Origin of the sequence: Pseudoflavonifractor sp. BSD2780061688st1 E11, assembly GCF_005844125.1 — a bacterium.
Taxonomy (GTDB): domain Bacteria; phylum Bacillota; class Clostridia; order Lachnospirales; family Lachnospiraceae; genus Sellimonas; species Sellimonas catena.
Window position 1 is genome coordinate 1 of record NZ_SPHM01000007.1, and the last position, 110,826, is coordinate 110,826.

General features: G+C 47.1%; 105 protein-coding genes, 1 other RNA gene and 2 pseudogenes. 102 read left to right on the forward strand and 6 right to left on the reverse strand.

Translation table 11 applies throughout. From position 1 onward, the window contains the following. Positions 1-305: 305 nt before the first annotated feature. From nrdD to FGQ85_RS04535, 4 genes are all read left to right on the forward strand, one after another. Positions 306-2,432, forward strand: coding sequence for an anaerobic ribonucleoside-triphosphate reductase (gene nrdD / locus FGQ85_RS04520; RefSeq protein WP_138372783.1), 2,127 nt, complete (start codon positions 306-308; stop codon positions 2,430-2,432). Between the two features lie 29 nt (positions 2,433-2,461). After that, positions 2,462-3,055 carry an anaerobic ribonucleoside-triphosphate reductase activating protein gene (gene nrdG, locus FGQ85_RS04525; protein WP_087168114.1) on the forward strand — a complete coding sequence of 198 codons (594 nt, stop codon included), beginning with the start codon at positions 2,462-2,464 and terminating at the stop codon, positions 3,053-3,055. Between the two features lie 375 nt (positions 3,056-3,430). Then, positions 3,431-3,871 carry a MarR family transcriptional regulator gene (locus FGQ85_RS04530; protein ID WP_087168113.1) on the forward strand — a complete coding sequence of 147 codons (441 nt, stop codon included), beginning with the start codon at positions 3,431-3,433 and terminating at the stop codon, positions 3,869-3,871. Then, positions 3,861-5,174 carry an MATE family efflux transporter gene (locus FGQ85_RS04535; RefSeq protein ID WP_138372784.1) on the forward strand — a complete coding sequence of 438 codons (1,314 nt, stop codon included), beginning with the start codon at positions 3,861-3,863 and terminating at the stop codon, positions 5,172-5,174. Before FGQ85_RS04530 ends, FGQ85_RS04535 begins: the two co-directional genes overlap by 11 nt. Positions 5,175-5,215: 41 nt before the next feature. Here FGQ85_RS04535 and FGQ85_RS04540 read toward each other — a convergent pair. Continuing rightward, positions 5,216-6,342 (reverse strand): annotated as a pseudogene (locus FGQ85_RS04540) (6-phospho-beta-glucosidase). A gap of 78 nt (positions 6,343-6,420) precedes the next feature. Here FGQ85_RS04540 and FGQ85_RS04545 point away from each other — a divergent pair. The 5 genes from FGQ85_RS04545 to FGQ85_RS04565 all read left to right on the forward strand — a co-directional run bounded on the left by FGQ85_RS04545 (position 6,421) and on the right by FGQ85_RS04565 (position 10,120). Next, positions 6,421-6,690 carry a UTRA domain-containing protein gene (locus tag FGQ85_RS04545; protein ID WP_255396394.1) on the forward strand — a complete coding sequence of 90 codons (270 nt, stop codon included), beginning with the start codon at positions 6,421-6,423 and terminating at the stop codon, positions 6,688-6,690. 129 nt (positions 6,691-6,819) lie between these two features. Continuing rightward, positions 6,820-7,359, forward strand: coding sequence for an RNA polymerase sigma factor (locus FGQ85_RS04550; protein ID WP_171027882.1), 540 nt, complete (start codon positions 6,820-6,822; stop codon positions 7,357-7,359). Further along, positions 7,347-8,120, forward strand: coding sequence for a hypothetical protein (locus tag FGQ85_RS04555; protein WP_138372786.1), 774 nt, complete (start codon positions 7,347-7,349; stop codon positions 8,118-8,120). Before FGQ85_RS04550 ends, FGQ85_RS04555 begins: the two co-directional genes overlap by 13 nt. A gap of 12 nt (positions 8,121-8,132) precedes the next feature. Next, positions 8,133-9,005, forward strand: coding sequence for an ABC transporter ATP-binding protein (locus tag FGQ85_RS04560; protein ID WP_118636432.1), 873 nt, complete (start codon positions 8,133-8,135; stop codon positions 9,003-9,005). Next, positions 9,002-10,120: an ABC transporter permease subunit gene (locus FGQ85_RS04565; RefSeq protein ID WP_138372787.1), complete on the forward strand. Its 1,119-nt coding sequence runs from the start codon at positions 9,002-9,004 to the stop codon at positions 10,118-10,120. Before FGQ85_RS04560 ends, FGQ85_RS04565 begins: the two co-directional genes overlap by 4 nt. 37 nt (positions 10,121-10,157) lie before the next feature. On the opposite strand, the gene FGQ85_RS04570 is transcribed toward FGQ85_RS04565, so the two are convergent. After that, complete coding sequence (locus tag FGQ85_RS04570; RefSeq protein WP_138372788.1) at positions 10,158-11,339, reverse strand: metallophosphoesterase; 1,182 nt, start codon at positions 11,337-11,339, stop codon at positions 10,158-10,160. A 54-nt stretch (positions 11,340-11,393) separates the two neighbouring features. Further along, entirely contained in the window at positions 11,394-11,942 is a 549-nt protein-coding gene (locus FGQ85_RS04575) for a prolyl-tRNA synthetase associated domain-containing protein (protein WP_087252451.1), read from the reverse strand. A 165-nt stretch (positions 11,943-12,107) separates the two neighbouring features. On the opposite strand from FGQ85_RS04575, the gene FGQ85_RS04580 reads away from it, so the two are divergent. The 8 genes from FGQ85_RS04580 to truA all read left to right on the forward strand — a co-directional run bounded on the left by FGQ85_RS04580 (position 12,108) and on the right by truA (position 20,264). Further along, positions 12,108-13,865 (forward strand): ABC transporter ATP-binding protein, encoded by a 1,758-nt coding sequence (locus tag FGQ85_RS04580; RefSeq protein ID WP_138372789.1) that lies wholly within the window; start codon positions 12,108-12,110, stop codon positions 13,863-13,865. Then, positions 13,858-15,594 carry an ABC transporter ATP-binding protein gene (locus FGQ85_RS04585; protein ID WP_138372790.1) on the forward strand — a complete coding sequence of 579 codons (1,737 nt, stop codon included), beginning with the start codon at positions 13,858-13,860 and terminating at the stop codon, positions 15,592-15,594. Before FGQ85_RS04580 ends, FGQ85_RS04585 begins: the two co-directional genes overlap by 8 nt. A gap of 294 nt (positions 15,595-15,888) precedes the next feature. Then, a complete protein-coding gene (locus FGQ85_RS04590) occupies positions 15,889-16,677 on the forward strand; it encodes an ABC transporter ATP-binding protein (protein WP_087252453.1) in 789 nt (262 codons plus the stop codon). Position 16,678: 1 nt separating this feature from the next. Beyond that, positions 16,679-17,872 carry an ABC transporter permease gene (locus tag FGQ85_RS04595; protein ID WP_138372791.1) on the forward strand — a complete coding sequence of 398 codons (1,194 nt, stop codon included), beginning with the start codon at positions 16,679-16,681 and terminating at the stop codon, positions 17,870-17,872. 132 nt (positions 17,873-18,004) lie between these two features. Further along, the gene (locus tag FGQ85_RS04600) at positions 18,005-18,262 is read left to right on the forward strand and encodes a YlmC/YmxH family sporulation protein (protein WP_087168100.1); all 258 of its coding nucleotides are present in this window, start codon (positions 18,005-18,007) and stop codon (positions 18,260-18,262) included. Positions 18,263-18,338: 76 nt separating this feature from the next. After that, complete coding sequence (nrdR, locus tag FGQ85_RS04605; protein ID WP_087168175.1) at positions 18,339-18,794, forward strand: transcriptional regulator NrdR; 456 nt, start codon at positions 18,339-18,341, stop codon at positions 18,792-18,794. A 160-nt stretch (positions 18,795-18,954) separates the two neighbouring features. After that, on the forward strand, positions 18,955-19,518 hold the full coding sequence (locus FGQ85_RS04610) for a TetR/AcrR family transcriptional regulator (RefSeq protein WP_087168099.1): 564 nt from the start codon (positions 18,955-18,957) through the stop codon (positions 19,516-19,518). Further along, positions 19,515-20,264 carry a tRNA pseudouridine(38-40) synthase TruA gene (truA, locus tag FGQ85_RS04615; protein WP_118636440.1) on the forward strand — a complete coding sequence of 250 codons (750 nt, stop codon included), beginning with the start codon at positions 19,515-19,517 and terminating at the stop codon, positions 20,262-20,264. The genes FGQ85_RS04610 and truA overlap by 4 nt, the downstream gene beginning before the upstream one ends. A gap of 105 nt (positions 20,265-20,369) precedes the next feature. Here the strand turns inward: truA and FGQ85_RS04620 are convergent, their stop codons facing one another. Continuing rightward, on the reverse strand, positions 20,370-20,813 hold the full coding sequence (locus FGQ85_RS04620) for a GNAT family N-acetyltransferase (RefSeq protein ID WP_138372792.1): 444 nt from the start codon (positions 20,811-20,813) through the stop codon (positions 20,370-20,372). A gap of 111 nt (positions 20,814-20,924) precedes the next feature. Here FGQ85_RS04620 and FGQ85_RS04625 point away from each other — a divergent pair, with 111 nt between their 5' ends. The 18 genes and pseudogenes from FGQ85_RS04625 (at position 20,925) to FGQ85_RS04710 (ending at position 42,169) form a co-directional block, all read left to right on the forward strand. Then, positions 20,925-21,680 carry an exodeoxyribonuclease III gene (locus tag FGQ85_RS04625; RefSeq protein ID WP_138372793.1) on the forward strand — a complete coding sequence of 252 codons (756 nt, stop codon included), beginning with the start codon at positions 20,925-20,927 and terminating at the stop codon, positions 21,678-21,680. A 9-nt stretch (positions 21,681-21,689) separates the two neighbouring features. Next, complete coding sequence (locus FGQ85_RS04630; protein ID WP_138372794.1) at positions 21,690-23,450, forward strand: DUF4037 domain-containing protein; 1,761 nt, start codon at positions 21,690-21,692, stop codon at positions 23,448-23,450. Next, complete coding sequence (locus FGQ85_RS04635) at positions 23,425-24,039, forward strand: DUF4125 family protein (protein WP_207670222.1); 615 nt, start codon at positions 23,425-23,427, stop codon at positions 24,037-24,039. The genes FGQ85_RS04630 and FGQ85_RS04635 overlap by 26 nt, the downstream gene beginning before the upstream one ends. Positions 24,040-24,080: 41 nt before the next feature. Then, positions 24,081-24,611, forward strand: a complete 531-nt coding sequence (locus FGQ85_RS04640) for an isochorismatase family protein (protein WP_138372795.1) — start codon at positions 24,081-24,083, stop codon at positions 24,609-24,611. A gap of 213 nt (positions 24,612-24,824) precedes the next feature. After that, positions 24,825-25,712, forward strand: coding sequence for a sugar ABC transporter permease (locus FGQ85_RS04650; RefSeq protein ID WP_330677477.1), 888 nt, complete (start codon positions 24,825-24,827; stop codon positions 25,710-25,712). A 3-nt stretch (positions 25,713-25,715) separates the two neighbouring features. Further along, on the forward strand, positions 25,716-26,591 hold the full coding sequence (locus FGQ85_RS04655) for a sugar ABC transporter permease (RefSeq protein ID WP_138372796.1): 876 nt from the start codon (positions 25,716-25,718) through the stop codon (positions 26,589-26,591). 30 nt (positions 26,592-26,621) lie between these two features. Next, a complete protein-coding gene (gene pulA, locus FGQ85_RS04660; RefSeq protein WP_138372797.1) occupies positions 26,622-28,559 on the forward strand; it encodes a type I pullulanase in 1,938 nt (645 codons plus the stop codon). Between the two features lie 10 nt (positions 28,560-28,569). Then, on the forward strand, positions 28,570-30,498 hold the full coding sequence (locus FGQ85_RS04665) for an amylo-alpha-1,6-glucosidase (RefSeq protein WP_138372798.1): 1,929 nt from the start codon (positions 28,570-28,572) through the stop codon (positions 30,496-30,498). Between the two features lie 26 nt (positions 30,499-30,524). Continuing rightward, positions 30,525-32,783 (forward strand): glycogen/starch/alpha-glucan phosphorylase, encoded by a 2,259-nt coding sequence (locus tag FGQ85_RS04670; RefSeq protein ID WP_138372799.1) that lies wholly within the window; start codon positions 30,525-30,527, stop codon positions 32,781-32,783. A 29-nt stretch (positions 32,784-32,812) separates the two neighbouring features. Next, on the forward strand, positions 32,813-34,267 hold the full coding sequence (gene malQ, locus FGQ85_RS04675; protein WP_138372800.1) for a 4-alpha-glucanotransferase: 1,455 nt from the start codon (positions 32,813-32,815) through the stop codon (positions 34,265-34,267). A 6-nt stretch (positions 34,268-34,273) separates the two neighbouring features. Further along, positions 34,274-36,034 carry a glycoside hydrolase family 13 protein gene (locus FGQ85_RS04680; protein WP_138372801.1) on the forward strand — a complete coding sequence of 587 codons (1,761 nt, stop codon included), beginning with the start codon at positions 34,274-34,276 and terminating at the stop codon, positions 36,032-36,034. A 373-nt stretch (positions 36,035-36,407) separates the two neighbouring features. Then, positions 36,408-37,526 (forward strand): Rpn family recombination-promoting nuclease/putative transposase, encoded by a 1,119-nt coding sequence (locus FGQ85_RS04685; RefSeq protein ID WP_171027883.1) that lies wholly within the window; start codon positions 36,408-36,410, stop codon positions 37,524-37,526. A 57-nt stretch (positions 37,527-37,583) separates the two neighbouring features. Further along, positions 37,584-37,955, forward strand: a pseudogene (locus tag FGQ85_RS18740) (response regulator transcription factor); the annotation flags it as partial. 51 nt (positions 37,956-38,006) lie between these two features. Beyond that, positions 38,007-38,690: a HAMP domain-containing sensor histidine kinase gene (locus FGQ85_RS19105; RefSeq protein ID WP_347563048.1), complete on the forward strand. Its 684-nt coding sequence runs from the start codon at positions 38,007-38,009 to the stop codon at positions 38,688-38,690. Positions 38,691-38,802: 112 nt separating this feature from the next. Further along, the gene (locus FGQ85_RS04695; protein WP_243128483.1) at positions 38,803-39,885 is read left to right on the forward strand and encodes an ABC transporter permease subunit; all 1,083 of its coding nucleotides are present in this window, start codon (positions 38,803-38,805) and stop codon (positions 39,883-39,885) included. Then, positions 39,882-40,538, forward strand: coding sequence for a hypothetical protein (locus FGQ85_RS04700; RefSeq protein ID WP_087168083.1), 657 nt, complete (start codon positions 39,882-39,884; stop codon positions 40,536-40,538). Before FGQ85_RS04695 ends, FGQ85_RS04700 begins: the two co-directional genes overlap by 4 nt. Then, positions 40,535-41,416, forward strand: coding sequence for an ABC transporter ATP-binding protein (locus FGQ85_RS04705; protein ID WP_138372805.1), 882 nt, complete (start codon positions 40,535-40,537; stop codon positions 41,414-41,416). Before FGQ85_RS04700 ends, FGQ85_RS04705 begins: the two co-directional genes overlap by 4 nt. 75 nt (positions 41,417-41,491) lie before the next feature. Next, the gene (locus FGQ85_RS04710) at positions 41,492-42,169 is read left to right on the forward strand and encodes a hypothetical protein (protein WP_138372806.1); all 678 of its coding nucleotides are present in this window, start codon (positions 41,492-41,494) and stop codon (positions 42,167-42,169) included. Between the two features lie 86 nt (positions 42,170-42,255). Here the strand turns inward: FGQ85_RS04710 and FGQ85_RS04715 are convergent, their stop codons facing one another. Then, complete coding sequence (locus tag FGQ85_RS04715; protein ID WP_087252512.1) at positions 42,256-43,137, reverse strand: YitT family protein; 882 nt, start codon at positions 43,135-43,137, stop codon at positions 42,256-42,258. Between the two features lie 202 nt (positions 43,138-43,339). Here FGQ85_RS04715 and eno point away from each other — a divergent pair, with 202 nt between their 5' ends. The 9 genes from eno to FGQ85_RS04760 all read left to right on the forward strand — a co-directional run bounded on the left by eno (position 43,340) and on the right by FGQ85_RS04760 (position 50,647). Next, positions 43,340-44,644: a phosphopyruvate hydratase gene (eno, locus tag FGQ85_RS04720; RefSeq protein ID WP_087168080.1), complete on the forward strand. Its 1,305-nt coding sequence runs from the start codon at positions 43,340-43,342 to the stop codon at positions 44,642-44,644. A 113-nt stretch (positions 44,645-44,757) separates the two neighbouring features. Beyond that, a complete protein-coding gene (gene secG / locus FGQ85_RS04725; RefSeq protein WP_087168079.1) occupies positions 44,758-45,000 on the forward strand; it encodes a preprotein translocase subunit SecG in 243 nt (80 codons plus the stop codon). Positions 45,001-45,094: 94 nt separating this feature from the next. After that, positions 45,095-47,233, forward strand: coding sequence for a ribonuclease R (rnr, locus tag FGQ85_RS04730; protein WP_138372807.1), 2,139 nt, complete (start codon positions 45,095-45,097; stop codon positions 47,231-47,233). A gap of 3 nt (positions 47,234-47,236) precedes the next feature. Next, a complete protein-coding gene (gene smpB, locus FGQ85_RS04735; RefSeq protein WP_087168077.1) occupies positions 47,237-47,704 on the forward strand; it encodes an SsrA-binding protein SmpB in 468 nt (155 codons plus the stop codon). Between the two features lie 30 nt (positions 47,705-47,734). Then, a complete protein-coding gene (locus FGQ85_RS04740; RefSeq protein WP_087168076.1) occupies positions 47,735-47,977 on the forward strand; it encodes a hypothetical protein in 243 nt (80 codons plus the stop codon). A gap of 29 nt (positions 47,978-48,006) precedes the next feature. Continuing rightward, entirely contained in the window at positions 48,007-48,828 is an 822-nt protein-coding gene (locus tag FGQ85_RS04745; RefSeq protein WP_138372808.1) for an alpha/beta hydrolase, read from the forward strand. Between the two features lie 87 nt (positions 48,829-48,915). Then, positions 48,916-49,269: a transfer-messenger RNA gene (gene ssrA / locus FGQ85_RS04750) on the forward strand. 101 nt (positions 49,270-49,370) lie between these two features. Then, positions 49,371-49,889 carry a hypothetical protein gene (locus FGQ85_RS04755; RefSeq protein ID WP_138372809.1) on the forward strand — a complete coding sequence of 173 codons (519 nt, stop codon included), beginning with the start codon at positions 49,371-49,373 and terminating at the stop codon, positions 49,887-49,889. A gap of 359 nt (positions 49,890-50,248) precedes the next feature. After that, a complete protein-coding gene (locus FGQ85_RS04760; RefSeq protein ID WP_138372810.1) occupies positions 50,249-50,647 on the forward strand; it encodes a type II toxin-antitoxin system HicB family antitoxin in 399 nt (132 codons plus the stop codon). Between the two features lie 101 nt (positions 50,648-50,748). Here the strand turns inward: FGQ85_RS04760 and FGQ85_RS04765 are convergent, their stop codons facing one another. Next, positions 50,749-51,123 carry a PH domain-containing protein gene (locus FGQ85_RS04765; protein WP_087168073.1) on the reverse strand — a complete coding sequence of 125 codons (375 nt, stop codon included), beginning with the start codon at positions 51,121-51,123 and terminating at the stop codon, positions 50,749-50,751. A gap of 159 nt (positions 51,124-51,282) precedes the next feature. Between FGQ85_RS04765 and FGQ85_RS04770 the strand changes: the two genes are divergently transcribed. The 58 genes from FGQ85_RS04770 (at position 51,283) to radA (ending at position 110,361) form a co-directional block, all read left to right on the forward strand. Further along, the gene (locus tag FGQ85_RS04770; protein WP_138372811.1) at positions 51,283-53,745 is read left to right on the forward strand and encodes a glycoside hydrolase family 3 protein; all 2,463 of its coding nucleotides are present in this window, start codon (positions 51,283-51,285) and stop codon (positions 53,743-53,745) included. An 85-nt stretch (positions 53,746-53,830) separates the two neighbouring features. Further along, entirely contained in the window at positions 53,831-55,423 is a 1,593-nt protein-coding gene (gene hcp / locus FGQ85_RS04775; protein WP_171027884.1) for a hydroxylamine reductase, read from the forward strand. Positions 55,424-55,955: 532 nt separating this feature from the next. Then, the gene (locus FGQ85_RS04780; RefSeq protein WP_087252475.1) at positions 55,956-56,726 is read left to right on the forward strand and encodes an ABC transporter ATP-binding protein; all 771 of its coding nucleotides are present in this window, start codon (positions 55,956-55,958) and stop codon (positions 56,724-56,726) included. A gap of 30 nt (positions 56,727-56,756) precedes the next feature. After that, positions 56,757-57,068: a PadR family transcriptional regulator gene (locus FGQ85_RS04785; RefSeq protein WP_087169428.1), complete on the forward strand. Its 312-nt coding sequence runs from the start codon at positions 56,757-56,759 to the stop codon at positions 57,066-57,068. A gap of 15 nt (positions 57,069-57,083) precedes the next feature. Further along, a complete protein-coding gene (locus FGQ85_RS04790) occupies positions 57,084-57,743 on the forward strand; it encodes a hypothetical protein (RefSeq protein WP_138372812.1) in 660 nt (219 codons plus the stop codon). Positions 57,744-57,760: 17 nt separating this feature from the next. After that, the gene (locus tag FGQ85_RS04795) at positions 57,761-58,516 is read left to right on the forward strand and encodes an ABC transporter ATP-binding protein (protein WP_087169426.1); all 756 of its coding nucleotides are present in this window, start codon (positions 57,761-57,763) and stop codon (positions 58,514-58,516) included. Positions 58,517-58,555: 39 nt separating this feature from the next. After that, the gene (locus FGQ85_RS04800) at positions 58,556-59,257 is read left to right on the forward strand and encodes a hypothetical protein (protein ID WP_138372813.1); all 702 of its coding nucleotides are present in this window, start codon (positions 58,556-58,558) and stop codon (positions 59,255-59,257) included. A 45-nt stretch (positions 59,258-59,302) separates the two neighbouring features. Beyond that, positions 59,303-59,962, forward strand: coding sequence for a hypothetical protein (locus FGQ85_RS04805; protein WP_138372814.1), 660 nt, complete (start codon positions 59,303-59,305; stop codon positions 59,960-59,962). Between the two features lie 189 nt (positions 59,963-60,151). After that, positions 60,152-61,069 carry a 1-phosphofructokinase gene (pfkB, locus tag FGQ85_RS04810; protein ID WP_118637557.1) on the forward strand — a complete coding sequence of 306 codons (918 nt, stop codon included), beginning with the start codon at positions 60,152-60,154 and terminating at the stop codon, positions 61,067-61,069. Positions 61,070-61,072: 3 nt separating this feature from the next. Next, a complete protein-coding gene (locus FGQ85_RS04815) occupies positions 61,073-62,989 on the forward strand; it encodes a fructose-specific PTS transporter subunit EIIC (protein ID WP_138372815.1) in 1,917 nt (638 codons plus the stop codon). A gap of 137 nt (positions 62,990-63,126) precedes the next feature. After that, positions 63,127-63,873 carry a DeoR/GlpR family DNA-binding transcription regulator gene (locus FGQ85_RS04820; protein WP_087169437.1) on the forward strand — a complete coding sequence of 249 codons (747 nt, stop codon included), beginning with the start codon at positions 63,127-63,129 and terminating at the stop codon, positions 63,871-63,873. Between the two features lie 354 nt (positions 63,874-64,227). After that, complete coding sequence (locus FGQ85_RS04825; protein WP_138372816.1) at positions 64,228-64,560, forward strand: hypothetical protein; 333 nt, start codon at positions 64,228-64,230, stop codon at positions 64,558-64,560. A 91-nt stretch (positions 64,561-64,651) separates the two neighbouring features. After that, a complete protein-coding gene (locus FGQ85_RS04830; RefSeq protein WP_118637551.1) occupies positions 64,652-65,344 on the forward strand; it encodes a response regulator transcription factor in 693 nt (230 codons plus the stop codon). Beyond that, positions 65,337-66,656: a HAMP domain-containing sensor histidine kinase gene (locus FGQ85_RS04835; RefSeq protein ID WP_138372817.1), complete on the forward strand. Its 1,320-nt coding sequence runs from the start codon at positions 65,337-65,339 to the stop codon at positions 66,654-66,656. The genes FGQ85_RS04830 and FGQ85_RS04835 overlap by 8 nt, the downstream gene beginning before the upstream one ends. Positions 66,657-67,018: 362 nt before the next feature. Beyond that, positions 67,019-67,921 carry a ComEC/Rec2 family competence protein gene (locus tag FGQ85_RS04840; protein WP_138372818.1) on the forward strand — a complete coding sequence of 301 codons (903 nt, stop codon included), beginning with the start codon at positions 67,019-67,021 and terminating at the stop codon, positions 67,919-67,921. 80 nt (positions 67,922-68,001) lie between these two features. After that, positions 68,002-68,685: a response regulator transcription factor gene (locus FGQ85_RS04845; protein ID WP_087169417.1), complete on the forward strand. Its 684-nt coding sequence runs from the start codon at positions 68,002-68,004 to the stop codon at positions 68,683-68,685. Beyond that, entirely contained in the window at positions 68,682-70,151 is a 1,470-nt protein-coding gene (locus tag FGQ85_RS04850) for a HAMP domain-containing sensor histidine kinase (RefSeq protein ID WP_138372819.1), read from the forward strand. Before FGQ85_RS04845 ends, FGQ85_RS04850 begins: the two co-directional genes overlap by 4 nt. Positions 70,152-70,232: 81 nt before the next feature. Next, the gene (gene hisH / locus FGQ85_RS04855) at positions 70,233-70,847 is read left to right on the forward strand and encodes an imidazole glycerol phosphate synthase subunit HisH (protein WP_087169415.1); all 615 of its coding nucleotides are present in this window, start codon (positions 70,233-70,235) and stop codon (positions 70,845-70,847) included. Between the two features lie 3 nt (positions 70,848-70,850). Beyond that, positions 70,851-71,612 carry an imidazole glycerol phosphate synthase subunit HisF gene (gene hisF / locus FGQ85_RS04860; protein WP_087169414.1) on the forward strand — a complete coding sequence of 254 codons (762 nt, stop codon included), beginning with the start codon at positions 70,851-70,853 and terminating at the stop codon, positions 71,610-71,612. A gap of 14 nt (positions 71,613-71,626) precedes the next feature. Next, on the forward strand, positions 71,627-72,301 hold the full coding sequence (gene ung, locus FGQ85_RS04865; RefSeq protein ID WP_087169413.1) for a uracil-DNA glycosylase: 675 nt from the start codon (positions 71,627-71,629) through the stop codon (positions 72,299-72,301). Between the two features lie 18 nt (positions 72,302-72,319). Then, positions 72,320-72,691, forward strand: coding sequence for a metalloregulator ArsR/SmtB family transcription factor (locus FGQ85_RS04870; RefSeq protein WP_087169412.1), 372 nt, complete (start codon positions 72,320-72,322; stop codon positions 72,689-72,691). A 40-nt stretch (positions 72,692-72,731) separates the two neighbouring features. Beyond that, positions 72,732-73,268 (forward strand): tetratricopeptide repeat protein, encoded by a 537-nt coding sequence (locus FGQ85_RS04875; RefSeq protein ID WP_138372820.1) that lies wholly within the window; start codon positions 72,732-72,734, stop codon positions 73,266-73,268. After that, entirely contained in the window at positions 73,265-74,503 is a 1,239-nt protein-coding gene (gene hflX, locus FGQ85_RS04880) for a GTPase HflX (protein WP_138372821.1), read from the forward strand. Before FGQ85_RS04875 ends, hflX begins: the two co-directional genes overlap by 4 nt. 9 nt (positions 74,504-74,512) lie before the next feature. After that, entirely contained in the window at positions 74,513-77,860 is a 3,348-nt protein-coding gene (gene addB, locus FGQ85_RS04885) for a helicase-exonuclease AddAB subunit AddB (RefSeq protein WP_138372822.1), read from the forward strand. Positions 77,861-77,865: 5 nt separating this feature from the next. Then, positions 77,866-81,423 carry a helicase-exonuclease AddAB subunit AddA gene (addA, locus tag FGQ85_RS04890; protein WP_243128484.1) on the forward strand — a complete coding sequence of 1,186 codons (3,558 nt, stop codon included), beginning with the start codon at positions 77,866-77,868 and terminating at the stop codon, positions 81,421-81,423. 9 nt (positions 81,424-81,432) lie between these two features. After that, entirely contained in the window at positions 81,433-81,702 is a 270-nt protein-coding gene (locus FGQ85_RS04895; protein ID WP_138372823.1) for a DUF1294 domain-containing protein, read from the forward strand. A 15-nt stretch (positions 81,703-81,717) separates the two neighbouring features. Beyond that, a complete protein-coding gene (locus FGQ85_RS04900) occupies positions 81,718-82,620 on the forward strand; it encodes a carbon-nitrogen hydrolase family protein (RefSeq protein ID WP_118637533.1) in 903 nt (300 codons plus the stop codon). Position 82,621: 1 nt separating this feature from the next. Next, on the forward strand, positions 82,622-82,996 hold the full coding sequence (crcB, locus tag FGQ85_RS04905) for a fluoride efflux transporter CrcB (protein ID WP_087169405.1): 375 nt from the start codon (positions 82,622-82,624) through the stop codon (positions 82,994-82,996). A gap of 203 nt (positions 82,997-83,199) precedes the next feature. After that, complete coding sequence (locus tag FGQ85_RS04910) at positions 83,200-83,520, forward strand: PadR family transcriptional regulator (protein WP_087169404.1); 321 nt, start codon at positions 83,200-83,202, stop codon at positions 83,518-83,520. Continuing rightward, complete coding sequence (locus tag FGQ85_RS04915; protein ID WP_087252492.1) at positions 83,520-84,248, forward strand: DUF1700 domain-containing protein; 729 nt, start codon at positions 83,520-83,522, stop codon at positions 84,246-84,248. The genes FGQ85_RS04910 and FGQ85_RS04915 overlap by 1 nt, the downstream gene beginning before the upstream one ends. A gap of 1 nt (position 84,249) precedes the next feature. Then, complete coding sequence (locus tag FGQ85_RS04920; protein WP_087169402.1) at positions 84,250-85,083, forward strand: DUF4097 family beta strand repeat-containing protein; 834 nt, start codon at positions 84,250-84,252, stop codon at positions 85,081-85,083. Positions 85,084-85,133: 50 nt separating this feature from the next. Further along, positions 85,134-85,337, forward strand: coding sequence for a PspC domain-containing protein (locus tag FGQ85_RS04925; protein WP_087169401.1), 204 nt, complete (start codon positions 85,134-85,136; stop codon positions 85,335-85,337). Between the two features lie 50 nt (positions 85,338-85,387). Then, on the forward strand, positions 85,388-85,585 hold the full coding sequence (locus FGQ85_RS04930) for a small, acid-soluble spore protein, alpha/beta type (protein ID WP_087169400.1): 198 nt from the start codon (positions 85,388-85,390) through the stop codon (positions 85,583-85,585). Between the two features lie 436 nt (positions 85,586-86,021). Next, the gene (locus FGQ85_RS04935) at positions 86,022-86,720 is read left to right on the forward strand and encodes a WecB/TagA/CpsF family glycosyltransferase (protein ID WP_171027885.1); all 699 of its coding nucleotides are present in this window, start codon (positions 86,022-86,024) and stop codon (positions 86,718-86,720) included. Between the two features lie 197 nt (positions 86,721-86,917). Continuing rightward, complete coding sequence (locus FGQ85_RS04940) at positions 86,918-88,006, forward strand: helix-turn-helix domain-containing protein (RefSeq protein WP_087169398.1); 1,089 nt, start codon at positions 86,918-86,920, stop codon at positions 88,004-88,006. A 48-nt stretch (positions 88,007-88,054) separates the two neighbouring features. Beyond that, a complete protein-coding gene (ftsE, locus tag FGQ85_RS04945) occupies positions 88,055-88,741 on the forward strand; it encodes a cell division ATP-binding protein FtsE (RefSeq protein ID WP_087169397.1) in 687 nt (228 codons plus the stop codon). Further along, positions 88,731-89,639: a permease-like cell division protein FtsX gene (gene ftsX / locus FGQ85_RS04950; RefSeq protein WP_087169396.1), complete on the forward strand. Its 909-nt coding sequence runs from the start codon at positions 88,731-88,733 to the stop codon at positions 89,637-89,639. Before ftsE ends, ftsX begins: the two co-directional genes overlap by 11 nt. Before the next feature lie 21 nt (positions 89,640-89,660). Beyond that, complete coding sequence (locus FGQ85_RS04955) at positions 89,661-90,833, forward strand: peptidoglycan DD-metalloendopeptidase family protein (RefSeq protein ID WP_243128485.1); 1,173 nt, start codon at positions 89,661-89,663, stop codon at positions 90,831-90,833. 23 nt (positions 90,834-90,856) lie between these two features. Beyond that, positions 90,857-92,065 (forward strand): S41 family peptidase, encoded by a 1,209-nt coding sequence (locus FGQ85_RS04960; protein ID WP_138372825.1) that lies wholly within the window; start codon positions 90,857-90,859, stop codon positions 92,063-92,065. A 96-nt stretch (positions 92,066-92,161) separates the two neighbouring features. Further along, a complete protein-coding gene (locus FGQ85_RS04965; RefSeq protein WP_138372826.1) occupies positions 92,162-93,496 on the forward strand; it encodes a dihydroorotase in 1,335 nt (444 codons plus the stop codon). Between the two features lie 5 nt (positions 93,497-93,501). Continuing rightward, on the forward strand, positions 93,502-94,428 hold the full coding sequence (pyrF, locus tag FGQ85_RS04970) for an orotidine-5'-phosphate decarboxylase (RefSeq protein ID WP_087169393.1): 927 nt from the start codon (positions 93,502-93,504) through the stop codon (positions 94,426-94,428). Positions 94,429-94,452: 24 nt separating this feature from the next. Next, the gene (locus FGQ85_RS04975; protein ID WP_138372827.1) at positions 94,453-95,235 is read left to right on the forward strand and encodes a dihydroorotate dehydrogenase electron transfer subunit; all 783 of its coding nucleotides are present in this window, start codon (positions 94,453-94,455) and stop codon (positions 95,233-95,235) included. After that, entirely contained in the window at positions 95,235-96,140 is a 906-nt protein-coding gene (locus FGQ85_RS04980) for a dihydroorotate dehydrogenase (protein WP_087169391.1), read from the forward strand. Before FGQ85_RS04975 ends, FGQ85_RS04980 begins: the two co-directional genes overlap by 1 nt. A 125-nt stretch (positions 96,141-96,265) precedes the next feature. Then, complete coding sequence (locus FGQ85_RS04985; RefSeq protein ID WP_087252499.1) at positions 96,266-96,691, forward strand: GNAT family N-acetyltransferase; 426 nt, start codon at positions 96,266-96,268, stop codon at positions 96,689-96,691. Positions 96,692-96,854: 163 nt separating this feature from the next. Then, positions 96,855-97,535: an orotate phosphoribosyltransferase gene (gene pyrE, locus FGQ85_RS04990; protein ID WP_087169390.1), complete on the forward strand. Its 681-nt coding sequence runs from the start codon at positions 96,855-96,857 to the stop codon at positions 97,533-97,535. Between the two features lie 13 nt (positions 97,536-97,548). Next, positions 97,549-97,701, forward strand: coding sequence for a hypothetical protein (locus FGQ85_RS18295; RefSeq protein WP_171027886.1), 153 nt, complete (start codon positions 97,549-97,551; stop codon positions 97,699-97,701). A gap of 12 nt (positions 97,702-97,713) precedes the next feature. Beyond that, positions 97,714-98,217 (forward strand): VanZ family protein, encoded by a 504-nt coding sequence (locus tag FGQ85_RS04995; protein ID WP_087169389.1) that lies wholly within the window; start codon positions 97,714-97,716, stop codon positions 98,215-98,217. Next, the gene (locus FGQ85_RS18750) at positions 98,165-98,566 is read left to right on the forward strand and encodes a DUF6142 family protein (protein WP_243128486.1); all 402 of its coding nucleotides are present in this window, start codon (positions 98,165-98,167) and stop codon (positions 98,564-98,566) included. Before FGQ85_RS04995 ends, FGQ85_RS18750 begins: the two co-directional genes overlap by 53 nt. A gap of 1 nt (position 98,567) precedes the next feature. Further along, positions 98,568-100,616 carry an aminopeptidase gene (locus tag FGQ85_RS05005; RefSeq protein ID WP_243128487.1) on the forward strand — a complete coding sequence of 683 codons (2,049 nt, stop codon included), beginning with the start codon at positions 98,568-98,570 and terminating at the stop codon, positions 100,614-100,616. A gap of 164 nt (positions 100,617-100,780) precedes the next feature. Next, a complete protein-coding gene (purE, locus tag FGQ85_RS05010; protein ID WP_087169387.1) occupies positions 100,781-101,302 on the forward strand; it encodes a 5-(carboxyamino)imidazole ribonucleotide mutase in 522 nt (173 codons plus the stop codon). Positions 101,303-101,335: 33 nt separating this feature from the next. Next, complete coding sequence (gene purM / locus FGQ85_RS05015) at positions 101,336-102,361, forward strand: phosphoribosylformylglycinamidine cyclo-ligase (RefSeq protein ID WP_087169386.1); 1,026 nt, start codon at positions 101,336-101,338, stop codon at positions 102,359-102,361. After that, a complete protein-coding gene (gene purN / locus FGQ85_RS05020; RefSeq protein WP_087169385.1) occupies positions 102,355-102,981 on the forward strand; it encodes a phosphoribosylglycinamide formyltransferase in 627 nt (208 codons plus the stop codon). Before purM ends, purN begins: the two co-directional genes overlap by 7 nt. Positions 102,982-103,053: 72 nt before the next feature. Next, on the forward strand, positions 103,054-104,328 hold the full coding sequence (purD, locus tag FGQ85_RS05025; protein WP_087169384.1) for a phosphoribosylamine--glycine ligase: 1,275 nt from the start codon (positions 103,054-103,056) through the stop codon (positions 104,326-104,328). 203 nt (positions 104,329-104,531) lie between these two features. Further along, positions 104,532-105,461, forward strand: a complete 930-nt coding sequence (cysK, locus tag FGQ85_RS05030; RefSeq protein WP_087169383.1) for a cysteine synthase A — start codon at positions 104,532-104,534, stop codon at positions 105,459-105,461. Positions 105,462-105,559: 98 nt separating this feature from the next. Continuing rightward, positions 105,560-105,934, forward strand: a complete 375-nt coding sequence (locus FGQ85_RS05035; protein WP_087169434.1) for a GntR family transcriptional regulator — start codon at positions 105,560-105,562, stop codon at positions 105,932-105,934. Positions 105,935-105,954: 20 nt separating this feature from the next. Continuing rightward, positions 105,955-108,393: an ATP-dependent Clp protease ATP-binding subunit gene (locus FGQ85_RS05040; RefSeq protein WP_138372829.1), complete on the forward strand. Its 2,439-nt coding sequence runs from the start codon at positions 105,955-105,957 to the stop codon at positions 108,391-108,393. Positions 108,394-108,461: 68 nt separating this feature from the next. Continuing rightward, positions 108,462-108,875 carry an endosialidase gene (locus tag FGQ85_RS05045; RefSeq protein WP_087169381.1) on the forward strand — a complete coding sequence of 138 codons (414 nt, stop codon included), beginning with the start codon at positions 108,462-108,464 and terminating at the stop codon, positions 108,873-108,875. Positions 108,876-109,005: 130 nt separating this feature from the next. Continuing rightward, positions 109,006-110,361 (forward strand): DNA repair protein RadA, encoded by a 1,356-nt coding sequence (radA, locus tag FGQ85_RS05050; RefSeq protein WP_087169433.1) that lies wholly within the window; start codon positions 109,006-109,008, stop codon positions 110,359-110,361. Positions 110,362-110,826: the final 465 nt, after the last annotated feature.

The following is a 110,826-nucleotide window of genomic DNA, read 5'->3' on the forward strand; positions in this document are numbered from 1 at the left end:
GTAAAAAAATACAACCCAAAGGCTGTATTTTCAATATATTTTTCAGTTGTTAGAATGGAGAAAGTGGCAAAGTCGGGTATAATTTTTCCATGGAAATTGCAACCTTCAAAGGGGCCGCAGACCTTGATTTTACAGGGAAAAAGAAATAGTTAGAAAATTGTATGAAATACCATATATAGTGGAATAATAGAAAAATCACAAGATATGGTAGAAAAAACGGCTGCACTCTGCTATAATGTGGATTGTTGCTGAAAAGATGAAAAAGGCAGCTTTGAGAAATTTACTGATACAGCGAGGTATAAGATATGAAAGTGATAAAAAGAGACGGACGGGAAGCTGAGTACGACAGAAACAAAATCGTCCATGCAATACAGAAAGCGAATAATGAGGTGGAGAAAGAGGACCGGATTTCCGAAGAAAAAATTTACGACATTGTTGCGTCCATCGAAAACAGAAAGCTGGAGAGTATGGCTGTGGAGGATATCCAGGATATCATTGAGCAGAAGCTGATGGAAGAGGAAAAATATCATCTGGCCAAGAAATATATCATTTATCGTTATACAAGAGCCATGGTGAGAAAGTCCAATACAACGGACGATTCCATCCTCCGGCTGATCCGCGGAGAGAATTCTGAATTAAAGACAGAGAATTCAAACAAGAATTCCACGCTGGCATCCACCCAGAGAGATTATATTGCAGGGGAAGTGTCCAAGGACCTGACAAAGAGGGTGCTTCTTCCGGAGAAAATTGTAAAGGCTCATGAGGACGGTGTGATCCATTTCCATGATATGGATTACTTCCTTCAGCCGATTTTCAACTGCTGTCTGGTCAATATCGGCGATATGCTGGACAATGGCACAGTTATGAACGGCAAACTGATTGAGTCTCCAAAAAGCTTCCATGTCGCATGTACTGTTATGACGCAGATTATCGCGTCTGTTGCGAGCAGCCAGTATGGCGGACAGTCTGTCGATATCCGCCATCTTGGAAAATATCTGCACAGAAGCTATGAAAAATATATGAGAAAATACAGAGAAAAATATACAGGCATCATTTCCGAAGAGATGATGGAACAGCTGGCCAACGACAGACTTCAGGATGAGCTGAGATCCGGTGTACAGACGATACAGTATCAGATCAACACCCTGATGACAACAAACGGACAGTCTCCGTTCGTGACCTTGTTCCTGAACCCGGATAAGTCCCACCCGTACGCAAAGGAAAATGCCATGATTATTCAGGAGATTCTGCGCCAGAGAATCGAGGGAATCAAAAATGAATCCGGCGTTTATGTGACACCTGCATTCCCGAAGCTTGTCTATGTTCTGAATGAAGATAACAATTTATGCGGCGGCGAGTATGATGATCTGACAAGGCTGGCAGTGAAATGCTCAGCCAAGAGAATGTATCCGGACTATATTTCCGCAAAGAAGATGAAAGAAAACTACGAAGGAAATGTATTCTCACCGATGGGATGCCGCTCCTTCCTCTCACCGTGGAAAGATGAGAACGGAAATTACAAATGGGAAGGCCGCTTCAATCAGGGCGTTGTCAGCCTTAACCTTCCCCAGATCGGAATTCTGGCCGAAGGAGACCAGGAGAAGTTCTGGCAGATTCTCGATGAAAGGCTTTCCCTTTGCTTTGAGGCTCTGATGTGCCGTCATAAAGCGCTGGAAGGAACAAGTTCCGATGTCAGCCCGGTACACTGGCAGTACGGAGCGATCGCACGTCTGGAAAAAGGCGAAAAGATCGACAAATATCTGCATGGAGGATACTCTACATTAAGCCTTGGATATATCGGACTTTATGAAGTGACCAAACTGGTGACAGGAGAAAGCCAGACGACAGAAGAAGGACAGAAGTTTGCTCTGAAGGTGATGAAGAGACTCCGTAACGCGACCGATACATGGAAAGAGACAACAGGACTTGGATTCGGACTTTACGGAACACCGGCAGAGAGTCTGTGCTACCGTTTTGCCGAGATTGACAAGAAAAAATTCGGAAGCATCACAGATGTGACCGACAAAGGATACTATACGAACTCCTATCATGTGGATGTACGTGAAAAGATCGATGCGTTCGACAAATTTACATTTGAAAGCCAGTTCCAGACAATCAGCACCGGAGGATGTATTTCTTATGTAGAGATTCCGAACCTGAATAATAATCTGGAAGCGGTGGCGGAAGTTGTGAAGTTTATCTATGACAACATCCAGTATGCAGAGTTTAATACGAAGTCTGACTACTGTCAGGAATGCGGATACGATGGAGAAATCATGATCAATGATGATTATGAGTGGGAATGTCCGGTCTGCCACAATAAAGATCAGGCAAAGATGAATGTCACAAGAAGGACCTGCGGATATCTGGGAGAAAATTTCTGGAATCCCGGAAAGACAAAAGAGATTAAAAGCAGGGTAATGCATCTGTAAGAATCAGGCGGTAAAGGAGTATTTGCGGTATGTATTATGCAGATATAAAAAAATGGGATGTGGCAAACGGACCCGGTGTAAGAGTATCCCTTTTTGTCAGCGGATGCACGCACCGGTGTAAAGGCTGCTTTAATGAGGAGGCGTGGGATTTCCATTATGGAAATCCCTTTACCGGAGAAACAGAAGACGAAATTTTGAAAGAGCTGGAAAAAAGTTATTATCACGGATTTACCCTTCTTGGAGGGGAACCTTTTGAGCACGAAAATCAGAAGGTTCTGGCACCGTTTTTAAAACGGGTCAGAGAAAAATTCCCGGGGATCTCCATCTGGTGCTATTCCGGGTATGTCTTTGACAAAGAGATTCTTGCGGACATGCTCCCGAAATGGGAAGAGACAAAAGAAATGCTCCGGTATATTGATGTCCTTGTGGATGGAAGATTTGTGGAGGAGTTAAAACAGGTCAATCTTTTGTTCCGGGGTTCCGCAAACCAGCGCCTGATCGATGTGAAGAAGTCTATGGAGAAAGGCAGCGTGGTTCTCTGGGAACAGCCGGAATATGTTCATGTGGAAGTGAAGGAAAATCCGAATGCTGTAGGAATTCCGCCGGAAGTCAGCGGGAAATAACAGAAGATAAAATACAAAGAAAACAGGGGATGTCATCCGGACGGTTCACGGAGAACCGGGGAGCATCCCCTGTAGTGCGTAGGAAACAAATCCTATCAGGATGCGTATTTCAAAAGAGAGTATTTTTACCGGACTGAACAATTTGAAGGTACACACGATTTCAGGTCCCCGATATGATGAGTACTTCGGATTCACCAGTTCGGATGTAAAATCACCTTACCACGCACACATAGGACAAAGATTGAGGACAGGAAGTGAGATGTGATATTGTTTCTTGACATCCTCTTTTTTTACTCTTATAATAGTCTGTGGACATACTATTATGGTATAAAAAACGAATGATTAAAAATAAATATTTTGAACGGAGGGAATGCTATGAATGTCAATGCGCAGTATTACGCAGCCTGGGCAAAGGGGAACGGGCTCTATGTACAGTGGGCGGCCAGAGAGGGGATCGGTTATCCGGAAATGATTGTCCTGTATTCCCTGTACACCATGGGACGTCTGACTCAGAAGCAGATCCGGGAGGATTTTGGGCTGCAGAAGCAGACGGTGAATACTGTGATCCATGATCTGAAAGAGAGGGAGCTGGTGATGCTGACAGCCAGTGAGATGGATCGAAGAGAGAAATGGGTGGATCTGACAGAGAGCGGCAGACGGTACGCCGGGGAGAAAATCGATCCGCTCCTTCATACGGAGGAGGAGATTTACCGTAAAATCGGGATAGAACGGATCCGGCAGATCAGTGAGACGATGGAACTGTTTAATCTCATGTTTGAAAGGAAGTTGAAGGAGGACAGGAAACATGAGCGATAGAAGAGTTTTTCTCAAGTATGTCATTCCGGCGGTACTGTCCTTTGCCCTGTCCGGCGTCTATTCTATCGTGGACGGCTTTTTTGTCGGGAACAGTATCGGCGATATGGGACTTTCGGCCATTAATGTGGCCTATCCGATCGTGGCAGTTATTCAGGCGGCCGGAACAGGGATCGGCATGGGCGGTGCGGTGTATTATTCGATCTATATGGCGGAAAAGAAAGAAAAGCGTGCGCATGAGTTCAGTGCCTGTGCGCTTTGGATGCTGATTCTGGGAAGTATCCTTCTGACGGCCCTGACATTTCTGCTGACAACGCCGCTTCTCAGGCTTCTGGGTGCGCAGGGGGAACTGTTAAGACTTGGTGAGGACTATATTTCTGTCATTGCACTGGGAGCGGCTTTTCAGGTGCTTGGTACGGGGCTGGTACCGTTTATCCGCAATCATGGAGGACCGTTCTATGCGATGATTTCCATGATTGCAGGATTCGGAAGTAATATTGTACTGGATTATCTTCTTGTATGGGTTTGGAATGGAGGCATCACAGGGGCGGCGCTTGCGACCGTCATAAGTCAGGGAGTGACAATGCTGATTGCGTTGATCTACCTGATCCGGAAGAAGAAGCTTACGGTAAAAATATCCCGTTCAGGTGCAGGGTCTGCAGCCGCAGCCATAGTGAAAATCGGGATTGCCCCGTTCGGACTTTCCATGACGCCGAATATTTCTCTGATCATCATAAACCGGTTTTCCATCCATTATGGCGGGGACGAAGCAGTGGCAGTGTATGCCTGTATCGCCTATATCATCTGTATTATTTATCTGATTTTACAGGGAGTCGGTGACGGAAGCCAGCCATTGTTCAGCCGTTATTATGGAGAAGGAAACAGGGAAAAGATGAAAAAGATGCGGAGATACGCCTACGGGTTTGCCATGCTGCTGGCGCTGGCAGGCTGTGTGGTCATGTTTGCTGTCAGGGGGAGTGTTGGAAATATGTTTGGATCTTCCCGGGAAGTAAACCAGGAGATTGCGAAGATTATGCCGGTCTTTCTTGTTTCGGTCCCGTTTGTGGCGGTCAGCCGGATTACCACGGCTTATTTTTATGCAACGGAAAAGACGGGAATGTCTTATGTGCTGACGTTTATGGAGCCGGCGCTGATGCTTGTACTGATGCTGATTCTTCCGCCGCTGCTGGGAGGGCAGATCATGATCTGGTGGAGCACAGTATTTGCAAGAGTGCTGTCCGCATGTCTTGCGCTGCTGATGAAGCAGCATGAAGATCAAAGAAATATGCCGCCTCAGATGTTTTGAGGCGGCATATTTCGATGAAAAGGTATTTATCGAAAAGATGTCTAGTTTTTGAAAAACTGCGGAAGATATTCTTTGTGTGCCTCCAGAAGTTCATCCACAACGATATTTGCGAGTTCATCACTCGGACAGAGCGGATTTAAGTTCAGGGCAGCAACAGCAAGGTTCCGGTCACCTTTTACGGCGGCTTCAATCGTCATGCGTTCGAACGCTTTAATCATATGCACATAACCGCTGATGGAAACTTTCAGTTCCCCGGTTGCAAGCGGTTTTGGTCCGTCCGCTGTGATACGGCATGCTCTGTCTCACTTACGACTTCGCCCCGGACCGTTCCGGTCTTAAATTGCTCCAGTTCTTCCTCCAGCTGCTCTTTGGTAAAGAAGTAGTAGTTGTGGTACGGACACGGAATGGCTCCAAGACCTTCAATAAATGACGGAGAGTACGGAAGGGAGACGAAATTTTTCATCTGAATAGTATCTTCCGGTTTCAGGTGGGCGTACATATCAAGCAGCTCGGAGAAACGGGATTCTCCTTTTACAAATACATCTGTCGCGAAGATGAAATGGTTGACACCCTGAATTTCCATGGTGACATCCTTTTCTTCCGCGTCTAACATCTTTGCAAAGCCGGCTACCATGTTGACCGGAACATTGCAAAGACCGATTGTCTTTTTGAAGTTTGTATGTCTGAGGATGGCTTCTGTTACCATGCCTGCCGGGTTTGTGAAGTTGATCATCCATGCGTCCGGGCAAAGCTCCTGGATGTCTTTTACAATATCAAGGATGACAGGAATCGTACGGAATGCCTTGAACATGCCGCCTGCGCCGTTTGTCTCCTGCCCGATCATGCCGTGGCTTAACGGAATTCTCTCATCAAGAATCCGGGCCGGAAGACGTCCGATCCTCATCTGGGTAGTAACAAAATCTGCATCCTTTAATGCTTCCCGTCTGTCATAGCTTAAAATGATTTTCATAGGAACACCGGCTTTTGCAACCATACGTTTGGCGAGAGCACCGACAGTTTCCAGTTTCTCACGTCCTGCTTCAATATCCACGAGCCAGAGTTCGCGAACCGGCAGTGTATCATAACGTTTAATAAATCCTTCAACCAGCTCCGGAGTATAGCTTGAGCCGCCTCCGATTGTAACGATTTTTACGGAATCTTTTTTCATAAGAGAAGAACACCTCCAAAATTCTGAAATCATAGAAAGCGGTTAGACCATATTGTAGACCATTCCAATATAGAGGAAATCTACTATCCGTATGCCAGAGTCCACACGATGGAGATGAAAGATCTGGATGAAATGCTTGATATGACCGGTTATATAGAAGAAGGTACTGTAACACAGAGGTTTATTCCGATGATGGTACCGCCGGAATACAGCAATCTTCTGAATCTGGAGATGGGAACTCCGATTATTATGGTAGAGTGTACGATACGTGATATGGTAGGAAAACTGGTTGCGATTGCCAAAATGTACCACAATCCTAAAGAAAAGATTATTGAAATGACACTATAACTACAAATGGAAGAAGAAAAATTTCAGATGTCGGTCAGGCGGAGAAATTTTTCTTCTTTTTTTAATCTTTTTTCTCTTCTGATTCGTTATACAATATGTAAGACGTTTTATAAAAATGAGGCTATAACCATGACAGACAGAGAACGAATACGGCGTATTCAATCCGGGGAACCGGAGCAGATGAACGAGTTGATTGAAACATATTATCAGGAAATATTTCAATATTGTTATTCCAGAACAGGACGGGAAAGCGCGGCATATGACTGCGCGCAGGAAACGTTTCTACGTGTCATCCGGTACCTGAACCGCTATGTGGAGCAGAAGAAATTCCGGGCGTATTTATTTGGAATCGCAAGGAGTGTCTGCATTGATTTTTTCCGGAAAAAGGCGGAGGCTGAATTAGGATATGAGGACGGTTACGAAGAACGGCTCCGGGAGGAAGACTTTGCCGATCAGGTATCAGAGCAGGTGATGCTGCAAAAGGCAATGCAGCGTCTGAAGCCGGAACAGAGAGAAGTGCTGGATCTTTCGTATTTCCATGGGCTGAAAGCAAGAGAGATTGCCTATGTAACGGGAGAAAAGACAGCAACTGTGAAGAGCAGGATCCGCCAGGGACTGAAAAATCTGAAAACTATTCTGGAAGAGGAGGGATACAGATGGAACGGATAAAAGAAGTAGAGAGACTTCTGCGACAACAGAAAAAACCGGAGCCGGAAAGGGAAGCACTTGAAGCGTGCAAGACGCAGATGGCAGAAGAGTTAAGGCAGAATGTAATTCTGCCGTCCCGTCCGATTCTTGTGAGACTTTGTGAGACGGCCGCATATTGTTCCAGGTGGACATGGGGAGCGTTGCTCTTTTTCTGTGCGGCGGCGGTCTTTCTGATGTTTGAGGTACCATATGAGAATGCCCTTGTGGTATGCTCCCTTCTGACTCCGCTTCTGGGAGCGCTTCTTGTGCCGGAACTGGCAAGGAGCTTTTCGGAAGGAATGTGGGAGATGGAGCAGGTATGTTTTTACAACCTGGGCGAGATCATGGCGTTTAAAATGGTAATTCTCGGAGGGGTATCCGGAATACTGATTGCATTCGGTGCAGCGGCAACCCGGATGGAAACCGGAAGCTTTCTGGACTTTGAACTGTGGATCTGTCTTCCGTTTCTGGCAGTCAGCTCTCTGAGCTTTTTTCTGCTTCGGAAAATCAGGAACAGACAGGCAGAGTACGGGATTATTGGAATCGACATTATGGCAGCAGGGATCATTGTCTGTATGTGGAGCGCGAAAGAAGATATTTACCGTCTGATGGAAAAACAGCAGACAGGGATGATATTACTTTTGATTCTGGCGGCTCTTTTTGGGAGTCTGATTATAAATGGAATGAAATTTTTCCGGTCAGTACAAAACGGCGAACTGTTGTGGGAAGAAAAGATTGGTTAGAAGGGAGAAGGCATGGAACTGAAATTACAGCATGTGACAAAACGATATGGGACAAAAACAGCGGTGGATGACATAAACATGACGCTGCGGGAGGGGATCTATGGTCTCCTTGGAGCAAACGGAGCGGGCAAGACTTCTTTGATGCGTCTGATCTGCCTGATTCAGAACCGGAGCGGTGGGGAGATTACCCTTGACGGAAAAGAAATCATGGAACTGAAGGAAGAATACCGGAGCTTTCTTGGCTATCTCCCGCAGAATTTCGGCTATTATCCGGAATTTACCGCACAGAAGTTTTTGCTTTATATGTCTGCTTTGAAAGGACTGAACAAACATGCGGCAAAGCGGAGAATCGAAGAACTGCTGGATGTGACGGGCCTTGAGGGAGACCGAAATAAAAAGATCAAAACCTTTTCCGGCGGTATGAAGAGAAGGCTTGGAATTGCCCAGGCAATGCTGAACAATCCGAAAATCCTGATTCTTGATGAGCCAACAGCAGGGCTGGATCCAAAGGAACGGGTGCATTTCCGAAATCTGATCAGCTCTTTTTCAAAGGATAAGATTGTTCTTTTGTCTACTCATATTGTGTCGGATATCGAATATATTGCGGATGAGATACTGGTGATGAGAGAAGGAAAACTGATCCGAAACGGAGAGCCGGGAAGATTGCTTGCGGATCTGCGAGGGAAAGTCTGGGAGTGCCTTGTGCCGTTTGAAGAGGCAGCAGAGATGGAACGGCGCTTTACGGTAGGGAATCTGAAAAATGAGGAGAATGGCTGTCTCCTTCGGATTGTGTCGGAGACGTGCCCGGTTAATGGCGCGAAAGAAGTGACGCCGTCACTGGAAGATATTTACCTTTATGATTTTCAGAGGGAGGAAGAAAAATGATTTCGATTGTGAGTCTGGAAATACAGAAAATACTGAAGCGTAAGTTTATTTTGATTCTGCTTGCTATTTACAGTGCTATCCTGCTTTTTATGGCATATGCAGGACATCCGGACCGTTATACACCGATTCTGACGTCGGATGGGAAGGTGCTGGAAGGAACGGAAGCTGTGCAGTATGAAAAGAAACTTGCGGAAAAATACGACACGCTTTCTGATGCGGATGTGCAGGAAATTCTGGCGGAGAATGCAAGAATTCTCGCAGAATACACGGATGAAAATCAGATGATAGGCGATGACTACTATCGGTACGCCAACGGATTTTACGGCGCTGTGGCGTCTGTTTTTACCGATGAAAATGGAAACTACAATCACCTTCCGGCGGATCAGGTCTATCCGAGCCAGGACGGGCTGATGCAGGGCGGTTTTACAAATGGAATGGATATGCTGCTGAGCTTTCTGGCAAGCTTTCTTCTGCTGGCCCCGCTCCTTTTGATTGTTATGATTTCTCCGGTGTTTGCGGAAGAATATACATCGGGAATGGATTCGCTTATTTTGTCCTCTCGTTTTGGGAAAACACGGTGCGCAAGAGCGAAGATCCTGGCGTCTTTTCTCTGCTCCGCCGGGATCTTTGCAGTGACAAGTCTGTATTTGACGCTGCTTACGATTGGCTATTTTGGAACGGACGGACTTTTTGTGGACGCGCATCTTTGTGCAACCGGAATGATCGGAAATGCACCGTTTGATCTGCCTTACTGGAAAGCAGTTCTGATTCTTGCGGTTATGGGATTTGCAGGCCTTCTGATGATCACCGGATTTGCGCTTGCGGCATCGGCGCTTGGAACGTCTTCTTTTGTCAGCGTTCTTATCACTCTCGCGTTTTTTGCGCTTCCAATGTTTTTGTGGGGCGTATGGGATATTCCGTGGCTTAACCACATTCTGGAAATGTGTCCGGTTAATCTTCTGTCTCCGGCCAAGATTTTCAATCTCCCGGCCTATGAGATCGGAACAATGAAGATACAGGTTTATCAGATGGGAATAATTGCTGCTGTCTGCTTTACGCCGGTCTGTGCAGTCTGTTCCTATTTCGGATTTCAAAAACATCAGGTGCGCTCCTAGGAGACACCTGATGTTTTTATAATGGTGAACATAATAGTCAGGACTGGAACTTCACATCGATCATGCAGATCTCACTTTTTGTGGCAACCCGCATATTCGGCCCGAATACCCCCACGCCGGAGGTCACAATATTATGCATGGAGCCCTTTTGAAGGTAACCACAGGAATTTTCCCACACAAGGTTTGTGATCAGATTGACCGGAAAGATCTGGCCGTCATGAGTATGGCCGCACAGATCCAGATCAACACCGGCATCCGAAAGCTCAGACAGTTCCCGCGGTTCATGATCGATGACGATAACCGGCTTATTCGTATTCAGATCCCGTGTAATCTCTTCCGGTGTTTTCCGGCTGGTTATACCGCGCCCGGGACGTTCATAATCCGGTCTGCCATAAAGATAAAAGGCATCATCAATCAGAACACTCTCATCCCGAAGCAGGGTGATCCCGGCTTTTTCAAGAAAAACATCCATTTGAGGATCGCTCATTTTTTTACCATCCTGAGGAAAGGTAAATCCGGCCAGAATCGGCTCCTGAATATCGTGGTTTCCGTAGCAGGCATAGGTGCCGTAAGTACTCTGAAGTCCGGAAAGGATTTCAGCCAGTTTTTCCGGCTTGTCAAGCGCTTCATATTCGTTGTCAAAAATATCCCCTGCAATGACAACCAGATCCGGATTCTGGGCATTGATTTTGTCAACCATCTGACGCATCTGGGAAGTGCCGACACTGTATCCGAGATGCAGATCTGCCACAAGGGCGATCTTAAGAGAATCCAGATTCCCGGCCTTCTTATCAATCGTCACCTCATACGGAGTAATCCGGATGAAACGTGCATTGAACATTCCATAAATGCTGATCGCGGCAATCAGAAAAAAGCAGATCGTTCCGGCAAGTGCAGGGCGGAGACGGTGAAAGGTTTTCTTTCGTACTTTTCTGACAATGAGACGTATCAGGTCGGCTGCGATGACAATCAGAGCCGTGTAGAGCATGATGCCCATCCAGTAGTAACCGAGCCCTTTTAGAATTCTCTGAGCTGTTCCGGCAGGAACAAGGAATCCGATCCCCGGAGAAAACGCGACAAAGAAGTAGCAGATCCCAAGTACAATCCGCACCGCGCGTTTTTCAAAAAATGGATGGATATCGGTAAGCCATGTAAAGATCCGGTGCAGAAGGTACAAATTGACTGCAAGGTAGAGGGGGCTTAAATAAACTGCAAGCATAAAAACTTCTCCATTCTTTTGTAAAATCCCTTTTCATAATCGCGAAACATGTGGCTAAAGGCGCACAAGTGTCGGGCGGTGTCCGGTATGCTTCAGAAAAACATTCAGAATATCGGCTGTCCGGATTTTGAGTGTCGAGGTGTTGATACACGGGTGACATCCGATATATTCGTCTTTGAGAAGATCCTCATCGATCAAAAGATTGACTTCCCGATCCGGATCATTCATCAGTCCAAGGACACTTGCAGATCCCGGTGTCAGGTCCAGATACTCCTCCATGAATTCCGGCTCCGCGAAGGAAAGACGGGAGATTCCAAGCTGTCCGGAAAGATCCTTTGTTACAAATTTCTTATCTCCCGGCATCATGAGAAGATAGAAAGTCGTCTTCTGACGGTTTCGCAGGAACAGATTTTTACAGATCTTCACACCAAGCTCCGCCTCAACTGCCTCACAGTCTTCGATCGTATTGGCAGTATCGTGGTCAACTCCTTCGAAGGAAATGTGGAGCTGCTCCAGCAGATCATAGACACGCTGCTCCTTTTCAAGCCGTCCGGTGCAGTCCGGCCGTTCGGTAAAATGGGTTGTATGTACAGTAATACTCATTGTAAAACCTCCTGAAAATGATTTCTTATAGTATAAAAAGAATTGAAAAAAAAGACAAGAAGGTTCAAAAAGAATTAAGAGAATACATAGAAAACTGTGTTCATACTTGCGGGGGCAGGTCCAAGACCTTATAATAAAGAAAGCATCGAATAGGAGATCAAAGAAATGAGAAAATTGTTGAAGTATCTGAATGATTACAAAAAGGAGAGTGTCATCGGTCCGTTGTTTAAGCTTCTGGAGGCCTGCTTTGAGCTGGTGGTGCCGCTCATTATGGCGAACATGATAGACATTGGAATCCGAAATCAGGACACAGGATACATCCTGCGGATGGGGAGCATTTTGATTCTGTTTGCGGTACTTGGACTGGCATGTTCGCTGACAGCCCAGTATTTTGCAGCAAAGGCATCCGTCGGATTCGGAACGGCCCTGCGACATGATATGTTCCGGCATATCCAGAGCCTTTCCTATGCGGAAATTGACCGGGCAGGGAGCGCGACTCTGGTAACAAGGATCACGAGTGATATCAACCAGGTGCAGTCCGGGGTCAATCTGGTTCTGCGGCTTTTCCTTCGTTCCCCGTTTATCGTTGTCGGTGCGCTGATTATGGCGTTTACCATCAGTGTGGAGCTTGCGTTGATTTTTGTAGTTGCGGTGCCGCTTCTGGCGCTGGTGATCTACGGGATCATGGTAGTATCGATTCCGCTTTACCGGAAGGTACAGAAACTGCTTGACCGGATTTTACTTTCTACAAGAGAAAATCTGGAAGGAATCCGCGTCATCCGGGCTTTTGGTATGCAGGGAAGAGAACGGGATGAATTCAAGGCGGAGAATGCAAAATTTCTGGCAGCACAGATGCTGGTCGGAAAAATTTCGGCTCTTTTAAATCCGGCAACCTACATTATCGTCAACGTGGCGACCATAGCCATTGTCTGGTTTGGAGGCCGGGAAACATACGCGGGCGGCATTACACAGGGAGAGGTCATCGCCCTCGTAAACTACATGACACAGATTCTCACTGCGCTGGTGGCGTTGTCCAATCTGATTGTCAGCTTTACAAAAGCGCTTGCCTGTGCCAACCGTATCAATGAAGTATTTGCACTGGAACCGTCCATTCAGGATGGAGACGGAGTTAAGAAAGTGACAGATAAAGAGGGGGCAGAGCAGGAGCAGACAAGGGAAGCGGCAGCATTCCATCAGGTGTCGTTTGCCTATCCGGAGAGTAAGGTTTATGCGGTCACCGGTCTGGATTTCTCTGTGAAAAAGGGAGAGATGATCGGGGTAATCGGAGGAACCGGTTCCGGAAAGTCTACGCTTGTACAGATGATTCCGCGCTTTTATGACGTGGCGGAAGGAAGTGTGACCGTAGACGGAGAGGATGTCCGTAATTATAAGATTGAAGAACTAAGAAAGAAGATCGGTATGGTTCCGCAAAGGGCAGTTCTTTTCCGCGGAACGATCCGTGACAATATGAAAGTTGGAAATGAAGATGCAGATGATGAGCAGATCATGGAAGCGATCCGCACTGCCCAGGCACTGGAGGTTGTGGAAGGAAAGCCGGACGGTCTGGACACACTGATTAATGAGGGAGGAAAAAATCTTTCCGGCGGACAGAAACAGAGACTGACGATTGCCCGTGCTCTTGTACGAAAGCCGCAGATCCTGATCCTGGATGACAGTGCATCTGCACTGGATTTTGCAACGGATGCCAGGCTTCGGAAAGCTGTCAAAGGCCTGAAAGATATGACGGTCTTTGTTGTATCACAAAGAGCGGCATCTGTCATGCAGGCGGACCGGATCATTGTCATGGATGATGGAAAGATTGCCGGAATCGGCACACATGATGAACTGATGAAATCATGCGAGGTTTACAGAGAAATCTGTCTCTCTCAGCTTTCAGAAAAGGAGGTGGGCCAGCATGCATAAGCAGGACAGTACATGGAAAAAGGTACTTTTTTATATCAGACCATATTCGTTTTATGTGATTTTATCGCTCCTTTTCGCAGTCTTGACAGGAGTGCTGACCCTGTATGCACCGATTCTGGTTGGTGATGCTATTGATTTTATTATAGGAAAAGATCAGGTACTGTTTGACCGGATTCTTGATATTCTGAAAAAACTTGCCGTTATCATTGCGATTACAGGTGTGGGACAGTGGCTGATGAATCTGTGCAATAATCAGATTACCTACCGGGTAGTAAGAGACGTACGGCTAAAAGCATTTAAAAAACTGGAAAGACTGCCCCTTTCTTATGTGGACAGCCATGCAAATGGAGATACCATCAGTAGGATTATCACAGACGTGGAGCAGTTTTCGGACGGACTTTTGATGGGATTTACCCAGTTTTTCTCCGGAGTAGTAACAATTGTTACGACATTGATTTTCATGCTGACCATTGATGTGAAAATTACTCTGGTTGTCGTGCTGCTCACACCATTGTCCTTCTTTGTTGCGGGATTCATTGCAAAACGGACATACCAGATGTTTAAAAAACAGTCGGAAGCAAGGGCGGATATGACATCGCTCGTTAACGAGATGGTAGGAAATCAGAAAGTAGTACAGGCATTCGGATACGGAAGCACCGCTTCCGAACGGTTTGACGAAATCAATGGAAAACTGAAAACCTACAGCCTGAAAGCGATTTTCTTTTCGTCCATTACGAACCCGAGTACCCGGTTTGTCAATAACCTTGTCTATATGGGGGTTGGAATCACGGGGGCGTTAAGCGCGATGTCCGGGATCATCAGCGTCGGACAGCTTTCCTGCTTTCTGACCTATGCGAATCAGTATACAAAACCGTTTAATGAGATTTCCGGTGTCGTGACGGAACTCCAAAATGCACTTGCCTGCGCAAAAAGGGTGTTTGATTTTATCGAAGAAGAACCGGAGTCGAAAGATGATAAGGACGCCGTGGTACTGATAGATGCAAAAGGAAACCTGGATCTGGAACACGTAAGCTTTTCTTATAAGAAAGAAGTACCGCTTCTGAAAGATCTGAATCTGAACGTAAAGCCGGGGCAGAAGATTGCGATTGTCGGTCCGACAGGATGCGGAAAGACGACTCTCATCAATCTTCTCATGCGTTTCTATGATGTAGATGCAGGGGTTATCCGTATGGAAGGTGAGGATATCCGGCATATTACAAGGGACAGCCTGAGAGAAAATTATGGAATGGTACTTCAGGAGACCTGGCTGAAATCCGCGACGATTGCAGAAAATATTGCCTACGGAAATCCGGATGCAACGAGAGAAGAGATCATTCATGCGGCGAAAGAAGCGCATGCCCACGGATTTATCACAAGAATGCCGGATGGATACGATACGGTAATCTCTGAAGAAGGCGGCAATCTTTCACAAGGACAGAAACAGCTTTTATGTATTGCCAGAGTCATGCTCAGACTGCCTCCGGTACTGATTCTTGATGAGGCCACCTCTTCCATCGATACACGGACTGAGATCCGGGTGCAGCAGGCTTTTGAGAAGCTTATGGAAGGACGAACCAGTTTCATCGTGGCACACCGCTTATCCACGATCCGCACGGCGGACCGGATCCTCGTCATGAAAGACGGAAATATCATTGAGCAGGGAACACACGAAGAACTGCTGGCGAAAAATGGATTTTATAAGCAGCTGTACGAAAGTCAGTTTGCATAAAATATGTGAAAACAAATCAATTACTCCCGGTTGACAGAAGATCAGAATCTCTGTAAACTGGGAGTATCATTTCATAGACCGCAAAATCATAATCAGCGGTCAAACACATTTCTGAACAAAATCAGGGCTGATCAGCCGGAGAATCCAGAAAATGAATGAAAATACTTGACAAAAAATTATCGGGGGAGGGTAAAATTGTCATAAGATTTTACTTGACAGAAGGCAAAAGAGATGCAATTATGATAAAGAGTCAAGAAAATTCATGACACTGAATGACAGATGGAGGAAAAGGCTATGAATGAGAGTGTTCAAATTGAGATTCATGACCTGACAAAGATTTACAAGCTGAATAAAAAGCAGATGCAGGAATCTCACACAAAGAATCCGAAAAAGACAGCGGTGGATCACCTGACGCTGACTGCAAAATCAGGGGAGATATATGGGCTGCTCGGTCCGAACGGAGCGGGGAAAACGACGACGCTCCGGTGTATTGCGACGATTATCAAACCGTCGTCGGGAGAGATTTATGTAAATGGCAATGAGGTACAGAAGAACTCAGAAGCAGTCAGAAAGAGTATTGGATTCCTGACAAGCGATATTAAGCTGGATCCGCAGTTCTCGGTAGATTATCTGTTTGATTTCTTCGGAGAACTCAGAGGGATTGCACCGGATCAGATTAAAAAGAGAAAAGAAGAGTTATTTACATATTTTGGAATTAATGACTTTGCGCATAAAAAGATCAAAGAGCTTTCCACGGGTATGAAACAGAAAGCGGCCATTGCAGTCAGCCTGATTCATGATCCGGAAGTGGTGATTTTTGACGAGCCGACGAACGGACTTGATATCATCACAGCGAGAAGTGTAACTGACTATCTGAGAAAACTGAAAGAAGAAGGAAAGCTTGTTATAATCTCTACCCATATTATGTCCGAGGCAGAAAAGCTCTGCGACCGGATCGGGATTATTATTGACGGGAAAAAGAGAGCAGAGGGAACGCTTGCCGAAATTCTGGAGGAGACAGGTACTCACGATCTGGAAGATGCTTTCTTCGAATACTTTAAAAGTGTAAAGGGGGAAGCGTAAGATGAAAACGATATACAAAAAAGAACTTGCACGTATTTTCAAAGATAAAAAGATGATTTTTTCTGTTTTTCTGCTTCCGGTCCTGATTATGGTCGGAATCATGGCGTTGGTAGGAAACCTTGCGACGAGACAGGTAGAAGATATCGAGAACCACAGATCAATCGTATATATGATAAATGAGCCTGAGAGTTTCAGCACATTTCTGGAAGCTGCGGATTTGAATATGGAGGTCAATACCATAAAGACAGACAGTGAAAGAGAAAATGTTATGGATCTTCTGCGGAACGGAGATGCGGATCTCCTGATTGAATTCCCGGAGAATTTTGATTCCATGATTCAGGAATATCAGACAGGAGATGAGGTGCCGCAGATCAAGACATACTACAATCCGTCCGAGGACTACTCCTCAAGTGCTTATGAATTGATTTCCAATCAGACGCTGGAAGCATACCGTCAGACCTTGCTGTCCCAGAGAGTGGCAGATATGAACGGGCTTCAGATCTTTACTGTCAACAGCGACAATAAAGATATGATTGTCCAGGATGACCAGAAGGCAAGCGGCAAAGCACTCGGCATGATGCTTCCGTATTTCATCACGATCCTGCTTTTTGCAGGCGCAATGGGAATCGGAACTGACATGATTGCGGGGGAAAAAGAGAGGGGAACGATGGCAAGTCTTCTCGTGACTCCGGTCAAAAGAAAATCCATCGTACTCGGAAAAGTATTTGCCCTGATGACAATTTCCGGAATATCTTCGGTCATCTATATTGTTGTGATGGGTGCGACATTCCCGAAGATTCTGGGAGGAGACAGCGGGCTGGATATTGAAATTACACCGGAACAGATTGTCATGATTGGAATCCTGCTGGTAGCAATCGCGTTCCTTTACTCGGCGATTGTCATTCTGATCTCTGTGTTTGCGAGAGACCTGAAAGAGGCCAGTACCTATATAACGCCGGCATACATGGTGGTTCTTGTGATTGGTATGATGACCATGTTCACGACAAGCGAGGCCGGAATGAAAGATTATCTGATACCATTTTATAATACTGCGCTCGCTTTAAAAGGGATTCTGACATCGGAAGTGACGATGGCACAGTACGGTGTGACTCTTGTTATGACATTAGTGCTTGGCGGCATTTTGACGGCAGTGATCGCAAAAGCATTTGAAAGCGAAAAGGTAATGAATCTGTAATGGATTTTGACATGTAACAAAAGAAGAAATGACGCATATGCTGGTGATAAGACCGGTGTATGCGTCTTTTTTGTCCATAAAGACAACGGACGTTCTGCGCCGCAGGATTCCGGGTAACGGGAGGGGAATAAAATGAGGCTTTGTGATCTGAGAGAAAAAGAGGTCATCAACACAGTGAACTGCAGACGCCTTGGCTGTGTGGCAGATCTGGTGGTGGATATGAAAAAAGGCTGTGTCCAGGCGATTGTTGTACCGGGTCCTGGAAGACTGGGAGGCCTGTTTGGATATGACAGTGAATATGTGATTCCATTTGAATGTATCTGCAAAGTGGGGCCGGATATCATACTGGTTGATATCTGTGAGGAAAAATTCCTGTGTGAGTGCAGATAAAACGGAGAATATGTTGACCGCCTAAAATGGTAATGGTATACTGATACCAGATTTTGGAGAAAGGATGGTACATGAGATGAAATGTCCATACTGCGGCAATCCGGATACAAGAGTGATTGATTCCCGCCCTGCTGAGGATGGATCTTCAATACGCAGGCGACGCTCCTGCGATTCCTGTGGAAAGCGGTTTACGACCTACGAGAAAGTAGAGACAATCCCTCTGATTGTCATTAAAAAGGACAATAACAGAGAGCAGTACGACCGGGAAAAGATCGAAAAGGGCATTCTTCAGGCGTGCTATAAAAGACCGGTTCCGGCTGAAGTGATTGAAAAGACGGTTGAGCAGATCGAGAATGAGATTTTCAATCGCGAGGAAAAAGAGATTCCGAGCAAGGTGATCGGTGAGATTGTTATGAGAAGACTCAAAGATCTGGATGAGGTTGCCTATGTGCGCTTCGCATCTGTTTATCGTGAATTTAAGGACGTCAATACGTTCATGGAAGAATTGAAAAGTATACTGGATAAAAAATAGGAGGATCCGAAAGGATTCTCCTGTTTGCGTTATGGGAAGAGTGTGAGCAGCAACATCCAATGACATAAATTACGGAAAATACTTGACGAAAAAAGAAAACACCCTTATAATAACTAATGTTATATAACGTATGATATTAAAAAGAAGGGAGGAACTTTTCATGCCGCCGAAAAAGAGAATTACAAAGGAACTGATTTTGCAGAAGGCATTTGAGATCATTCACGAGGAAGGTATTGAAAGCCTGAATGCCAGATATCTCGCGAAACAGCTGAACTGCTCTACAATGCCGATTTTTCAGTCTTTTCAGGATATGAATGAACTGAAAGCGGAGGTAAAGCTCAGAATCGACGAGTACTATACTGAGTTTATCAATCAATATATTGATAAGGCAGACTATCTGTTTACGATCAGCTTTGCCTATATCAATTTTGCCAGAAAAGAGCGGAATTTCTTTGGAGCTCTCTTCGTAAATCCGCTTCTTGGGTCTCGTACAGTCCAGGAGGTCATTGATTCTCCGTGGAACCGGGAGACAATCGAGTGTACGGCCGAACAGTTTAAAATTTCCATTCAAGAAAGTGAAGGCTTGTACCGGGATGTCCGTTTTTATGCCCATGGAATTGCGACGCAGCTTTATGGAGGGAACATGAGACTTTCTGAGGAGGAAATTCAGACACTTCTCAGAAATGTGATGGAGAAGTTCTTGAAAGGAGAGGCAAGGATATGAGAACGTATAAACTGACGATCTCCTATGACGGTACCCGTTACCAGGGATGGCAGCGGCAGCCGGGAGCAGAGAATACGATCCAGAATGTGATAGAAGATGCCATTTGCAAATTGACCGGATATGAAGTGAAAATCCAGGGATCCGGGAGAACGGATGCCGGAGTCCACGCCAGAGGACAGGTGGCAAGCCTGAGGCTTTCAGGGAAAGTGGAGGAAAGAGAATTCTTAAGAAAACTCAATGCAGGTCTTCCGGAGGACATTCGGATCCGCAGCATGGAACTGGTCCCGAATACCTTTCACGGACGCCGGAGCGCCAGAGGGAAATGTTACGAATATCATGTAGACTTGCGGGAAAAGCAGCATGTATTTTCCAGAAGGTATACGTGTCATTATCCGGAAGAACTGGATATCGAGGAAATGGAACGGGCCGCAGGATATCTGCTTGGCAGACATGATTTTTCCAGTTTTACCGACCGGAAAGATGAGAAGGGCTGCACGAGGCGGATCGATGAGATCCAGATAGAAAAAAGAGGAGACTCCCTTTGTATGTCCTTTCGGGGAAACGGATTTATGTACCATATGGTGCGGATTTTAAGCGGGACTCTTCTGGAAGTGGGAAGCGGAAAGAAGAGCGCCAGGGACATACCGGAGATTCTGAAAGCGAAAAGCCGGGCCTGCGCCGGATTTCTGGCTCCGGCACAGGGACTGTTTTTAAAAGAAGTTTATTATCAGGAAGAAAAGAGATAACGCAAAGGGGTGAGGCAGGGAAAGAAGACACCCGCATTATAATAACACTCTCGCATATATGAAACACAGGAGGATCTTGTTACACGGCAGGATCCTCCTGTGTTTTTACAGTTCTTTTTTCAAATAGACCATATCCACGAGCTGAATTCCGCATTCGAAAATAGGATGATCGTAGTTGTCGGTAAAGAAGTTTTTCACCCGGTGGGATTCGGTGAAGCCGCATTTTTTATAAAACGGAACAGTCAGCGGGCTGTCTCCGGTTCCGACATACATGGTATGATACTTTCCGGAATAAAGTCCGCAGACATAATCGATCATCTTCCTACCATATCCAGATCCCTGACAATGTTCGTAAACCGCGATATTTTTCAGCTCGCAGGTGCCGTCATCGCTGCATGTCACGACACAGACACCTTTGAGATCTTCATCATAAAGCGCATACATATCGCCGGATTCCAGATAACGGTCAATCATGCTTTCCTGCTCATCGGCAAGCAGAAGCAGGTCCAGGAACTGCTTTTTGTTTTCTGTGATTTTTTCGATTCTCATGATAACTTTCCTTTCATGACAGAAGTACTTATAGTTTACCACATGGATTCATGGTATACTAGTCTGGTAAGAATGAATTTAAAATGATAATCAGATACAGGAGGAAAATACATGAAGTTTATATCATGGAATGTAAATGGAATCCGCGCATGTGTGCAGAAAGGATTTCTGGATTTCTTTCAGGAGGCGGATGCAGATATTTTCTGTATTCAGGAGACAAAGATGCAGGCGGGACAGCTTGACCTGGATCTTCCGGGATATCATCAGTACTGGAACTATGCGGTACGGAAAGGATACTCCGGAACTGCTATTTTTACGAAACGGGAGCCGGTTTCGGTACAGTACGGCATCGGCATCGAAGAGCACGATCAGGAAGGGCGTGTGATTACTCTGGAGTTTGAGGACTTTTATTTTGTCACGGTTTATACACCGAATTCCCAGAGTGAACTTGCAAGACTGGATTACCGGATGCAATGGGAGACGGATTTTCTTGCATATTTGAAGCGCCTGGAAGAGAAAAAACCGGTTGTTTTCTGCGGAGACCTGAACGTCGCAGCCGAAGAGATTGACCTTAAGAACCCGAAGACCAACCGGAAAAACGCCGGATTTACCGATGAAGAGCGGGACAAATTCCGGACGCTGAAAGCTGCTGGCTTTATCGATACTTTCCGGTATTTTTATCCGGATCAGGAAGGAATTTATTCCTGGTGGTCCTACCGGTTCAGCGCAAGAAAGAAGAACGCAGGGTGGCGTATTGACTACTTCGTAGTGTCAGAAGCGTTGAAAGACCGTCTGGAAGATGCGAAGATTCTGACGGAGGTCATGGGAAGCGATCACTGTCCGGTGGAACTGGATATGAAAGGATAGGAAGAAGCGATGTTTGATGATCTACAGCGATTTTTAGAGGGACTGGATCTGCTCTATGCATCCGGGAAAGGCCGTGAAGCAGAAGGGTACCTGAAACGGGGACTGAAAGAGGCGGCATCCTGCGGGGATGACGGAGCGATCCTTGCAATTTTGAATGAACTGATGGGATATTACCGGGCGGCAGGAAGATATGAGGAATGTCTGCTCTGCACCAGACAGGCCATGGAGCTTGCGGACGAGCTGGGGCTTGACGGCACGATGCAGTATGGCACGATGCTGTTAAATGCTGCGACGGGATACCGTGCCGCAGGGAAATATCAGGAGGCGGAAACGCTCTACGGACAGGCATACGAAATTTACCGGAGGTATATTACAGGGCCGGACTACCATATGGCATCGCTTCATAATAATCTGAGTCTTCTGTACAGTGAAACGGGACGTCTGAAAGAGGCGAAACGGGAGCTGGAGCGGGCAATGGAGATTGTCAGAAAGCTGGATGATGCAGACGTAGAAGTGGCAATTACCCATACGAACCTGGGAAATCTCTGTTTCCAGATGAACGAGACGGCCGAAGGAAAAGCGCATATGGAACAGGCGGTCCGGATTTTTGAAAAGATGCCGGACGGGAAGGATTCTCACTATGCGTCAGCGCTGTCCGGACTTGGCGAAGCGTATTTCCATGAAGGAAATCTGGAGGCATCTCAGGCATGCTATCAGAAAGCCCTGGATGAAATTTTCCGGTTCTACGGTGAAAATGAGTACTATCAGGTGACAAAACGGAATCTGGAAATTGTCTCGGATCTGCTGAGAAGACGGCAGGCGGCCGAGAAGAGCCAGATGAAAGGTCTGGAACTTGCAAAAGCTTATTATGAGGAATATGGAAAAACGATGATCGAAGAGCAGTTCCCGGAGTATGCCGGGCGGATTGCGGCCGGGCTTGTAGGAGAAGGCTCGGAATGTCTGGGGTACGACGATGCCTGGTCCACGGATCACGATTTCGGTCCGGGATTTTGTCTGTGGCTGACGAAAAAAGATTATCGGAAAATCGGGCAGAAGTTGCAGGAAGCCTATGACGCACTGCCAAAAGAATTTATGGGCTATGCGGCAAGAAATACGACGGAGCAGGGAAAGCAGCGTGTCGGCGTCTTTGAGATCGGGACATTTTTCCGGAATCTGACCGGATATAAAAAAGCACCGAAGGAAGACAAAGACTGGCTTCCCATTTCTCAGGAATCTCTGCGGACCGCAGTAAGCGGCGAGATCTTTGATGATCCGCTCGGGAAATTTACGAAGAGAAGAGCGGCGTTTTCCATGGAACCGGAGAGCGTCCGCTTGAAACGGCTCTATGTTTCACTTGGAAAAATGGCTCAGGCGGGACAGTATAATTTCCCGCGTGCCAAAAAGAGAAATGCTCTTGGAGCCATGTATTTTTCCCTGTCAGAGTTCCTCTCTGCGTCGGTGGAGACTGCATATCTTCTGAACAAAACCTACATGCCGTTTTACAAATGGAAAATGAAAGGCATGGAAGAATTCCAACGGATTCCGGAGATCCGGGTGCTTCTGGAAGAACTGATGGAAAAAGAGACGACAGATAAAGATATAGAAGAGAAAATCGAACAGATCTGCCGGATTGTGGCAGGCGAGCTGAAAGAGCAGGGAATTTCCGGCAGGGAAGATGATTTCCTGGAAGCCCACAAGGCATCCGTGCTGGAAAAGCTGATGGAAATAGAAAAGGACAAGGGACATGATGGACAAAAATCAGTTGATTAAAGAGATTGTGGAAATGGAATGGCAGCAGTTCCAGAATGTTCACAATGAGGGCGGCAGGGCCTCCTGCCAGGATGACAAAGAGACCTTTGAGATTATGAGAAACAGCCAGTTCCTTGTGTGGAATGAGGAAGTATTGAAGAGTTATCTTGCGGATCTTCAGGATGCATGGGCGGACGGCTGGAATCTGCTGACGGAAAAATACGCCAGAATGATGGAAAGTACAGCGCCAAAAGAATATGAAGCTTTCCGGGATATTCTTCCAAAGCGAAGTGAAGAACGGATTTGTCTGCAGGAAGAACTGATCCGGCAGGAAATTGCGTGGGCGGAGGACTTTGCCCGGAGATATCCGAAGCTTGGCAGTACCGGAAGAAAGATCCATACCTCGGAAGACACACCATGGGATACTTCCCAGGAGACTTATTTAAGAGGTGAAATCGGCACCTTTTCGGACCGGACCATCAAACTGTATGCACGGATGATTCGGGAGATGGCCGAAAAAGGGGAAAACCTGACGGAGAAGAATCTCGGATTCATGGTCCGTTTCTATGGATACCAGTCTCTGGAAGAAGCGGAGCAAATGCAAAAATAACAAATAGAACCATAAAGACAGAAGAAAAGGAGACAGAGCAGATGTTGATGAAACGGGAAGATATGGCGGCAGTAGCGGTAGACTATCAGGAACGGCTCATGCCGGTTATGTATGAAAAAGAGGAACTGCTGGCACATTCAGTGATCCTCCTGAATGGACTAAGAGAACTTGGAATTCCGATTTATATCACGCAGCAGTATACAAGAGGACTTGGAATGACAGTGCCGGAGATCACAGAAGCGGCAGGAACCGGTGACTATCTGGAAAAGATCAGCTACAGTGCGGCTGAGGAAGTCATTCCGAAACTTGGAGAGAAGCGCACGGTAATTATCTGTGGAATCGAATCACACATCTGCGTGCTGCAGACGGTGATCGATCTGAAGGCAAAAGGATATACGCCGGTTCTGGTGACGGACTGCATTTCCAGCAGAAAGCCGCGGGATTTGGAGATGGCTCTGGAGCGGGCAAAGATGGAAGGTGCCGTTCTGACCACCTACGAAGCGCTGCTGTTTGAGATTCTTGGAAAAGCAGGAACGCCGGAGGCAAAAAAAATACAAAAACTAATTAAATAAAAAACGATGCTTTTGGCAGACTGAAAAACTCCCCGCAGAAATGCACGGTACATAGTAGTACGGTGATTTCTGTGAGGAGTTTTTTGTTAGAAGTTCTTTTCCGATGCCTTTCCTGTAGAATTTCTCACCATCAGCTTTGCGTGAAGCAGCAGCGTTCCGATGGAAACATCGTTCATCAGGCTGTCCAGTGCATAGTAGCCGCATTTTCCGACGATGATCTTTATCGGTGCGCTGACGATTCTGCCGTTGATCTTTATGATCTGTATGGCATTTACGAACTACAGTAAAATCGACAATCATCTGATGCTGTTTGACTGGGTGGGACTTGACAACTTTAAAGCGCTGTTTGATTCCAGCAGTATCCTGGGAAGCACGTTCTGGTCTGTACTTGGATGGACACTTGTGTGGGCGTTTTTCGCAACATTCAGCAACTATATTTTCGGTATGATTCTTTCTATTGTAATCAACCGGAAAGATACAAAGGCAAAGGGATTCTGGAGATTCTGCTTCGTACTCTCCTGTGCGGTTCCGATGTTCGTTTCTCTTCTGATTATGAGAACGATGCTTCAGCCGGAAGGCGCGGTCAATGTCCTGCTTCGTAATCTGGGACTGATTGCGCAGGATGCAAGCCTCCCGTTCTTTACGGATCCAACGTGGGCAAGAGTAACGGTTATTGTAATCAATATCTGGGTTGGTGTACCATATACACTGCTTCAGCTGACCGGAGTCCTTCAGAATATTCCGGGTGAGCTTTACGAGGCAGCCAGAGTGGACGGCGCCAATGCAGTGCAGATCTTCTTTAAGATCACACTTCCGTACATGCTGTATGTGACGACACCATACCTGATTACAACATTTACAGGAAACGTCAACAACTTCAACGTTATCTACCTGTTGTCGGGAGGAGATCCGGTTACCAATCTGGAATCCACGGCAGGAAGCACTGACCTGCTTGTAACATGGCTGTACAAACTGACCGTAGACAAACAGTACTACAACATCGGTGCGGTTATCGGTATCCTGACATTTATCATTCTGGCGATTGCGGCGCTCCTTACTTACCGCAACAGTAAATCATATAAAGAAGAAGGGGGATTCTAGATCATGGCTGCGAAAACAAAAGTACGCTCAGCTAAAAAGAGACGTTTTATCAATAATACGATCGTTCATGTCGTACTTGCCATACTGGCGTTTATCTGGGTATTCCCGATTATCTGGGTAATACTGACGAGCTTCCGGGCGGAAAAAGGATCCTATGTTTCCACCTTCTTCCCGCAAAGCTTCACACTTGACAACTATGTGCAACTGTTTACGGATACATCAATCCTGAACTTTCCGCAGATGTTCATGAACACGCTGTTCATCGCAGTATGTTCCTGTATCTTATCTACCTTTTATGTTCTGGCAGTTTCCTACTGTCTGTCCAGACTGAAATTTAAACTGCGGAAACCATACATGAACATGGCGATGATTCTTGGTCTGTTTCCTGGATTCATGTCAATGATTGCGGTGTACTTCATCCTGAAGGCAATTGGCCTTACAGAAGGCAATCTGATCAAACTGGCTTTGATCCTGTGTTATTCAGGAGGAGCGGGCTTAAGTTTCCAGATCGCGAAAGGATTCTTTGATACGGTTCCGATTGCGGTGGACGAGGCAGCGCTTCTCGATGGATGTACAAGGTGGCAGATTTTTACGAAGATTACACTGCCGCTTAGTAAACCGATCGTTATTTACACGGTACTGACATCTTTCATGTCACCATGGCTGGATTTCATTTTCGCAAAGGTAATCTGCCGTGCAAACTCCGACCAGTATACAGTTGCGATAGGACTTTGGAATATGCTTCAGAAAGAATATATTGACAGCTGGTACACAAGTTTCGCTGCAGGAGCGGTGCTGATTTCAATTCCGATCGCGATCCTCTTCCTGTTCATGCAGAGATACTACGTGGACGGTATGTCCGGTGCCGTAAAGGGCTAAAACAATCAGATTTGAATGAGGGACAGACAGATGAGAAAGACAGCAAAAGAATGGAAAACATTTTATTCAGATCCGGAATTTGAACAGAACTATACCTATGAAGGGCATGACCTCGGGGCAGCCTGCACGGAGGATGGAACTTCCATCCTCCTGTGGAGCCCGGTGGCCGAGTCTGTAACAGTCCGCTTCTATCATGATGGAGAATCAGAAGATTCATACCGGACGGAAGCGATGGTAAAAGAGGGCAAAGGTGTCTGGGCATACCGGACAAAAGAAGTGCTTCACAAAGTATACTATGATTTTGAACTTTCCATAGAGGGAAAGATGATATGCTCGGCGGATCCTTATGCGAAAGCCTGCGGGATCAACGGAAAGAGGAGCATGATTGTAGATTTAAAAAGAACAGATCCAAAAGGATGGGAGGAAGATGTTTCCCCCGCTTATCAGCAGGAACAGATTATTTATGAGCTGCATATCGGGGAATATTCCTGGGATCCGTCCGGAGGATTCCCGGCAGCTTTCCGGGGGAAGTATAAGGCATTTACCTGTGAGAATACGACACTAGACCACGACGGCGTGCATCCCACGGGCTTTTCTTATATGAAGAAACTCGGTATCACCCACGTGCAGCTGATGCCGGCCTACGATTATGGATCTGTGGATGAAAGCAAGACAGAAGGGGAGTTCAACTGGGGATACGATCCGGTGAACTATAACGTTCCGGAAGGCTCCTACTCGACGGACCCAAGAAACGGAGAGGTCCGGATCAAAGAATTCAAGGAGATGATCCAGTTTCTGCATAAAAACGGGTTCCGGGTCATCATGGATGTGGTTTATAATCATACCTATTCCCTTGATGCCTGGTTCCAGAAAACGGTGCCGTGGTACTATTACCGTGTCCACGAAAACGGGGAGACCGCAAACGGTTCTGCCTGCGGGAACGATGTGGCGAGCGAGCGGAGCATGTGCGCAAACTACATTCTGGACTCCGTTCTTTACTGGGCTGAAGAATACCACATCGACGGCTTCCGGTTTGACCTGATGGGGCTTCTGGATACGGGACTGATGAACCGGATTGAGAAGGAACTTGCGCTCCGGTATGGTAAAGGGGAAAAGATGGTATTCGGAGAACCGTGGTCTGCAGATGAAACTCCGATGGAAAAACAGGCGGTTCCGGCACTGAAATGCCATGTGGACCAGCTGGATCCGCATGTAGGCTTCTTCTGTGATGATACACGGGATGCGGTAAAAGGTCATACATTCGAAGGGGAGGAGCCGGGATTTGTCAATGGGGGAGAAGGCCTGGAGGAGGAAATTCTTGCTTCCGTCCGCGCCTGGTGCGGCCCGGAATCGAAGGTGAAAGCACCTTCTCAGGTCATCACCTATGTATCTGCCCATGACAACTGGACATTGTGGGATAAACTCTCCCTGACAATCCCGGATGAGAAAGAACGGATGCAGGCCAACCGCATGGCAGCGGCCATCTACATGACCTGCCAGGGAAATCTGTTCTTCCTATCCGGAGAGGAATTTGCCCGCACGAAAGACGGACTGGAAAATTCCTACAATGCGCCGATTGAGATCAACCGGCTGGACTGGAAACGGGCTTATGAACAGTATGAACTAACAGAGTATTACAGCGGGCTGATTCATCTGAGAAAACAGCTTCCGGGACTTTGCGACAAGTCTGAGAACGCATGGAAAAGGATTCAGAACCGGTGGAAAACAGACGGAGCAGTTGGGTTTACGGTGGATAATCGAAACGAAAGAGCACCGTCAAGATGGGAAACGTTATGTATTATTTATAATAGTAGAAATGAAAAATTTGCGGTTGAGCTTCCGGAAGGAAAATGGGAAGTCCTTCTGGATGGATACAGCAGCAATCTGTGGAGAGATCCATTTGTTACAGAAGGAACGGTAAAGGTGGACAGCCACAGTGTATTAGTACTTGGACAAACAGGAAAGTGAAGACAGACTTATGAAATGGATATACGGAAAACAGGATTTTAAAACACTTTCAAGAGGACAGGAAAACTGTTATCTTCTGACAAACGGACTGGGAGGGTTTTCCTCTCTGACGATGACCGGTTCGGTTACGAGAAATGACCATGCGCTATTGATGGCATGTACGAAGGCACCGAATCATCGATACAATCTGATCCATCGTCTGAAAGAAGAGATCCGGATCGGAGAAGAGAAACAGATTCTCTCGGCGCAGGAGTTTGCGGACGGGACAAAAGAAGAAGGATATCAGAATCTGTCCACATTCTCCTTTGAGGATACTCCGGTCTGGCGCTGGGAGACAAAAGGCGTCCGGATCCGGAAAGAACTCGGGATGGCTCAGTTGGAAAATACGGTGGCAGTTGTCTATGAGATGAAAAATCAAAGCCTGTTTGATGCAGAGCTTGTCGTTACACCTTTTTTACAGTTTGTAAGAAAGGGAGAGGATCTAACGGAGGAGCAGGTGTTTGAACGAAAAGGGAATACCGTTTCTTCAGACGGATTGACTCTCTATTTCGAGACGGACGGGGAAATCCTCCCGGAGGAGCAGACAGAGACGTATTATTACAGCTATGATGCCTGCGACGGCAGAAGGGAGAGCGGAACGGCAAAAGCGGTGCTGAAGATCCGGATGCAGGTTCCGGCAGGAGAAAGAAGGACACTTTCTATCGTCTGCTCGATGGAACAAGGCAGAACCGATGCGCAGGCAGTGATTGCGGAGACAAAGAAGTACAGAAAAGCGCTGGAGGAAAAAGCCGGATTTGCGGATCCGATGGCAAAGGTTCTTGTAAAGAGTGCGGCACAGTTTGTGGCAGACCGGGAATCTACAGGAGGAAAAACGATTCTTGCAGGCTTCCCGTTCTTTGAGGACTGGGGCCGGGATACGATGATTGCTCTTCCGGGTGTCTGCATTTCCACCGGGCAGTATGAGACGGCAAAAGAGATCCTGAGGACCTTTGCAGCAAACGAGCGTGACGGTCTGATGCCGAATCTGTTCCCGGAAGGAAAGAATGAGCCTAGGTACAATACAGTGGATGCAGCTCTTTTGTTTATCAACTGTGTGTATCTGTATTATCAGGCATCGGGGGATATGGACTTTGTCAAGGAAGTCTGGCCTGTGATGGAACGGATCATCACAAAATACCGGGAGGGAACGAGACACGGCATCCGGATGGAAAAAGACGGCCTGATCCGGGCAGGAGAAGGCCTGGACCAGGTGACCTGGATGGATGTCCGGGTGGGAGAAATCCTTCCGACGCCAAGACATGGCAAACCGGTGGAGATCAATGCCTACTGGTATAATGCACTTCGGATTATGGAAATATTTGCATTTGAACTTGGATTGGAATATACTGGGTATGGGGTGCTTGCGGACAGGACACGCACTTCTTTCCGGGAACAGTTCTGGAATGAAGAGAGAGGATGCCTGAAAGATCTCGTATCCGGAACAAAGGCGGACATGCAGATCCGGTGCAACCAGATCTGGGCCGTATCCATGCCGTTTACCATGCTGGAAAAAGATCAGGAACGGCAGGTGGTGCGCACCGTCTATGAAAAACTGTACACCCCTTACGGACTGCGCACGCTGGAAGAAGGGGACGAAGAGTTCCACCCGTTTTACGGGGGAGAGATGATAGAACGTGACCTGGCATATCATCAGGGAACGGTCTGGACCTTCCCGCTTGGCGCTTATTATCTGGCATATCTGAAGGTATGCGGATACAGCGAAGAGGCGAAAGAAGAAGTCAAAGAACAGCTGGAAGTCATGGAAAGCGCCATGAGGGAGGGCTGTATCGGACAGCTTCCGGAGATTTACGACGGAGGAAATCCATCCTCGTCTAAGGGATGCTTCGCCCAGGCGTGGAGCGTAGGAGAAATTCTGCGTGTATATGAAGCAGTCAAATAAGAACACACATCGAAAGGAGAACAAAGATGGAACAGTTATTACAGGAGATGTTACAGAAGAACTATGGAAAAAGCATCAGCGATGCGTCCAATGAAGAAATTTATACAGCGCTTTTATGCATTACAAAAGAGAAAATGGCAGGAATGAAGAGGAATGAAGGAAATAAAAAACTCTATTATATTTCCGCAGAATTCCTGATTGGAAAACTGTTATCCAACAACCTGATTAACCTTGGCCTGTTTGATGAGACAAGAGAGGTACTGAAAAATCACGGCAAAGATATTACAGAAATCGAGGAGGCCGAGCTGGAGCCGTCCCTTGGAAACGGAGGACTTGGACGTCTGGCAGCATGTTTCCTGGATTCCATCGCGACACTGGGACTGCCGGGAGACGGCGTGGGCTTAAACTACCACGACGGATTGTTCCGTCAGACCTTTGTTGACAATAAGCAGAGAGAAGAGAAAAACCCGTGGATCACAGACAACAGCTGGCTGACAAAGACGGAACGCCATTTTGAAGTGCCGTTTAAAGATTTCACTCTGACTTCCACAATGTACGATATTGATGTGCCGGGTTATAAAAACGGCTGCAACAAGCTGCATCTGTTTGATCTGGATTCTGTGGACGAGTCCATCATCCATGACGGTATCCAGTTTGACAAAGAGGATATCAAGAAGAACCTGACACTCTTCCTCTATCCGGATGACAGTGACGAGGCAGGACAGCTGTTAAGAATCTATCAGCAGTATTTCATGGTCAGCAACGCGGCACAGCTGATCCTTGCAGAGGCGGAGGAGAAAGGATACAACCTCTATCAGCTGTATGATCATGTGGCAATCCAGATCAACGATACCCATCCGACGATGGTCATTCCGGAGCTGATCCGTCTCCTGATGCAGAGAGGATTTAACATGGATACCGCTGTGGATGTTGTAAGAAAAACCTGTGCGTACACGAACCACACAATTCTGGCAGAGGCACTGGAAAAATGGCCGATCCATTATCTGGAGAAGGTCGTTCCGCACCTGATGCCGATCATCCGGGATCTGGACGCACGTGTCAGAAGAGACTTCCACGATGAAAGAGTGTACATCATCGATAATCAGGACCGAGTACATATGGCACATATTGACATTCACTTTGGCTACGCAGTCAATGGAGTAGCGGCTCTTCATACCGAGATTCTGAAAGAATCCGAGTTAAAGCCGTTCTACGACATTTATCCGGAAAAATTCAACAATAAGACGAACGGAATCACGTTCCGCAGATGGCTTGTACACTGCAACCATGAGCTGTCCGATTATCTGGCAGACCTGATCGGACCGGAATTCATGGATGACGCTTCCAATCTGGAAAAGCTTCTCGCATACAAGGACGATGAGAAAGTGCTTGGTGATCTGAGAGCGATCAAGAAAAACGCAAAAACTGCCCTGAAGAATTATCTGATGCAGACACAGGGAGTGGAAATCGATGAGAATTCCATCTTTGATATCCAGATCAAACGTCTCCATGAGTACAAGAGACAGCAGATGAACGCACTGTATGCAATTTACAAATACAAAGAAATCAAGAAAGGCAATCTGCCAAAACGCCCGATTACAATGATCTTCGGTGCAAAGGCAGCGCCGGCTTATACGATTGCAAAGGATATCATCCATCTGATCCTCTGCCTGCAGAAACTGATCGAGAACGATCCGGCGGTACGTCCGTACATGCGGATTGTCATGGTAGAAAACTACAATGTTACCAAGGCGGAAAAACTGATCCCGGCATGTGACATTTCCGAGCAGATTTCCCTTGCTTCCAAGGAAGCATCCGGAACCGGAAACATGAAATTCATGCTTAACGGTGCCGTGACACTGGGAACGGAAGATGGAGCAAACGTGGAGATCCATGAGCTGGTAGGAGATGAGAACATCTACATCTTCGGCGCAAAATCAGAAGAAGTCATCAAACTTTACGATACAGCAGGATACAACTCCGGCGAGATTTATGACAACGATCCGATGATCGAGGAGCTGGTAGACTTTATCATCAGCAAAGACCTGATCCGCATCGGTGATCCGGTGAGTCTTGCAAGACTGTACAAAGAGATTGTATCCAAAGACTGGTTCATGACCCTTCTGGATGTGAAAGATTACATTCAGACAAAAGAGCAGATGCTCGAAGATTATGAGGATGAGAAGACATGGGCAAAGAAAGCGCTTGTCAACATTGCGAAAGCCGGATTCTTCTCTTCTGACCGGACTATCCGGGAATACAATGAGGACATCTGGCATCTGTAGACCGAATGTGGCATGAAAGGGGATCAATCATGAGAGAAACAGGAATATTGATGCCGGTATCCGCACTCCCGTCCCGTACGGGAGTGGGGGAACTGGGTGCATACGCATATGAGTTTGTCGATGCCCTGAAGGAAAACGGTGTGAAGATCTGGCAGATTCTTCCGCTTAATCCGGTGGGATACGGGAATTCCCCGTATCAGCCGTATTCCTCCTGCGCAGGAGACGAGCTTTACATCAGTCTGGACCTGCTTTATGAGGGGGGGCTGTTGAAAGAGAAGGCGCCTTCCTTCCGGGAAAACGCAAAAACCGTTGACTATGATGCAGTCCGGGCATTCAAAGAGCCGTATCTGAAAGAAGCGTTCGCCAATTTTCAGGAGACGGAAGAGTACCAGGAATTTACAAGACAGACGTGGGTGTACGAATACGCGGTATTCCGTGCCTTGAAAAAGGCAAACGGCAATGCCTGCTGGAATGAATGGAAAGCAGAAGACAAAGCCTGGCCGGAAGTGCCCGCACCGCTCGCAAAGGAGCAGGAAGACGAGGCGGCCTATCAGATGTTCCTTCAGTATGAATTTTTCACTCAGTGGATGGCAGTGAAAAAGCATGCCAACGAAAACGGCATCCAGATCATGGGAGATGTGCCGTTCTATGTGGGTGTGGACTCGGTAGATGTCTGGGGCGGAAAGGATAACTTCCTTCTGGACACAGACGGACGGCCGATTTTCATCGCCGGAGTACCGCCTGATTATTTCAGCGCTACCGGACAGCGGTGGGGCAACCCGATCTATAACTGGGACTATATGAAGGAGCATGGATATCAGTTCTGGACCGACCGGATCGGATACAACCAGAAGCTGTTTGACATCATCCGGATCGACCATTTCCGGGCGTTTGACACTTTCTGGAAGATTCCGGCAGAGTGTCCGACAGCCATTGAAGGAGAATGGATCGAAGCTCCGGGATACGAAGTCATCGACACACTGAAAGCAAAGATTGACGGACTCAATCTGGTGGCGGAAGACCTTGGGGAACTCCGCCCGGAAGTACTGGAATTAAAAGACCATTATCATTTGAAAGGGATGAAAATCCTTGTCTTTTCCATCGAAACAGGTGGAAAATATGCCTACGACAGTTTCCACGATGTGGAAAACATGATCATTTATACCGGAACCCACGACAACGATACGCTGATGCAGTGGTATGAGGGATTAAGCGTGGCAGCAAAAAGAAAGGTACGCCGCTTCCTCAAACGTCAGGGCATCAAACAGGGCTCCGTGAAAGACCGGCTCCTTACCTATACATTCCGGAGCAGGGCAGAGTACGCGATCATTCCGATGGCGGACATTCTGGGCCTTGGAGAAGAAGGGCATATCAATACGCCGGGAACGGTCGGCTCTCCGAACTGGGAATGGAGAATTACGGATTTTACACAGGCAAAGAAGGAACTGAAACACTACCGGAAAACAATGACAGAAAGGGCCTGATGACAGATGGATTTTACAGGAGTTTACCATAGAACAACCGAGCAGATGAGCTACTCGTTAAATGAATCGGAACTGATTGTCAATCTGAAGACAGGATATGATGTGAAGCGGGTGTTCCTCTATTATGGAGATCCCTTTGAAGCGGGAATTCTTGGAGGAAACGAAAAGTGGACCGGAGTCCGGGAAGAGATTGTCTACAAAAAACGGCTGAAACATCAGATCTGGTGGACCACAACTCTCGTACCGAAATACAAGCGCTGCAAGTATTATTTTGAACTGCACACAGATGATGAGGTCTGGTATTATTTTGAAGACGGATTTCTGACAAAAGAGCAGATGGAGATGGACGGCAGAATGCTTCAGTGCTTTACGGTTCCATGGATGAATCCGGCTGATGTGAACCGGACGCCGGACTGGGTAAATGATACGATCTGGTATCAGATTTTCCCGGACCGTTTCTGCAACGGGACGCCGGGAGACGACCGGGAGGGAATTCTTCCGTGGAAAAATGAGGGAGAAGTCAAAAACGAAGAGCGTTACGGCGGAAACCTGGAAGGAATCCGTCAGAAACTTCCTTATCTGAAAGAACTTGGCATTACCGGAATTTATCTGAATCCGATTATGGAGGCAGACTCCAACCATAAATACGATACAAAAGATTATACAAAAATTGATCCGCAGTTCGGAGACTCCGAGACGATGAAACGTCTGGTGGCAGAGGCGCACGAACATGGAATCCGTGTGATGGTGGACGCGGTCTTCAATCATTGTGGAAAAGACTTCGCACCATGGCTGGATGTGAAGAAAAACGGAAGAGATTCCGCCTACGCAGACTGGTTCATGGTCAACGACTGGACGATACTGAACAAAGAAGCAAGTACGAGAGACGGGCGGTATTACTCCTTCGCTTTTGCGGATAAGATGCCGAAACTCAATACAAACAGCGAGGCCGTGATCAGCTATTTCCAGGACGTTTGCGAAGGCTGGATCCGGGACTATGATATCGACGGCATCCGTTTTGATGTGGGAAATGAAGTGTCCCACCGGTTCCTGAAACGGATCCGGGATCATGTGAAAGCCATCAAACCGGACATCTATCTTCTGGGAGAGATCTGGCACGACGCCAGCCAGTGGCTGATGGGGGACGAATACGACTCCGTCATGAACTATCCGCTCATGAGCGGTATCCACGATTTCTTTATTGATCCGACGATGAAAAAGGAAGATTTCGAGTACATGATCAACCACTGCTACACGATGTACATGCAGCAGTCCAACAATGTACTGTTCAATCTTCTGGATTCCCACGATACGGAGCGTCTTATGAACCGCTTCCACGATCTGGACCTGTTCTACCAGCAGCTGGCGATTCTCTTTACCATGCCGGGAAGTCCGTGCATCTATTACGGCACGGAAATTGCCATGGAAGGAAGTTTCGATCCGGACTGCCGCAGATGTATGCCGTGGGATCAGATTCAGACCGAAGAAAACCAGCAGAAGATTCATGAAATCCAGAAGCTGATTCATCTTCGGAAGACGGAACCGGCGCTGCGAAGTCTGTACTTCCACTTCCCGGAAGAATATGACGAGCCGCGTCTGGTACAGTATATTAAACTTGATCAGGAGCAGAATAAGATTGAAATCCTTCTGAACTGCACGGAAGAACCGGTGACAGTGAAAGGAGAAGGAGAGATCCTGTTCCAGAGACAATATCAGGATGGACGCCTGGAACCGAAAGGGGTACTGATTCGGAGAATCGGGCGGTAAGAAAATGTCAGTAGCCGGACAATAATTTACTGTAATATCAGGGGAGGTAGTGACTCATATGAGCCATTACCTCCCTGAATTTATGTCAAAGGTTAATAAAGGTTAGAAAAAATTTATCCTTATATTCCTTGATTCAGCAGATTGTTCGTGTTATCCTTTACTCATCGGAAAAGCTCTCTGCTTTTTCATTTTCAAGGCGTTCGCCGTTTTATCCAAGTATTTGACAAGGGAATTATGAGGGCAGCTTTCTGTCTGGAAAATATGTTTTCTTTGGGACGTCTCTTTTCTGGTACCCGGAAATATGGTAGACTACAAGAAACAGAAACAGTTTTCTTATGTCAGAGGCATTGCCGTCACAGAAAGGAGACTGTTTATGGAACGAAACAAAATGGCAAATCGAACTACCGCTGCAATTTCAGAAGAAGAATTTATTATGAAGCCTTACATCGACTGGTGTTTCAAAGAACTGATGCGGAATCCGAATACAAGGAGAGGCTTCATCGCTGAATTGTTGGAGCTTTCACCTGAGCAGATCGGGAATACTATTATTCTGGAAAATGAACTTCCCAAACGGTCGGAGGAGGAAAAGAAGGGAGTGCTGGATGTTCATGTTCTTCTGGAAAACGGCACTCAGCTTGATATTGAGATGCAGGTTGTATATATGGAATACTGGGACGACAGGAGTCTGTTTTATCTGTGCAAGATGTTTTCCAGCCAGCTTTGCAAAGGTGAGGAATATGATCGGCTTCAGAAATGTGTACATGTCAGTGTTTTGAATTTCACCTACTATAAGAAGGATGACATCTGCTACCGTAAGGCACAGGTTTATGATAAAGCGACCGGAGAACTGTACAGCGATAAGCTGGAACTTCAGATTCTGGAACTTCCCAAGATTCCAGAGGAGTATCACCATCCAGATGGCATCATTGCATGGATGAAATTCTTCCGCGGCGGTAAAAAGGAGGATTTAAAAGAGATGGCAAAGGGAAATACCTATCTGGAAGAAGCCTATGAAGATCTGATGGAAATGAGCCAGGATGAAGAGAAACGCCGAGCATATGAGGCAAGGGAACGTGCACTTCGCGATCAGCTGTCTCTGCAAAGACAGGCTGAACGGGCTTTTCAGCGGATGACAAATGCACAGGAAAAGCTGGAAGAGATTCAGGGGAAACTGGATGAGACGCAGGGGAAACTGGATGAGACGCAGGGGAAGCTGGATGAGACGCAGGGGAAGCTGGATGAGACGCAGGGGAAGCTGGATGAGACACAGGGAAAGCTGGATGTAGCTCAGGATAATCTGGCTGATATGCAGGAGCGTTTTTCGGAAAGTCAAAAGCAGCTTGAGAAAGCCAGGGCCGAAAAAGATGCCGCACATGATCAGGGGAGGAAAGATGCCGTGATAGAGTTATATCAGAAAGGTTTTCTGAATCTGGAGCAGGCGGCATCCGAATATGGGATATCGATCGAAGATTTTCGAAAACTACTGGTTTAACAGATGAATGATCATCTCGGCAATGTTTTATCGTAAAGAAAGGATGGTATTCGTCGGATGAGCTACAAAATTCTTCTGGTGGATGATGACCAGGATCTGGTAGAGATGCTGTGCCGGTATTTCCGGCTGAAGGGATATGAAATGCTGACAGCGGTCAATGGGATGGACGCAGTGAAGAAGTCTGGAGAGGGACCGGATCTCATTCTTCTGGATATCAATATGCCGGGAATGGACGGCCTGGAGGTGTGCCGGAGAATCCGGGATCAGGTGTCCTGTCCGATTTTATTTCTGACCGCACGGGTCGAAGAGCAGGATCGTGTGAACGGGCTGATGATGGGCGGAGATGATTATATTGTAAAACCGTTCAGCCTGAAGGAACTGGAGGCGAGAGTGCTGGCTCATCTGCGGCGGGAGGAACGGCATCAGCAGTTTGACCACATGAAAGAGGAACTGGCTCAGAACAACCAGAAGATGTGGCGGATGGTGGAAGATGAGCAGGTACTGCGATCTGCCATTGCACACGATCTGCGGACGTCTCTGACTGTGCTCAAAGGGTATCAGGAAATGATGATGGAGTTTATCCCGGAAGAAAAGCTGGACCGGGAAGCGCTTCTGGATATGCTGAAAGAAAGCATGGGACAGGTGGAACGGCTGGAGCGGTTTCTGGACCGGATGCGGGCCTTCTCCGCATTGGAACGGGAGCCGATTTCCTGCATGGACACGACGGCTGCTGAGATTGCAGAACAGATCGAAAAGACCGGAGAGATGCTGGCAGCAGCTTCCGGAAAGCAGTTTGAAATCTTTGCGGGAGGAGAGGGAGAAAAACTTACGCTGGATCGGGACCTGATTCTGGAAGTAGCGGAAAACCTGATTACCAACGCACTGCGTTATGCAGCGTCAAAGGTATCGGTGGTCGTTTGTCGGGAAGCCGATCGGCTGGTACTGGAAGTAAAAGATGATGGAACAGGATTTACCATCAGTGAAGAAGAAGCAAAACAGGCCTTCACTTCGGCCAATCCAAGGGATGATCTGAAACATTTCGGACTTGGAATGTATATCAGCGAAGTGTTCTGTAAGAAACACGGAGGACACCTCGAAGTGGAAAACCAAAGAGACGGGGCATGTGTGCGGGCGTATTTCCGTTTGTGCACGGATGTAAAATGATATTCCTGCTGTAAAAAATGCAGCAGGAATTTTTTTGCCTTTTTTCCCGTTGTCTTTTCATTGTGAATCTCCTGATACGATAGAAATATCAAAAAAGAAAGAGGGGATGAACATGAAAGCAGTAATGAAACGGGAAGTAAAAAACTACCTGAAGAATCCGTTATTCTGGGTCGGGATCGTGGTTGTGATTTTCGGTTTGTTTCAGATTCTGTCTCCATATCTGGAAGTGAAATATTTCCGCACGGAGCAGGAAGTGAAATCGGCAAAGCCGGAGAACATTGCGGATGCAGATATCATGAACGGATATGTCAAATCCACGAAGGAAGAGCAGTTGGAACTTGCCAAGAAAAAGATGATCAGTATGGTTGTAAAGGAGAACGGTGAGGAGGAACAAGTAGTTCAGAACACACTGGATCAGATCTGTTCTTCTGGAAAGAGCATCAATGAAATGTCCGATGCCATCGGAGAGATTTACGGGTATCCGGGCGGTTATAGTCTGAGATATTATTACGAGGACTATGAATATCATCAGGGTACCGTAGATGAAATCAACGCTGAATTGAAAGCAAAACTGTCGGAATACAGTTACTCCTGGTACTTCGGAAGAAAATTTGCAGATTTCGGCGGACTGTATCTTACTTTTTTCAGCGCGGTTCTGCTGGCGTTTCTCTTTATCCGGGATACGAGAAGAGATACTTACGAACTGCTGCACACGAAGCCGGTTTCGGCAGGGAGCTATATCTTTGGAAAAGCGGCAGGAGGATTTCTTTCAGTGGGAATTGTCTGGCTGATCCTTGTGATTGTGTTCTTCTTTGTCAGTTTTGCGGCAGGGATCCGCAATGATCTGCCGGTATCGCTGATCGAATTTCTGATTCCGGCGGTCTGCTATATGCTGCCGAATCTTCTGATGATTGCGAGCGTGTATGTGATCATCGCGCTGATTTTTAAAAATCCGCTTCCGGGAGTACCGCTTTTGTTTCTGTATCTGTTTTATTCCAATATGGGAAGTATCGGGCCGGACGGTGAATTTGGATACTACGGAAGGCCTCTTGCCATTCTGGTGCGGTTTCCGGGCGGATTTCTGGACACGGCGCCGCCGCCGATGGCCATGTGGAATCAGATCTTTCTGCTTGTGGCTTCAGCAGCCTTTCTCATTGGGGCGGCGGCCATCTGGAAAAGGAGGAGAGTGTATTGAAAAAGGAATGGAAAATCTGTATTGCACCCTATAAACTGGCGTACTCCATCCTGTTTCTGCTTCTGTTTGCGCTGGTACGGGGCGTCACGCTGACTTCAGAGATCGGTCCTGCGCTGATGCCGGGAGTGGCCGTTCTGGCATCCGTATTCTGCGCGGAGACCAGTGTGATGGACCGAAACGGGCAGCGGTGGGAAATCATCTGTCTGAAACCGAAAAAGAACCGGATCCGCATGATTTACCGGAGATGGATTATTCAGGCAGTGTATTTGTATGTGACCGCTCTTGCAGCATATTTTACTTTTTACTGGCAGAAGCCTTACCGCATGATAGAGCGTACCTTTGCTTCCGAGTACGGCGGTTACGCAGCGGCACTTGCGGGAACTGTTTTATTCTGGAGTCTGATCTCGGTTGTCATTTCCAATCTGGCAAAGAGCCAGTGGGCGGGGATTGGAGTATCGGTTCTTCTATGGATTACGACCAATTCCACAACAGGGGAGAGACTGTTTGGGCGGTACAACCTGTTTGCCTATTCCTTCTGTGATTCCATGGGAGCCAAATGGAACGAATGGGCATATGGCACACTGATTCAAATTCTGTTGTCTATTGTATTTCTGGTATTGATTTCGATTATAGAAAAGAGGGTGTCAAAATGAGTGTAAACATAAAAAACGTGACAGTAACATTTAAAAATCAGGTTCGGGCGGTAGACCATGTCAATCTGGAAATCCCCCACGGTGTCTATGGGCTGCTCGGGGAAAACGGCGCCGGAAAGACGACGCTGATGCGGGTACTGACGACGGTTCTGACTCCGTCCGATGGTGAGGTGTATCTGGACGGAATCCGGTACGGGACTGGAAAGGACGAAGTCATCAGGCAGAAAATCGGGTATCTGCCGCAGGAGCTCAACCTCTATCCGGGGCTTTCCGTGCAGGACTGCCTGGAATATCTGGGAGAACTTTCCGGTATCCCGAAGGAGGAATCTAAAAAGCGTATCCGCTATTATCTGGAAAAGACAGGGCTTACGAATCACCGGAAAAAGAAAATGCGTCAGCTTTCCGGAGGAATGAAGCGAAGAGTTGGACTCATTCAGGCACTTCTGAATGAACCGGAATTTCTGATTGTGGACGAACCGACAACGGGGCTTGATCCGGAAGAGCGGGTGCGTATCCGTAACCTTCTGGTGGATTTTTCGGAGGGGCGGACCGTTTTGTTTTCCACTCATGTGGTGGAGGACATCGCGGCTACGTGCAGCAAGCTTGCGGTGATGCGGAAAGGTTCATTCCTCTATACAGGTACGGTACAGGCGCTCCTTTCCCGGGCAAAAGGAAAGATCTGGACAGCAAATGTAGCAGACGACACAGAAGCAAAAAGACTGGAAAAGCAGTACCGTACGACTTCCAGGCAGTACACGGAAGAAGGAATGACGGTGAAAATTATCAGCGATGTGAAACCGGATATTGACTGTACACAGCCGAAGATCACACTGGAAGATGCATATCTGTATCTGATGATGGAAAAGAAGAAGCAATGATCCGGCTTGTGAAATGGCGGAGAAACAGGTATACTGTAGGTAGAAGGAAGAGGATGACCGGAAGGGGGAAGGCGTATGAAAAGACGAATGAAGCGATTACTGGCACTTGGCATAGGAATCCTGATGATTGGAGTGAGCGCCTGTGGCTCCAGGACACCTGCAGATACCGGCGAAGAGCCAAAGACAGAGCAGACTGATCAGGGATCATCCACAAAGGAACAGGAAGAACCGGACGAGACGGATAACGGGGAAACGGAAGAGCAGGAGAAAGAACCGGAGACGGAAGATCCTGAAAATTCAGAGACGGAAAATAACAAGGCGGATCCGGGACAGCCGGAAAACACAGGAACACAGCCGGCGGATCAGAATACGGAAGTAGATGAGGAAGCATTTGGCGAGATGATCCAGTCCCTTTCCCAGTACGAGGAAGGAACAGCAGGAGCAAGTTTGAAGAGGCTGAAAGCAGCTTTCGGTGTGTTGAATTTCTCAGAGCAGTATGAGAGCAGCCAGAAAGAATCATTTACTCAGAAGCTTCAGGCTTATCTGACAGAGAGCGAAGCGATGAGTGCGGAAGATATGAAGCTGAAACTGGAAGGAGTGGATCCGACAGTACAGCAGGTCTTTACAGAGGGAATTGCCTCCATGCAGGGTCAGCTCTCGGATGCGGGAAATCCGAACCGTTATGATACCTATACACAGGAAAAGTATCAGAATGTGGTCAAAGCTATGGAAGAAGTGCTGAATGAAAAATAATAATCGGTGACGAAAAAATCCCGGAGAACGATGTGAAATCACATGTGTCTCCGGGATTTTATTTTTTACTATATATTTTACTCCTGTTATACGGTGTGGAATCCGCGTCCGATAATCTCGCTGGTGTTGGAGATCAGGATAAATGCGCCCGGCTCGGTTTCCTTGATGAAGTTACGGAGCCGCACTGCCTGCGGGCGGTTCAATGCTGTCAGAACAATGTATTTCTTCTGTCCGGAGAAGACACCCTGAGCGGAGTAGACAGTAGCCCCCCGGTGCAGATCCCGGATAATGAAGTTACAGATCGGCTCGGGACTGTCGCAGACAACATTGAAACATTTGGAAAGATTGAAACTTTCGATAAAGTTGTCTGTAATGAGTGACCGAAGAACAAGTCCGAGAATCGAAAACAGACCTGTCTCCATACCAAATACAAATACGCCTGCCACAGCGATTGCCACATCGGAGATCATCAGGACACGTCCGATGTCGTAACCGGTATATTTTTTCAGTATCATCGCCACGATGTCGGTTCCGCCGCTGGATGCGCCCATATTAAAGAGAACTGCCGATCCGAAAGCGGGAACAGCGATGGCAAAAATCAGTTCCAGGACAGGCTGGTTGGTAAGTGGTCCGTCCATCGGGTAAACACGCTCCAGGATAGACAGGAGAAAGGAAAGAAGCATGCTGCAGTAAAATGTTTTTGCTCCAAAGCTTTTTCCCATGATCAGGAATCCCAGAACCAGAAGGACAATGTTGCAGACAAAGTTAAAATCACTGCTGCTGATGGTTCCGGTCTTGGCGACAAGGACCGCAAGACCTGTAATACCGCCGAATGCAAAATTATTTGCAAATTTGAAAAAATAAATACCGCATGCCATGATGGCAGTGGCGGCCGTCATGACCACAAAATCCCGGATTTTGGATTTGGGTTTGATTTTGGATGATGGTTTTGGGATAGAATACTTCATATCCACATGATGTTGACCGTTCATTTTTTCTTCCTCGTTTTCTTTCGTTTTATGAAGAATTTATCTCCAAAATTGTAACCCTCCGGAAAGAAAAAGTCAACGATCCTGAAAGGAAAAGTAAAGGAAATAATATGTAAAGCTTTCTGACGGGTATGCCGGATTTTTTTTTGGGAGATACTATGCCTGGAAGGAGGAAAAAACAATGCATCACTGCAACGCAATTCGAGATATATACGCAAGAGAAATCCTCGATTCCAGGGGAAACCCGACGATTGAGACACAGGTACTTCTGGCGGACGGCACGATTGGAACGGCAAGTGTCCCGTCGGGAGCTTCCACCGGGAGATATGAGGCGAAAGAACTTCGGGATAAGGAAAAGCAGGACCGCTACTGCGGCCGTGGCGTGGAGAGGGCTGTGAATCATGTCAATGACCGGATCGCAAGAGAAGTCATTGGAGTCAATGCGCTGGAACAGACTGAACTTGACCATCTGCTGATCCGGCTTGACGGAACGGAAGATAAGAGCAATCTTGGTGCCAATGCCATCCTGAGTGTGTCCATGGCAGCAGCAAGAGCGGCGGCGATGAGTCTGCATCTGCCGCTTTACCGCTATCTTGGCGGTGTGCATACCAGACGGATGCCGGTGCCGATGATGAATGTTCTGAACGGCGGAAGACACGCGGACAATATCATTGACTTTCAGGAATTTATGATCATGCCGGCAGGGGCCTGCTGTTTCCGGGAAGGACTTCGGATGTGCACAGAAGTCTATCATATGATTAAGGCGCTTCTGAAGGGAAGAGGATATCATACCGGAGTGGGCGATGAAGGAGGCTTTGCCCCGGACCTTCCGGATACCGGGAGTGTCTGTGACATCCTGATGGAGGCCATTGAGACGGCAGGATACCGGGCAGGAAAAGACATTGTACTCTGTCTGGATGCGGCAGCCTCGGAAATTTATGACAGAGATTTCGGGAAATATGTGTTTGTGGGAGAAAGCAAAGGAAAAGAGAAAAAGGTAGTTCGCACCGCGGAAGAACTCATTGACTACTATGCAGAACTAATCGAAAAATATCCGATTGTATCTATTGAGGACGGTCTGGAAGAAGAGGATTTTCCGGGATGGGAACTGATGAATACAAGACTCGGGCTTCAGACACAGCTGGTAGGTGATGACCTCTTCGTGACCAGTACAAAAAGGCTGAAACGAGGGATTGACTGCCGGGCAGCAAATGCGGTTCTGGTAAAGATCAATCAGATCGGTACACTCACAGAAGCCTTTGATACCATCCGGATGGCCCGGGAGCACGGGTATCGATCCATTGTTTCCCATCGCTCCGGTGAGACGGCGGATACAACGATTGCTGACATTGCGGTGGCTTTTGGAACCGGGCAGATCAAGACCGGGGCTCCATGCCGATCAGAACGGGTGGAAAAATACAACCGCCTTTTGAAAATAGAAGAAGAACTTGGAGATACTGCCATCTACAAGAATCCATTTTCCTGATCAGGAAGATCTCGAAAAGAAAATAAGGGGCTGAAAAGAAGCGAAAAACTGCTTGCGCAAACCGGAAGGATATGGTAGTATTATATATGGTTTATGCGCAGGAGGTGTAGAAGTTGGAAATTTTGAAAATCGTGATCACAATTTTATTTGTAATAGACTGTATTGCTCTTTCAGCAGTTGTATTAATGCAGGAAGGAAAATCAGCCGGTCTGGGAACGATTGCCGGTATGGCGGATACCTACTGGGGACAGAACAGAGGACGTTCCATTGAGGGAACTCTCGTGAAAGTCACAAAGATCCTTGCCGCACTGTTTCTTATCCTTGCTGCAGTATTGAATTTAAAAGTATTTGCTTAATGAAAGAAGATGCAGAACACTCTATTTCAAAAAATAGAGTGTTCTTTTTTTACCATATCAGATAGAATAGAAGGGAGTATGTGAGGTACAGATAATGGAAAGACAATATGAGAAAAGAAAGAAAATGGTATACCAGTTCATCTGTGACGATTTCTATGTCCCGATGAAGATGAAAGAAATGGCCTCCGTCCTTCAGGTGAAAAAGGAAGAGAGGCAGGAGTTAAAAGAAATTCTGGATGCTCTGGAATCCGAAGGAAAGATCCATAAGACCCAGAAAGGAAACTATGTAAAAGGTCAGGGGAACAGGCTGACCGGAATCTATCAGGCCCATGCCAGAGGATTTGGTTTTGTATCCATCGAGGGATCGGATGACGATGTTTTTATCCCGGAAGAGGAATCCGGCGGTGCCCTGCAGGGAGACGAAGTGGAAATCCAGATCACAAGAGGCGCAGGACCAAAGACAGGACAGCGGCAGGAAGGAAAAGTCATCAAGATCCTGAAACGCGGGATGTCCCGGATCGTCGGCTATTATCAGAAAAATAAATCATTCGGATTTGTTCTTCCGGATAATCAGAAGTTTTTACAGGATGTGTTTGTGCCTGAGGAAAAATCAAAAGGAGCGGTGACCGGACACAAGGTCGTTGTAAAGCTCACTTCCTACGGCGGAGACGGGAAAAAGCCGGAAGGTGAAGTCGTGGAGATTCTCGGACATGTCAACGATCCGGGAACCGATGTGCTGAGCATCGCCATGTCCTACGAACTTCCGATTGAATTTCCGGAGAAGGTAATGAACCAGGCGGAGCGTGTGGCAAAGCCTGTCAGCGAAGCAGACCGCTTTGGAAGAAGAGATCTGAGGGATGTCCGGATGGTGACGATCGACGGCGAGGACGCCAAGGATCTGGACGACGCGGTTTCCCTGGAAGTACGGGACGGAAGTTTTTATCTGGGCGTTCACATCGCGGATGTGACCAATTATGTGCAGGAAAACAGTGCCCTGGACCGGGAAGCAAAAAAACGCGGGACAAGCGTTTATCTGGCGGATCGTGTGATTCCAATGCTTCCGCACACCCTTTCCAACGGAATCTGTTCCCTAAACGCGGGAGAGGACCGGCTGGCGCTGAGCTGCCTGATGAAGATTGATGAAAACGGTACGATCGTGGACCATGAGATCTGCGAGAGCGTGATACGGGTTGACCGCCGTATGACATATACAGCGGTGAAACAGATTCTGGAAGACGAAGATGAAGAACAGTGCCGGAAATATGAGGAATTCATTCCGATGTTTCGGGAGATGGCAAGGCTTTCCTCCATTTTGAGAGAAAAGCGCCACAGACGGGGGGCGGTGGACTTTGATTTCCCGGAAACGAAGGTGATTCTGGATGAGCAGGGACGCCCGGTCGAGTTGAAAGCGTATGAGAGAAATACGGCGACAAAGCTGATCGAAGATTTCATGCTTGCGGCCAACGAGACAGTGGCGGAAGATTTCTTCTGGAGAGAGATTCCGTTTGTCTACCGGATTCATGAAGCGCCGGATGAGGAGAAGATTCGCAAACTTGCGATTTTCCTCCACAATTTCGGCTATACGATGCATATCGGCAATCATGAAGTGCATCCAAAAGAGATCCAGAAGCTCCTTGCCAAAGTAGAAGGGAAGCCGGAGGAGCCGATGATTGCAAGACTGGCACTTAGGTCCATGAAGCAGGCAAAATATACGCCGGAAAATGAAGGACATTTTGGACTTGCGGCATCCTGCTATACTCATTTCACTTCCCCGATCCGGCGTTATCCGGACCTTCAGATCCACAGGATCATCAAGGAGACGCTTCGCGGCCGGATGGATGAAGAGCGGATCCGGCATTATCAGTCGATTCTCGAGGAAGTGACAAAGCACGCAAGCGAGACCGAACGCCGGGCAGAAGAGGCTGAGCGGGAAACGGTCAAACTGAAAAAAGTACAGTATATGAAAAATTTCATCGGTGAAGAGTACGAAGGTGTGATCTCCGGTATCACCAAGTGGGGCATGTACGTGGAACTTCCGAATACCATCGAGGGACTGGTCCATGTAGTGAATATGACGGATGATCATTATGAGTATATCGAAGACCGCTACGAGATGCAGGGCATCAACACCGGAAAGACTTACCGGCTTGGACAGAAAGTATGCGTCCGTGTCATGGCGGCAAACGAGCTTCAAAGGACAATCGACTTTGAGCTTGGAAAGGAAGGGGACTAGGAGATGGCAAAGACAGGTGTAAAACTGATCGCCAACAACAAAAAAGCATATCATGATTATTTTATTCTTGAGACTTATGAGGCCGGGATTTCCCTTGCAGGAACCGAGGTGAAATCGATGCGGATGGGAAAGTGCAGTATCAAAGAATCCTTCATCCGCATCGAAAACGGGGAGGTCTTTGTGTACGGAATGCATATCAGCCCGTATGAGAAAGGAAATATTTTCAACAAAGATCCGCTCCGGGTACGCAAACTCCTGCTGCACAGGCAGGAAATCAACAAACTGCTTGGAAAAATGAAAGAAAAAGGAATGACACTTGTGCCTTTGAAAGTGTATTTAAAGGGCAGTCTTGTCAAAGTGGAAATCGGGCTGGCAAAAGGAAAGAAGCTTTATGACAAGCGTGCGGATATTGCCAAAAAAGATCAGGCAAGAGAAGCGCAAAGAGATTTCAAAATTCGCAATTTTGGGTAGATTCAAAGTGAAAAGGAAGGTATAATAGAAATGGTACCAGTAACAAAAAAAGATCTCAGAAATCTTGTTTCCCAGACAACGATTGAGACATATGAAGAGCTTACACCGCAGCTGATCCAGCTGATTGATATGACGAAGAAAAATCCTGATCTGACAGACGCGCAGAAGTCGGACGAGATTTCACTTCATATGCTTGGATATGTGAAATCCTGTACGAATGAAATTATCATCGAGGTACTTGCAGAGATTCTGGGACTGGAAGATGAAGAATAAATAAAATATAAAATGGGGAGGACCGGCGCATGGTATACGAGACAATTCCTGTAACAATCAAGGGCGAGGAAACAAACGCAAGGTTATATACATATTTCTGGAGCAATTCAAAAGAGCTTTATGATGGACGAAAAAGGCCCTGTGTTCTGATCTGTCCGGGAGGCGGCTATGCCATGACATCGGACAGGGAGGCAGAAGGTCTGGCGGTACGGTTCATGGAGATGGGATATCATGCGGCAGTGCTCCGGTATTCAACTGTTCCGGATGATGTATTTCCGGATGCATTCATTCAGGCGGCTGCATGCATGAAGATGCTTAGAGAACGCGCAGAAGAATGGTTCATTGATCCGGACAGGATTCTGATTCAGGGATCCTCGGCAGGAGGACATCTTGCTGCCATGGTTTCCACCTACTGGCACATTCCGGAGCTTGCCAACATTCTCGATACCACATCGGAGATGATCCGTCCGAACGGACAGATTTTGAGCTATCCGGTGATTACAGCCGGCACATTCCGGAACGAAGGCTCCTTTAAGAACCTTCTGGGTGCCCAGGCGGAGGAAAGTCTGGAAGAAGCATGTTCTCTGGAACTGAATGTTTCAGAGTACACACCGAAGACGTTTATCTGGCATACATATGAGGATCAGTCCGTTCCGGTTCAGAATTCCCTCCTCTATGTAAATGCGCTCGTAAAGGCCGGTGTTCCGGCGGAGTTCCATCTCTTCCCGAAAGGAGAGCACGGACTTGGAACAGCGACTGAGTTAAGCCTTTCCAGTGACGGAAGAGGCGTGGAAGCTCAGTGCGGCCAGTGGATGGATCTTGCAAAAGCATGGATCGACCACAACATTTAGAAAAAGAGCTGAAAGAAAGACCGCGGGCGGGCCTTGACAAGGTCAGGCCGCCTGCGTATAATAATAGAACAACTGTCTGCAAAACCAGGGCTTGTACTGGTTTCGACGGGGGTTTTAAAGTTGGAGAAGCCATCCGCGGGACGGGACCGCGCAGTAAACCGTAACTTAAAAATAAACGCAGACAATAATAAATTAGCGTACGCTGCCTAATTTCGGCAGCAGTCGGCTCCGGACTTCCCGCGGTCCGGATTACCGGCTTCGACACTTGCGGGGCACTTCGTCTCCAAAGCTTTGAGGAGATGGAAGATTTTATGAAGCTACCGAAGATTGCAGCCTGTCATTAGGCGGCAGTCCGGGGGAATCTTAAAATAATGACTGTGATGGGAGATGCTCCGATGGAGAGGCTTTCGGACGCGGGTTCGATTCCCGCCAGGTCCATATTCTTAAACCGCGAAAACCCAGTAAAATCAGGGGATTCGCGGTTTTTTTATAATCAAATTCATCTGGAAATTTCACTTACAGTTTGAGAGGAGGTCGAATGCATGGCAATATACAAGAAAATTTTAGGGCTATTCCCCCTGATGATAGTCTTGACAATGATTTGGGGATGTGGGAATCATATGGACAAATCCAGTGAATCTTTTGATATAACAAAATTCCCACGAGATGAGCAGGGCTATCCTAAAAGCGATATTGCAATTATCAATGGAAAAGAATTTTCTTTAAAAGATTTATCGGAATCCTATGTAGAAGACAACCTTGATTGTGTAATTGAACTTCCTGATGTTAAAACAGGGGATCGTATTGAAGTAATTCTTCCTCAATATCTTCCGGTTAATTTATGGAGTATTGAAGAAAAGGAGACCATTGATTTAACAAATTACAATAAGAAGGAATTGTCTGTTCGACAGGATGTAGAGGGAAAATCGGCCTTTGTTCAAAAATTTACCTTTACTATGGATGACACAAGTATTTTGTTTAAGTGGTCTAATGTGCGAGAATGCGGAAAATCATTTAATGAAAAAGAGAAGGATTATTTATTAAAAATAAATCTAACTTAACTCTAATTATATATCGAAAAGATTTTCTCCCGCCAACCAGTAATCGGTCGGCGGGATTGATTTATGTTGCTTTAGCTAGTTAAGCGTGGTGGAGTTTTTCGCGTTCCGAAAAATGTAGGCACGCTTAACAAAAAACCACTATTGACGGGTGGTCATGGTTTTCATGAACTATTGACATACGTAAAATCACGTGTTGCTATAAAGACATGATAAGGAAAGGAGATACAAAAGATGCCAATGACTCCGAAAGAGATGATAAAATATCTCAAGAAAAAGGGATTGGAGCAGGCAATACTTAAACAAGCAGGGCTCAAATAAGCACTGCGCCTGAAATGAGAATGGAAATGGAGGTATCATATATGAATAAATTATTTTATCCGGCAATCTTTCATACGGCAGAGGAAGGTGGATTTTGGGTAACTTTTCCGGATTTTCCAGAGTGTCTCACTGAAGGCGATGATTTGCAGAAAGCTTATGAAATGGCAGTGGAAGCTTTGGGTATAGTATTAGTAGGCAGAAAAGAAGATAGAGAAGTCATTCCAGATCCTATACCGATTAATGAGTTGAATGTAGAGGATGGTGCCATTGTGATCGTAGGATTTGATATGCTGGAATATCAGAGAAAGCACAATTCAAAGGCGGTCAAGAAGACTTTGAGTATTCCGGAATGGTTGAATGAAGAAGCAATAGAAAAGGGAGTGAATTTTTCACAAGTTCTTCAGGAAGCATTGATGAATAAATTGAATATCAGAAAATAAGAAACTGTACATTTAGAGAGTATGAATCCTTAGATACAGGAGTAATTCCTTCTGGATTTGTAAGAAAAGCGCCGCAAATACGGCGCTTTTTCCATTCCGTTTTATAAAATACAGGAAGAGATCAGTCTTCCGATTTCTCTTATATCTCCTCCGGCAGAAAACTCAAATGTGACATTACCAAGGCCGCTGAAGTAGAGGGTCAATTCGGAATCCATATCAAAGGTTCCGGCTGTTTCGATAGAAAATGCCTGAACTTTGGAATACGGAAGGGAAGTAAAATCCTTTTTGGATCCGGTAATGCCTTGTACATTGCAGGCGATCAGTCGTTTGTTTGTGAATACCACATAGTCCCGCAGAGCACTGTAGTACCCGACGATTTCTTCACCATAAATCAAAAGATCCAGGATTTCTTTCGGAAGATGCTTTTCTTTTGCTTTACTGAGTTTGAATACTTTTTTGTTCTGAAAATCAATCATAGTCTGTCCTCCGTTTTTCTTTTATCATAGCATATGGAAGATGTCTGTTCAATTATGAGCAGAGGTATCTTTCGTATTGACAACATAGTAAAACGATGTAAAAATTTATATATAAATCAAGCAAAAAAGAAGCTGAAAATCTGAAATGAGGTGAGGAACATGCACTTTGAAAGAAAAGAAACCATGTTTACAGGAACAACAAGCAGGGAACCGGAAGCATATGAGAAACTTCATGGGGAAATTGCGCGCCGGGCAGCAGAAGAGGGGATTGTCCTTCTGAAAAATGAGGAGCATCTGCTTCCGCTCAAAAAGGGAAGTAAACTTGCGCTGTTTGGTTCTGGTGCGTCCAAAACAGTCAAAGGAGGCACCGGTTCCGGAGATGTAAACGAGAGAAGAAGTATCAGCATCTATGAAGGTTTGAAAAATGCCGGATTTGAAATTATGACGGAGAAATGGCTCCATGAATATGAAGAAGAATATAAGGGAAAACGGTTGGAATGGAAAGAAGCGATTCTTGAAAAAACAAAAAGCGGAACAGATTTTTTCACCGCATATTCCACTTCTCCATTTCATGTTCCGGCAGGACCGGAAATTTATACTGTCGATGCGGATGCGGCAGTTTTCGTCCTTGCCCGGAATGCAGGGGAAGGGGCGGACAGACGGGCAGAAAAAGGAGATTATTTTCTGAGTGATGAAGAGTATACTCTTCTTTCGGATGTCTGTGACAGATATGAGAAGGTCATTCTGCTTCTGAATTCCGGAGGAGTTGTGGATTTGTCATTCCTTGAAAAGCTTCCGCAGATTCAGGCAGTACTGGCAGTATCACAGCCGGGCCAGGAGGGCGGCACTGCCGTGGCAGATGTTATCAGCGGGATTATTTCTCCAAGTGGAAAATTGACTGATACATGGGCATTTTCTTATGATGACTATCCGAATGCCGCAACATTTTCGCATAACAACGGAAATGTTGAGGAGGAGAAGTACGAGGAAGGCATCTATGTGGGATACCGTTATTTTGATACCTTCGAGATTCCGGTACGTTACGGATTCGGGTATGGAATGTCCTATGCATCTTTCACCATGAATACTGCCCGCATTAAAACGGCAGAAAACGGAGAGGTAAGAGTTACGGTCAAAGTGAGAAACCACAGCCAGGAGTTTTCCGGAAAAGAAGTGGTTCAGCTTTATGTGTCCCTTCCAGTCGGAAAGATTGAAAAAGAGTTCCGTAGATTGTGCGCTTTTGCCAAGACCAGGATACTGTCTCCGGGAGAAGAGGAGACGGTTGAGATGACTTTTGATGCCGGAACGCTAGCCTCCTTTGATGAAAGCCGGGCAGCATGGATTCTGGAATCGGGATGCTACGGAATCTATGTGGGAAATTCCCTTATGGAAAGCACACTGGAAGGTATCCTTGATGTAAAAGAGGAGAAAGTGCTGGCAGAAACAGAGCATATCTGTCCATTAAGAGAAACTCTGGAGGAGCTGTCTGTTCCGGCTGAAAAAATCCGGAAGCGGTATGAAGCGCTGATCAACAATACGGAGAATGTGCCGCACTTTTCCTATGATCTGGCCGGACTTGATACTATCCGGTATTGTTACGATTATAAAGAGCCGGGGGATGAAGCGGCGGAAATCACCAGTGGGCTGTCCGAGGATCAGCTGATCCTGCTTGCTGTGGGAGATCCGGGAAGCGGACAGGGAAGCAATCTTGGCGCAGCCGGGATTTCGGTGCCTGGATCTGCAGGTGAGACCAGCTCCTGTGCGGCCGGACAGGGAGTAAAAGCGATTGTTCTGGCTGACGGACCGGCAGGCCTGCGCCTGAGTCAGAATTATGTGGTGTCCGATGGAAAAGTGCAGACGATTCCGTTTGAAGCGGCGATTGAAAGAGGATTTTTTTACGATGGGCCGGAACAGGAAGGAGATATTTATTATCAATATTGTACGGCGTTCCCTGTCGGAACACTTCTGGCTCAGACGTGGAATGAAGAATTGATCCGGGAAGTTGGCAATGCAGTGGGCGAGGAGATGGAACGTTTTGAAGTGACGCTCTGGCTTGCGCCGGGAATGAATATCCACCGGAATCCTCTGTGCGGACGGAACTTTGAGTATTATTCAGAAGATCCGTTCCTCAGCGGAAAAATTGCCGCAGCCATGACAAAAGGAGTGCAGAAGCACCCTGGATGCGGAACGACTGTGAAGCATTTTGCCTGCAATAATCAGGAGGATAACCGGAGCGGATCCGACAGTATTCTTTCGGAACGAACCCTTCGGGAAATCTATCTGCGTGGCTTTGAAATTGTTATTCGGGAAGCACAGCCGCTTGCAATCATGACAAGCTATAATCTGATCAATGGTATCCATGCGGCAAACAGTTATGATCTCTGTACGAAAGCAGCCCGCTGTGAATATGGATTTCAGGGATTGATCATGACGGACTGGACAACGACGCAGCTGAGTGAAGACTGTACGGCTGCGGGATGCATTAAGGCAGGAAATGATCTGGTAATGCCGGGAGAACCGGAGGATCAGGAAAGTATCCGGCAGGCGTTGTCTGATGGAACGATATCACAGAAGGAACTCCGGGACTGCGTCACAAGGATTGTGCGGACGACATTAAAATAATATAAAATCTGTTGTGGTTACAACATATTTTGCTTTCTGACTCCTGTATACTGGCCATGGAACGAAACAGTAAGGAGGACAGAAAATGGAAAAGCAGATGTTTTGTTATCAGTGTGAACAGACGGCAGGGTGCAGCGGATGTACCGGGAAAGCGGGAGTCTGTGGGAAGACAGCAAGGACAGCAGGCCTTCAGGATGAACTGACCGGGGCGCTGATCGGACTTGCAAGGACGTGTGCGTCCAATCCGAAGACAGAAAATACGGACCGGTTGATTCTGGAAGGTCTGTTTGCTACTGTCACAAATGTCAATTTTGATGATGATGCCATTGAAAGGCTGATTGATAAAGTAAGAGCAGAAAAAGAGCAGATTGCGCCGGGCTGCGCAGTATGCGAAGCAAAGTGCGGGAACACCGATGAATATGATATGAAACGGATCTGGGAAGCGCAGGAGGATATCCGGTCATTGAAATCTCTGATCTTATTTGGAATCCGGGGAATGGCGGCGTATGCTTATCATGCTATGGTACTGGGCTATGTGAATGAGGAAGTCAACACCTTTTTCTACAAGGCATTATCTATACTTGCAGAGGACTGGGGAATGGAAGAACTTCTTCCGGTGGTTATGGAGACCGGAGCAGTGAACCTGAAATGCATGGAACTGCTCGACCGTGCCAACACGGAAACATTTGGAAATCCGGAGCCGTCAGAAGTATCCTGGAAAGTGGAAAAAGGGCCGTTTATCGTTGTAACCGGTCATGATCTCTATGATCTGAAACTTCTTTTGGAACAGACGAAAGATCTGGGAATCCAGGTTTACACCCACGGAGAGATGCTCCCGGCTCATGCATATCCGATGCTTCGGAAATATCCGCATCTGAAAGGAAACTTTGGAACCGCATGGCAGAATCAACAGAAGGAGTTTGCAGACATTCCGGCACCGGTTCTTTATACGACAAACTGTCTGATGCCGGTAAAGGACAGTTATGCGGACCGGGTATTTACAACGGAAGTAGTAGGATATCCGGGCATGGTCCACATTGGTGAGGACAAAGATTTTACCCCGGTGATCCAAAAAGCACTGGAACTTGGTGGATATGAAAAAGATATGGAATTTACAGGAAGCAACGGCGGCAGCACCACAATGACCGGATTCGGCCATCAGGCAGTTCTGGGTGTGGCGGGTCAGATCATCGCAGGTGTGAAAAGCGGAGCGATCCGGCATTTCTTCCTGGTAGGAGGATGCGATGGAGCCCGCCCTGGAAGAAGCTATTATACAGAGTTTGTAAAACAGGCACCAAAGGATACGGTGATTTTGACACTGGCCTGCGGAAAATACCGGTTTAACGATCTGGATCTGGGAACAATCGGAGGAATCCCGCGGATGCTCGACATGGGACAGTGCAATGATGCCTACAGTGCCATCAAGGTTGCACTGGCACTGGCAGATGCATTCGGATGTGGTGTCAATGAACTGCCGCTGTCCATGATTCTGTCCTGGTATGAACAGAAAGCGGTCTGCATTTTGCTGACGCTTCTTCACCTCGGCATCAAAAATATCCGGCTTGGCCCGACACTTCCGGCATTTCTTTCAAAAGGCGTGGCGGAGTATCTGATAAAAGAATATGGAATTGCTCCGGTTACAACATCGGAAGAGGATTTAAAGACAATCTTAGGATAAGAAGCTAAGAAGAAGGATGTTTCCACAATCAGGAGACATCCTTTTTTCTATGCGCAGGAAGAAACCAGAAGTGGTAAGCAGTTTGTCTGCGGTTCAAAAGACGGACTTCAGTATTGGGGCCGTAGTATTTGAGTTTGGAATTCGGCTGAATTAAGAAAAGCCTAAAATTGAGTCGTACAATTTAAACTGAAATACCGGTTAGATATAGAAAAGTGCAAAATGGAACCGTAGTATTTGATCTGAGACTGCGGTTAGATTGATAGATTACTAAAATTAAACCGTAATACTGAGAGCAAAACAACGGTTAAAACTGAGCAAAATAGAATTTGAGCCGTATTATCTGGTTAGAATCCACGGCCTAAAATAACAATTTGCAAATTTGAACCGCATTTTTTGCTGACTTGTACTGGAAAATAGAACGAAACGATTAAGATGTTATCTTTTAGTCAGAATCTATTGACAAATGTCTACCTTGCTATATAATATAGTCAAGAGAAGAACCTTATCATACAAGGTAGACTGGAGGGAAATCATGGGAACAGTGTTAGAGGTGCAGGATATTATCAGAAATTATTCTAAAAAAGGTGATGGAGCCCGTCCGGCAGAGGATGATATCAAGGTCATCCGCGGGATCAGTATGAAAGTCGAGAAGGGAGATTTCCTTGGCATTATGGGAAAGTCCGGATGTGGAAAGTCGACTCTGCTGCGGGTGCTCGGACTTCTGGACCGGCCGACAGAAGGAAAAATTTATTTTGAAGATTTTGATACGGAAGAGTTGTGGAAGGATGAGCTGGCAGACATCCGCAGAAGGAAGATCGGATTTATCTTCCAGGACTACTACCTGATGGACAGTCTGACAGTGAGGGAAAACATGATTCTGCCGATGATTTTAGACAAGGCGGATTCCGCGGAAATGAAAAAGCGGGCGGAAAAATATGCGGAACAGTTTGAGATTTCGCATCTTCTTGATAAGAAGCCGACGGAGCTTTCCGGCGGAGAGAAGCAAAGAGCCGCGATCTGCCGGGCGCTGATCAATGACCCGGAACTGATTCTGGCGGACGAACCGACGGGAAATCTGGATTCCAAATCTGGAAAAATTGTTCTGGATGCACTAAAAGAGATTAATAGATGGGGAAAGACTATCATCATGGTGACCCATGACCCTCAGATGGCGAGCAATTGTAAGCATGTGATTTTGCTGAAAGATGGCGTGATTTTAAAGACACTGGACCGCAAAGGAGACGATGAAAAAGAGCGGGAACGCTATTATCGGGAGATTCTCGGAGAAATGGAGCAGCTTTAAGTGAAACAACAAGAACAGGCGGTGAGAAATATGGATAAAGCGCAGCTTATGAAAGGGATTCTGGAAGGATGTATTTTGAAGATCATTGATCAGGAAGAAACATACGGATATGAGATCGTAACAAGGCTCCAGGATTATGGATTTTCTGACGCAAAAGAAGGCACGCTTTATCCGCTTTTACTCCGGCTGGAGAAAAAAAAGCTGATCAAGGGAACCTTTAAAGAAAGTCCTCTGGGGCCGAAGCGGAAGTACTACGCACTGACTCAGGAGGGAAAGGACTATGTCGATCAGTTTTATCAGGCATGGCAGGAAGTAAAAGAGTCTGTTGACCGGATCTTCTGACAGGAGGCGAGAAAAATGTTATGGAAAAATGAATTGACAGAAATAAGAAATGAGAATGCAGAGCAGATCAGTGGAATGAACGGAGCAATGTGGGATCAGTTATCTCCGATGGTAGAATATCTTTCCTCTTTTTCGATCCCGATGTTTGAAGAAGAAGTGATAAAAAAAGATCTGATCGGCATGGCAAAGGAGGCGGAGATCGAACAGATCTCTCTGGAAGAAAAACTGGGCATGCCGCCGAAAGAATTTTGCGACAACCTGATTGAAAACGGGGAAGAAAGAACCGGAAAAAGAAAGGTGGAGGAGCAGATTCTGGAATTGGCTGTGAATTTTGTATGGTATCTGACTGTTTTCTGGCTCATTGGGGCTTTGCTGGATGCAGAACCAAGAATGGTTTATGCATCAGATATGTTATTCGCATTTTTCGCAGCATTGTCAGATGTATGGCTTCCTGGAAAACGTATTATGGCATGGGATAAACGTAAAGAATATCTTAGGCATTTGATTAAGATAGGGTCATTAGTACTTGTAGTATTTACAGATGTCTGGACAGATCTGGCTATTACAGGAAATGGATTTGTCATAGGAGGGTGTCTGATTTTGTTATCTGTTTTGGCAGCTTTTATCAGTGCAAACTACTGGAAAAAGCAGTCGCAGAAATACGACTGGAAATAGAAAGCGGGGGAAAGAAGATGTATGTACTTGAAGTTGAAAATTTAATTCGTAATTATCAGAAGGCTGTAGGGAAAAAGGGAACAGAAGATATAAAAGTTTTAAAAGGACTGAACTTTCAGGTGGAAGAAGGAGATTTCACCGGGATTATGGGAAAATCCGGATGTGGAAAGACGACCCTTCTGAAAGTTCTGGGGATGATTGATAAGCAGACAGATGGAACGGTCCGATTCATGGGACAGGACACAAAAGGACTTTCCGGAGATACGCTGGCGGATATCAGAAGAACGAAACTCGGATTTATCTTTCAGGACTATTACCTGATGGACAGTCTGACAGTTGAGGAAAATATCATGTTGCCGATGATCCTCGGGCAGGAGGACGCGCAGAAGATGATGGACGCGGCGAAGGCATATGCGGAAAAGTTTCAGATCGATCATCTGTTAAACAAGAATCCGTATGAGCTTTCCGGAGGGGAAAAACAGAGAGTGGCAATCTGCCGGGCACTGATTAACAATCCGGATCTGATTCTGGCCGATGAGCCGACGGGAAATCTGGACTCCAAGTCCGGCAAAATCGTGATTGAAGCACTTCGCACCATCAATCAGGAAATGAAGAAGACGATCGTCATGGTTACTCACGACCCGCAGATGGCAAGCAACTGCCGGAAGATTATCCTTCTGAAAGACGGAGTGATTTTGGAAACGCTGGAACGGGGAGAAAAGAGCCAGGAAGAATTTTATCAGGAAATCATTGGAAAGATGGAGGAACTGTAAAAAGTAGAGACAGGTCAAAGCGGGGGAAGAAGGGATCATATGATGCTGAAAAAGTTGTGGGAAAATGATCTGATCAAAATCAGACAGGAAAATGTAAACCGGATATCCGTACTGGATGGGAAAATGTGGGACCAGCTTTATCCGATTGTAGAATATCTGGATTCCTCATCGCTTCCACTTTTTGAAGAGGAAGTGATTAAAAAGGAACTGATCGGAATGGCAGAAGAAGCCCTGATTGAAGGAATCACTCTGGAAGAGAAGCTTGGCATGCCGGGACAGGAGTTTTGTGATCAGATGCTAAGCTCCAGAGAGAAAAATGACAGGAGAAAAAAAGGAGAATATTTGGTAGAATTTGCAGTTCACTTCGTCTGGTTTCTGACATTTTTCAGTATAGAAACCATCTGGACAAATCAGATTGAACTGGATATGAGTACTGTGATCCTGGCAGTGATAGGTGCGGCCGCTTCTCTTTGGATTCACGATCAGATATTTATTCATCCTATTACAGATTACAGAGGGAAGATCGCATTCCGGTCTAAAAAATCACAGGCGCTGATCATCCTTTTGGTGATTCTGTGTCTGATCTTTGCAGACTGGCTGCTTTGGAGAATGGATATCCGGATTTCCATTCCATGCGGAGGCAGAATCTTCTTTGCAGGAATGCTGGTATTATCCTACCTGATGCTGCTTGTAAGAAAACAGTACTGGAACCGCCGGTCAAAGGAATATGAATGGGCATGATGAAGAAAAGGCAGGAGGCATAAAGACATGTTCTGGAGGAACGATTTGACAACATTAAGAAAAGAAAATACAGGCCGTATCGCGGACATGGGAGAAGAGATGTGGGAACAGCTGTATCCCGCACTACAGTACCTGTCGACCAGGCAACTTTCACTTTTTGATCGGGAACTGATCAAAAGCGAACTGATCGGCATCGCGGAAGAGGCAGAGATCCAGGGGGCCAGGCTGGACCGGAAGATGGGGATGCCTTATCAGGCATTCTGCGATTTTCTGATTGAAAAACGGGGAATCAGGAAAAAAAGTTCCATTGGAGAACAATTACTGGAAACAGGGACTTGCTTTATATGGTGGCTGACGTTCTTTGCAGTAGTCAATCTGATTCAGAATGATAATGCTGTCCGCTCTAATGAGATTCTGGCGGCGCTGGTAGCAGCCATGGCGGTTGTTCTTCTGGGAGACCACATGTTTGAGTACAGAGGAAGACTTTCCGTGGATCAAAAGAAATGGCGGATACAGATTGGAGTGATGGTGGTCTGCTTTTTCGTTCTGGCGGCTGTGACATCCAGGTATCCGATTGCCATCCCTCTGACAGCAGGTAGATGGATTGTGATCGGGATTCTGCTTGTTGCTTCCGTTCTTCTGCTGCTTATCAGAAACTGGTACTGGAACAGCAGGTCAAAGCAATATAACTGGAAATCTGAATAAAGAATGGAAAAGAACTCCTGCGATGTTGGGGAATGAAATCGCAGGAGTTCTTTGTTACACTTAAATGATTGAATTTGACTGATTGTGAAATATTTACAAAAAATAAGTAAAAATATCGTGAAATAAAATGATTGATTATGACTGATAATGGTGCTATGATAAGCATAGAAAGAACGGAGGTAGAAAAGAATGATTTACACAGTAACATTTAATCCGTCACTGGATTACATTGTGACAGTCAATGATTTCCGGCTTGGAGAGACGAATCGGACGGCATCAGAGCAGATGCTCCCGGGAGGCAAGGGAATCAACGTGTCTACGGTACTGGAAAACCTCGGATTTGATAATACTGCCCTTGGATTTGTGGCAGGATTTACCGGAAGAGAGATTGTAAGCAAAGTACGGGAGCTTGGATTTCAAAGTGAATTTATTGAGCTTGATGAGGGATGGTCAAGAATCAATATCAAAATGAAGGATTTTGACGGAACCGAGATCAATGGACAGGGACCGGCGATCAGCGGGGCGGCTTTGCAGGCACTTCTGGAAAAGCTGGACGGACTGAAAGAAGGAGACGTCCTGGTGCTGGCAGGAAGCATTCCGGCAAGTATTCCGGAAACGATTTATGCGGAGATTATGAAGCGGCTGGATGGAAAAGGAGTGCTCACAGTGGTGGATGCGACCAATGACCTGCTGATGGAAGTACTTCCGTATCATCCATTTCTGATCAAGCCGAATCAGCATGAGTTGGGAGCGATTTTCGGAGTGGAACTTGATACGCAGGAATCTGTTGTACCGTATGCACGGAAAATGCAGGAACAGGGAGCGTTGAATGTGCTCGTATCCATGGGCGGAAAGGGAGCAGTGCTTCTGGATGCAGACGGAGAGGTGCACATGCTTCCGGCACCGGAAGGAACCCTTGTCAACGCGGTAGGCGCAGGCGACTCCATGGTGGCAGGATTTCTGGCAGGATGGCTGGAAAAGAAAGATTATGAACATGCTTTCCGGATGGGAGTGTCCGCAGGAAGTGCCAGTGCCTTCTCGGAGCGTCTGGCAACAAGAGCAGAGGTGGAAACATTGTATCGATCAATAGAGGATGGGAGGAAATAGAGGATGAGAATCACAGAATTACTGGATAAAAGAAGTATTTCTCTTACTGCCGCGCCGGCTTCCAAGAGTGAAGCACTTGATATGGCAGTGGATCTGATGGCGGCAGGCGGAAAGATCCGGGACAAAGAAGCGTACCGGAAAGAAGTGTATTTAAGAGAAGAAGAAAGTACGACCGGAGTCGGAGGCGGCATTGCGATTCCGCACGGAAAATGTGACGCGGTGGCAAAGCCTGGTCTTGCAGCGATGGTAATCAAAGACGGAGTGGATTTTGATTCTCTGGACGGGGAGCCGGTAAATCTGATTTTCCTGATTGCCGCGCCGAATACAAAGGATAATATTCATTTGGACGTATTGAGCAAACTTTCCATTCTCCTGATGGATGAGCAGTTTTCAGAGAATCTGAAAAAAGCATCCACACCGGAAGAATTTCTTCAGATCATCGATGAGGCGGATGAAGAGAAACCGGATGTCGATGAACAGCTGGCGGCACAGACGGAGTCCGAACCGCAGGAAAAGGCATGCAGGATTCTGGCAGTGACTTCATGTCCGACTGGTATTGCACACACGTATATGGCTGCGGAAGGAATCGAAAAAGCAGCGAAAAAGGCAGGATGCTTTGTAAAGGTAGAGACGAGGGGATCCGGCGGAGCAAAGAACGTACTGACAGAAGAGGAAATCGCAGAGGCAGACTGTATCATCGTTGCAGCAGACGCAGAAGTACCAATGGACCGTTTCCATGGAAAACGTCTGATCGAGTGCCCGGTTTCCGATGGAATCGGCAAGGCAGATCAGCTTGTAGAGCGGGCGATGCATGGTGATGTGCCGATTTACAAAAGCGGAAATCCGAATGCAGGCAAGTCACAGAAATCATCCGGAGGCGGAGCCCACAAGGTATATACACAGCTGATGAACGGAGTTTCCCACATGCTTCCGTTCGTAGTTGGAGGCGGTATCCTCATTGCCCTTGCGTTTCTGATCGATGGCCTCAGCGTCGATATCAATTCCCTTTCCGATGAGATGCGTGCAAACTTCGGTACGATCACGCCGGTAGCAGCGGCATTGAAAGGAATAGGAGATACGGCATTTGGATTCATGCTCCCAGTACTTGCAGGATTCATTGCCATGAGTATCGGAGACCGTCCGGCACTGGCAGTCGGATTTGTAGGCGGAATGCTTGCATCTCAGGGCAAATCCGGATTTCTTGGAGCTCTTCTTGCGGGATTTGTAGCAGGATACCTGATTCTCCTTCTGAGAAAAGTATTTGCGAAACTGCCGCAGTCCATTGAAAAGATTGCGCCGGTGCTTCTGTATCCATTGTTCGGAATTCTGATTATGGGACTTCTGATGAATTATGTGATTGAGCCTCCGGTCGGAGCATTGAATACCGCGCTCAATACAGGACTGACCAATATGAGCGGAAGCAGCAAGATTCTCCTTGGAATTATCGTTGCGGGTATGATGTCCATCGATATGGGAGGACCGTTCAACAAGGCAGCATATGTATTCGGAACTGCATCCATTGCAGCCGGTAACTATGATATTATGGCAGCCGTTATGATCGGCGGTATGGTACCTCCATGCGCCATCGCTCTGGCGACACTGCTCTTTAAGAAGAAATTTACAAAAGAAGAACGGGAATCCGGTCCGGTAAACTTTATCATGGGACTTGCGTTTATTACAGAAGGAGCGATCCCGTTTGCGGCATCTGATCCGATCCATGTCCTTCCGTCCTGTATCATCGGTGCCGCAGTATCAGGTGCGCTTTCCATGGCATTTGGCTGTACTTTGATGGCTCCGCATGGCGGAATCTTCGTATTCCCGGTTGTGGATCATGCCCTGATGTATCTTGTATCCCTGGTAATCGGTACGATTGTCGGAGCCGTACTCCTTGGAATACTTAAAAAAAGGGTAGAAGAATAAAGAAAAAATCAAACAGCATTACGCCGCGAGAAGATTATCACATCCGCGGCGTATTTTGATTCGGGTGGGAGATTGACGGGAAAGGAGAATTCTACTATAGTTATATGAGAGAAAAAGGTTTAGTCGGAGGGAAGGTTATGCTGACAGAAAAACGACAAAAAGAGATCCTGAAACTTCTGGGAGAGAAGGGAAGCGTGACTGTTCAGGAACTGACAGAAAAGCTGAATGCGTCCGAGTCCACAATTCGGAGAGACCTGACACTTCTCCATCAGAAAGGAGAGCTGGTCAAGGTGTTTGGAGGAGCTGTCCAGACAGAATCCAGGATCAATATCCGGGAAGAAAAAGTTGCTCTCAGGAAAGAATTGAAAAAAGAGGAAAAAATCCGGATTGCCAGGTATGCGGCATCGCTTGTGGAGCCGGATGATTTTGTCTACCTGGATGCCGGCACGACAACGGAATACATGATTCCGTTTCTGACAGAGAAGTCAGCCGTCTTTGTGACCAATGCGGTTTCACACGCTCTGCAGCTCACGGAGAATGGGTTCCGGGTGATCCTGATCGGCGGCGAACTCAAAGCGGCGACCGAGGCGATTGTTGGAAACGAAGCCTACGTCAATCTCCAGAAATATAATTTTACAAAAGGTTTTTTCGGAACGAACGGGGTAAACCGGACGTCCGGGTTTACGACGCCGGATATCAATGAGGCGATGATAAAAGGATGTGCGATGAAACATGCCCAAAAGCCGTATGTACTCTGTGACAGCAGCAAATTTCTGGTATCGAGTCCTGTAAGCTTTGGAGAATTCGGGGATGCAATGATTATTACGGACCGATGCCCGGATGAAAGCATGTATTCGGACAGCAATATTATCATAGTAGAATAGGACAGATACATGTTATGATCCCGGAAAAAACAGCAGGAATTCATCCTGCTGTTTTTTTGTTGACAGAACACTGATCTTTCGATAAGATGGGAAATATTTAGAGGGATGATGAGCCGGAAAGGGGAAATCTGCATTAAGAATTGTTCAGAACTTTTTCAGGAACGGTTAAGATCTGCCGTTGATAATAGAAGTATCAAAGGAAGCAGATATAAAGATACATAACAAAGCAGCCTTTGAAACAGAAAAAGAAAGTGAGGAACAGATTTTATGCAGGAACAGAAAAAAGAAAAAGGAAAAAAAGGATTTGTAAAGAAAGGCCTCATTCTGGCACTGGTTGGAGCAATGGTGTTTGCCATGGCAGCATGTGGAGGAAAAGATGATAAAAAGTCCACAGCAAAAAGCACTGCCGGGAGCAGCTCAAGCTCCGAAAAAAAAGATTCCGATAAGAAAGTCACTGAATCTGAAAAGAAGGACTCCGATAAGAAAGGCGCTGAATCTGAAAAGAAGGACTCCGATAAGAAAGGCGCTGAATCTGAAAAGAAGGACTCCGATAAAAAAGTCACTGAGTCTGAAAAGAAGGATTCCAAAAAGAAAAGCGGGAAAACTTCAAAGAACAACAAAACAAGAGGAAAAGCATCCGGGAATACGAAATCAGGAAAGACGGGTTCAGGAAAGAGTTCAAAATAATAAGAACAGGAATCAAAACAGGTGATACAGGGTGTGCTTCTTTCGGGAGGCGGACCCTGTTGTTTTGTCAGAGTGAGTGTAAGGTGAGTAAATGGAACGGATTTTAATGATTGAAGATGATGAAGACATCAGGGAAGGAGTGAGGATTCTTCTTGAAGGAGAAGGTTATGAAGTGCTTGAGGCAAAGAATGGGAGGGAAGGTCTGCAGCTGCTGGCAGAGGGGCCTGATCTTGTGATTCTGGACATCATGATGCCCGGGATGTCCGGACTGAAGACATGTGAAGAGATCCGGAGAATTTCGTATGTACCGGTACTGTTTCTGACCGCAAAAGCGCAGGAATCGGACAAACTGATCGGATTCATGGCAGGCGGGGATGATTATCTTCCGAAGCCGTTTTCCTATTCGGAACTTCTTGGAAGAGTCAAGGCTTTGATCCGCAGATGGAAAACATACCGCGGAAAGGAACCGGATCGAAAAAAGGACACGTATCTGGAACAGGCCGGAATCCGTTTGAATGAAATGTTTAATGAAGTTTTTGTCCGGGGTGGAAGTACAGAGCTTTCCGAAATTGAATACCAGATTTTAAAACTGATGATGCAGCATCCGGGGAAGATTTTTTCGGCCCAGAATCTTTATGAAAGTGTCTGGGATGAACCATATTTTTACAATTGCAATGGTACGGTAATGGTGCATATCCGGAAACTACGGGTAAAAATAGAGGAAGATCCGAAAAATCCACAGAGAATTCAGACTGTATGGGGGAAGGGGTACCGATTTGGATAATGGGAAGAAAAAAATTCATTCATTATATTTTGAACTGATCCGCCTGCTTCTGGTATCAGCAACAGTTTCTCTTTTGTTTTTTTTCATATTGAACCGTGCGGGGGAAAATCTGCTTACATTTTATTTTTATGAAAGTGATTATGTACAGAAAGCAAGTGACCATTCCATCAAAAATCTCCAGGAATATGTTACAGAAAACCATGTTTCCTCCAATGATTCTGAAAAGCTGACGAAATGGGTGAATGAACAGAAAATCGTTGCAATCAGTGTCTATAAGGAGGAACTTCTGACATATGATTCTCTGTATCCGGATGAAGAAGTAGAGAATGCCGCAATAGAAGGCGGGTATTATGAGTGGGAGTCTTACTATACAGTTGAATTTTCGGACGGAACCGCAGATGTATTTCTGTATGGATTCTTTTCCTATCAGTTTTACAGCTATGCGCTGATTGCCGAGATTCTGCTTGCTGTGGCGTTGTTTATTATGACAGCGGTACTGGGGATCCGTAAACCTGTAAAATATATTGGAAAGCTGAAAGAAGAATGTGAGATTCTGGGAAATGGCGATCTGGAATATCAGATTTCGGTAATAGGAAAGGATGAGCTTGCCGATCTTGCGTCCGGAATGGATCACATGCGCAGGGCTTTGAAAGAAAGTATAGAAAAAGAAGAAGAACTGTCCCGGGCAAATCGGAGAATGATTACGGAAATGTCCCACGATCTGAGAACACCGCTCACTTCTTTGCTTCTCTATACAGATATTCTGGCGAAAAAAGAGATCCATGATATGGAGCAGATCCGGGAATACATCCGCAAAATCGACCGGAAAGCCCACCAGATCAAAGTTATGTCGGACCATATTTTTGAGTATGCCCTCGTAACAGAAGATATGGAAGTCAGGACCGGAGAGCAGGAAAGCCTGGACAACATCTTTTATGATCCGCTCTCTGAGATGGCGGGGTATCTGGAAGAAAAAGGCTACAGAGTCGATGTCGAATGGAAAGACGAGGATGGGAAAATCTGTGTGGATCCGGAATACATCAACCGGATTCTGGATAATCTCGTCTCTAATATTGTAAAATACGCAGATCCGGAAGAACCTGTCCGGATTCGGACAGTCTGCAGGGATTCCTGTCTGGGGATCTGTTTTTCCAACCGGATCTTGCGGGAAACGGACGAAAGAAAAGAGAGTACGAAAATCGGGCTTCACAACATTCGGAAGATGATGAAAAAAATGCGGGGAGTTTCCGAGGTATGTCAGGAAGACGGCATGTTCTTTCTGACGATACTCTTTCCAAGAACAGAAGAATAGAGCAAATCCTGCCGGGAGATATGATGTTTCCACAGGCAGGATTTTTTCGTGTACCCGGGAAAGCTCTGAACAAAAAAAGGAGGAGCCGTCCTGGCGGCTCCTGAAGGAAGAGAGAAAAATCTATCTAAAAAAATCTAAATGTCTAGGCGAAGGACAACAATCACAAAGAATTAGGAACTCTTTCCAACTGTTGTCTTCTTCTTCTCTGAAGATGTTTATAGTATAGCGCACAAATGTGAGTAATTTATGTCTCCGCGATGAAGGATTTATAAAAGAACTTAAGAAAATATAAACATCATCTGAATGATTTGGAAAGCTTGCAGATACAATAAAAGGAAACAGGTTTTCCGGAGGATGAAGAAGTGAGAAAGAAGAGAAGAATAGTCATATATCTGTTTGTTCTGGCGCTTTTGGCAGGTATGTCTGTTATCTGGATTCTGGGCAGAAAAGCAGAGAATCCGGAACAGAATAATACGGAAACAGTATCCGGAAACATGGAGGTGCACTTTCTGGATGCAGGACAGGGGGACAGCATTCTTGTGCGGTCGGAGAATGAAAATTTACTGATTGATGCAGGGACCAATGAGGATGAAGAAATGGTCGTTTCCTATTTAAAAGAACAGGGGGTAGAAAAGCTTGATTATGTCATTGCCACACATCCTCATATTGATCATATCGGCGGGATGGATGCTGTAATTGAAACCTTTTCGGTGGGAACCTGTTTCCTTCCGGAAGAAACGTATGATACAGAAAGCTTTCAAGAAGTTCTTACCGCTCTGGATGAAGCGGACGTAAAGATCAGACATCCTGAGTTTATGGAAAACTATGAAATAGGAAGCGGCAGATTTGTATTTATCACGCCGGATTCTGAAAAACAGTATGAAGATATCAACGATTCATCACTCGGGATTCGTCTGACAAATGGTCCACACAGCTTCCTTTTATGCGGAGACATCAGTCAGAGAATCGAAAAAGAGATCCTGAAATCCGGGATCTCAATCCGCTCGGATGTCATGAAACTGAATCATCATGGAAGCCGGGACGCCAACTCATGGAAGTTTTTAAAAGCGGCATCTCCTTCTTTTGTCGTGATAACCTGCGGCACCAGAAATGAGTTCGGACATCCACATGAGAAAGTCATGAAACGGGTGGAGAAACTGGGGGCAGGTGTTTTCCGGACCGACCTTCAGGGAACCATCGTGTTTGAAAGTGACGGGGAAACTCTGAAATGCAGCACCGGTCCGGAGGAAGGAAGCAGAAAATAAGATTGTACACAAAAAGGACATAATTATCTGTTAAAATACAGAAAATAGATAGATTATCGAGAAGAAGGGATGAATTGTTTATGGAGCATATTAAGATACTGGTGGTGGATGACGAAAGCAGAATGCGCAAGCTTGTCAGAGACTTCCTGGAAAGAGCCGGATTCCAGGTGCTTGAAGCAGGAGACGGGATGGATGCGCTGGATGTTTTTTACGATAATCAGGATATCGGACTTATTATTCTGGATGTGATGATGCCGAAGATGGATGGATGGGAAGTATGCAGGGAGATCCGCAAGGAGTCCAAAGTTCCGATCATCATGCTGACGGCAAGAGGAGAAGAGCGGGATGAGCTGAATGGGTTTGAACTTGGCGTCGATGAGTACATTTCCAAGCCGTTCAGTCCGAAAATCCTTGTGGCCCGTGTCAATGCGCTCTTAAGAAGGACGAGCGGACTTGCCATGGATCAGACGGTTTCTGCAGGAGGTATTGAGATTGACAAGGCAGCCCATATCGTGAAAATTGACGGCAATCCGGTCGATTTAAGTTTCAAGGAGTTTGAGCTTCTTACCTATTTTATGGAAAATCAGGGGATTGCCCTGTCCAGAGAGAAGATTTTGAACAATGTATGGAACTACGATTATTTCGGAGATGCCAGAACGATTGATACTCACGTGAAGAAGCTTCGAAACAAGCTGGGGGACAAAGGCGAGTATATCCGGACCATCTGGGGGATGGGCTACAAATTTGAGGTTGCAAAATCATGAAAAAATTTGGAGCAAAGCTCTCTATCCGAAAAAAGATGATGTTCATTTTTGTCGGACTGATTCTTTTTCTTCTGATTCTTCTTGTGTTTGTAAACGGTACATTTGCAGAATGGTACTATATGGCAAATAAACGGTCGGACTTAGTGAGTATTTATAAGGAAATCAGCAAGGTGCAGGAGAAGGATCTTCTGGGAAACGACTCGGAAGTGCTGAAACTGAACCGTATGACCGAGAGAAATAATGTTTCCGTCCTTTTGATTGACAGTTCCATGAGGGTACAGTATGCGAACGTCTATGATGTGAGCATCCTGATAGATCAGGTTCAGGATTATGTGCTCGGCAACAAGCCGCCGCTGCTTGACAGCGGGGACTACCTGATTACAAGGGCGAGAGATGTGATGAGCGGAGCGGAATACCTGGAAATGTGGGCACAGTTTGATAATTCCAATTATCTGCTGATGCGGTGTTCCCTTGACAGTATCCGCTCTAATGTGTCGATTTCCAACCAGTTTATTTTCTATATCGGTATTCTGATTCTTGCGATTGGAATTATTCTTGTCTGGTTTTTCTCAAGAAGAATTTCGGAGCCGCTTCTGGAACTGGCGGAGCTGTCAAAAAAGATGGCAAAGCTTGATTTTGACGCAAAATATACAAGAGGCGGAGCAGACGAGATCGGAATTCTTGGAGAAAGTTTTAATACGATGTCAGATGAGCTGAAAGACAAGATTTCCGAATTAAAGACAGCCAACTATGAACTGCAAAGAGACATCAAAAAGAAGGAACAGGTAGAGACCATGCGTACAGAGTTTATCGGGAATGTATCGCATGAACTGAAAACACCGATTGCACTGATCCAGGGATATGCGGAAGGTTTGAAAGACGGGATCACGGATGATCCGGAAAGCATGGAGTTTTACTGCGATGTCATTATTGATGAGGCCAACAAGATGAACAGGATGGTGAAAAACCTTCTGACGTTGAACCAGCAGGAACAGGGCAGAGACGATACCCAGTTTGAACGGATCGATATCACAAGCCTGATCCGGGGTGTGGTGCAGAGCCTTGAAATCATGGCAAAGCAGAAAGAAGCGGATATCCGTATGAATACCCAGGAGCCGGTTTTTGTATGGGCAGATGAGTTCAAGGTAGAACAGGTTGTGCGAAACTATGTAAGCAATGCCCTGAACCATGTGGATGAAAACCGGATCGTGGATATCCGGATTGAAGAGCGGGACGGTAAGATACGGATCAGCGTCTTCAATACAGGGGAGCCGATACCGGAGGAGGATATCGAACACATCTGGGAGAAATTTTATAAAGTGGACAAGGCAAGAACCAGAGAATATGGAGGAAATGGAATCGGACTTTCGATTGTCAAGGCCATCATGGAATCCTTCCATCAGAATTACGGGGTAAAAAATTATGAAAACGGAGTACAGTTCTGGTTTGAACTTGACAAAAAGTAAAAATGCGGGCGTGTCCCGCATTTTTACATTTTCTTTTTGAAAGGGGTGTGTTAAACTTAGAAAGATAAGGAGTGGATAACAATGATTGCATTGATTGATTATGACGCAGGAAATATGAGAAGTGTGGAGAAGGCGCTTGATTTTCTTGGAGAGAAGCCGGTTGTCACACGAAAACGGGAGGAGATACTGGGAGCAGACCGGATTATCCTTCCGGGAGTCGGGTCTTTTGGAGACGCGATGCACAATCTGGAAGCATTTGGACTGACAGAGGTGATCAAAGAGGCGGTAGAAAAGAAAATTCCGCTGCTTGGAATCTGCCTTGGCATGCAGGTCCTTTTTGAAAAGAGCGAGGAAAGTCCGGGTGTGAAAGGTCTTGGAATTTTAGAAGGTGAGATTGTCAGGTTCCCGAAGACAGAAGGGCTTAAGATTCCGCATATGGGCTGGAATTCTCTTTCCTGTTCGAAGGACGGCAGGCTGTTTGAGGGACTTGAGGAGAATCCTTATGTATATTTTGTCCACTCATACTATCTGAAAGCGAAAGATCCAAAGATCGTAAAAGCAACTGCCGAATATGGAGTGACGATTCATGCCTCGGTGGAGAAGGGCAGCGTCTTCGGATGCCAGTTCCACCCGGAAAAGAGCGGCGGGACAGGGCTTCATATTCTGAAAAATTTCATAGAAAGACAGGGGGAGTAGCAGATGTTTACGAAGAGAATTATTCCATGTCTGGACGTGAACAATGGACGGGTTGTAAAGGGAGTCAACTTTGTAGATTTAAGAGACGCCGGAGATCCGGTGGAAGTCGCAAAGGTTTATGATAAAGAAGGGGCGGACGAACTGGTATTTCTGGATATTACCGCTTCCTCTGATGCAAGAAATACAGTCGTTGACATGGTAGAACAGGTGGCTGAGAATGTCTTTATTCCGTTTACGGTTGGCGGCGGAATCCGTACAGTGGAGGACTTCCGGACGATTTTAAGAGCCGGGGCGGACAAGATTTCCATCAATTCCTCTGCGCTGAATACTCCGGATCTGATCTCGGACGCGGCGTACAAGTTCGGGAGCCAGTGCGTGGTGGTCGCCATCGACGCGAAGAAGCGTGCGGATGGAAGCGGATGGAATGTATACAAAAACGGCGGAAGGATCGACACCGGCCGGGATGCTGTGGAGTGGGCCATGGAGGCCGAGCGGCGCGGCGCAGGGGAAATTCTTCTGACGAGTATGGACGGAGACGGGACGAAGGCAGGATATGACCTGAACGTGACAAGACAGATTGCGGATGCGGTGTCGATTCCGGTGATTGCTTCCGGAGGAGCAGGAGAGCTGTCCCATTTCTATGACGCGTTCAGCGAGGGACATGCGGATGCGGCTCTGGCGGCATCGCTGTTCCATTATAAAGAGCTTACGATCCGGGAAGTCAAGGAGTATCTGAGGGACAAAGGAATCCCGGTCAGACTCTGATGTGAGGAGGCAGCATGGCAGCAATTCAGAATGACTGGCTGGATGCTCTGAAGGAGGAGTTCAGACAGCCTTACTATAAAAAATTATTTCAGACGGTCAACGAGGAGTACCGGACGAGGCAGATTTTCCCGCCGGCGGACGACATTTTCAATGCGTTCCACCTGACGCCGCTTCATGAGGTGAAGGTGGTGATACTGGGACAGGATCCGTATCACGGAGAGGGGCAGGCACACGGGCTCTGCTTTTCCGTAAGGCCGGGAGTGGACATTCCGCCTTCTCTTGTCAATATTTATCAGGAGCTTCACGATGATCTGGGATGCACGATCCCGAATCACGGATGCCTCACCAAATGGGCGAAGCAGGGAGTGCTGCTTTTGAATACGGTACTGACAGTACGGGCGCATCAGGCCAATTCCCACAAGGGAATCGGATGGGAAGAGTTTACGGACGCGGCGATCCGGAAATTAAATGAGCAGGACCGGCCGATCGTCTTTATGCTGTGGGGAAGACCGGCCCAGGCGAAGAAATCCATGCTTCACAATCCTAAGCATCTGATTCTGGAGGCCCCGCATCCGAGTCCGCTTTCCGCATACCGGGGATTTTTCGGAAGCAGGCCGTTCAGTCAGGCCAACCGGTTTCTGGAGGCACAGGGGGTAGAGCCTGTGGACTGGCAGATTGAGCCGATGTAAGAAAAGGGAGTATGATGTATGAGCAGAAAAATTGATTGTATGGAGACAGAGTGCTGTGACTGTATCGAGATCCACGGGGACTGTATCAAGAAGGTCATGGAACGGATGCCTGCGGAAGAGACACTGAATGATCTGGCCGCCCTGTTTAAAGTGTTCGGAGATCCGACGAGAGTGAAGATTCTCTATGTGCTCTTTCAGTCAGAGCTTTGTGTCTGTGATCTGGCGGAGGTACTGCATATGACACAGTCTGCGATTTCGCATCAGCTTCGGATTTTAAAGCAGATGAAACTGGTTAAGAGCAGACGTGAGGGGAAGACGGTGTTTTATTCGCTGGCGGATGATCATATCCAGACAATTATGAATCAGGGAATGGAACACATTCTGGAATAAGAACAGGGAATCATAAAGAAAGATAAGGGTGATAAGGGAAATGAAAAAGCGAATTGGAATGATAATGGCGGCATGCCTGCTTTCATTTACGATGACAGGATGTGCCACACAGATTGATAAAGGGAAATCCCTTCTTGAAGAGGGAAAGTATGAGCAGGCCGCCGAGACTTTTGAAAAAGCTTCAAAGGATTCTGATATGGAAAAGGAAGCATACCGGGGACTTGGCATCAGCTATTATGAACTGGAGCAGTATGATAAGGCGGCGTCCGCTTTTGAATCAGCGCTTGAAAAAGGCGCCGGGGCAACGCCGGAGCTTTACAATCTGCTTGGAATTTCGTATATGCAGACCGGGGAGTATGAAAAAGCGGCAGACTCTTTTGAGACCGGAAGCCGGATGGAAGGCGCCGGGGATGATTTGAAAAAGGAAATGGCCTACAATCAGATCTTCTCTCTGGAAAAGGCAGGAAAGTATACAGAAGCCAGAGCAAAGGCGGATGCATATCTTCAGACCTGGCCGGATGATGAAGATGTGAAAAAAGAGGCAGAGTTTTTAGAAACACAGGCGGGAAATGAATGATTGAGACAGGAAGGAAAAAGGAAAAGGTAATTCTTGTGGCGGCGGCTCTGGATGATCTGGAAAAGGCAGAGCAGTCGCTGGATGAGCTTGGCGAACTGGTAAAGACAGCGGGAGCGGAAGTGGCAGGACAGATGATCCAGCTAAGAGACGCGGTTCACCCGGGGACTTATATCGGAAGCGGGAAGCTCGACGAGTTAAAGTGGCTTGTATGGGAAAAGGAAGCGGACGGCATTGTCTGTGATGATGAGCTAAGCCCCTCACAGATCAACAATCTGGAGGAAGTGCTGGACTGTAAGATTATGGACCGGACGCTTGTGATTCTCGATATTTTTGCGTCCAGAGCATCGACTAAAGAGGGAAAGATTCAGGTAGAACTGGCCCAGTTAAAATACCGGCAGTCGAGACTGACCGGACTTGGAAAGAGTCTTTCCAGGCTCGGTGGAGGAATCGGGACAAGAGGACCGGGAGAGAAGAAGCTGGAGATGGACCGGAGACTGATCAAAAGCCGGATCGCCCAGCTGAACCGGGAACTTGCGGATGTCCGCAGACACCGGGAAGTGACAAGGGAGCAGCGAAGCAGAAACCATATGCCGGTCTGTGCGCTTGTGGGATATACCAATGCCGGAAAGTCTACGCTGTTAAATACACTGACAGGTGCATCGGTGCTGGAAGAGGACAAGCTGTTTGCAACACTGGATCCGACAACCAGAGTGCTGAATCTTCCGGGAGGCCAGAAGATTCTTCTTACCGATACGGTCGGATTTATCAGCAAGCTTCCGCATAACCTGATCGAGGCATTCCGCAGTACGCTGGAAGAGGCAAAGTATGCGGATGTGATTCTGCATGTGGCGGACATGTCCAATCCACAGATGGATGAGCAGATGTATGTAACCTATGAGACACTGGAAGAACTCGGAGTGTTGAACAAGACCGTGATTACGGTGTTTAATAAATGTGACAAAGCAGGAGAAGACCTTTTGATCCGGGATTTCAAGTCGGATGCAAGAGTCGTGGTCTCTGCAAAGACAGGGCAGGGACTGGATACGCTGAAAGAGATTCTGGAAGACTGGATCAGAGAACAGAGAATGGAGATTAAGCGTCTTTATCCGTATGCGGAGGCAGGAAAGATTCAGATGATCCGTGCCTACGGAGAAGTGACGAAAGAAGAGTATCAGGCGGATGGAATCTATATTGAAGGATTCGTTCCGAGAGAACTGTACGGAAAAGTGAATTAGGAGAATGTCATGGCATTACAGTTTATTTTTGGGAGTTCCGGTTCAGGGAAGTCCCATTCTCTATATCAGAAGACAGTAGAAGAAGCGGCTGCAAATCCGGAGAAGACTTATATTGTTCTCGTGCCGGAGCAGTTTTCCATGCAGACTCAGAAAGATCTTGTGGAGGCAAGCCCGAACCATGCGATCATGAATATTGATGTGTTAAGTTTTGGAAGGCTTGCTTATCGTGTCATGGAAGAGACCGGGGGGAACGACCGGATTGTTCTGGATGACGAGGGGAAAAATCTGATTCTCCGGAAGATTGCGGGGGATTATGAGGACGATTTGACTGTCCTTCGTGGAAATCTGAAGCGGCAGGGGTATATCAGCGAAGTGAAATCGGTCATTTCCGAGTTTACCCAGTACGATATTGGAGAAGAAGAGCTTGACCGGATGATGGAGCAGGCGGGGGAAGGAACCTCGCTTTATTATAAGCTTTCTGATTTGAAGAAGGTGTATGAAGGCTTCTATGCCTATCTGGAGGAAAAATATATCACAAGAGAGGAGATTCTGGATCTGCTCTGCGAGAGGGTGCCGCAGTCTGCCATTCTGCGGGACAGCATCATTGCGCTGGACGGCTTTACCGGATTTACCCCGGTTCAGAACCGGCTGCTGGAGCAGCTTCTCAAGGTGTGTCAGGATGTCCGGGTGACAGTGACGATTCCGAAGAATGAGAATCCTTATCTTTATCAGGGACCGTACCAGCTGTTTTCTCTCAGTAAAGAGATGACGACAAAGCTCCTTGCCATCTGCCGGGAGAAGAAGATTACGGTGAACGATCCCGTATGGATGGAGGGAGAGATTCCGTACCGGTTCCGCGAAAATACTCCGATGGCCTTTCTGGAACGTCATCTTTTCCGCTACGGCAAGGCCCGTTACGAAGAAGAACAGGACCGGATCCGGATCTGCCATGCGGCAACGCCGGGGCAGGAAGTGGAAGCGGCAGCAAGAAAGATCCGTTTTCTTGTCAGGACAAAGGGATGGAGATACCGGGATTTTGCGGTGATCGTGCCGGATCTGTCCGCTTATTCGGATGATATCCGGACAATTTTTTCCGAATACGGGATTCCGGTATTTGCAGACCAGAAACGAAGTGTGCTGTTAAATCCATTTGTAGAATACGTCCGCAGTGTGACGGCCATGATCCAGAAGGGATTTACCTACGAAAGCGTATTCCGGTTTCTGAGGACGGGCCTTAGCGGATTTACGATGGAGGAAGTCGATACACTGGAAAACTATGTGCTTGCCCTTGGAATCCGGGGATACAAAAAGTGGCAGGGCGCATGGATCCGGAAAAGCAAAGGGATGAGCGAAGAAGAGCTTGCAAAAGTCAATCATCTCCGTGTCCGGTTTATCGAAAAGGTGGACAGTCTTGTCTTTGTGCTGCGGCAGCAGAAAAAGACGGTAAGGGACATTACGGAAGCACTCTATGATTTTCTCGTGCAGGAAGGAATGTACGGGAAGGTTCGGGAGCAGGAACAGGTTTTTGAGAAGAGCGGCGAGGCCGCCCTTTCAAAGGAGTATTCTCAGGTTTACCGGATTGTCATCGATCTGTTTGATAAATTTGTAGCGCTTCTCGGGGAGGAGAAGGTTTCTCTGGAGGAATACGGGGAGCTTCTGGACGCCGGACTCGAGGAAGCGAAAGTCGGTGTCATTCCGCCGGGAATTGATGAAGTTATGGCCGGGGACATGGAGCGGACGAGGCTTACTGATATCAAAGCCCTGTTTTTCCTTGGCGCAAACGACAGCTTCCTTCCAGGGCAGCTTGGCTCGGGCGGGCTGCTCTCCGAGTATGACCGGGAGAAAATCCGGTCCGGAGGGACGGAACTTTCCGCCGGAGGGAAAGAACAGGCCTATATTCAGAAATTTTATCTGTACACGATGCTGACTAAACCACAGGAACTGCTGTACCTGTCTTATGCTTCGGTGGCGGCGGACGGGACTTCTCTCAGACCGTCTTATCTGATCCGGGATATTCAGAAGCTGTTTCCACGTCTGACTGTGACGCGGGAGGAGGAACGGACCCTGAAAGAGACGGAACTGACCGGGAAAAACGGTCTGGAACTTCTGATCCGGGGACTTCAGAATGAGGAGACGGAAGATCCGCAGTGGCAGGAGCTTTATGCCTGGTATAAAAAGGATTCGAAACGCAGTCAAACTCTGGAACAGGTGATGGAGGCACATTTTTACCGGATACCGGATGACCGTCTCTCAAAGAAGGCGGCAGAGATTCTTTACCGGGAAGGAATCGACAAAGGTGTGACCCGTCTGGAGAAATATGCATCCTGTGCTTTTGCGCATTTTATGGCCTACGGCTTGCGGTTAAGCGAGCGGCAGGAGTATGAATTCAAGCCTCTGGACTGGGGAAATCTCTTCCACAAGGCGATGGAGCATTTTGCGGGGAAGGCAGAAAGACTGGAGATCCCGGTTACGGATATCACCGACGAGATGCGCCGGGAAATGGTGGACGCCTGCGTGGAGGAAAGTATCATTGATTATGAAAATACCGTGCTTTACAGTACGAAGCGCCGGGAATATCTGATTACGAGAATGAAGAGGCTTGTGGACCGGACGGTATGGGCCCTGCTTCGTCAGCAGAAAATGGGAGATTTCCGGCAGACCGGGACAGAAGTCCGGTTTGAAGGAGGCGTCATCGACCGGATTGATACGTGCGAAGATGAGAATCAGGTTTATGTCAAAGTGACGGACTATAAGACCGGATCCAAGTCCTTTGATATCACGTCATTTTATTACGGTCTTCAGCTTCAGCTCGCCGTTTACATGAATGCAGCCCTGGAGCTGGAGCGGAAAAAGCATCCGAATAAGGAAGTAATTCCGGCGGGAATCTTTTATTATCAGATGAAGGATCCGATGGTTCCGAAATCCGACGAAGATCAGGCCGAGGAGGAGCTGTTAAAAGAGCTCCGTCCCGATGGTCTTGTGAATTCCGATCCGGATGTTCTCGGACATCTGGATCATACGGGAGCGAAAAGTTCTCTTGCGGCGCCGTTTGGAAGGAACAAAGACGGAAGCGTTTCTAAAACCTCCCGGGCCGCGTCAAAGGCGGAATTCGGACTTCTGTCTTCTTATACAAAGAGGAAGACGAAGCAGCTTAAAGAAGAGATCCTGGAAGGAAATGTAAAAAAAGAGCCTTATGAACTGGGGATGAACACCGGGTGCGATTACTGCCCGTACCACAGTATCTGCGGTTTTGACGAAAGAATCGAGGGGTGCGGTTACCGAAGCCTTGTATCGAAAAAACGGGAGGAGATTTTCCGGCTGATTGCGCAGGAACTCTCGGAACAGGAAGGGGAGTGAGAATCGTGGGATGGACAAAAGAACAGGAGCAGGTCATAGCGGCCAGAGGATGTAATCTTCTCGTTTCGGCGGCGGCAGGCTCCGGAAAGACGGCCGTCCTTGTGGAGCGGATCATTACCAGGCTGACGGAAGGGGAAAATCCTCTCGATGTGGATCAGCTTCTCGTTGTGACCTTTACAGAGGCAGCGGCAGCCGAGATGAAAGAGAGAATCCGCGGTGCCATTGAAAAGAAGCTGGAGACAGATCCGGACAATGCGCATCTGCAGCGGCAGGCAACGCTCATCCACCATGCAAAGATCACGACGATCCACAGCTTCTGTCTGTCTGTGATCCGGGATTATTTCCACACGATTGATCTGGAGCCGGGGTTTCGGACGCTGGAAGAAGGAGAACGAAAACTTCTGATGCAGGAAGTGATGGAAAACCTTCTGGAAGAGGAGTATGCAAAAGGGGAAAGCTCATTTACTGACTTAGTGGAGATGGCATCAACGGGAAGAGACGACAAAAAAGTCGAGGAGTTGATTCTGGAGCTCTATGAGTTTTCACGAAGCAATCCGGATCCGGAAGAATGGCTTCTGGACAGCATCGAAGGATATGAATCCGTCAAAAGCGAACCGTGGGATACACTTCCGTTTGTTGAGGCGGCAGTGGAGCATACGAAGGCAACGCTGGAGGATATGGAAAGTGAACTGCGTTACGCGGCAGAGCTGTGTGAGGAGCCGGACGGACCGGCCGCATATGCCGATACGATTTCCTCGGATATCGGACTGATCCGTTCTCTGCGGTCAGAGGAGACCTTTGGGGAGCTTCAGGAGCAGATTGCGGGGGCGTCGTTCGCAAGGCTTGCGGCGAATAAAGATAAATCAGTTTCCGAGGAGAAGACGGCATTTGTCAAGTCCTTGCGGGATCAGGTTAAAAAGGAACTGTCCGCTCTGAAAGAACAGTTCTTCTATGAGACCGAGGCGGATTTAAAAGAGGATATGGAACAGGCAGCCCCGTTTGCCGGGGAGCTTGTGCGCCTGACAATTGCGTTTGGACGGGCTTTTGAAGAAAAGAAGAGAAATGCCGGTGTGATTGACTTTGGGGATATGGAGCAGTATGCGCTCCGGATCCTGAAAAAAGAAGAAATCGCCGAGGAATACCGGAAGAAATACGAAGAGATCATGATCGATGAGTATCAGGACAGCAACCTGATTCAGGAGACGCTTCTGATGCAGATTTCACGGATCAGTCATGGGCAGTACAATGTCTTTATGGTAGGGGATGTGAAGCAGAGCATCTACCGGTTCCGGCTTTCCAGGCCGGAACTTTTCATGGCAAAGTACGCATCCTATGAGACGGCCGGAGAGGGGGACCAGCGCAGAATTGACCTGCACAAAAATTTCCGCAGCCGGGGGGAAGTGCTGGATGCGGTCAATTTCCTGTTTTATCAGATCATGACAGTATCTCTTGGAAGAGTGGAGTACGACGAGCAGGCGGCCCTGTACGTGGGGGCACAGTTCGAGGAAAAGGAAGGATTTGATACGGAGATCCTGCTGATCGAAGAGGGAGAGTCGCTGGAGGCAAAAGAGCTGGAAGCGCGGGCTGTGGCGGCCCGGATCAAGGAGCTTCTGAAAAATACGGAGGTGCTGGACAAGGAGACCGGTGTCTATCGAAAGGCATCCTACAGAGATATCGTGATTCTTCTCCGAAGCCTCAAAGGGTGGACGGACGTCTTCTCCAAAGTGCTGAATGAGGAAGGAATTCCGACATTCTGCGGGACAAAGGAAGGATACTTCCAGACAAGGGAGATCAGTCTTCTTTTAGACTATCTGAAAATTCTGGATAATGAAAAGCAGGATCTTCCGCTTGCGGCAGTGCTTTCCTCCTGTTTTGGCGGACTGACAAATGAGGAGCTTGCAAGGATCCGGTGCGCGTATCCGGAAGAGCCGTTTTACCAGGCGGCGGCAGATTTTGCGAGGGACACGAAAGATGAGAAACTTGGCGTATTTTACGAACAGGTACACAGGTTTCGGGAACAGGTGCCGTACACAGCGATTCATGAACTGCTGGAGCAGGTTGTATCTCAAACCGGATACCGGGACTATGTCCTTGCCATGCCGGGCGGCATACAAAGAAGAGCGAATCTGGATATGCTGATCGAGAAGGCAAAAGCGTATGAAAGCACGAGTTACAAAGGACTATTTCATTTCCTGCGGTACGTGGAGCAGCTGCAGAAATATCAGGTCGATTACGGGGAAGCCAATACAAGCGATGAGATGGCTGACACGGTGCGCCTCATGAGTATTCATAAAAGTAAAGGTCTGGAGTTCCCGATCGTGATTGTCTCCGGAATGGGAAAGAAGTTTAATACCCAGGATATTCAGAGAAAGGTGGTTATCCATCAGGATCTGGGGATCGGTGTGGATGCAGTCTATTTAAAAGAGCGGATGCAGGCACCGTCCTTTTTGAAAAAGATGATCCAGAATGAAACACGGCTGGAAAATCTGGGAGAGGAGCTCCGTGTCTTATATGTGGCACTTACAAGAGCAAAGGAAAAGCTGATTATCACCGGAACTCTGAAACATGCCGGGGAAAAGCAAAAGCAGTATGAGCGGGTGAAAAGCCAGACAGAGCGGCAGCTTTCCTTCGGGCTTTTGCAAAAGGCAGGAAGCTATCTGGACTTCCTGATTCCGGCGCTGGTCCGGCTGGATGATCCGGAATGGTCAGAGAAGGTGCCGATTCGTGTAGAAATTCTGACGGAAGAAGACGTGCTGATGGAATCCGTGATGGAGGAAGAAAGAAAACAGATCCGCAGGGAGGATATCGAAGCCATTGATCCGGAGCAGCTCTATGATGAGGAAATCCGGAATCATCTGATGGAAAGCTATCTCTTCCGGTATCCGTATGAAGAGGAAAGCCGGTGGAAGAGAAAGTTTTCTGTATCGGAACTGAAACGGGCGGCGTATGAGCCGCAGCCGGAAGAAGAGGATGGTGTCCGACTGTTTGAGAAACCGGAGGAAGAGATCATTCCCAAATTTAGGAAAGGGGAAACGAAGATCCGGGGAGCGGCAAGAGGAACAGCCTACCACCGGATTCTGGAACTTCTGGATTTTGGAAAATCCTATACCATGGAAACACTGGAAGAGGAAATCCGGCAGTTCGTGGAAGCGGAAAAGATCGATGAGGCATCCGCCGGGGCTGTGGAAAGAGAAGACATTCTGAAGTTCTTACAGTCGGACTGTGCGGCCCGGATGCAGAAAGCGGCACAGAACGGAAAGCTGAAAAAAGAGCAGCCGTTTGTGCTTGGCGTGGAAGCAGACCGGATTTATCCGGAAAACGGCGGAGAAAAAAGTGGAGAACTTCTGATTGTGCAGGGGATTATTGACCTGTTTTTCGAGGAAGACGGGGAAATCGTCCTGCTCGATTATAAGACTGACCGTGTCAGAACGGAAGAAGAACTGACAGGGCGTTACCGTATTCAGCTGGAATACTATCAGGAAGCTCTGGAAAAGAGTCTTGGAAAACATGTAAAAGAAAAACTGATCTATTCCTTTGCACTTGGAAAGGAGATCAGAGTATAGGAGGAAGCGATGATCTGGCAGTACCTGCTTTTGGTGATGGCGGCCTGGAACGTAATCGTACTGATAATGTACGGAATTGATAAATGGAAGGCGAAGCATGACAGATGGCGGATTTCCGAGGCAGCGCTCCTTGGAAGTGCCTTCTGCCTTGGAGGGGCGGGAGCTCTTTTTGGCATGACCGTTTTTCACCATAAGACAAAAAAATGGAAATTCCGGATTCTGGTACCGCTCTCTGTTGTTTTACAGGCGGCAGTTGTGTACGGAATCCTTCCGCGATAAAGGAGAGCAAAAGAAATGAAAATTGCACTGGTACAAAAAAAGGCAGTGCCGAATGATGTGAAAGCAAATCTGGATCTGGCTGTCCGTTATATGGAGGAAGCCGGGCGGGCAGGCGCGGATCTGGTGCTTTTCCCGGAAATGTGGTCGATTGGATATGCGCCGCCTTTTCCGGAGGCATTTGATGATCCCTTTCAGAAAGAAAGAGAAAAAGAGCGAAAGGCATGGATTTCTCAGGCGGTTGGAGAGGACAGTGCCTATATCCGGACACTCAGGGAGACGGCAAAGCGGCTCTCCGTCGGCGCAGTGATCACCGGTATGTATGAAGGGGAAAAAGGACCGCAGAATGAAGCATTTCTGATAGGAAGAGAAGGAGAAATCCTTCTTCGATATGCCAAGGTACATACGTGTGACTTTTCCCTGGAGGCGCTGTTACAGAGCGGTACGTCCTTTGAAACCGCAGAATTTGACGGTGTCCGGATCGGAATCATGATCTGCTATGACAGAGAATTTCCGGAAAGTGCAAGGGTTCTCATGCTGAAAGGAGCAGAACTGATTCTTGTGCCGAATGCCTGCGACATGAATCCCGCCCGCCTGCACCAGCTGGAGGCACGTGCCTTTGAAAATATGACCGGAATTGCCATGGCCAATTACCCCGGCAGGGGATGGGGACAGTCCTGTGCGTTTTCTCCGGTTGTGTTCGGTGAAGATGGATATCAGGATCCGACAATTCTGATGGCATCGGAGGAGGAGGGGATTCTGATGGCGGAGTTTCCTATAGAAGAGATCCGGGAGTACCGGAAAAACGAAACGTGGGGGAATGCCTACCGGAAAACCGGAGCCTATGAAAAGCTTCTGGATCCGGCTGTAGAAGAGCCGTTTATACGAACCCCACTGACAAAGGAAAAGGAGGAAGGTTAAGATGCCGGGAGTTTGTTATGTGGCGCTGGGAGGAGCGCTTGGCGCATCGGCAAGGTACGCACTGAGTCTTCTGCCGGTCAGGGGAGATTTTCCGGTCTGGACCTTCCTGACCAATCTGCTGGGCGCGGTGGTAATCGGTTTTCTGGCAGGAATACTGGCGGGGGAGGATCCTGATGTGTCAAAAAGACACGCATGGTTCTGGAAGACCGGATTCTGCGGAGGCTTTACCACATTTTCCACATTTTCGCTGGAAGCCTGGACGCTTCTGGAACAGGGAAAAATGCTGAGCGGAGGACTTTATATTGCCCTGAGTGTAATCTGCTGTCTGGCAGGTGTATGTCTTGGAAGAATGATTGCAGTTCAGGTGCGGGGATAGAAGACAGGAGAATCCTGGAAACGGGGTTCTCTTTTATTTTGCAGAAAAGTCCTTTGTGGCAGTCTTCAGAAAATCTTTCGCATTTCTTTTATATAAATTCATTGACGTACAATATTATATGACGTATAATATAGAAAACGATATGATATAGGAGTCAATAAGTTTCGGGGAGGATACCCCGGCATATAAAAGGAAGTGAGGCTATGGTTTTTAATACCGGAGCAGCCCTTTTGGATGCAATTGTGCTGGCGGTTGTATCGCGGGAAGAAGAGGGGACATACGGTTATAAGATTACGCAGGATGTCAGAAAGGCGATTGACATTTCCGAATCCACACTCTACCCGGTGCTTCGCAGACTGCAGAAAGATGAGTGCCTGGAGGTCTACGACAGACAGTATGACGGAAGGAACAGACGGTATTATAAAGTAACTGACAAGGGAGCGGTCATGCTGGAGCTGTACAGGTCCGAGTGGCTGAAATATTCAAAAAAGATTACTGATATTTTTGAGGGAGGAATGATTTGATGAATCGTCAGGAGTTTTTGGAAAGATTGAGAATACTTCTCGGCGATCTTTCAGAAGAAGAGCGGGAAGAGGCCGTCCAGTATTATGAAGACTATTTTGCGGATGCAGGACCGGAGATGGAGGAACAGATCATAAAAGAACTGGGAAGTCCGGAGAAAGTTGCCCTGATGATCCGGGAAGGATTAAGAGGGGAAGATGCAGGGGATGCGTACGCTGAGAATGGATTTTTTCAGAGCCGGTACGACGACAGAGAGGTGCCGGCGGACTATACGACAAGCAGCGGTTACACGGGAAAAGAGGAGTCGTACCGCGGATACGGAGACGGGCAGCCGGAGAGGAGGCCCTGGACCAGCAGGACATTAAAAATCATTTTGATCATACTTATTATCTGTGTAGGATTTCCTGTCGTGATTCCAATCGTCGGCGGAGCTGTAGCAGGGCTTTTTGGACTGATTGCAGGAGCCTTCGGAATCTTTTTTGCTTTTGTTATTTTTTCATTCTGCATTGCGGTTTGCGGAGTGGCGATGGCAGTGGCAGGAGTGACAGTAATGTTTTCTTCAATTTCAGCAGGATTCCTCGTCTGCGGAATCGGGCTTCTTCTGCTTTCCGCGGGAATTTTGCTTACCGTGTTCAGCGTCAGACTTTGCTGCGTCATGGTTCCGTCTATTTTCCGGGTGTTGACAGGAGTCACAAGGAGACTGTTTTACAGAGGAAAGGAGCGCGCATAGTATGAGAAAGAGGTGGAAAGGTGTTCTGATTACTTGTGGAATACTGGCTGTTCTGGGAGCGGGGATGTGTGTTTCGGCAGCAGCGATCGGAATAGACCGGTCAGAAATACCATCTGATTTTTTCCCGTATGTCAGATGGCTTCATGAAAATGACACAGAGCATCACGAAAAAACAGGAGATACTGTATATTTCAAGAGTTTTTCGGGAATTCAAAGTCTGGATATCCGGGCAGAAGCAATGAAAGTCGAGGTAAAGACCAGTACGGACCAGTCCGGTCAGATAAGGATTGACACAAGAGATGTGGATACGGAGTCCGAGCTGGAAGTGAAAAAAGACGGGACAAAACTTGTGGTTCGCTCAGAAAAGGAAAGAAATAATCATTGGCAGGATGACTCGGATGCTACGGTGATTATTACTGTACCGAAGAAGATTGAATTTGATAAGGTAAAAGGATATGCCGGTGCAGGATCTATATGGTTTGAGGAGATTCGATGCGAGAAGCTGGATCTCGATGTTGGCGCTGGAGCTGTAGAGGCAGATACATTTTCGGCAGGGAAGATAGAGATTGAATGTGATGCAGGAAGTGTAGAACTGAGCAGAGGGAACAGCCCGTCCGATACAGACGTTTCCTGTAATGCAGGAGGCATTACACTCGAACTTTCCGGGGACCGGTCTGAATACGATTATAAGATGAAGGCAAGTGCAGGAGATATCAGTATTGACGGTGAATCCGTTGCTTCGGGACTTCAGGAAAACTATGATCAGGACCATGGAACAGGGAAAAAGATCAAAGCTGACTGTATGGCAGGAAGCATCGAAATTGTATTTAAATAATTCGGGAAGAAACGGAGAACTCAGATAAACGGACAGGAGGAATAGAAGATATGGAACCGGAAAAAAGATTATACCGTTCAAATCATGACAGGCTGCTCTGCGGAGTGTGTGCAGGTGTGGCAGAATATTTCCACATTGATCCGACCATCATACGGCTGGGATACGTTTTGTTTACCTGCGCAAGCTTCGGGACAGGAGTCCTGGGATATTTCATCGCGGCCGTTGTGATGCCGGAGCGTCCGGAAGGCGTATAAAGAAGGAAAAGGATGGAAATACTCTCTCCATGAAAGGAGAGGGTATTTTTATGTCTCAGAAAAAAGAAAAGAAAATCAACTTAAGCGAACTGACAGAAGAGGAAAAGTTAAAATACGAGATTGCGGAAGAACTTGGACTTCTGGACCGGGTGATGAATGACGGATGGAAGTCTCTTTCCTCGAAGGAGACAGGGAGAATCGGAGGAATGGTGAACCGAAGGAGGAGGGAAAAGAAAACCGGGGAGTGAATGGAGATACGCCAGGGGCAAGCTCGGAAATCGGAGGGAGGGGAGGTAGAAGAGGGGGAGTGAAATGACCGATTTCCTCGCTTGATGGCTGTCGCCATACGCTGGAAAATATTGGATGCCGTCTGCTAAACAAGTTTGCCATCAGGCATCCCTGTTTAAAGGGGGATACGCCAGGGGCAAGCTCGGAAATCGGAGGGAGGGGAGGTAGAAGAGGGGGAGTGAAATGACCGATTTCCTCGCTTGATGGCTGTCGCCATACGCTGGAAATAAGAGGATGCTGTCTGTCAAACAAGTTTGCCATCCTTTATCCTCTTCTTCCCAGCCCCTGGCTTGTAGCTTTACAAAAGTGTTAATTTGTGTGAAGAGTTTGTGAGAATTGTTGAAATTCGGCTGGGGGTCTGCTATAATTGCCCGGTTAGGAATGATAGGTGATAGTATGTGTGAAAAGTTTGAGGTTTTAGGCGTACAATTAGACGGATATACAGCAAAAGAGGCAATGCAGGAAGCAATCCGCTATATGGAAACGGAACCGATCAGTACTATAGAGATCCTGGCCGGAACTTCAGTAATCGAACTGACAGAAACAGGTGATCTTCGGGAGAAGATTGCACAGATGGATCTTCTTGTCGTGGGAGACAGGACACTTCTGGAGTTGTCGGGGGTGGAAGACCGGACGCTTCTTCGGGAGGCTGAAACGAATCTGTTTGTCAAGATGTTTCTCAGATATCTGAAAAAGGATCGTCGGAAAGTATTTCTGCTGGCGCCGGGAGACGACAAACAGGAAATTCTGAGGGAGTATCTGGAGCGGTACTATTCCGGAATTGAGATTTCCGGTGCCGAGATCGTTGAGGACAGGCCCGGAGTGAGTGATATGATTGTCAATAAGATCAATGGAGCTGAGATTGACTGTATTATTTCCGTGCTTCCATCTCCGCTTCAGGAAGATTTTATTGGCGAGAACAAGTCTGTGCTGGATGCCAGAATCTGGGTGGGCCTTGGTGAAGTAATTAAGAATATACAACAGAAAAATAATAAAAAAAGCCGACTGCAGGATTTTTTTGTAAAATTCAAACTGAAATCGGAAATAAAAAGGAAAGAAAAGGAACAGCAGGGGCAGTCGGGAAGCAAACAGTAATTTCGTCACAATGCACAGAGTCATGCAGTGGAAAGACCGGATGCGGGGAGAGGAAATGCATAAAAAAATGCTATTTCCTCTTTCTTTTTTTGTGAATTTATATTAGTATATAACATAGGTGAGTTTTAGAAAACGAAAGAAAAGAACAATGCGATTGTGAAAATTGCATACAAAAAATGGAGAAAAGAGGAGTCGGAATGATATCAAACCAGATACTACAGAACACCATTGAAGGATTAAAGGGAATAACGAGAATTGATTTATGTGTCATGGATATCGATGGGAAGGTGCTGGCATCGACATTCCCTGAAAACGGCGATTATGAGAATGCGGTACTTTCTTTTGTAGCATCTCCGGCCGACAGCCAGGTGATCCAGGGATATCAGTTCTTCAAGATTTTTGACGAACATCAGCTGGAGTACATCCTTCTTGCAAACGGAGGAAATGACGACGTATATATGATCGGAAAGATTGCGGCATTCCAGATTCAGAATCTGCTTGTCGCATATAAAGAGCGGTTTGATAAAGATAATTTTATCAAAAATCTTCTGCTGGATAATCTTCTTCTGGTGGATATTTATAACCGTGCCAAAAAATTGCATATTGACACTGACGTCAGACGTGTTATCTTTATTATTGAAACTTCTCACGATAAAGATACGAATGCACTTGACAATGTTCGTACTCTTTTTGGTGGAAAGACAAGAGATTTCATCACGGCCGTAGACGAAAAGAATATTATTGTCGTAAAGGAGCTTTCCGCGGGAGAAGGCTATGCCGAGATGGAAAAGGTTGCCGAAGAGATGCTTTCTATGTTAAAATCAGAAGGCGAAGAGGGGGCTCATATCGCATACGGTACGATCGTAAGTGATATCAAGGAAGTGTCAAAATCATATAAAGAGGCAAAGCTTGCTCTGGATGTCGGGAAGATCTTCTTTGAGGAGAAGGATATCATTGCATACAGCGCGCTTGGCATCGGCCGGCTGATCTACCAGCTTCCGATTCCGCTGTGCAAGATGTTTATCAGGGAGATTTTTGAGGGAAAATCCCCGGATGACTTTGATGAGGAGACGCTGACAACAATCAACAAGTTTTTTGAAAACAGCCTGAATGTATCTGAGACATCGAGACAGCTGTATATCCATAGAAATACACTGGTATACCGTCTTGACAAGCTTCAGAAGAGCACCGGGCTGGATCTTCGTGTGTTCGAGGATGCCATTACTTTCAAGATTGCGCTGATGGTAGTCAAATACATGAAGTATATGGAGACACAGGAATACTAAAAGGCAGCCAGATTACAAGGAGTATCAGTAATTAGCAGGAGGAGACTTATGATTGAATTTAAGGAAGTAACGAAGGAGTATTCCAAAGGGATTGCTGCGCTCAATGGTGTAAACCTGAAGATTGAAAAAGGAGAGTTTGCATTTATTGTCGGTGACAGTGGTTCCGGGAAATCTACACTGATTCGTTTACTGTTAAAGGAACTGGATCCGACCAGCGGCAGTATTATTGTCAACGGCCAGAACCTGAACCGTCTGAAACACAGAAAGATACCTCAGTACCGGAGACATCTGGGGGTTGTATTCCAGGATTTCCGTCTTCTGAAAGACCGGAATATCTATGAGAATATTGCATTTGCTCTCCGCGTGACAGAGACATCACCGCGTATTATCAAGCAGAAAGTGCCGGCAGCATTGTCGCTTGTGGGACTGGCACAGAAATATAAAGCGTTTCCGAAAGAACTCTCCGGAGGGGAACAGCAGAGGGTGGCCATTGCAAGAGCAATTGTTAATGAGCCTGCGATCCTGCTGGCGGATGAGCCTACGGGAAATCTCGACCCGACCAATTCATGGGAGATCATGAAGCTTCTTGAGGAGGCCAATGACCGTGGAACGACGGTCCTTGTCGTGACACATAACCAGGAAATCGTAAACGAGATGAAAAAACGCGTTATCACAATGAAGAAGGGCGTTATTGTAAGCGACGAACAAAAAGGTGGGTATAATAATGAAAATTAGTACAATAGGATATTCGACAAAGCAGGGGGTTAAGAACATTTTCCGTAACAAGCTGTTCTCACTTGCTTCTGTTGCAACGATGGCAGCATGTATTTTCGTGTTTGGCCTTTTCTTTGCGATCGTCATGAACTTCAATTACATGGTTCAGAAGGCAGAAGAAGGGGTTGCGATTACAGTTTTCTTTAATGAAGGCACCTCCGAAGAGCAGATTCAGGCCATCGGAGATGATCTGAAACAGCAGGACGGTGTCCTGAGAGTAGAGTACGTCTCAGGAGAACAGGCATGGGAAGAGTTCCAGGAAGATTATTTTGCAGGCAATGAAGATGCGGCAGAGGGATTTGCTGATGACAACCCGCTGATCAATTCCAATCACTATGAGGTGTATATGAGCGATGTCTCAAAACAGCAGGATATCGTAGAGCATGCACAGAGTCTGGAGGGAGTCGGCAATGTCAACAAATCTGACGTTGTTGCCAAGACACTGACAAGACTGAACTCCCTGATCTGGTATGTATCCATTGCGATTATCGCGATCCTGCTTGCTGTATCCGTATTCCTGATCAGCAACACAGTTACAATGGGTGTGACGGTACGGCGTGAAGAGATTGCCATTATGAAATATATCGGTGCGAAGGACGGGTTTGTCCGGGCGCCGTTTGTAATCGAAGGTCTTATCATCGGAATCGTGGGAGCGATTATTCCTCTGATTCTTCTCTACTTCATGTATAATAAGGCAGTAGAGTATATTATGACGAGATTCAGTCTTCTGAACAATATTATTGATTTTATTCCTGTCATGGATGTTTACCGTACGTTGCTTCCGGTAGGGCTTGCTCTGGGTGCCGGTATCGGATTCCTTGGAAGTTTTATCACCATTCGGAAGCACTTGCGCGCGTAGTCATAAGGAGGACAAAAGATCATGTTGAAAAAGAAAGCCAGACATATGGCAGCTGCGTTCATGGCGGGCATCATGATATTTTCACTTACCGCAGTTCCTGTGCAGGCTGATTCTATTTCAGAGGCCGAGCAGAGAGGAAAGGAGCTTCAGCAGCAGAAAGAAGCGGCGGAGAATGAGAAAAACTCCCTTGCCGGTCAGCTGAATCAGGTGATCAGCGATATGCAGGAAGCGGAGGAAAAGCTGACAAAGAAGCAGGATGAGATCAAAAAAGCGCAGGATGAACTTGTGCAGGCCCAGATCCAGGAAAATGACCAGTATGAAGCGATGAAGCTTCGCATAAAATATATGTATGAGAACGGAAACACCAGCCTGATTGAGATCCTTTTAAGTGCCAGGAGTATGGGAGACCTGCTGAATAAAGCAGAATATGTTCAGACAATCTCCGAGTACGACAGAAACATGCTGGAAAAGTATGAACAGCTGACAAAGGAGATTGAGGAGAAAGAAAAGGCGCTTCAGAAAGAGGAAGAGGAGCTGAAGGCACTACAGAATGATCTGATCGCAAAGCGTGACAGTGTCAACCAGCTTCTCGCGGAAAAGGAAGTGCAGATTTCCAGTCTGGAACAGCAGATCGGTGAAAATGCCGCAAAGCTTCAGCAGCTGATTAAGGAGGCCGAAGAGGCCAAGAGACGTCAGGCGGAAGCGGAAGCTGCCAGAAAGGCAGCAGCAGAAGCTGCAAGGAGAGCCGCTCAGGCCGCATCTTCTTCCGGAAGTTCATCAAGTGCGGGAAGTTCCTATGTGTCCGGAAATGGTACACTGGCTTACCCGGTTGCAAGTCCGCGGATCACAAGCGGGTATGGATATCGTACAGCTCCGACGGCAGGTGCGACGAGCAGACATGACGGTATCGATTTTGGCGGAGCGACCGGAACGCCGATCTATGCGTCGGAAGCCGGAACCGTTGTCACGGCATCTTATAACAGCGCACGTGGAAATTATGTAGTAGTCAATCATGGAAATGGAATCCAGACATGGTACCAGCATTGCAGCGCCGTGTATGTCAGTGCAGGACAGAAGGTGTCCAGGGGACAGAATATTGCGGCGATCGGTGCGACGGGAATTGTAACCGGACCGCATCTTCACTATGAAGTACATGTAAACGGAACACCGGTGAATCCATTGAGTTACTTATAATTTCAGACTCAGAAAGGGATCAGATGGAAGATCAAAGGAAAGAAAAACGAATTTTACTTAAGGGGGCGCTTTACGGCGCCCTCACGATGTTTATGGCGGCACTGCTTGTGCTGGCAGGATTAACAGCAACGGGAAGGATCAGTCTTCACACGGATGCAATCAGTGCCGGCACGTCAAGGAAGGCTGCCGAGATACAGAGTATTATCGAAAATCAGTTTCTCTACGAGGATGAGGTAAGAGAGGAAGATCTGCAGGATATGTCACTGAAAGGCTATGTGGCGGGACTTGGAGATCCCTACTCGGTCTATTATGACAAGGAGGAGACAGAAGACCTTCTTGCTTCCACCGAGGGAAAATATGCGGGGATAGGGGCTTTGATGGCACAGGATCAGGAGACACTTGAGATTACCGTGCAGGAAGTCTACGAAGACACCCCGGCTGAGGACGCAGGAATGAAAAACGGAGATGTCCTTCTGTCGGTAGACGGAAAGGACGTGACAGGAATGTCCCTCTCAGATGTTGTAGATCTGGTAAAAGGAGAAGAAAATACGAAGCTCACCGTAACTGTGCGCAGAGATGGCAGCAGTATTGATATGGAATTGACAAGAAAGATTGTGGAGAACCGGACTGTAAAGACTGAGATGAAGGAAGGCGGAGTCGGATATCTTAAGATTACCGAGTTTGACAGTATTACTTATGAACAATTCCAGAACGGACTGGAAACGTTGGAAAAAGAAGGAATGACAGCTCTTGTCGTGGATCTTCGTGACAACCCGGGAGGAAATCTGGATACCGTTTGTCAGATTCTTGATCTGCTTCTCCCTGAGGGGACAATTGTCTATACTGAAGACAAAAACGGGGAGCGTGTGGACACGAAAACATCAGATGATGAGCACCAGTTTACGAAGCCCCTCGCAGTTCTTGTGAACGGCAGAAGTGCAAGTGCCTCTGAAGTTTTTTCCGGCGCGGTTCAGGACTATGGGACAGGAACCATCATCGGGACACAGACTTACGGGAAAGGGATCGTACAGACACTCTACTCCCTGTCTGACGGCTCCTGCTTAAAACTTACGACGGCACAGTATTTTACGCCGGACGGCCGAAATATCCATGGAGAAGGAATTACCCCGGATATTGTTGTGGAAAAGTCAGCGGATGATCAGACGGACAATCAGCTGGAAAAAGCGGTCGAGACAGTACAAAATGCCGTAGATGGAACAGAAAAGGAATGATATTTTCATTCCTTTTTTTTATGTCCTATGGTAAGATAGATATGATATATACTTGAGCATGAGGAATATGCAAAAGCAGAAAGGAAAGAAAGCTGAATGAAAACATGGATTCAGAATGGACATGTGCTGGATCCGCTTACCGGAACAGACCAGGTCTGTGATGTTCTGGTAGACGGAGAAAGAATCAAAAAAGTAGGAACCAGAGAAGAAATACAGAGATGCCTTGAAAGTGAGGATGTGCAGATGCTGGATGCTTCCGGCTGCTACGTGATGCCGGGATTTATCGATCTGCATGTACATTTCCGCGATCCGGGGCTGACGTATAAAGAGACTTTGAAAACAGGAGGCGAAGCGGCTGCCCGGGGCGGGGTAACAACAGTATGCGCCATGCCGAATACAAAACCGGTGATTGATACGAAAGAAAAGGTGGAGGAAGTACACCGCCGGGCAAAGGAAGAGTCGCCGGTGAATATCATCCAGCTTGGAGCAATCACGGCAGGAGAAGAGGGAAAAGAACTTGCCGATATCAAAGGAATGGCAGAAGCAGGGTGTATGGCACTTTCCGAGGACGGAAAGTCAGTCATGAATTCCGCACTGTACCGTGAGGGAATGAAACTTGCGAAAAAGTACGGACTTCTGATTTTTGCGCACTGCGAGGAGATCGATCTGCGCCGGGATCCGGATACCGGAGAGGACGGCGTGATGAACAAATGTCAGAGAAGCGAGGAGCTTTCGCTTCCGGGAATCACCAATTCCGTTGAGGACATTATCACCGCTCGTGATATTTTTCTTGCAAAGGAGACCGGAGTACACCTGCATCTGTGCCACTGCTCCACAAAGGGCACGGTGGATCTGATGCGGATGGCAAAGGCGGAAGGCATTTCTGTTTCAGCAGAAGTCTGCCCGCACCATTTTACCCTTTCCACCGATGATATTACGGAGGACCATGGACGGTTCAAGATGAATCCTCCTCTTAGGGAGATGGAAGACGTGGAAGCGCTCCGTCAGGGATTGAAGGAAGGAGTCATGGAGGCTATCTCCACGGATCATGCCCCGCATTCCGTTGAGGAGAAAGACGTACCGATGAGAAAGGCGGCGTTTGGAATTGTAGGACTGGAGACCAGCGCGGCGCTGACTTATACAGAGCTTGTCGAGGGAGGTGTGCTTACGCCGATGCAGATGGCAGAGCGGATGAGTTTTGCGCCGGCAAAAATTCTGGGATTGAAAGACAAAGGTTCTGTATCCGAGGGAAAGATCGCGGATCTGGTTGTCTTCGATCCGTCCAGAGAGTATGAGATCGATACGGACACCTTTTTCTCGAAAGGGAAGAATACTCCGTTTGACGGATGGAAGGTCAAAGGAGATGTCAAATACACACTGGTAGACGGAAATGTTGTCTATAAAAATCAAGCATATGAGGAACAGGAGTAGAGAGTATGATTAACAAATTAGTGGAAAACATTAAGAAAACAAATGCACCGATCGTAGTAGGACTGGATCCGATGTTGAATTATATACCGGATCAGGTAAAAGCAAAAGCATTTGCAGAATTCGGAGAGACACTGGAAGGAGCTGCGGAAGCAATCTGGCAGTTCAATAAAGAGATCGTGGACAAGACTTACGATCTGATTCCGGCAGTGAAACCGCAGATCGCCATGTATGAGCAGTTCGGTATTCCGGGACTTGCGGCATTTAAAAAGACAGTAGATTACTGCAAGGAGAAAGGGCTTGTTGTTATCGGAGATATCAAGAGAGGAGATATCGGATCTACATCCGCAGCCTATGCGGTAGGACATATCGGAAAGGTACAGGTGGGAAGCAGATCCTACGCCCCGTTTGACGAGGATTTTGTGACAGTCAATCCGTATCTTGGTTCCGACGGAGTCAATCCGTTTATCGATGTCTGCAAAGAAGAAAAGAAAGGTCTCTTTATTCTTGTTAAAACATCCAACCCGTCAAGCGGTGAATTCCAGGATCAGCTGATCGACGGACGTCCGCTCTACGAACTGGTTGGAGAAAAAGTTGCCCAGTGGGGAGAAGGATGCATGGGAGATGAGTACAGCTACATCGGCGCGGTTGTAGGAGCAACGTACCCGGAGATGGGAAAAGTGCTCCGCAAGATTATGCCGAAGTCCTATATTCTGGTACCGGGATACGGCGCACAGGGCGGACAGGGCAAGGATCTCGTACACTTCTTTAACGAGGACGGTCTTGGAGCAATTGTCAACTCATCCAGAGGCATTATCGCGGCCTACAAGCAGGAGAAATACGCACGTTTTGGAGCCGAGAATTTTGGAGATGCTTCCAGAGCGGCTGTAGAAGATATGATTGCGGATATCAGTCAGGCACTGAACAACAGATAATACCGGATAAGGGGAAAAGAAGAGATGGCAGAAAGAGAAAAAGAACTGGCAGTGATTCATTCTCAGGAACAGCTGGCAGATGGAATTTTCAGTATGTGGATTAAGACGAAGGCGGCCGAAAGTGCAGTGCCGGGTCAGTTTATTTCCATGTACACAAACGATGGAAGCAAACTGCTTCCGCGCCCGATCAGTATTTGTGAGATCGACCGGGAGCAGGGAATGCTCCGGGTCGTATACAGGGTAACAGGAGAGAATACCGGAACAGAAGAGTTTTCCGAAATGAAAGCGGGAGATACACTTCCGGTCATCGGACCTCTTGGGAACGGATTTCCTCTTGAGGCGGCAAAAGGAAAGAAAGCGTTTCTGATGGGAGGCGGAATCGGGGTACCTCCGATTCTCGAACTTGCCCGTCAGATTGACTGCGAAAAGCAGATTATCGTGGGATACCGGGATGCGCAGACATTCCTGAAAAAAGAGTTTGAGCAAAATGGAACGGTATATATTTCCACAGAGGACGGAAGTGTAGGAACAAAAGGAAATGTGATGGATGCGATCCGTGAAAATCAGCTGGATGCGGACATTATCTATGCATGCGGACCGACACCGATGCTCCGTGCAATCAAAGACTATGCGGAGGGAAAAGGCATTCCGTGCTACATTTCTCTGGAAGAGAGAATGGCATGCGGAATCGGCGCCTGCCTTGCCTGCGTGTGCAAATCAAAGGAAGTCGATCATCACAGCCATGTGCACAACAAGCGCATCTGTAAAGACGGTCCGGTATTTCTTTCGACGGAGGTGGAATTATAATGGCAGATACAAGAGTAACGATTGCGGGAGTAGAGTGGAAAAACCCGGTTACAACAGCCTCCGGAACCTTCGGATCCGGTGCGGAATTCTGTGAATTCGTAGATCTGAACAAACTTGGTGCTGTGACGACAAAAGGTGTTGCCAATGTTCCATGGGAAGGCAATCCGACCCCAAGAGTGGCGGAAGTCTACGGCGGTATGATGAATGCGGTAGGACTTCAGAATCCGGGGATTGATGTCTTCTGTGAGAGGGATATTCCGTTCCTCCGTCAGTATGACACCAATATCATTGTGAATGTCTGCGGACGTTCCGAGGAAGATTACTGTGAAGTCGTGGAACGGCTTGCGTCCGAAGATGTGGATATGCTGGAGATCAACATTTCCTGTCCGAACGTCAAAGAGGGCGGAATCGCTTTCGGACAGAATCCAAAGGCGGCAGAAGCAATTACAAAGGCGGTAAAGAAATATGCAAAACAGCCGGTCATCATGAAGTTAAGCCCGAACGTGACGGACATCACGGAGATGGCAAAAGCGGTAGAGGCGGGTGGAGCCGATGCGGTTTCCCTGATCAATACACTGACCGGCATGAAGATCGATATTAACCGGAAACAGTTCGTACTGGCAAATAAAACCGGAGGAGTATCCGGACCGATTGTAAAACCGGTGGCAGTGCGGATGGTATATCAGGTGGCAAACGCCGTGAAGATTCCTGTGATCGGTATGGGAGGAATCAGTACCTGGGAAGATGCTGTGGAATTTATTCTTGCGGGAGCAAGTGCCGTATCAGTCGGAACAGCGAATTTCTTCAATCCAAAGGCGACAGAAGAAATCGCAGAAGGCATTGCGGCGTACATGGACAAGAATGGATTCCAGACCGTGGCCGACATGACAGGCATTGTCAAATAACATTTGATTTTGGAAAAACGAAAGAAGATCGAAATACCAAAAAGAAAGAGTCTGGCGTATCGTAAAGGTACGCCTTTTCTTTTTCAACTTCTCTGTAAAAAGAAAGGAAGAAGGAGGAAAGCGGTATGATTCGCATGATGGAAGAAAAGGATCTTGACCAGGTGGCAGCAGTCTGGTTAAGTGGAAATAAAGAGGCACACCCGTTTGTGCCGAAGCAATACTGGGAGGAAAACCTTCCGGAGGTCAAAAAGCAGTTTTTGCAGGCGGAGATCTTCGTGTATGAGGAAGAGCAGGCTGTAAGAGGATTTGCCGGACTTCAGGGAGACTACCTTGCAGGAATCTTCGTGGAACAGAAATTCCGTTCCCGCGGGATCGGAAAGAGGCTTCTCGATGAGGTCAAAAAAACGCATCCGAAACTGACGCTGCATGTCTATCGGAAAAACAAGGGTGCAGCAGCGTTTTATGAAAGAGAAGGATTCCGGATTGCCGGAGAAGGTGTGGATGAAGCAACCGGGGAAGTAGAATACACGATGAGTTATACGAGAAAATAACCGGATATCAAATCTGATATGGAGGCCCCTGGGAATTGAAAAACTTCAGGGAGTATGTTAGAATTGAAAAGAATTTAACCGTTGCTGCCTGATGATGACGGGCAGAAGGATAAAAATAAAGAGTCTGGATGAAAAGTCCACAAACACGGAGGTTTGAAAAGAGATGGAAGCATACAAGAAAGAGTTTATCGAATTTATGGTGGAGAGCGATGTGCTCAAATTTGGAGAATTTACATTAAAGAGCGGACGGAAATCTCCGTTCTTCATGAACGCAGGAGCTTATGTGACAGGATCTCAGTTAAAGAAGCTTGGAGAATACTACGCAAAAGCCATCCACGACACATACGGTGATGATTTTGACGTGCTGTTCGGACCGGCTTACAAGGGGATTCCGCTCAGCGTTGTAACAGCGATTGCATACAGTGAGCTTTACGGAAAAGAAGTACGTTACTGCTCTGACAGAAAAGAGGAAAAAGACCACGGCGCAGACAAGGGAAGCTTCCTTGGAAGCCAGTTAAAAGACGGTGACCGTGTGATCATGATCGAAGATGTAACGACATCCGGAAAATCCATGGAAGAGACCGTGCCGAAGGTCAAAGGTGCTGCAGATGTAACAATCAAAGGACTGATGGTATCTCTGAACCGTATGGAAGTAGGGAAAGGCGGCGAGAAATGTGCGCTGGACGAAGTAAAAGACCTGTATGGATTTGATACGGCGGCGATTGTTACAATGGAGGAAGTTGTAGAGCATCTTTATAATCAGCCTTGCCAGGGAAAGATTGTGATAGATGATGCATTAAAAGCAGCAATTGACGCATATTATGAACAGTATGGAGTAAAATAAGGAGGCCTGTAAGATGGAAGAAAAAGTATACCGCAGCATGGGAGTCATCGGTGCATGCAATCTTGCAGTCGGAATCATTCTGATGGTTGTCGGAGTGACCTGCGGGATTTTGTCAATCATCGGAGGAGCGCACTTATTTAAAAATCAGAAAAAGCTTACATTTTAAGGCGGTGCCGATTTGAGAACACAGGAAAGAAACTGGCTGAGGAGACTTGGCAAATTGTTGTTTGTTCTTTACATTGTGTTTCTGTTCTGGTTTTTGTTATTTTCAGACTGGTATGGCCGAAGCGGTGAGATGAGGGAGTATCATTACAATCTGGAATTGTTCAGAGAAATCCGGAGATTCTGGACGTACCGGGAACAGCTCGGCCTGCTGACATTTACCAATCTGATTGGAAATGTACTGATTTTTGTGCCGTTTGGTTTCTTTATGCCGATGGCAAGCAGATACTGGAACCGGAGTTTTTTCCTTACCGTGTTTTATAGTTTTGGAATCAGCTTTTTTGTGGAAGTATTTCAGCTCCTTACGAAAGTAGGGAGCTTTGATGTAGATGATCTGCTTTTGAATACAGCCGGGGGACTGTGCGGATATATACTGTTTGCGCTATGTAATGTAATAAGGAGAAACTATGTGGAAAAACGACAAAGAAAACGACAGAGGCAGAAGAAGAATAAGAGGTAGAAAAAGACGGGAGAGGGAAAGAGAAAGACGAAAAAAAAGGATCCAAAAGAGAGATGAAAATAGAACACCTCATGCATCCAGAGGAATCACATCCTGTATCTATGCGGGAGGTTTTTTTGTGGTGCTGATTGTTATGATTATTATTTCCATTGTCACAGGAGGAAATGCTCCGGCGTTCGTCGGCGGGCTTGCGCTTGTGATCTTTTTTGGCTCATGGATGGGTGTTATCACCGGTTTCCGGGGATTCAAAGAACGAGACAAAAATTATATTACCTGTAAGATCGGAGTTGCATGTAATCTGGCAATTCTGATTGGTTTCGCGGGAATTTTTATCAGGGGGCTTTTGTAAGATGGATGATGTGATGGTAAGAGAACGATATGAGCTTTCCAAAGAGCGTCTCGGCGTTATCATGTTAGAGGAGACGGTCAAAGAGCCGTACCGGGATTATTTCAGAAAGACAGCAGAATTTCTTCTGATGCTGGACGAGGTACAGGAACTGGTACGAAACAGAGACTGGGAGAGTGCGGATATTTTGATGCTGGCGGAGGAGAACCGGAAGCTTTATGAGGATATTCTCCCGGAACAGTATGAGACAAGCTATGGAAATCCGGCTTATGCACAGAAAATGCTGGGAGAGACGTTTGGCAGTTTTTTAAGTGCGCTTTACAGTGAGATGCGTTCCGGCATTGTGTATGCATATGAAGGACAGATGGAATATCTCTCCATTCTGAACGAATTATTTATTGAGATTTATAACTGCTTTGAAGAGGAACCGGAGTATCAGGCAGTCAGAGATATTTTTTACTGGTACGCGAATGATTACTGTGAAGTATTTGCGGCAGACCGGATTATGGATCAGATCGATCCGGACCGTACCTTTGCGGTGGATATTATCTGCAGGAGTGATTTGAGCGATCTGAAGTATCTGTACCGCTATGGCGAATATATTTCCGACAATGAGATCGAGACGGCAAAATATATTGCCGATCTTCCGGAGGAGACGATTCAGAAGATGGCGGATGTTTATACAGAGGGATTCCGCAAAGGATTTGTTCTTGGAAATAAAGATCTGTCAAAGAAGACAACGGTAAACATCCGGTTTAAGCTTGGATTTGAGCGGGTCGTAAAGCAGGCAGTCGCAAACTTTGAAGCTATGGGGCTGCGCCCAACGATCTACCGTGCAGGGGCAAGTGTGCTGACAAGACGCGGTGTTTCCAGAAACGGGTATTTCGGAAGAATTCCAAATCAGCAGTATGATTACGACCATAAGGACGATCAGGCGCTGTTTATGGACAAGCACTATGTGGAGCGCAGGCTGGAAGTGATGAAGACTGTATACGAGCAGAATAAAGAGCTGGCAGCAGGATTTGCCGGCCCGGCAGTGATGGAAGTCTTCGGTGAGATTCCGTTTGCTCCGCAGAAGAAAGAAGAGGCGCTTACTCTTACGAAAAAGCAGGAAGAAATGCTGCTTTCCTTTGACGGCAAGGCAGGCCAGATCACAAATACCTATATTCCGGGCGATGAGAGAAGCTTTACGATCATCTCATGGCCGGTGCCGGAGATCGGAGAGAAGTTTGAGGAGATCTTTGGAGAAGTGATCCGGATCAATACGCTGGATTCAGACCTGTATTCCAAAGTACAGCAGACCATGATTGATGCTCTGGATGAAGGGGAGTCCGTACACATTCTTGGATCAGGCGAAAACCGTACTGATCTGACGGTACAGCTTTACCGCCTTCAGGATCCGCAGAAAGAAACGATTTTTGAAAACTGCGTTGCGGATGTCAATATTCCGGTGGGAGAAGTATTCACCTCTCCGGTGCTCAGAGGCACGAGCGGAGTGCTGCATGTAAGCCGGGTATATTTAAACGGTCTTCAGTACCGGGATCTGGAAATCCGTTTCCAGGACGGCATGATTTCCGGGTATGGATGCGGAAATTTTGAGGATGAAAAAGCGTGCAGGGACTATGTGAAGGAAAACATTCTGTTTAACCATGAGACCCTTCCGCTGGGGGAATTTGCCATCGGAACCAATACGACTGCCTATGTGGCAGGACGCAGATTCGGAATCGAGGACAAGTATCCGATTCTCATTGCGGAAAAGACCGGACCGCATTTTGCGGTAGGCGATACGTGCTACAGCTACAGTGAGGATACGAAGGTCTACAATCCGGACGGAAAAGAGATTGTGGCAAGAGATAACGAAGTCTCCATTCTGCGAAAAGAGAATCCGGAACAGGCCTACATGCACTGCCATACAGATATCACCATCCCGTACGATGAACTGGGAGCGATCACGGTGATCCGGAAAGACGGAAGTGAAATTCCGCTTCTGAAAGACGGACGTTTTGTCCTGCCGGGAACAGAGATTTTGAACGAACCTTTGGACTGCCGCTAAATCATAAGCAGGGCAGGTTCCCAGTTATAAGAAAATATAATCACTACACAGGCGGGCATCGGTTGACAGAGCCCGCCTGTATTAGTAAAATAACTTATAAATAGGAATCTATTTATTTAGAAAACTTATAAATCATAGACCTGAGAAAAGAAAGGAAGGACACTATGCCAAAAGTGGGAATTGTTATGGGCAGCGACTCAGATATGAAAGTAATGAGCCAGGCTGCTGATATGCTGGAAAAATTAGGAGTAGAATACGAGATGACAATCATCTCCGCACACCGTGAGCCGGATGTTTTCTACGAATACGCGAAATCTGCGGAAGAGAAGGATTTCAAAGTAATCATCGCAGGAGCCGGAATGGCTGCGCATCTTCCTGGCATGTGCGCTGCAATCTTCCCGATGCCGGTCATCGGTATTCCAATGACAGGAAAGGTACTGGACGGTCAGGACGCACTTTATTCCATCGTACAGATGCCGCCTGGAATCCCGGTTGCAACAGTAGCAATCGACGGCGGAAAGAATGCTGCCATCCTTGCAGCGAAAATTCTTGCAACCTCTGATCCGGAGCTGCTTCAGAGATTGAAAGACTACTCAAAAGAAATGAAGGAAGAAGTCGAGGCAAAGGCAGAGAAGCTTGCAAAGCTTGGACATAAAGAATACATGGCTCAGAAAGCCGCAAAATAAATTCAGAAAACACGATCTTATGGAGGAACGATCATGGATTATAAGAATGCAGGTGTGGATATCGAAGCAGGTTACAAGTCAGTGGAACTGATGAAAGAGCACATCAAAAAGACGATGCGCCCGGAAGTGATCGGAGGACTGGGAGGATTTTCCGGTGCCTTTTCACTGGAGAAAATCAAAAACATGGAGGAGCCTGTATTGTTATCCGGTACAGACGGATGCGGAACAAAGGTAAAGCTTGCCATGGTACTGGACAAGCATGACACCATCGGAATCGATGCAGTGGCAATGTGTGTCAATGACATTGCCTGTGCAGGCGGTGAGCCGCTGTTTTTCCTTGACTATATTGCCTGCGGGAAAAATGAACCGGAAAAGATCGCTACGATCGTAAGCGGAGTTGCGGAAGGATGCGTACAGTCCGGCGCGGCTCTGATCGGCGGTGAGACAGCAGAGCATCCTGGACTGATGGCAGAGGATGAATACGATCTGGCCGGATTTGCCGTAGGTGTCTGCGACAAGAAGGATATGATTACAGGAGAGACATTAAAAGAAGGAGATGTCCTGATCGGCATCGCTTCCTCCGGTGTACACAGCAACGGATTTTCTCTTGTAAGAAAAGTATTTGACATGAGCAGAGAGTCTCTGGAGACGTATCATGAGTGTCTGGGATGTACGCTCGGAGAGGCACTTCTTGCACCGACAAGAATTTATGTAAAGGCTCTCAAGAGTATCCGCGAGGCAGGCGTGACTGTAAAAGCATGCAGCCACATCACAGGAGGCGGATTCTATGAGAATGTACCGCGTATGCTCAAAGACGGCACACATGCAGTAATCAGAAAAGACAGCTATGAAGTTCCGGCGATCTTCCGCATGCTTGCGAAAGAAGGGGATATCGAGGAACATATGATGTACAATACCTTCAACATGGGAATCGGAATGGTGATTGCCGTGGATGAAAGCGATGTGGAAGCAACACTTTCCGCAATCGAAGCAGCAGGAGACAAAGCCTGCGTGATCGGAAACATTGAGGCAGGAGAAAAAGGAGTCACATTATGCTAAGAGTGGTAGTCCTGGTATCCGGCGGCGGTACGAATCTTCAGGCCGTTCTGGATGCAGTGCGGGATGGAAAGATCACAAACACCGAAGTGGCCGGTGTGATCAGCAACAATAAAAAGGCATATGCCCTGACGAGGGCCGAGCAGGCAGGGATTCCGGCAAAATGCGTTTCCCCGAAAGACTTTGAGGACCGTGCCCGGTTTAACCATGCCCTCATGGAGGCGGTGGATGCGTTCCAGCCGGATCTGATCGTGCTTGCCGGATTCCTTGTGGTGATTCCGGCGGAGCTGATCCGTAAATATGAAAACCGGATTATCAATATCCACCCGTCTCTGATCCCGTCTTTCTGCGGAACGGGATATTACGGGCTGAAAGTACATGAGGCTGCCCTGGCGCGTGGAGTGAAGATTACAGGAGCGACCGTGCATTTTGTAGATGAAGGGACAGATACCGGACCGATTATTCTTCAGAAAGCAGTGGAAGTGTTCCCGGACGATACGCCGGAAGTGCTTCAGAGACGTGTGATGGAGCAGGCAGAGTGGCAGATCATGCCGGAAGCGGTCAATCTGATCGCCAACGGGAAAGTGTCTGTAAAAGACGGACATGTCGTGATTCAGAAATAGAGACAAAAAGGGGTATTGTAGGAAAGAAAGACAATACCCTTTTTCTGGTTGATACAGTAAGGAGGATGTCAGATGAAAGTAATGATTGTCGGCGGAGGCGGGAGAGAACACGCTATCGCCATGAGTGTCGCAAAGAGCAGCAAGGTGGAGAAGATTTACTGCCTTCCGGGAAATGCAGGGATCGAGGAGGTTGCAGAGTGTGCGCCGATCGGACCGATGGAGTTTGAGAAGATCCGGGACTTTGCAAAGGAAAAGAAGATCGATCTTGCTGTGATCGGAATGGATGATCCGCTGGTAGGAGGACTGACGGATGTCCTGGAGGAAGCCGGAATCCGTACCTTCGGACCACGGAAAAATGCGGCGATCCTCGAGGGAAGCAAGGCGTTTTCCAAAGATCTGATGAAGAAATACAATATTCCGACGGCTGCTTACGAAAATTTCGACAATGCAGAGGAAGCGGTTTCCTATCTGGAGACAGCCAAATATCCGATTGTCTTAAAGGCAGACGGACTTGCGCTTGGAAAGGGCGTTCTGATCTGCAACAGTTTTGAGGAAGCAAAAGAAGGCGTCAAAGAGATCATGCTGGATAAGAAATTCGGAGCATCCGGAAATACAATGGTAGTGGAAGAGTTCATGACAGGAAGAGAAGTATCGGTTCTCTCTTTTGTGGACGGCAAAACCGTAAAAACGATGACTTCCGCACAGGACCACAAGCGTGCCAAAGACGGAGATGAAGGATTAAATACCGGTGGAATGGGTACATTTTCACCGAGCCCGTTCTATACCGAAGAGATTGCGGCATACTGTGAGCAGCACATTTTCCAGCCGACCGTGGACGCTATGCGTGCGGAGGGAAGAGAGTTCAAGGGAATCATCTTCTTTGGCCTGATGCTTACAGAAGACGGACCGAAGGTACTGGAATATAATGCAAGATTTGGAGATCCGGAGGCGCAGGTTGTACTTCCAAGAATGAAGACAGACATTGTAGATGTCATGGAAGCATGCATTGACGGAACGCTGGATCAGGTCAATCTGGAATTCGAAGACAATGCGGCAGTCTGCGTTGTGCTGGCGTCTGACGGCTATCCGGTTTCCTACGAGAAAGGCATCCCGATTACCGGATTTGAAAACTTCAAAGACAAAGAAGGATATTACTGTTTCCATGCGGGAACGAAGAAAAATGAGAAAGGCGAGATCGTAACAAACGGCGGCCGTGTTCTTGGCATTACCGCAAAGGGAGCAGACTTAAAAGAAGCAAGAAAGAACGCTTACGAGGCAACGGAGTGGATTTCCTTTGCCAACAAATATATGCGCCATGATATCGGAAAGGCGATTGACGAGGCATAAAGGTGCGGGAAAACCGGAAGAACGGGTACAGAAAGAGGCTCTGTATCCGTTTTTTCATTTAACAGGAAACTTCGTTCCCTGTTAAACAAAAACGCTCCGCGGGATGCGCACTCGCGGAACTCTTTGTTCTTTCCAGCCTTGATTGCAAAAGGAGAAAGAAGGGCATATAATAAGAAGAACGAGAAGAAAAGGAGTAAGGTCAGATGATTTATGAAAATATACTTGAGGCGGCAGGGAATACCCCTCTGATCCGTCTGCAGCACATGACAGGGAAGGATGACGCGCAGATTCTTGTGAAATTTGAGGCGGTCAATGTGGGTGCTTCCATCAAGACGCGGACGGCACTTGGAATGATCGAGGCGGCTGAAAAGGAAGGAAAAATTACAAAAGATACCGTGATTGTGGAGCCGACAAGCGGAAACCAGGGAATCGGTCTTGCATTGATCGGTGCAGTAAAAGGATATCGTACAATCATCATCATGCCGGATTCTGTCAGTGAGGAGAGAAGAAAACTGGTCCGTCAGTACGGAGCGGAAGTCCGACTGATCCACGATGCGGGGAATATTGGCGACTGCATTCAGGAATGCCTGAACACTGCCCTTCGGATGGCCGAAGAAAACCCGAATGTTTTCGTGCCGCAACAGTTCGAAAATGAGAATAATGTCCGGGTGCACTATGAATGGACCGGACGGGAGATTCTTTCACAGGCAGACTGCACCATCGACGGATTTTGTTCCGGAATCGGTACCGGGGGTACCATCACGGGAATCGGGAAGGCACTGAAAGAGGCAAATCCGGACACCGTCATCTGGGCAGTCGAACCGGAACATGCGGCGATTCTTTCCGGAAAGGAAGTGGGAACCCACGTGCAGATGGGAATCGGGGACGGGCTGATTCCGGGCATCCTCGATCAGGAGATTTATGATGATATTACAATTGTGACAGACGAGGAAGCCCTTCAGACAGCCAGAGAACTTGCGGCGAAAGAAGGACTGATGTGCGGAATCTCCAGTGGAACGAATGTGGCAGCAGCCCGCAGAATGGCAGCACAGCTTGGAAAAGGAAAAACTGTGGTAACGATCCTCCCTGACACGGCAGAACGGTACTTCTCCACGCCGCTGTTTGAAGCATAGGAAAGCCGGATAAAGTATCTTTTTCTTGCAAAATCATGCCATCTGTTATATGATGTGTGTAACAAACGAAAGAAAAGGGTGGAGCGTTTATGAAAGAAATCATGATAGAGATTGATTTTAACAGTGATGAAGCGATCTACATGCAGCTGCGCAACCAGATCATTATGGGGATCGCACTTTCCGCGATTCAGGATGGAGACACGCTCCCATCGGTGCGAAAACTCTCCGAGCAGATCGGCGTGAACATGCACACGGTCAATAAGGCTTATACCGTACTGAAGCAGGAGGGATTCATACAGCTTGACAGAAGGAGGGGAGCTGTGATTGCGGTCAGTGAGGATAAACTTCACGCGCTGGAAGATATGAAGAGGCAGCTCCGTATGGTCCTTGCAAGAGGATACTGTAAAAATATTACGCGGGAAGAAGTACACGAGCTGGTGGACGAGATTTTCCACGAATACGAGACAGAGTAAATCAGATCAGGAGGATAGGCATGGAAAACAGATATACAAGGCAGGCCCAGGAAGCACTGGATGCGGCCGGAAACTACGCGAAGGATTTCAAGCATCCGTACATCGGGACAGAGCATCTGCTTCTGGGGCTGAAATCTGTCTATTCCGGAGTGGCAGGGCAGGTACTGGATATGAACGGCCTGAAAGAGGATGAAGTGGTGAAAGTCGTGGGAGAACTGGTGTCCACGGTAGGGGAAGAGACCTTTTCGGGGACACCGGAAGAAAGCCCGAGACTGAAATTCATACTGGAAGAAAGCCGGAAGATCGCGGAGCGTTTCCGTATGGAAGAAATTGGAACGGAGCATATGCTTCTGGCAATTATTCAGGATACTGACTGCGTGGCGGCAAGGATTCTCATCACTTTGAATTTAAATCTTCAGAAGGTGATGCAGGACTGCCTCACTGCTATCGGAGAAAATCCAAAAGCATTTGCCGAAAAAAATGAAGGCGCTGCAAAAGGCGCAGTTCTGGAACAGTACTGCACCGACCTGACAGCCCTTGCGGAAGATGGAAGGTTGGATCCGGTGGTCGGCCGTGAGGAAGAGATGCAGAGACTGATGCAGATCTTAAGCCGCAGAACAAAGAACAATCCGTGCATGGTCGGTGAGCCGGGTGTAGGAAAGACGGCAATTATCGAAGGCATTGCACAGCGGATCGCCAAAGAGGCGGTCCCGGAAAAAATGAGAGAAAAAAGAGTACTGTCACTGGATCTGGCGGCTCTGATTGCCGGCTCCAAATACCGGGGAGAGTTTGAAGAGCGGATGAAACGACTGGTCAATGAAGTGAAGGCGGACGGAAACATTATCCTGTTCCTGGATGAGATTCATACGGTAGTCGGCGCAGGCGGCGCGGAAGGCGCCATGGATGCGTCCAATATTTTAAAACCGTCTCTGGCAAGAGGGGAGATCCAGCTGATCGGGGCAACAACGATCACGGAATACCGGAAATACATTGAAAAAGATGCCGCGCTTGAGAGACGATTCCAGCCGGTCATGGTAGAAGAACCGTCCAAAGAAGAGACTGTTCGGATTCTGGAGGGAATCCGTGAGAAATATGAAGCACATCATAAGATTGCAATCAGCCAGGAGGCGCTTGAGGAGGCAGTGGTACTCTCTGACCGTTATATCAGCGACCGATTCCTGCCGGATAAGGCGATTGACGTTCTGGATGAAGCCTGCTCCAAAGCAGCGCTTCGCGGCTTCAAAGTACCGGAGAACATTGAGCAGATGGAACAGCTGGTAAGGAATCTGGATCAGGATCTGGAAGCATCCATCAAAGAAGGGCGTATGGAAGAGGCATCACTTCTTGTGAAGGAGAAAAAGGCAACCAGTGAGAAACTTCGTCAGGCCAAAGGAAGACTGAACCGGAAACAGAAGAATTCCCGGATTGTCCTGACAGAAGGGGATATCGCGGAAGTTGTGGCAGAATGGACAAAGATTCCGGTGCAGAAGCTTGCCCAGTCAGAGACAGAGCGTCTCAGAAAACTGGAGAAGACATTGCACAAACGAGTGATCGGCCAGGAGGATGCGGTGAGTGCGGTAGCAAGAGCAGTAAAAAGAGGCCGGGTCGGCCTCAAAGATCCGACCAGACCGATAGGCTCATTCCTCTTCCTTGGACCGACAGGAGTCGGAAAGACCGAGCTTTCCAAGGCACTGGCTGAGGCACTGTTCGGGGACGAAGAGTCCATGATCCGGATCGACATGTCCGAATACATGGAAAAACACAGCGTATCCAAGCTGATCGGCTCCCCTCCGGGATATGTAGGACATGAGGACGGCGGACAGCTCAGCGAAAAAGTCAGACGGCATCCATATTCCGTGGTACTCTTTGATGAGATTGAGAAGGCGCATCCGGATGTATTCAACATCCTGCTTCAGGTACTGGATGACGGACATATTACAGATTCTCAGGGAAGAAAAGTAGACTTCAGAAACACGGTCATCATTATGACATCCAATGCGGGCGCTCAGTCCATCGTGGATGCAAAACGTCTTGGATTCAATGCCGTGCAGGACGAAAAAGAAGATTACAAAAAGATGCAGAGCAATGTAATGGATGAAGTGAAACGGATCTTCCGTCCGGAGTTTTTAAACCGGATCGATGAGATCATTGTGTTCCATGCCCTGACAGAAAAAGAACTGGAAAAGATTGTAGGACTGTTATGCCAGGATCTTGTCAGAAGGGCAAAGGAACAGCTGGATATTACACTGAAAATCCGAAGCTCTGTGAAAAAGAAGATTGCCGAAGCCGGAAATGACCGGAAATACGGAGCAAGACCGTTGAAACGTGCTCTGCAGACACAACTGGAAGATCCGCTGACAGAAGCGATACTGAATGGAGAGATCAAGCGGGGCGATCTGGTAGAAGCAGGAGTTTCTAAAAAAGAGATAAAATTTACAGTGAAAGAGACAAAGAACTAGAAAAAAAGAGCCGTTTATTATATAATGAGACTACGGTAAATATAAGATACGACCAGGAGGAAAAAGACATGACAGCAGTCAAAGAGTTACTGAGGGCGAATGAGGATGGAACGATCAGCTTCGGCGATTATACCTTACCTTCCAAGACGAAGAAAGAAGGATTCGAGTTTGAGGGAGATATCTATAAGGTGAAGACCTTTTCAGAGATCACAAAGCTTGAGAAAAATGGCATGTTCGTTTACGAATCGGTCCCAGGAACTGCAGTAGAAGGATTCCGCGCGGAGGAAAGCGGAGTATCTTTTCAGGTGAGCGGTAAAGAGGATGCTCAGTTTACACTGGAACTGGAGGCGGACAGCGAATACACTGTATATCTGGATGATGTGAACGCAGGGAAGATGAAGACAAACCTGAGTGGAAAATTAAGTGTCAGTGCAGAGCTGCAGCCGGATCAGACTGTTTGTGTGAGAATCATAAAAGCATAACTGGACAGGCAAAATGCTGCAAAGACCGGAAGATGGCTTTGCAGCATTTTTTTATTCTATCAGGAAAGTATATTGGACTTACTTCAGGTATTATCAGAGAGAAATTCAGTCAGGAAAGAGGAAAATCAGAATGGCAAAGACAAAAAAGACGGTATTTTTCTGTCAGAATTGCGGGCACGAGGAGGCAAAATGGCTTGGGCAGTGTCCCGCATGCAAGGAATGGAATACATTTGTAGAAGAAAAGAAAATCCCGGAAAAGGGCAGTATGACCAGAGACCGGGAAAAAGCAGAGCCGGTTTCCCTCTCACAGATAGAAACAAAAGGGGAGGACAGAATCCGGACAGAGATGGAAGAACTGGACCGTGTACTTGGTGGAGGGATTGTCAAAGGCTCTCTCGTTTTGGTGGGCGGGGATCCGGGAATCGGAAAGTCCACGCTGCTTTTGCAGATGTGCCGGATTCTGGGAGATAAGAAAGAAGATATCATTTATATTTCCGGAGAAGAATCTGCAAGGCAGATCAAACTTCGGGCAGACCGGATGGGGGACTTTAGTGACCGGATTACCCTTTTGTGTGAAACAAATCTGGAAACAATCGAGGAAGTGATTCAGAGGAAAAAACCGGATGTGGCAGTGATCGATTCTATCCAGACGATGTACAGCGAGGAGATTGGTTCTGCGCCGGGAAGTGTTTCGCAGGTACGGGAGGCAACCAACACATTGATGCATCTGGCAAAAGGTATGGGAATTACGATCTTTATTGTCGGCCATGTGACAAAGGAAGGAACAGTGGCCGGTCCGAGAGTGCTGGAACATATGGTGGATACGGTTCTGTATTTTGAAGGAGACAGACATGCGTCCTACAGGATTCTGCGGGGAGTCAAAAACAGATTTGGTTCCACCAATGAGATTGGTGTCTTCGAAATGAGAGAGGACGGGCTTCACGAAGTGAAAAATCCGTCTGAATTTATGCTGAACGGCAGGCCGGAACAGGCGTCAGGTTCCATTGTAGCATGCTCCATGGAAGGAACAAGGCCGATTCTTCTGGAAATTCAGGCGCTGGTCTGCCGGACAAACTTTGGTATGCCGAGAAGAACGGCAGCGGGCACAGATTATAACCGTGTAAATCTGCTGATGGCAGTACTGGAAAAACGGCTTGGCATGGCTCTGGGAGACTGCGATGCTTATGTGAATATTGCAGGTGGAATCCGGATGAATGAACCTGCCATTGATCTTGGCATTGTTCTGGCGCTTGTATCCAGTTATCAGAACAAAGTCACAGATCCACATATGATTGTGTTCGGAGAAGTCGGATTAAGCGGGGAAGTCCGTGCGGTCAGCATGCCGAAGCAAAGAGTTCTGGAAGCGAAAAAACTTGGATTTCAGACCTGTATGCTGCCGGCTGTTTCCATGGACAGCGTTGGCAAGGTTGAAGGGATGAGGTTGATCGGGGTAAAAAATGTCGGCGAAGCAATTCAATATTTATAAAAGGGTTGACAAATTCTCATATTATTTGCCGGAATCACGTCTCTTCTTCTGGCGGCAGGAACCAGGAAATACTTTGGAAGCCTGAGATCACAGCCGCGCTGAAAAGCGCGGCGAAACAGGTAAAAAAAGCAGAAAAAACCAAAGTGCGAAAAAAGATAGAAAAAGTCAAAAAAAGTTGTTGACATTTATAAGCCTGGATGATAATATATAACACGTTCCGCTGATAACTGTCAGCACAAAACATCTCAGAGTGACAATCCTGAGGACGGCTTTTCCGCATTGACTTGACGGACCGCCGCAGAAATTACTCGAAAAAAGATGAAAAAAGTGGTTGACAAAAAGGAACAGATGTGATAATCTAATATAGCTGTCGCGAGAGAGCGGCAACGAAAACAAAGAACTTTGATAACTGAACAATAGACAACGATCCCTGAAAATTCATGAGAATTATTCAGAACAAGGAAC

What these genes read in the sequence shown, in the direction of transcription:
- nrdD (WP_138372783.1), top strand. Translation starts at nt 306, where the DNA reads ATGAAAGTGATAAAAAGAGACGGACGGGAAGCTGAGTACGACAGAAAC.
- nrdG (WP_087168114.1), top strand. Translation starts at nt 2,462, where the DNA reads ATGTATTATGCAGATATAAAAAAATGGGATGTGGCAAACGGACCCGGT.
- FGQ85_RS04530 (WP_087168113.1), top strand. Translation starts at nt 3,431, where the DNA reads ATGAATGTCAATGCGCAGTATTACGCAGCCTGGGCAAAGGGGAACGGG.
- FGQ85_RS04535 (WP_138372784.1), top strand. Translation starts at nt 3,861, where the DNA reads ATGAGCGATAGAAGAGTTTTTCTCAAGTATGTCATTCCGGCGGTACTG.
- FGQ85_RS04550 (WP_171027882.1), top strand. Translation starts at nt 6,820, where the DNA reads ATGACAGACAGAGAACGAATACGGCGTATTCAATCCGGGGAACCGGAG.
- FGQ85_RS04555 (WP_138372786.1), top strand. Translation starts at nt 7,347, where the DNA reads ATGGAACGGATAAAAGAAGTAGAGAGACTTCTGCGACAACAGAAAAAA.
- FGQ85_RS04560 (WP_118636432.1), top strand. Translation starts at nt 8,133, where the DNA reads ATGGAACTGAAATTACAGCATGTGACAAAACGATATGGGACAAAAACA.
- FGQ85_RS04565 (WP_138372787.1), top strand. Translation starts at nt 9,002, where the DNA reads ATGATTTCGATTGTGAGTCTGGAAATACAGAAAATACTGAAGCGTAAG.
- FGQ85_RS04570 (WP_138372788.1), bottom strand. Translation starts at nt 11,339, where the DNA reads ATGCTTGCAGTTTATTTAAGCCCCCTCTACCTTGCAGTCAATTTGTAC.
- FGQ85_RS04575 (WP_087252451.1), bottom strand. Translation starts at nt 11,942, where the DNA reads ATGAGTATTACTGTACATACAACCCATTTTACCGAACGGCCGGACTGC.
- FGQ85_RS04580 (WP_138372789.1), top strand. Translation starts at nt 12,108, where the DNA reads ATGAGAAAATTGTTGAAGTATCTGAATGATTACAAAAAGGAGAGTGTC.
- FGQ85_RS04585 (WP_138372790.1), top strand. Translation starts at nt 13,858, where the DNA reads ATGCATAAGCAGGACAGTACATGGAAAAAGGTACTTTTTTATATCAGA.
- FGQ85_RS04590 (WP_087252453.1), top strand. Translation starts at nt 15,889, where the DNA reads ATGAATGAGAGTGTTCAAATTGAGATTCATGACCTGACAAAGATTTAC.
- FGQ85_RS04595 (WP_138372791.1), top strand. Translation starts at nt 16,679, where the DNA reads ATGAAAACGATATACAAAAAAGAACTTGCACGTATTTTCAAAGATAAA.
- FGQ85_RS04600 (WP_087168100.1), top strand. Translation starts at nt 18,005, where the DNA reads ATGAGGCTTTGTGATCTGAGAGAAAAAGAGGTCATCAACACAGTGAAC.
- nrdR (WP_087168175.1), top strand. Translation starts at nt 18,339, where the DNA reads ATGAAATGTCCATACTGCGGCAATCCGGATACAAGAGTGATTGATTCC.
- FGQ85_RS04610 (WP_087168099.1), top strand. Translation starts at nt 18,955, where the DNA reads ATGCCGCCGAAAAAGAGAATTACAAAGGAACTGATTTTGCAGAAGGCA.
- truA (WP_118636440.1), top strand. Translation starts at nt 19,515, where the DNA reads ATGAGAACGTATAAACTGACGATCTCCTATGACGGTACCCGTTACCAG.
- FGQ85_RS04620 (WP_138372792.1), bottom strand. Translation starts at nt 20,813, where the DNA reads ATGAGAATCGAAAAAATCACAGAAAACAAAAAGCAGTTCCTGGACCTG.
- FGQ85_RS04625 (WP_138372793.1), top strand. Translation starts at nt 20,925, where the DNA reads ATGAAGTTTATATCATGGAATGTAAATGGAATCCGCGCATGTGTGCAG.
- FGQ85_RS04630 (WP_138372794.1), top strand. Translation starts at nt 21,690, where the DNA reads ATGTTTGATGATCTACAGCGATTTTTAGAGGGACTGGATCTGCTCTAT.
- FGQ85_RS04635 (WP_207670222.1), top strand. Translation starts at nt 23,425, where the DNA reads ATGATGGACAAAAATCAGTTGATTAAAGAGATTGTGGAAATGGAATGG.
- FGQ85_RS04640 (WP_138372795.1), top strand. Translation starts at nt 24,081, where the DNA reads ATGTTGATGAAACGGGAAGATATGGCGGCAGTAGCGGTAGACTATCAG.
- FGQ85_RS04650 (WP_330677477.1), top strand. Translation starts at nt 24,825, where the DNA reads ATGATCTTTATCGGTGCGCTGACGATTCTGCCGTTGATCTTTATGATC.
- FGQ85_RS04655 (WP_138372796.1), top strand. Translation starts at nt 25,716, where the DNA reads ATGGCTGCGAAAACAAAAGTACGCTCAGCTAAAAAGAGACGTTTTATC.
- pulA (WP_138372797.1), top strand. Translation starts at nt 26,622, where the DNA reads ATGAGAAAGACAGCAAAAGAATGGAAAACATTTTATTCAGATCCGGAA.
- FGQ85_RS04665 (WP_138372798.1), top strand. Translation starts at nt 28,570, where the DNA reads ATGAAATGGATATACGGAAAACAGGATTTTAAAACACTTTCAAGAGGA.
- FGQ85_RS04670 (WP_138372799.1), top strand. Translation starts at nt 30,525, where the DNA reads ATGGAACAGTTATTACAGGAGATGTTACAGAAGAACTATGGAAAAAGC.
- malQ (WP_138372800.1), top strand. Translation starts at nt 32,813, where the DNA reads ATGAGAGAAACAGGAATATTGATGCCGGTATCCGCACTCCCGTCCCGT.
- FGQ85_RS04680 (WP_138372801.1), top strand. Translation starts at nt 34,274, where the DNA reads ATGGATTTTACAGGAGTTTACCATAGAACAACCGAGCAGATGAGCTAC.
- FGQ85_RS04685 (WP_171027883.1), top strand. Translation starts at nt 36,408, where the DNA reads ATGGAACGAAACAAAATGGCAAATCGAACTACCGCTGCAATTTCAGAA.
- FGQ85_RS19105 (WP_347563048.1), top strand. Translation starts at nt 38,007, where the DNA reads ATGGTGGAAGATGAGCAGGTACTGCGATCTGCCATTGCACACGATCTG.
- FGQ85_RS04695 (WP_243128483.1), top strand. Translation starts at nt 38,803, where the DNA reads ATGAAAGCAGTAATGAAACGGGAAGTAAAAAACTACCTGAAGAATCCG.
- FGQ85_RS04705 (WP_138372805.1), top strand. Translation starts at nt 40,535, where the DNA reads ATGAGTGTAAACATAAAAAACGTGACAGTAACATTTAAAAATCAGGTT.
- FGQ85_RS04710 (WP_138372806.1), top strand. Translation starts at nt 41,492, where the DNA reads ATGAAAAGACGAATGAAGCGATTACTGGCACTTGGCATAGGAATCCTG.
- FGQ85_RS04715 (WP_087252512.1), bottom strand. Translation starts at nt 43,137, where the DNA reads ATGAAGTATTCTATCCCAAAACCATCATCCAAAATCAAACCCAAATCC.
- eno (WP_087168080.1), top strand. Translation starts at nt 43,340, where the DNA reads ATGCATCACTGCAACGCAATTCGAGATATATACGCAAGAGAAATCCTC.
- rnr (WP_138372807.1), top strand. Translation starts at nt 45,095, where the DNA reads ATGGAAAGACAATATGAGAAAAGAAAGAAAATGGTATACCAGTTCATC.
- smpB (WP_087168077.1), top strand. Translation starts at nt 47,237, where the DNA reads ATGGCAAAGACAGGTGTAAAACTGATCGCCAACAACAAAAAAGCATAT.
- FGQ85_RS04740 (WP_087168076.1), top strand. Translation starts at nt 47,735, where the DNA reads ATGGTACCAGTAACAAAAAAAGATCTCAGAAATCTTGTTTCCCAGACA.
- FGQ85_RS04745 (WP_138372808.1), top strand. Translation starts at nt 48,007, where the DNA reads ATGGTATACGAGACAATTCCTGTAACAATCAAGGGCGAGGAAACAAAC.
- FGQ85_RS04755 (WP_138372809.1), top strand. Translation starts at nt 49,371, where the DNA reads ATGGCAATATACAAGAAAATTTTAGGGCTATTCCCCCTGATGATAGTC.
- FGQ85_RS04760 (WP_138372810.1), top strand. Translation starts at nt 50,249, where the DNA reads ATGAATAAATTATTTTATCCGGCAATCTTTCATACGGCAGAGGAAGGT.
- FGQ85_RS04765 (WP_087168073.1), bottom strand. Translation starts at nt 51,123, where the DNA reads ATGATTGATTTTCAGAACAAAAAAGTATTCAAACTCAGTAAAGCAAAA.
- FGQ85_RS04770 (WP_138372811.1), top strand. Translation starts at nt 51,283, where the DNA reads ATGCACTTTGAAAGAAAAGAAACCATGTTTACAGGAACAACAAGCAGG.
- hcp (WP_171027884.1), top strand. Translation starts at nt 53,831, where the DNA reads ATGGAAAAGCAGATGTTTTGTTATCAGTGTGAACAGACGGCAGGGTGC.
- FGQ85_RS04780 (WP_087252475.1), top strand. Translation starts at nt 55,956, where the DNA reads ATGGGAACAGTGTTAGAGGTGCAGGATATTATCAGAAATTATTCTAAA.
- FGQ85_RS04785 (WP_087169428.1), top strand. Translation starts at nt 56,757, where the DNA reads ATGGATAAAGCGCAGCTTATGAAAGGGATTCTGGAAGGATGTATTTTG.
- FGQ85_RS04790 (WP_138372812.1), top strand. Translation starts at nt 57,084, where the DNA reads ATGTTATGGAAAAATGAATTGACAGAAATAAGAAATGAGAATGCAGAG.
- FGQ85_RS04795 (WP_087169426.1), top strand. Translation starts at nt 57,761, where the DNA reads ATGTATGTACTTGAAGTTGAAAATTTAATTCGTAATTATCAGAAGGCT.
- FGQ85_RS04800 (WP_138372813.1), top strand. Translation starts at nt 58,556, where the DNA reads ATGATGCTGAAAAAGTTGTGGGAAAATGATCTGATCAAAATCAGACAG.
- pfkB (WP_118637557.1), top strand. Translation starts at nt 60,152, where the DNA reads ATGATTTACACAGTAACATTTAATCCGTCACTGGATTACATTGTGACA.
- FGQ85_RS04815 (WP_138372815.1), top strand. Translation starts at nt 61,073, where the DNA reads ATGAGAATCACAGAATTACTGGATAAAAGAAGTATTTCTCTTACTGCC.
- FGQ85_RS04820 (WP_087169437.1), top strand. Translation starts at nt 63,127, where the DNA reads ATGCTGACAGAAAAACGACAAAAAGAGATCCTGAAACTTCTGGGAGAG.
- FGQ85_RS04825 (WP_138372816.1), top strand. Translation starts at nt 64,228, where the DNA reads ATGGCAGCATGTGGAGGAAAAGATGATAAAAAGTCCACAGCAAAAAGC.
- FGQ85_RS04830 (WP_118637551.1), top strand. Translation starts at nt 64,652, where the DNA reads ATGGAACGGATTTTAATGATTGAAGATGATGAAGACATCAGGGAAGGA.
- FGQ85_RS04845 (WP_087169417.1), top strand. Translation starts at nt 68,002, where the DNA reads ATGGAGCATATTAAGATACTGGTGGTGGATGACGAAAGCAGAATGCGC.
- FGQ85_RS04850 (WP_138372819.1), top strand. Translation starts at nt 68,682, where the DNA reads ATGAAAAAATTTGGAGCAAAGCTCTCTATCCGAAAAAAGATGATGTTC.
- hisH (WP_087169415.1), top strand. Translation starts at nt 70,233, where the DNA reads ATGATTGCATTGATTGATTATGACGCAGGAAATATGAGAAGTGTGGAG.
- hisF (WP_087169414.1), top strand. Translation starts at nt 70,851, where the DNA reads ATGTTTACGAAGAGAATTATTCCATGTCTGGACGTGAACAATGGACGG.
- ung (WP_087169413.1), top strand. Translation starts at nt 71,627, where the DNA reads ATGGCAGCAATTCAGAATGACTGGCTGGATGCTCTGAAGGAGGAGTTC.
- FGQ85_RS04870 (WP_087169412.1), top strand. Translation starts at nt 72,320, where the DNA reads ATGAGCAGAAAAATTGATTGTATGGAGACAGAGTGCTGTGACTGTATC.
- FGQ85_RS04875 (WP_138372820.1), top strand. Translation starts at nt 72,732, where the DNA reads ATGAAAAAGCGAATTGGAATGATAATGGCGGCATGCCTGCTTTCATTT.
- hflX (WP_138372821.1), top strand. Translation starts at nt 73,265, where the DNA reads ATGATTGAGACAGGAAGGAAAAAGGAAAAGGTAATTCTTGTGGCGGCG.
- addB (WP_138372822.1), top strand. Translation starts at nt 74,513, where the DNA reads ATGGCATTACAGTTTATTTTTGGGAGTTCCGGTTCAGGGAAGTCCCAT.
- FGQ85_RS04895 (WP_138372823.1), top strand. Translation starts at nt 81,433, where the DNA reads ATGATCTGGCAGTACCTGCTTTTGGTGATGGCGGCCTGGAACGTAATC.
- FGQ85_RS04900 (WP_118637533.1), top strand. Translation starts at nt 81,718, where the DNA reads ATGAAAATTGCACTGGTACAAAAAAAGGCAGTGCCGAATGATGTGAAA.
- crcB (WP_087169405.1), top strand. Translation starts at nt 82,622, where the DNA reads ATGCCGGGAGTTTGTTATGTGGCGCTGGGAGGAGCGCTTGGCGCATCG.
- FGQ85_RS04910 (WP_087169404.1), top strand. Translation starts at nt 83,200, where the DNA reads ATGGTTTTTAATACCGGAGCAGCCCTTTTGGATGCAATTGTGCTGGCG.
- FGQ85_RS04915 (WP_087252492.1), top strand. Translation starts at nt 83,520, where the DNA reads ATGAATCGTCAGGAGTTTTTGGAAAGATTGAGAATACTTCTCGGCGAT.
- FGQ85_RS04920 (WP_087169402.1), top strand. Translation starts at nt 84,250, where the DNA reads ATGAGAAAGAGGTGGAAAGGTGTTCTGATTACTTGTGGAATACTGGCT.
- FGQ85_RS04925 (WP_087169401.1), top strand. Translation starts at nt 85,134, where the DNA reads ATGGAACCGGAAAAAAGATTATACCGTTCAAATCATGACAGGCTGCTC.
- FGQ85_RS04930 (WP_087169400.1), top strand. Translation starts at nt 85,388, where the DNA reads ATGTCTCAGAAAAAAGAAAAGAAAATCAACTTAAGCGAACTGACAGAA.
- FGQ85_RS04935 (WP_171027885.1), top strand. Translation starts at nt 86,022, where the DNA reads ATGTGTGAAAAGTTTGAGGTTTTAGGCGTACAATTAGACGGATATACA.
- FGQ85_RS04940 (WP_087169398.1), top strand. Translation starts at nt 86,918, where the DNA reads ATGATATCAAACCAGATACTACAGAACACCATTGAAGGATTAAAGGGA.
- ftsE (WP_087169397.1), top strand. Translation starts at nt 88,055, where the DNA reads ATGATTGAATTTAAGGAAGTAACGAAGGAGTATTCCAAAGGGATTGCT.
- ftsX (WP_087169396.1), top strand. Translation starts at nt 88,731, where the DNA reads ATGAAAATTAGTACAATAGGATATTCGACAAAGCAGGGGGTTAAGAAC.
- FGQ85_RS04955 (WP_243128485.1), top strand. Translation starts at nt 89,661, where the DNA reads ATGTTGAAAAAGAAAGCCAGACATATGGCAGCTGCGTTCATGGCGGGC.
- FGQ85_RS04960 (WP_138372825.1), top strand. Translation starts at nt 90,857, where the DNA reads ATGGAAGATCAAAGGAAAGAAAAACGAATTTTACTTAAGGGGGCGCTT.
- FGQ85_RS04965 (WP_138372826.1), top strand. Translation starts at nt 92,162, where the DNA reads ATGAAAACATGGATTCAGAATGGACATGTGCTGGATCCGCTTACCGGA.
- pyrF (WP_087169393.1), top strand. Translation starts at nt 93,502, where the DNA reads ATGATTAACAAATTAGTGGAAAACATTAAGAAAACAAATGCACCGATC.
- FGQ85_RS04975 (WP_138372827.1), top strand. Translation starts at nt 94,453, where the DNA reads ATGGCAGAAAGAGAAAAAGAACTGGCAGTGATTCATTCTCAGGAACAG.
- FGQ85_RS04980 (WP_087169391.1), top strand. Translation starts at nt 95,235, where the DNA reads ATGGCAGATACAAGAGTAACGATTGCGGGAGTAGAGTGGAAAAACCCG.
- FGQ85_RS04985 (WP_087252499.1), top strand. Translation starts at nt 96,266, where the DNA reads ATGATTCGCATGATGGAAGAAAAGGATCTTGACCAGGTGGCAGCAGTC.
- pyrE (WP_087169390.1), top strand. Translation starts at nt 96,855, where the DNA reads ATGGAAGCATACAAGAAAGAGTTTATCGAATTTATGGTGGAGAGCGAT.
- FGQ85_RS18295 (WP_171027886.1), top strand. Translation starts at nt 97,549, where the DNA reads ATGGAAGAAAAAGTATACCGCAGCATGGGAGTCATCGGTGCATGCAAT.
- FGQ85_RS18750 (WP_243128486.1), top strand. Translation starts at nt 98,165, where the DNA reads ATGTGGAAAAACGACAAAGAAAACGACAGAGGCAGAAGAAGAATAAGA.
- FGQ85_RS05005 (WP_243128487.1), top strand. Translation starts at nt 98,568, where the DNA reads ATGGATGATGTGATGGTAAGAGAACGATATGAGCTTTCCAAAGAGCGT.
- purE (WP_087169387.1), top strand. Translation starts at nt 100,781, where the DNA reads ATGCCAAAAGTGGGAATTGTTATGGGCAGCGACTCAGATATGAAAGTA.
- purM (WP_087169386.1), top strand. Translation starts at nt 101,336, where the DNA reads ATGGATTATAAGAATGCAGGTGTGGATATCGAAGCAGGTTACAAGTCA.
- purN (WP_087169385.1), top strand. Translation starts at nt 102,355, where the DNA reads ATGCTAAGAGTGGTAGTCCTGGTATCCGGCGGCGGTACGAATCTTCAG.
- purD (WP_087169384.1), top strand. Translation starts at nt 103,054, where the DNA reads ATGAAAGTAATGATTGTCGGCGGAGGCGGGAGAGAACACGCTATCGCC.
- cysK (WP_087169383.1), top strand. Translation starts at nt 104,532, where the DNA reads ATGATTTATGAAAATATACTTGAGGCGGCAGGGAATACCCCTCTGATC.
- FGQ85_RS05040 (WP_138372829.1), top strand. Translation starts at nt 105,955, where the DNA reads ATGGAAAACAGATATACAAGGCAGGCCCAGGAAGCACTGGATGCGGCC.
- FGQ85_RS05045 (WP_087169381.1), top strand. Translation starts at nt 108,462, where the DNA reads ATGACAGCAGTCAAAGAGTTACTGAGGGCGAATGAGGATGGAACGATC.
- radA (WP_087169433.1), top strand. Translation starts at nt 109,006, where the DNA reads ATGGCAAAGACAAAAAAGACGGTATTTTTCTGTCAGAATTGCGGGCAC.